This is a genomic window from Brevundimonas sp. LPMIX5 (assembly GCF_003576505.1).
Lineage (GTDB): Bacteria > Pseudomonadota > Alphaproteobacteria > Caulobacterales > Caulobacteraceae > Brevundimonas > Brevundimonas naejangsanensis.
This window is the reverse complement of sequence record NZ_QWTZ01000016.1, coordinates 1-96,981: the sequence shown is the minus strand read 5'-3', so window position 1 is coordinate 96,981 and position 96,981 is coordinate 1. Positions and strand designations below refer to the sequence as shown.

Sequence of the window (96,981 nt, the reverse complement as noted above, 5' to 3'; positions counted from 1 at the left end):
AAGCGTTGCAGAAAACGCGCGGCGGGCCGATCTTTTGCCGTCGTCGCGCGTTTGTCTCGCCTGCGGGGCGGCGGTCCTCGCCAGTCTGTCGGTCCAAGGCGGTCGGCGCGTGAAGGAAATCGGAATGACCAAATACAGCCTGTTGGCCGGCGCCGCCCTGGCGATCTTCAGCTTCAGCGGCATGGCCCAGGCGGCGCCCGTGATGGCGGCCAGCGCGGCGGTGCAGTCCCCCGTCGCCGCCATGCCCTATGACGCCCGGCGCGGCGTCTTCACCTTCGCCGCCGGGCTAGAGGAAAGCCTGCCCGCCGTGGTGCAGGTGACGACGCTGGGCCAGTCGCGCGGCCCCAGCTCGGCGCGCAATCCCAAGCCGTCGCAGGGCGGCTCGGGCGTGATCATCGACGCGCGCGAAGGCATCATCGTCACCAACCACCACGTCATCGAGAACGGCCAGAAATTCACCGTTGACCTGATCGACGGCCGCCTGTTCGACGCCACCCTGATCGGCGCGGACAAGGCGACCGACATCGCCGTGTTGAAGATCGACGCCACAGGCCTGTCGCAGGTGACGACGGTGGATTCCGATACCCTGCGCAGCGGCGATCTGGCCTTTGCGGTCGGTTATCCGCTGGGGCTGGACCAGACCCTGACCATGGGCGTCATCTCGGGCCTGAACCGCTCGGGCATGGGCGACGCCATCGAGGACTATATCCAGACCGATGCTGCGGTGAACTCGGGCAATTCGGGCGGGCCGCTGCTGGACAGCCGGGGGCGGCTGATCGGCATCAACACCGCCATTCTGTCGGGCGGCTTCGGCGGCGGCAACGACGGCATCGCCTTCGCCGTGCCGACGCGCATCATGATGTTCGTGGTCGACCAGCTGCGCGCCTCGGGCGAGGTCAAGCGCGGCCGCGTCGGCCTGGGGCTGGGCTCGCTGACGGCCGAGCGGGCGCGCGAGATCGGGCTCAACATCGTGCGCGGCGCCGTGGTCTATGACGTCGAGCCGGGCTCGTCGGGCGAGCAGGCGGGGCTGAAGCCGGGGGATGTGCTGACGCGCATTCAGGGTCGCCCCGTGGCCAACGCCGGGTCGGTTCAGGCCACGGTGGGCATCGCCCAGGCCGGAACCCGGATGCCCGTCGTCTATCTGCGCGACGGTCGCGAGGCCTCGACCCAGCTGACGGTCGAGCCGTCTGATCCGGCGGCGGTGCGTCTGGGGGCGCAGGCCGCTATCGCGCGCGGCCTGACCCTGCGCAATCCTGCGTCGGGCCGGGGCGCCCAGATCGCCGTGGTCGAGGCCGGGTCTTCCGCCGCCGCCGCAGGTTTCGAAGCCGGGGACGTGGTGGTTCAGGCCGGCGGCGCCGAGATCGTGGACATGAAGGATCTGGCGCAGCGCCTTCAGGCTGCAGGCGAGGCGGTCGTGCCGATCATCGTCCTGCGCGACAATGAACGCGTCGAGATCGACCTTCCGGCCTGATCGGCGCCGTCTGAAGCTCTACGGCATCGCCCGCGTGACCCTCGCGCGGGCGAAGTCTCGTGCGCTGAGAGGAAGGCAGGCAGCAAAACGCCCGCGCTGCCGGGAGGGGGAGGGGAGGCAGGTGCGGGCGTCGCTTGGAGGAGGCATCGACCCGCCGATGCCCTGTAAGCGGAAAAATCCGGGGGGCTGGGGGGGCTGTTCAGGATCCGGGACTTTTCCAGGCTCCGACGGGCCGATGCTGCTTTTGTGAGCGCCCTTCCGGGCGGACGAAGGACCGAATGGGGGCGTTTTCGTGTCGCTTCAGATTTTTGCGATCGATGAAATCAGACCTTGGACAGGATCAGGCTCGCGTTTGTGCCGCCGAAGCCGAAGCTGTTGGACATGACGTGCTTCAACTCGCCGTCGTGGCGCTGACGCAGGATCGGCATGCCTTCGAATTCGGGGTCCAGGTTCTCGATGTGGGCGCTCTCGGCCGCAAAGCCGTGCCTCATCATCAATAGGCAGTAGATGGCCTCCTGCGCGCCCGCCGCGCCCAGCGAGTGGCCCGTCAGCGACTTGGTCGAGGAGATCATCGGCAGGTCGTCGCCGAAGACGTTGCGCACCGCGCCCATCTCCTTGCTGTCGCCGACCGGCGTGGAGGTGCCGTGCGGGTTCAGGTAGTCGATCTTCGGATTGCCCGCCATGTCCAGCGCGATCTTCATGCAGCGCTCGGCGCCCTCGCCCGACGGAGCCACCATGTCGTAGCCGTCCGAGTTGGCGCCATAGCCGGTGACTTCGGCATAGATGGTCGCGCCGCGCGCCACGGCGCGTTCGTACTCTTCCAGCACGACGATGCCGGCGCCGCCCGCGATGACGAAGCCGTCGCGGGTCGTGTCATAGGCGCGGCTGGCCGTGTCCGGCGTGTCGTTGAAGTTGGAGGACATGGCGCCCATGGCGTCGAACATGTTCGACATGGACCAGTCGATATCCTCGCAGCCGCCGGCGAAAACGACGTCCTGCTTGCCCCAGGCGATCTGCTCGGCGGCCGCGCCGATGCAGTGGGCGCTGGTCGCGCAGGCCGAGCTGATCGAATAGTTGATGCCCTTCAGTTCGAACCAGGTAGCCAGCACGGCCGAGGGGCCTGACGCCATCGCCTTGGGCACGGCGAAGGGGCCGACGCGCTTGGGCGAGCCCTTTTCGACCGTGGTGGCCGCAGCCTGCAGGATGACCTGGGTCGAGGGGCCGCCCTCGCCGACGATCAGGCCGATGCGCTCGTCCTTGATCTCTTCGGCGGTCAGGCCGCTGTCCTTCAGCGCCTCTTCAAAGGCGATGTGCGCCCAGGCCGTGCCGTTGGCCAGGAAGCGGGCCGCGCGGCGGTCGACCAGCGGCGCCCAGTCCTCGGCCGTATGACCCAGGGCGGGGGGCGCCCAGACCTGGGAGCGGAAGCCGTATTTAGCGTGGTCGGGCGCGTGCTGAACGCCCGACTTGGCGTTGCGCAGCGAGGCCGCGACCTCGTCCTGGCCGGTGCCGATGGAGGAGACGATGCCCAGTCCGGTGACGACGACACGCCGCATGGTGTTTCCAATCCTACAAAGTCTTCGGACGCCGCGTGGGCCGCGGCTGTCCATCAAGTGGGGTCAGGCGGCGCTCGGTTCCACCGGAGCCGCGCCGCCGAACAGGCCGACGCGCATATCGGCGCAAGTATAGATGACCTCGCCGTCCGCTTCGAGCACGCCGTCGGCGATGCCCATGACCAGCTTGCGGTTGATGACACGCTTCAGGTGGACCTTATAGACCACCTTCTTGATGTCCGGGGTCACCTGGCCGGTGAATTTGACCTCGCCGACGCCCAGCGCCCGACCCTTGCCGGGGCCGCCGATCCAGCCCAGGTAGAAGCCGACCAGCTGCCACATGGCGTCCAGACCCAGGCAGCCCGGCATGACCGGATCGCCGATGAAGTGGCACTGGAAGAACCAGAGGTCCGGATTGATGTCGAGTTCGGCCTCGACATAGCCCTTGCCGTAGTCGCCGCCGTCGGCGCTGATGGTCTTGATGCGGTCGAACATCAGCATGGGCGGCGCGGGCAGTTGGGCGTTGCCCGGGCCGAACAGCTCGCCCCGGCCCGAGGCCAGCAGGCCTTCGTGATCGAACGACGACGGATATTGCGACGACTGGCTCAAGATTGATCAGCTCCGAAAGGTGTTGCTGGCGGGTTACACGACCCGAAGGCCGCGCTCAACCGTGCCGTCAATATGGAGGATCAGGAGGCGCGGCCGGTTCCGGCTGGGCGGGCGGCGTTGCACAGGGCGCGTTCCTGGGCTCCGAAGACGGCCCTCTGCTGCACCCAGCCGCGCAGCTTGCGCGCCCGCACGCGGCACCAGCCGTCCTCGCACTCGTCCAGCGACACCAGGGCGTGCGGCGACAGCAGGGCGCGGACCGAGGCGGTTTCCGACCGGCCCGATCGGATGGGCACAGCCTCGTCCGAGCGGTTGAACACGCTGCGGCGGCCCGAGGCGACGGTGCGGTGGATCCAGGCCACGGAGCCGTCGGGGTCGCAGATCTTTCGCCACTCGCGCGTCTCGGCGATCACCTGCACCGGCAGGCCGGCGGCGCGATATTCCCACAGGATGCGGTAGTCGAGACCCGGCCCCTGACGCGCCCTTACCTGCGAGGACTTCAGCGTCACCCAGCGCGGCACCTCCAGCCCCGTCGGGGTCGGGCGGCCGTCCGGCATGGTCGATCCCGCGGCCAGCAGAACCCCGGTCATCAGGATCGCGGCGAGGGCCGCGACGCGAGGCGCCCTTTTGTTCCTGACCGCAGCTTTGCTAGACACCGAATATCGACCCGTTCCGAACGGGCGCCGCCCGTGGAAAACCCAGGTCCCCTATGTCCGCTCGCAAGCTTAAGGTCGTATTAACCAGACGCCTGCCTGACGCCGTCGAAACGCGGATGCGCGAACTTTTCGACGCCGAGCTGAACCTGACCGATCGGCCGATGTCGCGCGACGAACTGGCCGCCGCCCTGCAGCGGGCCGAGGTGCTGGCCCCGACCATTACCGACCAGCTGGACGCCGAACTGATCGCAGGCGCGGGCGAACAGCTGAAGATGATCGCCAACTTCGGCGCAGGGGTGGACCACATCGACATCGACGCCGCCGTCGGGCGCGGGATCATCGTCACCAACACGCCCGGCGTCCTGACCGAGGACACGGCCGATCTGGGCATGAGCCTGATCCTGGCGGTCAGCCGTCGCATCGTCGAAGGCGCCGCCGTCGTCGAGGCCGGGCGCTTCGAGGGCTGGAGCCCGACCTGGATGTGCGGCCGCAAACTGTGGGGCAAGCGTCTGGGCATCGTCGGCATGGGCCGCATCGGCCAAGCCCTGGCCCGCCGGGCCAAGGCCTTCGGCATGCAGGTCCACTATCATAACCGCAAGCCCGTCCCGGACATGATCGCCGAAGAGCTGGGCGCCACCTGGTGGGACGATCTGGACCAGATGCTGGCGCGGATGGATGTCGTCTCGCTGAACTGCCCGGCGACCAGGGAGACGCACCATCTGCTGTCGGCCGAGCGTCTGGCCCGGCTTCAGCCGCACGCCATCGTGGTCAATACGGCGCGCGGCGAACTGATCGACGAGGCGGCCCTGGTCGAGGCGCTGGACCGCCGCGCCCTGTTCGGCGTCGGTCTGGACGTGTTCGAGCACGAGCCTAAGGTCCACCCCGGCCTGATCGGCCGTTCGAACGTGGTGCTGCTGCCTCACCTGGGCTCAGCCACCATCGAGGCGCGTCAGGACATGGGCGACCGGGTCATCGCCAACATCATGACCTATCAGAACGGCCACCGCCCGCCGGATCGGGTCATTCCGGCGATGCTTTAGGCGTGAGCTGACCCACAGACCGGGCAGGCGGGGTCGGCGGCGATCTTCGCCACGCGGCTGGTTCCGGCCAGACCGTCATAGAGCATCAGACGGCCGGTCAGCGGTTCGCCCGCGCCGGTGATCAGCTTGATCGCTTCCAGCGCCGCCATCGCGCCGATGACGCCCGCCAGGGCGCCCACCACGCCGACGCGGGCGCAGGTCTCGGCGTCGGGTGGAACCTCTGGAACCAGACACTGATAACAGGGACGCCCCTCGAACACCGACACCTGCCCCGACCAGCGGCCCAGGGCGCCCGACACCAGCGGCTTGCCCGCCGCCACGCAGGCGGCGTTGACGGCCAGACGCGTCTCGAAGTCGTCGGTGCCGTCCAGCGCCAGGTCGAAGTCCTGCATCAGGGCCGCTGCGCTGTCCGTCGTCACGCGCCGGTTGAAGGACTGCACTGTGACGTGCGGGTTCAGGGCGTTGAGGCGTTCGGCGCCCGCCTCGACCTTGGCGCGGTCGGGGTCGTCGGCAGTGAAGGCGATCTGGCGCTGCAGGTTCGACAGGGCCACCGTATCGTCGTCGATCAGCCCCAACGTCCCCACCCCGGCGGCGGCCAGATAGAGGGCGGCCGGGTTGCCCACCCCGCCCATGCCGACGATCAGCACGCGGGCGCGCTTCAGCGCCTGCTGGCCGGGGCCGCCGATCTCGGACAGCACCAACTGGCGGGCGTAGCGCTCGACCTCTTCGTCGGAAAAGCGAACCGGGGCGGCGGGGGCGGAAGGCTGGGTCACGCCGGACTGTCTAGCGCAGTCCGGCCGATGCGTCAGGTTGGATCCTTTTGGCTGGATCCTTCAGGCTGGGTTCTTCAGGCCGAAAGCGCCAGGACCTCGGAGGCCGTGACCAGCAAGGCCTCGGCCTGGGCCGCGCTCAACTGATCCAGCGAGGGGCGGCTCATGTGCGGCCAGACAGGGCGAGGCATCTCAACCAGCGTCATCGGCCACTCCTCGAACAGGCGCACTGCGGTGTTCTGGTCCGACAGCAGGCGGATGTTCTCATGGCGCGGGTCGGTGCGCAGCCGGTCCATCAGCCGGTCCACATCGGCGCGGCGTCCTTCGATGGCCTGAAGGAAGCGTCCGTCGTGGCGCATCAGCACGCCCGTGACGCGGTCCCTGCGATTGTTTCTGATAGAGGCGCCGAGAATTTCGGCGAGAACCAGCAGACTCGTCGCGGCGTCGCCGACGGCGTCGCTGACGTAGATGGCGCGGTGCAGAGGCAAGAAGAACTCGAAGGAACGCGTACGGGGAGGGGCTCCTGTCACGCGGGCGCGCCAGAGGCAAGCGGAGCCATGAGCGTCCAGAGCGATCCCCTGCGGCGCAGGGCCGTCTTGCGGCGACGCCGGTTCCTCGCCATCTGACCCGCCATGAACACCACCGCTTCCAACTTTCCCGACTGGCACGGCACCACCATCCTGGCGGTGCGCAAGAACGGCCGCACCGTCATCGCCGGCGACGGCCAGGTCTCGATGGGGCCGACCATCGTCAAGGGCGCCGCGCGCAAGGTGCGGACTTTGGCGAACGGCAAGGTGCTGGCGGGCTTCGCCGGGGCCACGGCCGACGCCCTGACCCTGATCGAGCGGCTGGAAGCCAAGCTGGAGCAGTACCCGGACCAACTGGCCCGCGCCTGCGTCGAACTGGCCAAGGACTGGCGCACTGACCGCTACCTGCGGCGTCTGGAGGCCATGCTGCTGGTCGCCGACAAGGACACCATTCTGACGGTCACCGGCGTCGGCGACGTGCTTGAGCCGGAATACGGCGTGGCCGCCGTCGGCTCTGGCGGCAACTATGCGCTGGCCGCCGCCCGCGCCCTGATCGACGAGAACACCGAGCTGGACGCCGAGCAGATCGCCCGCAAGGCCATGAAGATCGCCGCCGACATCTGCGTCTACACCAACGGCAATCTCACCATTGAAAGTTTGTAGGGCGCTATCACTCGCCGCGCGGCGGCTTGCTGCTTGAGCGCCTGATACGCGTATTTCTGGACCGTCTGAACCATGACCGACCTGTCTCCCCGCGAAATCGTCTCTGAACTGGACCGCTTCATCGTCGGCCAGGACGACGCCAAGCGCGCCGTGGCCGTGGCCCTGCGCAACCGCTGGCGCCGCAAGCGCGTGCCTGACGACCTGCGCGACGAGGTCACGCCCAAGAACATTCTGATGATCGGCCCGACGGGCGTGGGCAAGACCGAGATCGCCCGGCGTCTGGCGCGGCTTGCCGGCTCGCCCTTCCTCAAGGTGGAGGCCACCAAGTTCACCGAGGTCGGCTATGTCGGCCGCGACGTCGATCAGATCATGCGCGATCTGGTCGAAAGCGCCCTGGTGATGGTGCGGGACAAGCGCCGTTCGGGCGTGAAGGCCCGCGCCGAAGGTCAGGCCGAGGAACGCATCCTGGACGCCCTGGTTGGACCCGGCTCGCAGCCTGCGACGCGCGAGGCCTTCCGCAAAAAACTGCGCGCGGGGGAACTGGACGACAAGGAGATCGAGATCGCTCTGGCGGACACGACCTCCCCGCTGCAAGGGCTGGATGTGCCGGGCGGCGGCGGCAATGTCGGCCTGCTGAACCTGTCGGAGATGCTGGGCAAGATGGGAGGCGGCCGCACCAAGACGGTCAAGCTGACCGTGCGCGACGCCCTGGCGCCCCTCGTCACAGAAGAGAGCGACAAGCTGCTAGATCAGGAGAGCCTGACCAAGGAGGCCCTGCTGCTGGCCGAGAACGAAGGCATCGTCTTCCTGGATGAGATCGACAAGGTCGCTGCGCATCAGGATCGCGGCGGCGGCGCCGACGTGTCGCGCGAAGGGGTGCAGCGCGACCTGCTGCCCCTGATCGAGGGCACGACCGTCTCGACCAAATATGGGCCGGTGAAGACCGACCATGTGCTGTTCATCGCCTCGGGCGCCTTCCACGTCGCCAAGCCGTCGGACCTGCTGCCGGAACTTCAGGGCCGCCTGCCGATCCGGGTCGAGCTGAAGGCCCTGACCCGCGACGACTTCAAGCGCATCCTGACCGAGCCGGAGGCCAATCTGATCCGTCAGAATCAGGCCCTGCTGGCGACCGAAGGGGTCGAACTGGTCTTTACCGACGACGCGGTCGAGGCGATGGCCGACGCCGCCGTGGCCGCCAACTCCACCGTCGAGAACATCGGCGCGCGCCGTCTGCAGACGGTGATGGAGCGGGTGCTGGAAGAGACCAGCTTCAAGGCCTCCGACCTGTCCGGCCAGACCCTGACCTTCGACGGCGAGAAGGTGCGCGAGAAGGTCGGCGATCTGGCCAAAAACGTCGACCTGAGCCGGTTCATCCTGTGACGGCCTGATCGGCCGTTATGGCGGTGCGGGGATCAGCCCCGCATCGCCTCCACAGCATCGATCAGCCGTTCCAGCTCCGCAGGGCTCGACAGCCGGTGGTCGCCGCCCTCGATCAGGTCGAGCCGCAGGTCGCCGCCGTTCAGGCGTTCGGCCAGCTCTACCTGATGGCGCCACGGCACCACGTCGTCGGCGCGCCCCTGCAGGACGTGCACCGGGGCGCTGATGTCGATCCGGCCGTCCAGCAGCAACCAGTCGCGGGCCTCCTCGAACATCCGCCGGGTCAGGACATAGGAGCCGAGGCCTTCTTCGGTGATGACCGTCTCGCCGTCGCGCAGGATGGCCTGACGCTCGTGGTCGGCCAGACCCGGCCACATCAGTTTCTCGGTGAAGTCCTGCGCCGGATTGACCAGCACCGCGCCCTTGATCCGCTCGGGCCGCGCCAGCGTCGCCAGCAGGGCGACCCAGCCGCCCATCGACGAGCCCACCGGGATCACCGGCCCCTGAAGGCTGTCGATCAGGGCGATCGCGTCCTCGCGCCAGCGGCCGATGGTCGCCTGTTTCCAGTCGCCGCTCGACACGCCATGGGCGAAATGGTCGTAGCGGACGTAGTTCCAGCCGCGTTCGCGGGCGGCGGCGTCCAGCGCCAGGGCCTTGGTCCCTTCCATGTCCGAACGGAAGCCGCCGATCCAGATGACCGTCGGGCCGTCGCCCTTGACCGCCTTATAGGCCAGGGTCTCGCCGTCCGGGCGGGCCAGCGTGTCGAAGTCGGACATGGAAACTCCTCGGACTGTCATTCCTCACGGAATGGCTTTAGCAGAGACGACGATTGTTCACAGAGGCCGTGAGGCGCCCGCTTGTCTGCTCCCAAAGCCCTGTTCGTCAGCTCCAACCGCATCGGCGACTGCGTCATCTCCTCTGGCGTGATCCGAGAGATCGCGCGCCAGTTGCCGGGCGTTCGGATCACCGTCGCCTGCGGCCGGCCGCCCGCCCCCTTCTTCCGTTCGGCGCCGAACGTCGAGCGCGTCATCATCCTCGACAAGAAGAAGGCCGCCGGACACTGGGTCGATCTGTGGAAACAGGTGCGCGGGACGCAGTGGGACATGGTCGTGGACATCCGCGGCTCGGCCCTGGCGTATCTGATCCCGGCGAAGCGGCGCATCGTCTACAACCGTCGCTGGGAGACGGGTCTGCGCAAGGTCGAGATGGTGTCGCGCCTGATGGGCTCGGCGACGCCGCTGGACCCGGAAATCTTTCTTGACGATCAGGCGCGCGCCGAGGCGGCTGCAGTCATCGACCCGCAGCTGGCAGGCGGCGTCGGTCCCGGCCCGATCATCGCGCTCGCCCCCATCGCGCACCAGCCCGGCAAGTCGTGGCCCGCTGACCGCTGGGGGCAGCTGGTCGAGAAGCTGAAGGCCGAGCCGCGTTTCGACGGCTGGCGTTTCATGCCGGTCGGCGGCCCCGGCGACCGGCCGCCCGCCACCCCGGCGCTGGAGGCGGCGGGGCTGCGCGGCATCGACTGCGTGGGCAAGGGCGACATCCTGTGCTCGGCCGCCGCCATCGACCGGGCGACCCTGTTCGTCGGCAACGACAGCGGGCTGATGCACGTCTCGGCGGCGCTGGGGCGACCGACGCTGGGCCTGTTCGGTCCGACCGAGTGGTGGCTCTATGGGCCGTGGGGCCCGAAGACGCGCACTGTCGCCTCGAATGAGACGCGCGGCCAGTTCGCCCCGATCGAGGACCTGAGCGTCGATCACGTGTTCGACGGGGTGCTGGCCTTGCACGACGCCTATGTCGCAAACGGGTTTAACCCCGAGAAGCCTTGAAATCCGGGCCTTCTATCGCCATATTCGCGCCGCTCGAAGGGAATGGCGCCTGGCGTCGATCGCCTTCGACCGCTCATTTCGCCTATCTTCTGATCACATAAGGAAACGACGCCCATTCGCCGTCCCATGCAAGCGCCGCCCGTAAAGGACGGGCCGCCCATCAACCAGGATATCCGCGCCGCCCGCGTTCTGCTCATCGATCAGAATGGGGAAAAACAGGGCGTCATGCCTTTGTCCGCCGCGCTGGAGGCCGCCGAAGAGGCAGGCCTGGACCTGGTTCAGATCGTCGCCAACGCCGAAACGCCGGTGTGCAAGATTCTCGACTACGGCAAGCATCGTTTCCAGGAACAGAAAAAGAAGGCTGAGGCGCGCAAGCGTCAGAAGGTCGTCGAGCTGAAGGAAATCAAGCTCCGCCCGAACATCGACAGCCACGACTACGATGTGAAGGCCAAGGCCATGCATCGCTTCTTCGACGACGGCGACAAGGTCAAGGTGACCATCCGCTTCCGCGGCCGCGAAATGGCCCACCCCGAACTGGGGATGAAGCTGATGCACAAGGTCCAGGCCGATTTCGAGGAAGAGGCCAAGGTCGAGTTCGCGCCCAAGATGGAAGGCCGTCAGATGATCATGATCCTGGCGCCGCGCTGATCTCGCATCGCTGATATCGCGTTTCAAAAACCCCGACCGAAAGGTCGGGGTTTTTTAACGCCTTGCACGCTGGGCGAACGCTGTCAGGTTAGGTGCGGTTCAAGGGCGCCGACGGGAGGGGCGGAATGGAAGGCTTGCGGGCAGGGGCGATCGTCCTGGCGTTGGTTCTGGCCATGTCGATTTGGGCAGGACGTGTCGCGGCCGACGCGCCCGCGCTTGACGCCTATGGCGCCGCCCCCGCCGTTGACCATGTGGAGCTTTCGCCCAGCGGCGACCTGATGGCCCGGGTCATGGTGGTCGGCGAGAAGCGCGCCCTGGCGGTCAGCCGGATAACCACCGGCGAAAGCGTCTTCGCCGCCTCGATCGGGGAGGCCAAGGTCCGCGATCTGCGCTGGATCGGCGAAGAGCGGATTCTGATCATCACCTCGCAGACGCACAGCCTGCCGCTTCTTGGGGTGCCGCGCTCAGAACTGTTCTTTGGCATGATGCTGGAGTTGAAGACCAAGGACATCGTCCAGGTGCTCCGCGCGACCCCCGATGTTCTGGCGACCCTTTATGGCGGCGCGGCCGTTCGCCGGACATCGCAGGGCGAGGCTGTCTTTGCGCGAGGCGTCAATGTCCTCACAGGTCAGATCGACCTTCACAGAATCAATCTGAGCAGCGGACGCGGCCGGTCGGTTTCCGCGATGGACCGCGATACGGAAGATTATGTCCTGAACGCCGAGGGCGAGGTGATCGCCGAGTCGCGCTATGTCGAACGTCATGGCCGTTGGTCGCTGCATCTGCGTGAAGGATGGCGCCTGCGGCAGGCATGGGCGGTCGATGCGGCGCTGGATACGCCCAGTCTGGTCGGCATGGGGCGCAGCGCCAATACGGTCATCGTCAGCGCCCGGCGGCCCGATCTTTCCGACACCGCCGAATCCGAGACCGGCCATGTGCTGTTCGAGGTCGATGTCGCGAGCGGCGACTGGGTCCGTCTCCCGTTTGAGCGGCATCCGACCCGGCTGATCCACCATCCCCGCACCGGTCTGTTGATCGGCGGGAGTTATCAGGATGAAGACGGCGTCGGCTACGAGTTCCTGGACGCTGCGGCGGGGCGCCGGTGGCAGGCGATTGCGCGGGCCTTTCCCGGCAAGGCTCCGCAACTCATATCCTGGACCGATGCCTTGAATCTGGTCGTGGTCTTCATCGATACGGGCGAGTCAGGGGTCTATCAGCTCGTCGACTTCGATGCGGGCGAGGCCAACATCGTGGCCGAGGCCTATCCGACCATTCTGGCGGAGCAGGTCGGCGTTGTGCGGCCGATCACCTATACAGCGGCGGATGGGTTGGAGATTCCCGGCTATCTGACACTGCCGCCGGGCGTGGAGACGCCGACGAACCTGCCCCTGATCGTTCTGGCGCACGGGGGGCCGGCGGCTCGCGACGTCGCCGGGTTCGACTACTGGGCTCAGGCTCTCGCATCCAGAGGCTATGCTGTTCTGCAGCCCAACTTCCGGGGCTCTTCGGGGTATGGGCGCGCCTTCATGGAGGCGGGCTACGGCGAATGGGGGCGCAAGATGCAGACGGACCTGTCGGACGGCGTGCGCTGGCTGGCGGCGGAGGGCGTCATAGATCCTGCGCGCGTCTGTATCGTCGGCGGCAGCTATGGCGGCTATGCGGCGATGGCGGGGCTGACGATCGATAAGGAGCCGTATCGCTGTGCGGTGTCCGTCAACGGCGTTTCCGACCTGAGGCGGATGGTCAACCGCGTGGCGAACCGTCAGGGCGAGCGGAACAGCCATGCCGTGCGCTACTGGAACCGCTTCATGGGCGCCGAAAAGCTGAATGATCGGGCGCTGGACGCCCTGTCTCCCGCCATGCTGGCGGATCAGGTCGAAGGCCCGCTGTTGCTGATCCACGGCAAGAACGACACGGTGGTCAATATCGAGCAGAGCCGCGTCATGGCCGACGCCCTGCGCCGCGCGGGCAAGCCGGTGGAGCTGGTCGAGCTGGAAAGCGAGGATCACTGGCTTTCCCGGCCGGAGACGCGTCAGAGGATGCTGCGCGAAACCGTGCGCTTTCTGACAGTCCATAACCCGGCCGATTGAGCCATGGCGGCGGCCGAGGCGCTCTGTGATTGTCCGGCGTCAGCTTCGGATAATTTTCAGCCGCCGTTCTAGCGACGGTTGATTCCGACCGAGCCGAAAATGGTCTAAGGCGGGATCATGTCCGTTTCCCTGTCTCCCAAGGCGCAGGCGCCGACCCTGGCGGTTCTGTTCGCCGTGGTGTTCATCAATCTGGTCGGGTTCGGGCTGGTGGCGCCGCTGCTGCCGTTCTTCGCGCAGAGCCTGCAGGCCGAGCCGTGGCAGATCACCCTGATGTTCTCGGCCTATTCCCTGGGCCAGTTCTTCGCCGAGCCCTTCTGGGGGCGGCTGTCGGACCGGATCGGGCGCAAGCCGGTGCTGCTGGCGACGCTGGCGGCCAACGCCGTGGGCTATCTGCTGCTGGCGTTCGCGCCCAACATCTGGGTCGCTGTGGCGGTGAGGCTGTTCACCGGCCTGGGCGCAGGCAATATCTCGACGGTTCAGGGCTATATCGCCGATGTCACCCCGCCCGAGCGCCGGGCCGGGCGCATGGGATTGATCGGCGCGGCCTTCGGTCTGGGCTTCATCGTCGGGCCAGGGCTGGGCGGTCTTTTGGCCCAGCCGCAGATGGGCCATGTCGGTTATCAGCTGCCGATCTTCGCCGCCTCAGGCGCGGCGGTGGCGGCGTCGCTGGGGGTGATGTTCTTCCTGCGCGAGAGCCGCACCAGGGCGGACCCGGCCGCGCCGCGTCCCGCCTTCCTGTCGGGCGTCAGCTTCGCCCGCACCGATGAGGTGATCTCACGCGTCCTGATGGTCAGCCTGATCTATCTGGCGGGCTTTTCGGCGATGGAGGCCGCCTTCGGCCTGTGGGCCGAGCATCGCTATGCCTGGACAGCGCGCGAGGTGGGGCTCAGCTTCATGATCGTGGGGCTGATCTCGGCGGTGAACCAGGGGCTGGTGGCCGGGCGGCTGGCGCGGCGCTTCGGCGAGGCGCGGGTGCTGGCGGTCGGCATGCTGCTGTTCGGCCTGTCGATGGTGCTTCAGGTGGCGGCGCCGGTCGCCTGGTTCCCGGCGGGACGGATCGACCTGGGCCTGTTCAGCTTCCCGCTGGTCGCCGGGTGGATCATTCCGGTCGTCATGGGGATCGGGGCGTGCGGCATGTCGCTGGCCATGCCCAACATCTCGGCCATGATCAGCCGCTCGTCGCCGCCGGACCGGCAGGGCGCCATGCTGGGGCTGAACATGGCGGCGGGCTCGATGGCGCGCATCGTCGGCCCTATCGTCGCCGGGGTGCTGTATTCGGCGGTCGGGCCGAACTGGCCCTTCCTGGCCGGCGCCGCCCTGACCGTTCCCGCAGCGGCCATGGCGATCAACGCCGGCCGCGCCGTGCGCCGTCGTTCGGCTCAGGCGTGACCGGGCCAGCGCGGACTCTTCTTGCCTCTGCCCGCCTCTTGGCGTAAAAGCCGCGCCTTCGCGTACCGGACCGCCGGGCGAACAGGCATGCCTGGGCGGTCTTAAATCAGGTTAGCGCTGGTCGGGCTCAAGTAGCTCGAAGAGCGGTAGCCCTCTAAAAGACAGAGAGTGAAAATGCCGAAGCTGAAGACGAAGTCGGGCGCCAAGAAGCGCTTCAAATTCACCGCGACGGGCAAGGTCAAGGCTGGCGTGGCCGGCAAGCGCCACCGTTTGATCAGCCACAACTCGAAGTACATCCGCCAGAACCGCGGCACTTCGGTCATGGCCGACGCCGACGCCAAGAAGATCAAGTCCTACATGCCGTACGCCTGATCGGCGCACGCAGACACGATCTCTCAACCGCATAGAATTTGAACTAAGTCCCTCAAGCAGCGAGGCCCCGCGGGCCGAGCGGTAGGGACTTCCCGAAGGGAAAAATCACAATGGCTCGCGTCACTCGGGGCGTTACGTCCCACGCCAAGCACAAGAAGGTCCTGAAGCAGGCCAAGGGCTTCTACGGCCGCCGCAAGAACACCATCCGCGCCGCCAAGGCTGCGGTGGATCGCGCCGGTCAGTACGCCTACCGCGACCGCCGCAACAAGAAGCGCTCGTTCCGCGCCCTGTGGATCCAGCGCATCAACGCCGCGGCCCGCACCGAAGGCTTCACCTACTCGCAGTTCATGCACGGCCTGAACAAGGCGGGCATCGAGCTGGACCGCAAGGTTCTGGCCGCCATCGCCGCCGATGAAGCCGGCTTCAAGGGCATCGCCGACAAGGTTCGCGCGGCCCTGGCCTAAAGCGAAATCGGTTCAGATGCGAAAGCATCTGAACTCAGATATTCGCTTAAAATTAAAGTGGGAGCCTGATTCACGGCATCAGTGAAATCGCGAAGCGATTTCCCTTCAACCGATCAGGCTCCAGGCCTTTCTCCCTCACGGGATGAAGCAAAAGCCCTCCGGTTCGCGCCGGGGGGCTTTTTGCTTTCGTTCCTAGCGGCTAGACGACCCTCATGACCGATCTCGCTCAACTGGAACTGGACCTCATCAACGCCATCGGCTCGGCCGAGAGCGTGGCGGGTCTGGAGGACATCCGCGTCGCCGCCCTCGGCAAGTCCGGCTCGATCTCGGGCCTGCTCAAGGGCATGGGCGCCCTCAGCCCTGATGAGCGCCGCGAGCGCGGCCCCGTCATCAACGGCCTGCGCGACCGGGTGTCGTCGGCTCTTTCCGCCCGCAAGGCCGAGCTGGAGGCCGCCGAGTTGGACGCCCGCCTGCTGGCCGAGCGCGTCGACCTGACCCTGCCCAGCCGCCCGCGCCGCAAGGGCGGCGTGCATCCGACCATGCAGGTCATGGACGAAATGGTCGCCGTCTTCGCTGACATGGGCTTCTCGGTCGCCGAGGGGCCGGATATCGAGGACGACTTCCACAACTTCACCGCGCTGAACTTCCCGCCCAAGCATCCGGCGCGGGAAATGCACGACACCTTCTTCCTGAAGCCCGACCCGGAAACGGGCGAGCGCAAGGTGCTGCGCACCCACACCAGCCCGGTGCAGGTCCGCACCATGATGTCGCAGAAGCCGCCAATCCGCATCATCGCGCCGGGCCGCACCTTCCGTAAGGATTCGGACGCGACCCACACGCCGATGTTCCACCAGATCGAAGGTCTGGTGATCGACCGCGATATCCATATGGGCCATCTGAAGACGACGCTGGAGACCTTCATCGCCCGCTTCTTCGAGCTGGACGACGTGCACGCCCGTTTCCGCCCGCACCACTTCCCCTTCACCGAGCCCTCGGCCGAGATGGACATCCGCTGCGACCGTTCCGGTGGCAAGCTGACCCTGAACGAGGGCGAGGACTGGCTGGAGATTCTGGGCTGCGGGATGGTTCACCCGAACGTCCTGCGCAACTGCGGCATCGACCCGGACGAGTATCAGGGTTTCGCCTTCGGCATGGGTGTCGACCGCCTGGCCATGCTCAAATACGGGGTGCCGGACCTGCGCCCCATGTTCGAGGTCGATACGCGCTGGCTGGCGCACTACGGCTTCTCCGCCTTCGCCGCGCCGAATCCGGCGTCGGGCCTCAGCTGAACTGGAACACGCCAATGACCGACCAGACCGAGATGTCGCCCGAAGAAAAACTGGGCCGCGAGATCGTCGCCCGCACCACGTTTGAGAAGGAAGCCGTCTGGCTGCCGTCTCTGGCCGTGCATCACATGAACGCCGGACAGGTCTTTATCGATGGCAAGACCTTCACCGAATGCCTGATCGAAGGCCCGGCGGTGATGGCGATCATGAACGGCACGACCTTTGACGGCTGCAACATGGGCGTGGCCGAGGACCCGCGCACCCTGTTGCTGGACCCGCGCGGCTCCATGATCGCCGGGGCGATCGGCATGTCCAACTGTCGCTTCGTGCGCTGCCGTTTCGTGCAGGTGGCCTTCACCGGCGCCAAGGAGGCGCTGGACGAAATGGAGCAGGGCCTGCTGAGCGCCCGCGCCGAGGCGCAAACGAAGGGATGACGCCTGCAGGCGCCGGATGCGGCGCCGCTCGCCTCTTCTGGTTTTTGAAAGATCACCCCAATGACTGACACCACCATCACCCTCGAAGCGCTCGGCCCCGGCCCCACCTATGTCGGCAAGAACGTGTGGCTGCCCCAGTTGTTCATGGAGACGGCGCGCGCCGGGCTGCCCGTCATCGAGAACCGTCGGTTCGAGAACTGCCTGATGGAAGGGCCTGCGGTCCTGCTGCCGCTGGAAGGCTGCAACTTCGACGGCTGCAACATGGGCGACGCCAAGGGCGATCCGCGCAACCTGATGCTGACGCCGCTGGGTCCGCAGCGCGTCACGGGCCCGATCCCGTTCAAGAACTGCCAGTTCATCAACTGCAACTTCCTGGGCGTCGGCTTCACCGGCCCGTCGGAGTTCCTCGACAACATGGTGGCGGCGCTGTCCCAGTCGGGATCGACCCAATGAAGTTCACGCTTTCCTGGCTGAAGGCCCACCTCGATACCGAGGCGCAGGTCGATCAGGTCGCCGAGGCCATGACCATGGCCGGGCTGGAGGTCGAAGAGGTCCACGACCCGATCGCGGCCCTGGCCCCCTTCACGGTCGCCCGGATCGTGTCGGCCGAGCGTCACCCGAACGCTGACCGGCTGCAGGTCTGTCAGGTCGAGACCGTCGACGGCCTGAAGGAGATCGTCTGCGGCGCTCCGAACGCGCGGGCGGGCCTGACCACCATCTATGCCCCCATCGGCGCCTATGTGCCGGGGCTGGGCGTGACCCTGGTCGAGAAGCCGGTGCGCGGCGTGGTGTCCAACGGCATGCTGTGCTCGGCCGCCGAGCTGGAGCTGGCCGACGACAGCGACGGCATTCTGGAACTGTCGGACGAGCTGCAGGTCGGCGCGCCCGCTGCGGGCGTCTTCGGCGCCGAGCCGGTCATCGACTTCGAAGTGACGCCGAACCGTCCCGACTGGCTGGGCGTGGCGGGCATCGCCCGCGACCTGGCCGCCGCTGGGCTCGGCAAGCTGACGACGCCGGAGATCGCGCCGGTCGCCGGGGCTTTCGACGGCCCCGTCTCGGTGACCCTGGAGGCGCCCGAACTGTGCCCGGTTTTCGCCGGTCGCGTGATCCGGGGCGTGCGCAACGGCCCGTCGCCGGAGTGGCTGCAACAGCGGCTGACGGCCATCGGCCTGCGTCCGATCAACCGCCTCGTCGACATCACCAACCTGATTTCCTACGACCGCGCGCGGCCGCTGCACGTTTATGATCTGGCGAGCCTGTCGGGCGAGGGGATCGTCGTGCGCGCCGGTCGCGGCGAGGCCGATCGGATCGAGGCGTTGGACGGCAAGACCTATGCGCCGGGCGCCGCCGACTGCGTCATCGCCGACGCCGGGGGCCAGCGCGCCATCGGCCTGGGCGGCGTCATGGGCGGCGTCTCGACAGGGTGCTCGGACGACACGGTCGACGTCTTCGTTGAAAGCGCCTGGTTCGACCCCATCGCCACCGCCCAGACGGGCCGCTCGCTGGGGATCAATTCGGACGCGCAGTATCGCTTTGCGCGCGGCGTGGACACGGCCTCGGTCGTGCCGGGGCTGGAGTTGGCCACGCAACTGATCCTCGACCTGTGCGGCGGCGAGCCGTCGACGGTCACGGCAGCGGGCGAGGCTCCGGCCGCGCCTGCCGCCTTCGCCTTCGATCCGGCCTATGTGAAGCGCCTGTCAGGCATGGACCTCAGCGAGGACCGGATCTTCGAGATCCTGTTCGCCCTGGGCTTCACCGTCATGCGCGGCTCGCCCTGGTCGGTGACGCCGCCGTCGTGGCGCCGTGACATCGAGGGCCCCGCCGATCTGGTCGAGGAGGTCGCCCGTATCGAGGGCTACGCCGCCCTGCCCGACGCGCCTCTGCCGCCCGTCGCCCCGGCCCCCGGTGGGGTGCTGAGCCCGCGTCAGGCGCGCGTGCGCACGGCCCGTCGCGCCCTGGCCGCCCTGGGCTATGCCGAGGCCGTCACCTGGTCCTTCACCAAGCAGTCGATCGCGGCCCTGTTCGGCGGCGGGGACGAGCGGCTGGTGCTGGAGAACCCCATCGCGGCGGATCTGGACTGCATGCGCCCTTCGGTGCTGCCGAACCTGATCCAGGCGGCGGCGCGCAACGCCGCGCGCGGCCACGCCGACGTCGCCCTGTTCGAGATCGGCCCCATCTATCTGGACGATCAGCCGACCGGCCAGCGCACCGTCATCGCCGGTCTGGTCGCGCCGCATGCCGACCGTCACTGGGGCGGGGCGGGGGAAGACCCCCTGTTCGCGCTGAAGGGCGACTTGCTGGCCGTGCTGGAAGAGATCGGCGCCCCGGTCGCCTCCCTGCAACTGGCCCAGGGCTCCAACCGCGACTGGTGGCACCCCGGCCGTTCCGCCCGGCTGCAACTGGGCCCCAAGAACGTCATCGTCGAGTTCGGCGCCCTGCACCCGCGCGTGCTGAAGGCGCTGGACGCCGACGGCCCCATGCTGGCCTTCGAGATCGTGCTCGATTCCGTACCGGAACCGCGCGGCAAATCCGGCAAGGCGCGCGGCGCGGCGGACCTGCCGAACCTGATGCCCCTGACCCGCGACTTCGCCTTTCTGATGGACGAGGCCAAGGCCGTGGGCGACCTGACCCGCGCGGTGGCGGGCGCCGACAAGGCGCTGATCGCCGATGTCCGCGTGTTCGACGTCTATCGCGGCCAGGGCGTGCCCGAAGGCCAGAAGTCGGTCGCCATCGAGGTCGAGATCCAGCCCCGCGCCGCCACCTTGGCCGAGGCCGAAATCGAGGCTCTGATGGCCAGGGTCAAGGCGGCGGCGGCCAAGGCGGGCGGAACCCTGCGCGCCTGAAGACAGAAAAAACCGGCGGCCTGAGACACGGGCCGCCGGAACTTCTGCGGCCAAGCAATCTTCGGTTAACCTTAAAGCCCCAAGGCTGCCGTAAAAGGCACGGACGGTAGGCCAAGCCCGCGACGTCGGGCGGACCGTCCTTTGCCGGGAGCCTCGACCATGCACCGCCGCCAACTGATCCGCACCAGCCTCGGCCTCGCCGCCGCCGGCGCCCTGCCCGCCGGCCTCGGCGCCTGCGCCAGCCGCCCGCCGGCTGATCCCAATTATCCGATCGCCTCGGACAACAACGCCCAGGCCTATACCTTCGACGAACTGGTCGCGGCCGGGTCGCGCGAGCTGGGCATCGCCGCCGAGGCCGTGGGCGGCGCCATCGAGCGCATCTTCGCCGAACAGGGCGACCGCCCGACCGCCTACATCGCGGGCGAGGAAGGCGCTGGCGCCGTCGTCGCCGGCCTGCGCTACGGCCGCGGGGCTCTGCATATGAAGGACCTGTCGGCCTCGCAGGAAGTCTACTGGCAGGGCGCCTCCATTGGATGGGACTGGGGCGGCAACGCCAGCCGGGTCTTCACCCTGGTCTACGGCCTGTATCACCCCGACATGCTCTATCGCCGCTATCCGGGTGTTGAAGGCTCGGCCTATCTGGTCGCGGGCCTTGGCGTGAACTATCAGCGCGCCGACGGCATCGTCCTGGCCCCGATCCGCACCGGCGTCGGCGTGCGTCTAGGCGCCAATGTCGGCACCATGAGCTACAGCCGCCAGCGCAACATCCTGCCATTTTAAGTGTCGCTATGCTCGGGTCGCGGACCCTCTCGGCTTGAGCGACGCGGGGCGTTGATGCTTGCGAGCCGGGGCGGCGACGCCATATCCCCTTGAGCTTCAAGGGAGATCGCTGATGACTGCTGCGTCCGACACGCGCGCTTTCTGGGATGAACGCTATGCCGGTGACGCCTATCGCTTCGGCGAGGCGCCCAACGCCTTTCTGGCGCGGCAGGCGGAGCGGCTGAGGTCGGGGCTGAAGGCCCTGTCCGTCGCCGACGGCGAGGGCCGCAACGGCGTCTGGCTGGCGCAGCAGGGGCTGGACGTCCTGACCTTCGACATTTCCCCGCGTGCTGTGGAGAAGGCGCGGGCGCTGGCGACGAAACGCGGCGTGGCGCTGGACGCCCAGATCGGCGGGCTGGACGACTGGGCATGGCCCGAGGGGACGATGGACGTGGTCGTCGGCGTCTTCATCCAGTTCGTCGGCCCAGCCGCGCGCGACCGGATGTTCGCCCGAATGAAGGCGGCGCTGAAGCCCGGCGGCCTGCTGCTGTTGGAAGGCTATCGGCCCGAGCAACTGGCCTATGGCACGGGCGGGCCGGGGGTGGAGGAGAACCTCTATACAGAGGCTCTGCTGCGCGAGGCCTTCGCCGACTTCGATATCGAGCGGATCGACATCTATGACGCCGAACTGAACGAAGGCCCGGGTCATTCGGGCGTCTCGGCCCTGATCGACCTGATCGCGCGCAAGCCGGGCTGACGTCAGGCTTCTGACGTCAGGATCGCCTCCAGTCCCTCGCGGTAGGAGGGATAGCGGGGGCGCCAGCCCAGTTCGGCCTTGGCGCGGGCGTTGGAGACGCGCTTGGAGTCCAGATAGAAGCGGCGCATGGCATCGCTGACCTCGGGGGCGGTCCAGTCGACTTCGGGCGGACGCGGCAAGCCCAGGCGCTTGGCGGCCCATGCGGTGACGACGTCTGCGGCGGTCGGGTCGTCGTCGGTCAGATTGTAGACGCCGCCTGGGCGCGGTCGGGCCATGGAGGCGAACAGGCCCGAGACGATGTCGTCCACGTGAATGCGGTTGAATACCTGGCCGGGCTTTTTCACCAGACGCGCGGTTCCGGCGCGCAGGCGGTCGATGACGCTGCGGCTAGGGCCGTAGAAGCCGGGCAGGCGGAAGACCTGCAGCGTCAGTCCCATGCCCTGGGCGCCGTCCAGCCAGTCGCGCTCCACCCGTGCGCGGCGGGCGCCTTCCAGCGTTGCGGCGTTCAGCGGATCGCCCTCGAAGGCCCAGCCGCCGGCCCGGTCGCCGTAGACGGAGGTGGAGGAGACATAGCCGATCCAGTCGGGCCAGGCGTCGCCCGCCAGCGGCGTCAGGGCGCGCAGGGCGGGGCAGCCGTGAGCGTCCGGCGGCGTGGTGATCAGCACGGCCTGTGCGGCCGCCAGGGCCTCGCCCAGAGCCTCGGCGTCGGTCGGATCGACCGGCGTCATCCGCTGCGCCGCCAGCGCCTGACGGGTTTCGGGATCGCGTGAGGTGGCGAAGGCCCGGCCGCCGCGCTGCAGGGCCTCGCGCGCCGCCGCCTGTCCCAGATAGCCGCCGCCGAACACCAGCAGGGACGGGGCGGCGGCGGGTTCGGTCATCAGGCTTCGGTTTCTCAGGCGGACAGGATGCGGACGGGGGCGGCGGCTAAGGCCGTTTCAGCCTCGTCGCGGAGGGCGTCGGCGCGGCCGGCGTTCCAGGCGGTGACGCAAGGGATCTTGCTGCGGTCAGCGCGGTCGGCGTAGCGGCGGGCGATCTCGGTCACATCGGCCATCAGGCCCTCGGCCAGGGTGATGGGCTTCAGCCCCAGTTCACGGAACTGGTCGTTGGCGACGACCAGTTCGTTCTCGTCAGCCTCCTGACGCGGATTGGCGACGTTGTGGATTTCCGCGCCCGTCAGGTCGGCCACCATCTGCGCCAGATCGCGGACACGGCGGCTCTCGGTCATCTGGTTGAGGATCTTGACCCGCTCGCCGCGTTTGGGCGGGTTGTTCAGCGCCAGTTCGACGCAGCGCACCGTGTCCTGAATGTGGATGAAGGCCCGCGTCTGGCCGCCCGAGCCGTGCACCGTCAGAGGATAGCCGACCGCCGCCTGCATCAGGAAGCGGTTCAGCACGGTGCCGTAGTCGCCGTCATAGTCGAAGCGGTTGATCAGGCGCTCGTCCTGACGCGTTTCCTCGGTCTGGGCGCCCCAGACGATGCCCTGATGCAGGTCGGTGATCCGCAGGGAGTCGTTCTTGGCGTAGAACTGGAACAGCAGGGCGTCCTGCGTCTTGGTCATGTGATAGATGCTGCCAGGGTTCGGCGGGAAAAGGATTTCCTGCTCGGTTGGGCCGTGGTCGGTGTCGACCGTCACCTTCAGATAGCCCTCGGGAATGCGCAGGCCCGCCGTGGTGTAGCCATAGACCCCCATCGTCCCCAGGTGCGCCAGGTGCACGTCCCGCCCGCTCTCGACGATGGCGGCCAGCAGATGGTTGGTGGCGTTCAGATTGTTGTCGACGGTGTAGATCTTGTGCCGCGCCGACTTCATCGAATAGGGGGCGGCGCGTTGTTCGGCGAAGTGGACGACGCTGTCCGGCGCCCAGTCCCCGATCAGGGCGACCAGGCGGTCGAACTCCTTGCCGACGGTCAGATTGACGAAGTCGATGGTGCGGCCTGAGACCTCTTTCCACGCGGCGATGCGCTCGCCCATCGTGCGGATCGGGGTCAGGGAGCGGATTTCCAGCTCATTGTCGATGTTGCGTCGGCTGAGGTTGTCGACGATCAGCACCTCCCAGCCGCGCGCCGACAGGTGCAGGGCCGTGGGCCAGCCGCAGAAGCCGTCGCCGCCCAGAATCATCACGCGCATCGGTCGAACCTCGTTTTCAACGTCCCCTCTTGCCTAGCCGAACGCGTGAGAGGGCGAAAGCGTGGCGCGCGAGGAGCGGCTAAAGCGACGCAGGACGGAAAAAACAGAGTCCAATTCGTCTGAATCGTCTGAAATCGGAGGGATTGGCTGGGGCCGCGCAGGGATAATGCGGCGGTGGGGCGGTAAGGCGGGCTAGACAGGGGAGACGCAGAGGCCGGACCTTGAAATAAAAGAAGTTTTCAAAGCCTGATGTGCAGGCGCCGTTCGTCCTTCTCCCACAAGAGGAGAAGGGTTTGAGGGGGCTGCCGCGTGGGGTGCTGGGGTCCGTCGCTTTCGCACGAGGAGACGCAAGCGGTTACAGCAGGCTTTCGATCGCGGTGCGGGCGGCATCGCCGAGATCGGGGCGCTTCAGGGCGAGGGCGACGTTGGCGCGCAGCAGGCCGATCTTGTCGCCGCAGTCGTGGGTCACGCCTTCATACTCATAGGCGGTGAAGGTCTGCGACTGCATCAGCCGGGCCATGGCGTCGGTCAGCTGGATCTCGCCGCCGGCGCCGCGCTCCTGCGTCTCCAGCAGGTCGAAGATTTCCGGCTGCAGGATGTAGCGGCCCGAGATCGACATGGTCGACGGCGCCGTGCCCTGAGCTGGCTTTTCGACCATGCCCTTCATGCCGTAGCGGCGGCCGTCGTGGGAGGCCGGGTCGATGATGCCGTATTTGTGGGTGTCGGCCTCGGGCACGGCCTCGACGCCGATGACGTTGCCGCCGACCTCGGCGTAGACCTCGGCCAGTTGCTTCAGGGCGCCCGGCTGCGAATCCACGATCACGTCGGGCAGGATGACGGCGAAGGGCTCGGGACCGATGATGTCGCGGGCGCACCAGACGGCGTGGCCGAGGCCCTTGGGCTGCATCTGGCGGGTGAAGCTCATCTCGCCGGCCCGGGCCAGTTCGGCGTTCATTGTGGCCAGGATCTCGGTCTTGCCCTTGGCCAGGAGTTGGGCCTCAAGCTCGATCTGGTGGTCGAAATAATCCTCGATCGCCTGTTTTGCGCGGCCGGTGACGAAGACGATGTGCTCAATCCCCGCCTCGCGCGCCTCTTCCACGATGTAGGAGAGGATCGGCCGGTCGACGACGTTCAGCAACTCCTTCGGCGTGGTCTTGGTGCCGGGCAGAACCCGCGTGCCGAGACCGGCTACGGGCAGGACCGCCTTGCGCAGAGGGGCTGGGCGAAGGCGGGCGGGGGAGGTCGTCATGGATCGTCCTGATCAGCCTTGGGGCCGCTTGTCATAGGCGCAATTTGTGAAGCTTCCAAACAACGCCCCGGAGCTGTCCTGGTTCGCCTATTCCACCGTCACCGACTTGGCCAGGTTGCGGGGCTGGTCGACGTCGGTGCCCTTCTGGACGGCGGTGTAATAGGCCAGGAGCTGCATCGGCACGGCGTAGACCAGAGGCGCGATCAGGGCCGGGCAGTCGGGGGCGTGGACGCGGCGGATGCCGGCGCCGTGCGGATCAGGCGCCTTTTCGGGGGCGATCATGATGACCGGGCCGCCGCGCGCGGCGACTTCCTGAAGGTTGGAGGCGGTCTTCTCGAACAGGTCGTCCAGCGGGGCCAGGGCCACGGTGGGGGTCTCTTCGTCGATCAGGGCGATGGGGCCGTGTTTCAGCTCGCCCGCCGCATAGCCCTCGGCGTGGATATAGCTGATCTCCTTCAGCTTCAGCGCGCCTTCCATCGCCAGGGGGAACATGGGGCCGCGTCCCAGGAACAGGACATCGCGGGCCTTGGCCAGGTCCAGCGTCAGGGCATGGATGCCTGCGTCCATCCGAAGGGCTTCAGAGATCAGCCGCGGCGCCTCGAACAGGGCCTTGACCAGTTCGGCTTCCTGAACGGCGTCGATCTTGCCGCGCGCCACGCCCGCGGCGACGGCCAGCGACAGCAGGGCGGCGACCTGGGCGGTGAAGGCCTTGGTCGAGGCGACGCCGATTTCGGGCCCGGCGTGGGTCGGCCAGAGGGTTTCAGCCTCGCGCGCCATCGAGGAGGTGTGGACGTTGACGACGGCGGCGGTCTTCAGCCCCTGCGCCTTGCACCATTTCAGGCCCGCCAGGGTGTCAGCGGTCTCGCCTGACTGGCTGACGGCGACGGCGAGAGTGCCGGGCGACAGGGCCGGGTCGCGATAGCGGAACTCCGAGGCGATCTCGACGTCGCAGGGCAGGCCGGCGTATTTCTCAAAGGCGTATCTGCCGATCTGGGCGGCGTAGAAGGCCGTGCCGCAGGCGACGATCTGGATGCGGCTCACGGCGGCGAAGTCCACGGCCTGAACCTTGGCCTTGCCGGAGACCAGGTCGAGGTATTCCGACAGGGTGTGCTGGACGCTGTCGGGCTGTTCGTGGATCTCCTTTTCCATGAAGTGGCGGTATTCGCCCTTCTCGACCAGCGCAGAAGAGGCCGAGACCTGAACCACGGCGCGGTCGGCCGGGCGGCCCGAGGCGTCGAACATGTGCGCGCCGGTGCGGGTCACGGCGACGAAATCGCCCTCTTCCAGATAGGAGATCTTCTGGGTGAAGGGGCCGACGGCCAGGGCGTCAGAACCCAGATACATCTCGCCCTCGCCCCAGCCCACGACCAGGGGGCTGCCCCGACGTGCGCCCAGGATCAGTTCGTCCTCGCCTTCGATCAGCACGGCCAGGGCATAGGCGCCGGTCAGACGGTCCAGGGTGGCCTTGAAGGCGTCCAGCGGCGCCATTCCGGCCGCCAGCTTGTGGTCCAGCAGGTGGGCGACGACCTCGGTGTCGGTCTGGCTTTCAAAGGTGCGGCCCTCGGCCTCCATCTCGGCCTTCAGCTCGGCGAAGTTTTCGATGATGCCGTTGTGGACCAGGCAGACGCGCCCGGCCTTGTGCGGGTGGGCGTTGGTTGTGGTCGGCGCGCCGTGGGTGGCCCAGCGGGTGTGGCCGACGCCGACGGTCCCGGCGACCGGCTCGGCGGCCAGCACGGCCTCCAGTTCGCGGATCTTGCCCTTGGCGCGGCGGCGCTCGATGCGGCCCTCGGACTGGACCGCGATCCCAGCGGAATCGTAGCCGCGATACTCAAGCCGCTTCAGGCTGTCGATCAGGCGAGGGACGACGGGGCCGGTTCCGGTGACGCCGATGATGCCGCACATGAGGTCTGCTCCGAACGGAACGCAGCCGCCGCTCTTTGCGCCGGGCCGCGAAATTGAGGTAAGCGAGAGGGTTCAGTCTCCGCCCTGGAACTCCGCTCTAGGAAATCGCGGGGGCGGCGACATCAAAAAATGGGTTTCGGAAGGTTTCTTTGCAATTCCGGGGCCGCCAGCGAGGGACGGCCTCTTGGGCGAGAGAAAATACTTCGGCACCGACGGCATTCGCGGCCGGGCCAACACCCATCCGATGACGGCCGAGGTGGCCCTGCGCGTCGGCCTGGCCGCCGGGCGGCTGTTCCGCACCGACGACGACCGGCGCCATCTGGTGGTGATCGGCAAGGACACGCGCCTGTCGGGCTATATGATCGAGCCCGCGCTGGTGGCGGGGCTGGCCTCGGTGGGCATGGACGTGCGCACCTTCGGGCCGCTGCCGACGCCGGGCGTGGCGATGATGACCCGCTCGATGCGGGCCGATCTGGGCATCATGATCTCGGCCTCGCACAACGACTACGCCGACAACGGCATCAAGCTGTTCGGCCCGGACGGCTACAAACTGTCGGACGAGATCGAGCTGAAGCTCGAAGCCATGATGGACGGGGCTCTGGATCAGGATCTGGCGCCGTCGAACAAGCTGGGCCGGGTCAAGCGCATCGACGACGCCCCGCCGCGCTATATCGAGATCGCTAAACAGGCCTTCCCCAAGCGTCTCAGCCTGAAGGGCCTGCGCATCGCCATCGACTGCGCCAACGGCGCGGGCTACCGCGTGGCGCCGACGACCCTCTATGAACTGGGCGCCGAGGTCTTCCCCGTCGGGGTGGAGCCGAACGGCCTGAACATCAACGCCGACTGCGGCTCGACCCATCCGGCCACGGTGTCCGAGGCGGTGAAACGCTATCGCTGCGACATCGGCATCGCGCTGGACGGCGACGCCGACCGGGTCATCATCTGCGATGAGAAGGGGCATGTGGTCGACGGCGATCAGATCATGGCCCTGATCGGTCTGGACTGGGCCAAGCGCGGGCGCCTGAACGGCAGGGGCGTGGTCGCCACCGTCATGTCCAACCTGGGTCTGGAGCGCCGTCTGAAGGCCGAGGGTCTGACGCTGGAGCGCACCAAGGTCGGCGATCGCTACGTCATGGAGCGGATGCGCGAGGGCGGCTTCAACATCGGCGGCGAACAGTCGGGCCACATCATCCTGAAGGATCACGCTACGACCGGCGACGGCCTGATGGCGGCGCTGCAGGTGCTGGCCGTGCTGGTCGAGGCGGGCGCGCCGATGAGCGAGCTGGCGCGCCAGTTCGAGCCGGTCCCGCAACTGCTTCAGAACGTCCGCTATACGGCTGGAAAGCCGCTGGAGGACGCGAACGTCAAGGCGGCGATGGCCGAGGCGGAAGCCGCCCTGAACGGCGCGGGCCGTCTTCTGGTCCGCCCCTCGGGCACGGAAAAGCTGATCCGCGTCATGGCCGAGGGCGACGACGAAGCCCTGGTCAAGCGCGTGGTCAACGACGTCGCCGAGGCGGTGAAGGCGGCGGGCTGATCGCCCGCCGCTCGCGCCGTCAGATGGCGGACAGGGCCTGACCCAGGTCGGCCCACAGGTCCTCGACGTTCTCGATCCCGACCGACAGGCGCACCAGATTGTCGCCGATGCCGCTGCGCGCCTTGGCTTCGGGCGTATAGTCCGAATGGGTCATGCTGGAGGGGTGGGAGGCCAGGCTCTCGGCGCCGCCCAGGCTGACGGCCAGTTTGAACAGGCGAAGCGCGTTCAGCATGCGGAAGGCCTCGGTCTCGCCGCCCGGCAGTTCCAGCGAGAAGGTCGAGCCGGAGCCCTTGCATTGGGCTTCGAAGATCGCCTGCTGTTCTGGCGAAGCGTCCGGGCCGCCCGCCGTCAGGACGGCGCTGACGCGCGGATCGGCGCGCAGGCGTTCGGCCAGGATCAGGGCGTTGTCCTGCGCGCGCTCCATGCGGATGTGCAGGGTCTCCAGACTGCGCAGCAGCAGCCAGGCGGTGTGCGGGTCGGCGGTCGTGCCGCAGATGGTCCGCATCTCGCCGACGCGCGCCATGAGGTCCGCCCCGCCCATGCAGCCGCCCGCGATCAGGTCCGAGTGGCCGCCGACGTATTTGGTCAGGGAATAGAGGACGAGGTCGGCGCCCAGCTCCAGCGGGCTTTGCCACAGAGGGCCGAGGAAGGTGTTGTCGACGGCGACTGCCGGAGGTTCGGCCTGATCCAGGGCCCTGGCGCCCGACACCGCGCGGGCGATGTCGACCAGTTGGTTGGTTGGGTTGGCGGGGGTCTCCAGATAGACGGCGGCCAGGCGTCCGCCCGTCGTCTTTGCATCCGCGGCGGCGGCGATCATGGCGGCGTCCAGGGCGTCGGCGCCCTCGGCGGCGGGGACGCTGATCGCCTTGACGCCGTAGCGGGGCAGGATGCGGTCGAACAGGTATTCGGTGCCGCCATAGGCCGGGGCCGTATAGACGATGACGTCGCCGGGCCGCACCAGGGCCAGCATGGCGGTCGAGATCGCGGCCATGCCGCTGGAGAAGACCAGAGCCTTGTCGGCCTTGTCCCAGACGGCGAGGCGGTCTTCGAGAATTTCGAGGTTCGGGTTGTTGATGCGCGAATAGATCAGGCCCAGCGCCTCGTCCGGGTCGCGCTGGCGCAGGCCATAGGCGACTTCGAAGAAGCGTTTGCCGTCCTCGGCCGATTTGAAGACGAAGGTCGAGGCCTGGAACAGCGGCGCCTTGATCGCGCCCTCCGACAGGGCCGGATCATAGCCGTAGCCCATCATCAGGGTTTCAGGCGCGAGGGTGCGGTCGCCGAGGACGCGCGTGCGGTGGCGGTTCATTTTTATGTTTCCTCTCCGGACCCGGTGATAGCCGACCACGGAAAGGCCCGCCAGCGGCTAGACTGTGGAGGAGGTTGTGTGGAGGCTGGAAAATTCGCCCCTAGCTGTGTGGACGACGATCAGGCGCTCAGGACGCGGGTCAGCGCCTCGATCCGCTGGCGGATGTCCGGCACGGCGATCGTTTCCCAGAAGGCGGCGCGGGCGGGGGGGCCGAGAGCGAACAGGGCGGGATCAGGGGCGCCGTCGGCGTGCAGGACGCGTCCGTCTGAGTCCAGGTCGAGGCCGAGGTCGGCCACGTCGAGGCGGGCGCGGCCTTCAGCGATCAGGGCGGCGGTCAGCGGCGCGCGAGCGGCATCGTGGCCGGGGCCGGTGCAGTCGATCAGCCAGGCGGCGGACAGCGTCTGTGTCGCGCCATTCTGTGTACGGACGGTTAGCGTCGCGCCTTCGCCATCAGCGGCGATCGCCTGGGCGCGGCCGGGGATGACCGTCAGGCGGCCTGCCGCCTTCAACGCCTCGAGTTCGGCGGCGACCTCAGGCGCGATGCGGTGGCGATGCACGTCCCACCAAGGGCGCAGATGGCGCAGGAAGCGGGCGCGCTCGGCGGATGTTGCGGCGCGCCACAGGTCGAGGGTGATCGGGCGATAACCCTCCATCACGCGGCGCCAACCGTGCTCGCGCGCCAGCCGACGGGCGGCGGCCAGACGGTCGGACAGGGCGCCGGTCAGCGCCTCGGGCGGCAGGTCGAGGGGGGCGTCGTGATGGGCGCCGTGGGCCAGCGGCAGCAGGCCGCGCCGCGACACGACCGTCGCATGGCCGCGCCAGTTCTGGGCCTGAAGCGCCAGGACGACATCGACCATGGTCAGGCCCGAACCGAGGATCACCACGTCGTCGTCGGGGGCGATGGCGCTCAGAGCGTCGGGGCTCCAAGGGTCGGCGATGCGTCGGGGGGCGGCGCCCGCCACGGCTGGGCGCGGCGGCGGATTGCCGGTGGCCAGCACCATAGCGCGGCCGGACAGGCGGGCGCCGTCGGCGAGGATGACGGTCTCGCCCTCGATGCGGACAGCCTCGCCCTTCACGTGGCGGATCAGGCCGGGATGGGCGGCCTCGGTCTGCGCAAGCCGGTCCTGCACATAGCGGCCGTAGAGGCGGCGCGGCGCGAAGCCGTTGGGATCGGCGAAATCGGGGGCGTGGAGCGCCAGCCAGTCGGTGAAGTCGGCCGGCCGGTCGGGGCGGGCGCTCATCCGCTCCGAGCGGACGTTGAGGCGGTGCGCGTCCAGCACAGCCGAATAGGCGACGCCGAGGCCGACCTGTTCGCTGCGCTCGATCAGAACCGAGGCCTGCCCCTGTTCGGCCAGGCGCGCGGCCAGCATGGCGCCGGAGAACCCGCCGCCGACGATGACCACGGGGAGGGAGGCGGCGTCGTTCATGGAACGACCATTGTCCACGACGCCGCCGCCGGTCAAACCGGAATCAGATTTCCTGGTTGAAGGCGCCGATTTCCGGGTGGGCGGCGAGGCGCGGCTTCACTTCCTTGCGGAACAGGTCGCGCATGTCGTCGGCCGAGCGCATGCTCTCGACCACGACGACCAGTTCCGGCTTGTTGGAAGAGGCGCGGACCAGCACCCAGGAGCCGTCCTCCAGGTGGACACGCACGCCGTTGACGGTGATGGCCTCGACGATCCTGCGGCCCAGGATCGAGCCGCCGGACGCCGCCAGATCCTCGTATTCCTTCACGATCCTGGCCAGCACGTCATACTTCAGCTCGTCGTCGCAGTGGGGCGACATGGTCAGGCTGGTCCAGGCGTCAGGCAGGGCGGTCTTCAGTTCGCTGAGGCTCCTGCCGGGATTGCGGTCCAGCATGGCCAGCACGGCGCCCGCCGCCACCAGGCCGTCGTCATAGCCGTGGCCCAGATCGCCCGACAGGAAGAAGTGGCCCGACTTCTCGAACCCGGCCAGGGCGCCCAGTTCGGCGGTCTTGCGCTTGATGTAGGAGTGGCCGGTCTTCCAGTAGACGGTGGTCGCACCGTTGGCCTTGAGCACCTCGTCGGTCTTGTACAGGCCGGTCGATTTCACATCGACGACGAAGGTCGCGTTCGGATGGATGGCGGACAGGTCGCGGGCCAGCATCAGGCCGATTTTGTCGGCGAAGATTTCCTCGCCCGTGTCATCGACCACGCCGCAGCGGTCGCCGTCGCCGTCGAAGCCCAGAGCCAGGTCGGCGCCCGTCTCCTTCACCTTGGCCGCCATCTGCACCAGCATGGCGTGATCTTCCGGGTTCGGATTGTATTTGGGGAAGGTGTAGTCGAGGTCGGTGTCCATCTCGATCACTTCGGCGCCCATCAGGCGCAGCACCTCGGGGGCGAAGGCGCCGGCCGTGCCGTTGCCGCAGGCGGCCACGACCTTCAGCGGGCGGGACAGCTTCACCTTGGACGCCACGTCCTTGATGTAGGTCTCGCGGAAGCCCTCGACGCGCTCGAGCCTGCCGCCGGGGCGGGCGACGCCCTCGCCATTCAGGACGATTTCCTTCAGGCGGCCCATCTCGTCAGGGCCAAAGGTCAGAGGCGCCTGTGCGCCCATCTTCACGCCAGTCCAGCCGTTCTCATTGTGGCTGGCGGTGACCATGGCGACGCAGGGGCAGTCCAGGGCGAACTGGGCGTAATAGGCCATCGGCGACAGGGCCAGGCCGATGTCCAGCACCTCCATCCCGCCTTCCAGCAGCCCCAGGATCAGCGCCTGCTTCACCGACAGGGAATAGCCGCGGAAGTCGTGGCCGACGGCGATCTTCGGCGTCTGGCCGATCTCGTGGACATAGGTGGCCAGGCCGAGGCCCAGGGCCTGAATGCCCAGCAGGTTGATCTCTTTCTCCAGAATCCAGCGGGCGTCGTATTCGCGAAAGCCGGTCGGTTTGACCAGGGGCAGGGTTTCATACTCCGCTGTGTTGGGGCGGATGTCCTGACGGGGCTTTTGCATGGTTATTCCTGGATAGGCCGCTGAGAGGCGCGGGGTCGCAAATCTGTCTGGCCCTATAGCCTTCCCCCGCTCGAGAGGCCACAACGCGCGACCCTTGTTATGGCTGCCGTCTTTATCCTGATGCGGCGAAACCTTGACCGCCCCCGCGTCGGGGGCCTAGCGAGAACCTCAAGATACGGATGCTCCCGGAGACCCTGATGACCCGCCTGATCCTGCTGCGCCATGGCCAGAGCCAATGGAACCTGGAGAACCGCTTCACCGGCTGGGTCGACGTCGACCTGACGGCCGAGGGCGAGGCCCAGGCCCGGCGCGGCGGCGAGCTGATCGCGCAGGCGGGGTTCAAGCCTGCCGTCATGTTCACCTCGGTGCTGAAGCGGGCCAAGCGCACCGGCGCCCTGGCGCTGGACTCGGCGGGTCTCAAGAACGTGCCGGTCATCGAGGACTGGCGCCTGAACGAGCGCCATTACGGCGGCCTGACCGGGCTGGACAAGGCCGAGACGGCGGCCAAGCACGGCGAGGATCAGGTCAAGGTCTGGCGCCGCAGCTATGACGTGCCGCCGCCGCCGCTGGCGCCGGGCGGCGAGTTCGATTTCGCCGGCGATCCCCGCTACGCCGGTAAGGAGATCCCGGACACCGAGAGCCTGAAGACGACGCTGGACCGGGTGCAGCCCTATTGGGACGCCGAGATCGCCCCGCGCCTGAAGGCGGGCGAGGACGTGCTGATCGCCGCCCACGGCAACTCCCTGCGCGCCATCGTCAAGTTGCTGTTCACGGTGCCGGACGACAGGATCGTCGACGTTGAGATCCCGACCGGCAACCCGCTGGAGATCGATCTGGACGCGGACCTGAAGCCGGTCGCCGCCCGCTATCTGGACGAGGGGCGGGCGCAAGCCCTGCCAGTTATCGCGTGAGCGGGGCGGCGGACGACGCTGTCTTCATGCGGCGGGCCATCGACCTGGCCCTGAGCCGCATGGGCGAGACCTGGCCCAATCCGGCCGTAGCCTGCGTTCTGGTCAAGGACGGGGTCGTGCTGGCCGAGGCGGCGACGGCGCCGGGCGGACGCCCGCACGCCGAGGAACAAGCCGTGCCCGAGGCGGGCGAGGCCGTGAAGGGCGCGACCGCCTATGTGACGCTGGAGCCGTGCGGCGCCCGTTCGTCGGGCCGCAAGTCCTGCGCCCACTTTCTGGCCGAGGCCGGGGTCGAGCGGGTGGTGATCGCCGCGCTGGACCCGTCGCCCTTCGCCTCGGGCCGGGGCACGGAGCGGCTGCGCCAGTCGGGCCTGAAGGTCGAGACGGGACTGCTGTCGGAAGAGGCCGCCGTCCTGTGCGAAGGCTTCCTGCATCGGCTTGAGACAGGCCGTCCGATGGTGCGGATCAGCGAGGACGGCGCGGGCTTCGACGGCCGCTTCGCCGCCGCGCCGCGCGCCGATCTGACGACCGAGCTGAACCGGCTGGGCGAGGCGGGCTATACCCGCCTGTGGACCCAGGACGGCGAGCTGGCCGAGGCCCTGCGCGAACAGGGGCTGCTGACGGAATAGGCGGCCCGGCCGTAGAGACGGGTCGGGAAAAACCCTTGTTTCCGAAAAGCTTCCTTAATCCGGCGTAAGCCATAAACGGCCCCATGAGCGAGGCCGTCGAACCCGTCCGCAGGAAACTGACTCAGGAAGAGGTCGACGCCGTCTGCCTGAAGCACGACCGGCTGTGGCAGGCGCGGCCGGGCGGGGCGCGGGCGGTCTTCGCCTGGATGGACCTGTCGGGCGTGTCCCTGCGCGGGCGCAATCTGGCCGACGCCGACTTCACCGCCGCCTGCCTGATCGGCTGCGACCTGACCGGGGCCAAGCTGGACAACGCCAACTTCTTCGGCGCGGACATGCAGGATGCGACCCTGGTCGACGCCAGCCTGCGCCGGGCCGATCTGCGCGGGGCCTGCCTGCGCGGCGCGGACCTGTCGGGCGCCGACCTGTTCGAGGCTGACCTGCGCGAAGGCACCATCGCCGCCAAGGACGCCAAGCTGGGCTTCCGCGTCGTCGAGGCGCGCAAGCGGTCGGAGACGGAGGCGCAGGGGGCCGTGCTGGCGGGCGCCAATCTTCAGCGGTCGCGCATGACCGGCGTGATCGCCGTGGCCGCCGACTTCACCGACGCTGTCATGAAGGACTGCAAGCTGGTCCGGGCCAATCTGAAACAGGCCAGCTTTCGCGGCGCCGATCTGGCCGGGGCGGACCTGTCGGGCGCCGACCTGTCGGGCGCAGACCTCAGCGACGCCATCCTGGTGGGCGTCAAGGCGGCCATGTGGCGGACCGACGGGGCCAATATGGACGGCGCCCTGGTCGATAATCGCCCGGCGGGCGAGCCGGTCAGCGAGATGCCTGCCGCCGAGATGCTGCGCGAACACGCCCAGTGGTGCGAGACGGGCGGCGCCGAGGGCCAGCCCTCGGTGTTCGACGGGGTCGATCTAAGGCCGCTGGAGAGCATTCGCGGGCTGAACCTGACGGCCCTGTCGGCCAAGGGAGCGGTCTTCTACGGCCTGGACATGGAAGGGGTTCAGCTTCAGGGGGCGCAGCTGGAAGGCGCCGACCTGCGCTCGGCCAATCTACGTCGGGCGGATCTGCGCGGGGCGCGGTTGACGCGAGCGCGGCTGAACGGAGCGGACCTGCGCGAGGCGCAACTGGGGCCCTTGATGCTGACGGCGGATCGGCTGATGCCCGCCGATCTGAGCGGGGCGAACCTGCGCGGCGCCGACCTGACGGGAGCGGACATGCGTCGGGCCGTGCTGAGCGAGGCGGACCTCAGCCGGGCGATCCTGCACGGCGCCCAGACCAGACAGGCCGACTTCACCGGGGCCCAGACCAGCGGCGCGCGCGGGCTGGACCTTGCCGACCTGAACGCGGGTTAGCATCCGCCCACGAAAAAGGGGCGACGCGAACGCCGCCCCTCAGACCGGTCACTCAGGCGAAAAGGCCTTAAGCCGCCTTCTTGGCCTTGGGTTCGGCCTTGCCCTCGATCAGGGGCGAGCCGGCGGCGATCTCGATGTTGCGGGGCTTGAGGGCCTCGGGCAGTTCGCGCTTCAGCTCGATGGTCAGAAGGCCGTGGGCCAGGGCAGCGCCCTTGACCACCACATAGTCGGCCAGCTGGAACCGGCGCTCGAAGTCGCGCTCGGCCAAGCCGCGATGCAGGAAGGTGCGCTGGGCGCCGTCGCTGTCATTGGCGGCCTTCTTGCCGGTGACGGTCAGCAGGTTTTCCTTGGCCTCGATGTTCAGCTCATCGGCAGAGAAACCGGCGACGGCGATCTCGATGCGATAGGCGTCCTCGCCCGTCGTTTCGATGTTGTAGGGAGGCCAGCCGTTTTCCGGGCCGGATCGCGCGGCGGTTTCCAACTGACGGACCAGACGGTCGAAACCGACGGCGGAACGGTACAGCGGCGAGAAATCATAGGTACGCATGGGTCATCCTTCTGACATTCAGCAAGGTTGAGCCGTCCGGCGATTTGGCCCCGGACGACGAAGGGTTTCAGCCCCGGCGGTCCGCATTCGGCCCCGTCAGGTCTGGAGAGCCCGAGGATCGGCGCTCTCGGATGAAGAGGTAGGAGGCCGTTTTTCGGGCGCAAGGGGCCGCGCGAAATCGCCGCTCCACCGCATCGACGCCTTGCGGCGGCCGCGAAGCGCCGTAAGGATTTTACTTTCAGTATTGGGAAGCGGCCGGAGCCCTCATGCGAACCCTCGCCTTCATCGCCCTCGCCGGGGCCGTTCTCGGCTCGCCCCTTGTCGCCACGGCCGCCCTGGCGCAGGCGGCGCCGTCCGAGGCGATGGCCCTGCCGCGCCGTCAGGGCCTGTCGATGGAGATGCCGACCCTTAGCGAGGACGCGGCGCTTCAGGCGGCCGTGGCCTCGACCGCCCGACCCGAGGCGGACCGCGCCCGCGACGGCGACCGCCACCCGTTCGAGACCCTGACCTTCTGGGGGCTGCAGCCGGGCCTGACGGTGGTGGAGATCGAGCCGGGTCGGGCCGGGTGGTGGCGCAACATCCTGGAGCCCTATGCGGCGGCGACCGGCGGGCGATACGTCCCGGTCAACCGTCCGACCGAGGGCATGGGCGTCGCCGACGGAACGGCGGACATGGTCGTGGTGGCCCGCGCCTTCCATAACTGGTCGCGCGACGGTCGGGCCGAGCCCTATCTGGCGGCCTTCTTCACGGCGCTGAAGCCTGGCGGAGTGCTGGCGGTCGAACAGCACCGCGCGGCCGATGGGCTGAACGTCGCCGATACGGCGCCGACCGGCTATGTCCCCGAAAGCTGGCTGATCCACGCCGCCCGCCGCGCGGGCTTCGAACTGGAGGCCCGTAGCGAGCTGAACGCCAACCCGAAGGACGATAGGGATCACCCCTTCGGCGTGTGGAGCCTGAAGCCGACCCGCACCTCGGAGCGCGACGGCCGGACGCTGACGTCCGATGAACGCGCGGCTCTGGACGCGATCGGCGAAAGCGACCGCATGACCCTGCGCTTCCGCAAGCCCTACGCCGCTGACTGACGCGCCACATGACAATGCAGTGCGTGGTTTTGACCCTGGCGCAGAAGCGCCTTAAGCCCCAGACGAACACCCTGAACGAGCAGGCAGGCGGCGAGAGGAAGCGCGCATGACAGAACGATCGACGCGGCGATCCGTCCTGGCCGGCGCCAGCGCCCTGGCCTTGGTCGCGCCCCTGTTCGGCCTGGCCGCCTGCGGCCGCAAGGACGAGGCGCCGACGCCCGCGCCTGAGGCCCCCAAGGGGCCGCCCGAAGGCTCGCTGGAATGGGCGGTCGCCGGTTCGTGGCGCACGGCGGACGACAAGGCGCGCGACGTCTGGCGCCACCCGGTCGAGACGCTGCGTTTCTTCGGCCTGCAGCCGAAGATGACGGTCGTGGACTTCTGGCCCGGCAGCGGCTGGTACGCCGAGATCCTGGCCCCCTATCTGAACCGGGGCGGCGGGACACTGTATCTGGCGGGCTTTGTCGAGGGGCCGAACGCCGACCCGGCCCAGGTCGCCATCAACAATGCGCTGAAGGCCCGTATCCTGGGATCCAAGAAGCTGTACGGGCCGGTGCAGTTCACAGCCTTCGGGCCAGGCTCGGACCCGGTGGCTCCGGCGGGCGCGGCCGACATGGTGCTGTTCATGCGCTATATTCACGCCTGGATGGCGGCGGGGATCGCCGAAAAGGCCTTCGCCGACGCCTTCACGGCTCTGCGGCCGGGCGGAATCCTGGGGATTGAACAGCATCGTCTTCAGCCGGACGAGGATCAGGACCCGGCCGCCGCCAACGGCTATGTGCAGGAAGCCTTCGTGCGCCAACTGGCCGAAGAGGCGGGCTTCGTCTTTGTCGAGGCGTCCGAGATCAACGCCAATCCGGACGACACCAAGGATCATCCGTTCGGGGTCGAGACCCTGGCGCCGCGCCGTCTGACGGCGCCGATGGGCCAGCCCGCCGATCCCGAGTTCGACCGGACGAAATATGACGCCATCGGTGAAAGCGACCGCATGACGCTGAAGTTCAGGAAACCCGAGTGAGCCGCCCCGCCGCCTTCGCCGCCCATGCGCCGCTGATGGGAGTGCCGGGCGCCGCCTGTCCGCCGGGCGGCCAGGGCGACTGGTTCCGGGGCGCCGGGGGCCTGCGACTGCGCGCCGGTTTCTGGACGCCTTCGACCCTGCAGGCCAAGACGCCGCGCGGAACGGTGGTGCTGAGCCCCGGCCGCACCGAGCCGATCGAGAAGTATTTCGAGCTGATCGGCAACTTCCTGGCGCGCGGCTTCTGCGTGCTGGCGCACGACTGGCGGGGGCAGGGACTGTCGGCGCGGCTGCTGCCGGACCGGCTGCGCGGCCACGCCCGGGCGGTCGAGGAGTTCCTGGACGACTACGCCCGCCTGCTGGACGCCTATGAGGCGCGTGCGCCGAAGCCCTGGATCATGGTCGGCCATTCGATGGGCGGGTGTCTGAACCTTCTCACGCTGGAGACGGGCGAGAGCCGGTTCGGCGGCGCCGTCCTGTCCAGCCCCATGCTGCGGATCAAGACCGGCAAACGCTCGATGTGGACGGTCAAGCTGGCCGTGCGCTGGGCGCTGCGCCACGGCAAGGGCGGCGACTATGTGCTGGACGATCCGGACGACCCCTTCGACCACACCTTCGACAACGACGCCCTGACGTCCGACCGGGCGCGCTACGACCTGTGGCGTCAGCAGCTTTACGCCTGTCCGCACCTGGCCATCGGCGGTCCGACCTGGGGCTGGCTGGCCTTTGCCCTGGATGCGGGCGAGCGGGCGCTGAAGCCCCGCGCGCTCAAGAGCGTGAAGATTCCGGTCTGCGTGGTCCAGGCGGCCGAGGACGACAAGGTCTGGAAGCAGACCAACCGCTGGGCGGCCCGGCGCATGGGACGCGGCCGCTATGTCGAGGTCCCTGCCGCCAAACATGAGGTGATCATGGAGGTCGACGAGCTGCGCGGGGTCTTCCTGCACGAGTTCGACGCCCTGGCCGACTATGTAGCGCCGGGGCCGGAAGCGGCCTCGACCTCTCCGGCGGCGCGGACGGCCGAGCCCGCCTGATCAGTCAGGCGGCGGCCAGCAGGGGCAGGGCCTGATCCGTCAGGCGGGCGTCGCCGACCGCCAGGACGCGGCCGTCGGCCTCATGCGGGGGCTGGCCGCTCCAGTCGGTGAACCGGCCGCCCGCCGCCTCGACCAGAGGCTTGAGCGCCGACCAGTCCCATATCTGAAGCTCGCTCTCGGCCACCAGGTCGATGCTTCCCGCCGCGACCATGGCGTAGGCGTAGCCGTCGCAGCCCAGCCGGGCCAGGCGGGCCGAGGCGCGCAGCCGGTCCCAGGCGGCCCGGTCGGCGCCGGTGAAGATTTCGGGGTCGGTGGTGGCGATCAGCGCCTGATCCAGATTCGAGCAGGAGCGGGTCCTGAGCGGGGTCTCGCTGTCGCCTTTCAGCAGGCGCGCGCCGGACGGGCCGCCCAGGAATATCTCGCCCAGATAAGGCTGGCCGACGGCGCCGATGACGGGGGCGCCGTCCCGGCGCAGGGCGATCAGGGTGGTCCACAAAGGCAGGCCGGCGATGAAGGCGCGGGTGCCGTCGATGGGGTCCAGCACCCAGACGTGTTCGGCGTCGGGCCGATCCTGGCCGTACTCCTCGCCGATGACGCCGTGGTCGGGATAGCGGGCGGCGATGAGGCGGCGGATGGCGGCCTCGGCTGCGCGATCGGCTTCGGTGACGGGGTCGAAGGCGCCGGGGACGCCCTTGTCTTCCTGAGCGAAGGCGCCGCGGAAGAAGGGCAGGGCGACGCGCGCAGCCTCACGCGATAGCTCGACGGCGAAGGATTCCATCTCGGTCATGCGACCCGGATACACGGTCCTTTGACGCAGGACGAGGGTCGGCAGATGGGAGGGGCGAGCGTCAGGCGGCGTTGAGCGTCGGGTGCAGGGGGGAGGTCGGCAGGGCGGCGGGCTCGGCGGACAGGCCGTCGTAGAAATAGGTGACGGGCGTTTCCAGCGCTTCGGCCAGTTCCCACAGACGGGCGGCGGACAGGCGGTTGGCGCCGCATTCGTATTTCTGGATCTGCTGAAAGCGGACGCCCACGCGATCGCCCAACTGCTGCTGGGTCAGACCCAGAAGACGGCGACGTCGGCGCAGGCGACGGCCCAGGTGCAGGTCGATTTCGGCGGCCATGACCCTATCCCATCGTGGAGGCTGTGCCGGTTCGGCACGTGACAGGAGGAAGCTCGCAAACGGCGTGCCGACTTCCCCTCAGCGGGGAAGGCGCATGACATGAGGCAACCGCCGCGGCGTACGCGCATTAACGGCCAAGGCGGACAGCCTTTTCAGGAAGGAAGAAACATGGGTGGATTTGGATTCATCGCCTGGATCATCATCGGCATCGTCGCCGGATGGCTGGCGGAGAAGATCATGAAGCGGGACCACGGCCTGCTGACCAATCTGATCGTCGGCGTGGTCGGCGCGCTGATCGGCGGGTTCCTGGCCAATAATCTGTTGGGCGTGGACGCGGCCGGCAACTGGATCGTCGGCATCATCGTCGCCACGATCGGCGCCGTGGTGCTGCTGTTCCTGCTGGGCCTGGTGAAGCGACGCGCCTAGCGCCGGTCGTACGACCACAAACTAAGGGGCGGCCCGAAGGGCCGCCCCTTTTGTCGTGAACCAGACTCTTAGTAAGGTTCGTCGGTCGGTTCATCGCCGGTCGGCTCATCGCTGCTCGGCGCATCAGCCGGAGCGGCGTCCGGGGTCGGCTCGGCCGTATCCGAAGGAATCGGCGGGGCCGACTGGACATCCGAAGCGCTGGCGTCGACAACGATGTCAGAGCCGTCCTGGCGGATGCCGGCCAGCGGCACCGGGCGGACCTGGCCATCGGCGGTGCGGACCGTCAGTTCCTGGCCGTTGGCGCCGTTCTGGACGCCGACCAGCTTGCCGATCTCGGAGCCGTCAGCGCTCTTGACGGTCGTACCCGGCGTCAGGGTCAGGCTCTGCGGTTGAGCCGCAGCCGCCTCAGCGGGAGCCGGTTCGGGCGTCTGCGACGTCGTGGCGTCCTGGGCGAAGGCAGGGGCGGCGATGAACAAGGCGCCGGCGATGCCGGTCAGCAGGGCGGTTTTGCGGATCATGAGAAACTCCTGGAAGGCGAGCTCGGCGCTCGCGAAAAAATGAACCCCTGTGATCGCGGATGGTTTCGTCTGCCCTGAAATGACCTTTTACTGGCCCCAAACGGCCGATTCTTGCTCACCGGAGGGTGGTTGACCAAATCCAGCGCAAAACATGACCCGTGGCGCATCACGCGCCGCCTCGCGGGCCTGGCCTATGAGTTGACGCCGCAGATGTTTGCGGCCGCCACCTTCCTGCTGGGCGGGGTGATGTTGCTGTCGGCGGTGACGCCGGCTTTCAATGACCGGCTGGCGGCGCTGGGCCGTTTCTATCCGCCGCTGCTGATCGACCTGTCGCACTTCGCCGCCAGCGTGACCGGTTTTGTTCTACTGCTGATCTCGGCGGGGCTGTGGCGACGGCGGCGCGGCGCCTATTACGCGGCGCTGGCGGTCCTTCTGGTCGGAGCGGTCTTTTCGTTGCTGAGGGGGCTGGACTGGGCCCAGGCGATCGAACTGACGGTGGCGGCGGCCCTGTTGACGCCATGCCGGGCGGCCTTCAATCGCCGCTCGCGTCTGGGAGAGCCGCTGCGGCCGGGGTGGCTGCTCATGCTGGCGGCGGCGGTGGCGGCCATGCTGTGGCTGGGCTTCTTCGCCTATCGCGACACCGCCTATACGGACGAGCTGTGGTGGACCTTTCTGGTCGACAAACAGGCGTCGGGCTTCCTGCGCGCCGGGGCGGTGCTGGCGGTGCTGACCCTGGCGGTGGCCATACGTTCGCTGACGACGGCGCCGGGCGCCAGCACCCACGGCCCCGCCGCCCCGGAAGAGGTCGAACGCGCCCGGCAGGCGCTGAGGAGCGCTGAACTGGCCGCTCCCGAGGCGGAACTGGCCCTGCTGGGCGACAAGGCCCTGTTGTTCAGTCCGTCCGGCCGCAGCTTCATCGCCTATCGCGTGCGGGGGCGCCGCTGGATCGCCATGGGCGAACCGGCGGGCCTGGCGGCGGAACGGCTGGAGCTGCTGTGGACCTTCGCCCAGCTGGCCGACAGTTACGGCGGGGCGGCGGTCTTCTATTCGGTAGGCGAAGGGCTGCTGGCGGACCTGGCGACCCTGGGTCTGGCGGTCCGCAAGGTCGGGGAAGCCGCCGTGATCGACACCGCCCGGTTCACGACCGAGGGCAAGGGCAGGCAGAACCTGCGCACCGCCGTCAACCGCGCCGAACGCGAGGGCGCCGGTTTCGAAGTGGCCCCGCCCGGCGCGGCGCGCGGGCTGGAGGCCGAACTGCGCGCCGTGTCGGACGCCTGGCTGAGGCACCATAACGGCTCGGAGAAGGCCTTTTCGCTCGGCCGGTTCGATATCGACTACCTGGACCGCCAACCCCTGGCCCTGGTGCGCGAGAACGGCCGCATCGTCGCCTTCGCCAATCTGTTGAGCGGGGCGGGCGGCGGGGAGGTCATGATCGACCTGATGCGCTACGACCCCCAGGGGCCGAACGGCGTGATGGACTATCTGTTCACCCGCACCGCGCAGTGGGCGCGCGATCAGGGACTGGCGCGGCTGGATCTGGGCATGGCGCCGCTGTCGGGCCTTGAGGACCGGCGGACGGCTCCGGTTTTCGCCCGGGTCGGCGCCCTGGTGTTCGAGGAAGGCGGCGCCGTCTACGGCTTCCAGGGCTTGCGCGCCTACAAGGCCAAGTTCGGCCCCGCCTGGCGATCAAAGTTCATCGCCGCCCCGCCCAGCACGCCGCTGCCTCTGGCCCTGCTGGACGTGGCCCTGCTGACCAGCGGCGGCTGGCTGGGGCTGCTGGGATTGAGGCGCTAGCGATCTTTTCCCTCCCCTTCATGGGGAGGGTGGCGCGCAGCGCCGGGTGGGGAGGGCTGCGTGAAACGGCCATTCGCTTCTGCATAAGGCAAGACAAAGGCGGCGGGCTGTTCGCCGCGCCGCCCCCACCCGGCCTCGCCTGACGGCTCGGCCACCCTCCCCATGAAGGGGAGGGAGATATCGCATCAGTCGGCGCGGACGCGCTTCTTGCGGAAGGAGGGGTTCAGGACCTCCTTGCGCAGGCGGATCGACTTGGGCGTGACCTCGACCAGTTCGTCTTCCTCGATATAGGCGATGGCCTGTTCCAGGCTCATCTTGCGCGCCGGGGTCAGGCGCACGGCCTCGTCCTTGCCCGAGGCGCGGACGTTGGTCAGTTGCTTGCCCTTGATGGGGTTGACGTCCAGGTCGTCAGAGCGGCTGTTCTCGCCGATGATCATGCCCTGGTAGGTCTTCTCGCCGGCGCCGACGAACATGACGCCGCGGTCTTCCAGGTTCCACAGGGCGAAGGCCGCCGTGTCGCCGTCCGAGTTCGACACCAGCACGCCCTTCAGACGGCCCTCGATGGCGCCCTTGTGGCCCTCATAGTGGCTGAAGACGCGGTTCAGCACGCCCGAGCCGCGCGTGTCGGTCAGGAACTCGCCCTGATAGCCGATCAGCGAACGCGACGGGCACTTCAGCTGGATGCGGGTCTTGCCGGCGCCCGAGGGGCCCATGTCGGTCAGCTCGGCCTTGCGGGCCGAAAGCTTCTCGATGACCACGCCCGAGAATTCGTCGTCGACGTCGATGACGACGTCTTCGATCGGCTCCATGCGCTCGCCGTTCTCGCCGGTCTGATAGACCACGCGCGGACGGCTGATCGACAGTTCGAAGCCTTCGCGGCGCATGTTCTCGATCAGCACGCCCAGCTGCAGTTCGCCGCGACCGGCGACTTCATAGGCGTCGGAGTCCGGCGTCTGGGTGATGCGGATGGCGACGTTGGCCTCGGCTTCCTTCAGCAGGCGGTCGCGGATGACGCGCGACTGGACCTTGTCGCCTTCGCGGCCGGCCAGCGGGCTGTCGTTCACGCCCACGGTCATGGAGATGGTGGGCGGATCGATCGGCAGGGCGTCCAGCGCCTCGGTCACTTCCAGCGCGCACAGGGTGTCGGCCACGGTGGCCTTGGACATGCCGGCGATGGCGACGATGTCGCCCGCCTCGACGCCCTCGTCGATCGGCTGGCGCTTCAGGCCGCGGAAGGCCAGCACCTTGGTGATGCGGCCCTGTTCGATGGTCTTGCCGTCGCGCGACAGGGCCTTGATGGCCATGCCCGGAACCGCCTTGCCCGAGTGGATGCGGCCGGTCAGAAGGCGGCCCAGGAAGGGGTCGCTTTCGATCAGGACGTTCAGGATCTGGAACGGCTCGTTGACGCGCGACTGTGCGGACGGGGCCGGGACGTGGTCGACGATCAGGTCGTACAGCGGGTGCAGGTTGTCGTTCGGCTGGGCCAGATCGAGCGTCGCCCAGCCCGAACGGCCCGAGGCGTAGATGACCGGGAAGTCCAGCTGCTCGTCCGTGGCGCCCAGGGCGGCGAACAGGTCGAAGGTCTCGTTCAGCACGCGGTCCGGGTCGGCGTGGGCGCGGTCGACCTTGTTGATGCACAGGATGGGACGCAGGCCCATCTTCAGCGCCTTGGTCAGCACGAACTTGGTCTGGGGCATGACGCCCTCTTCGGCGTCGACCAGCAGGACGCAACCGTCCACCATGCCCAGGATGCGTTCGACCTCGCCGCCGAAGTCGGCGTGGCCCGGCGTGTCGATGATGTTGATGCGCGTTTCGCCCGCCTTGCCGTTCCAAAGGATCGACGTGCATTTGGCCAGGATGGTGATGCCGCGCTCACGCTCCTGATCGCCGGAGTCCATGGCGCGTTCGGTCGTCGCCTCATTGGCGCGGAACAGGCCGGACTGGGCCAGCAGGGCGTCCACCATGGTCGTCTTGCCATGGTCGACGTGGGCGATGATAGCGACGTTACGAAGGTTCATGTCGGGCTCGGGCGGACTGTGTTCGGTCACGGATGGGCCGCGCCGCTGCAAGAAGATTGCAGAAAAGGGAAGGGTTCGGGGCGCCTCTTACAGGGATGCGGGCCAAAACGCCAGTCCGGTGCGTCCTGCCGATCAACCCAGCGGAAGGAAGGCGATCACGCCCAGGGCCAGGACGCCGATCAGCAGGGCGGACAGGGCGGCGACGGCGGCGACGCGCGGTCCGGCCCGGACCACGGCGCGCGGATCGACCATCAGCCCCAGCGCCGCCATGGCGATCAGCGTCAGGGCCGAAACCGAAACCTGCAGCGGCGGCAGGATCGCTTCCGGCAGCCAGCCCAGCGAGCGGGCGGCCATCAGGGCCAGAAAGACCAGGATGAACCAGGGCGCCATCTGATGCAGCCTTGGCCCGCGCCCGCCTGCGGCCTGTTTGGAGCGCATCAGGCCCAGCACCAGACAGACGGGCCCCAGCATCAGCACGCGCACCAGCTTGACCACAGCGCCTGTCTGCACGGCGGCCAGACCGGCGGGCGCGGCGGCGGCCAGCACCTGCGGCACGGCGTAGACGGTCAGGCCCGCCAGCACTCCTACGCGCGTCGCGTCATAGCCCATCAGGGCGCCGACGACCGGAACGAGGAGCACCACGGCGATGCCCAGAACGGCGGTGAAGCCGATGGCGGCGGCGACATCCTGTCCCTCGGCCTCAATGACGGGGGCGACGGCGGCGATGGCGGAGTTGCCGCAGATGGCGTTGCCGCAGGCGACCAGCAGGGCCATCGCGTGCGGCAGGCCGAAGGCCCGGCCCAGGGCGTAGCCGCCGAGGATGGCCAGGGCGACGACGCCGACGATGGCCAGCAGCAGCCACGGCCCCAACGCCGCGACGGCCCCGCCCGAGACGGTGACGCCCAGCAGGGCCACGGCCACCTCCAGCAGGGTCTTGGCGCTGAAGCTGACGCCCGGCGACCATAGCGACGACGGCGTCCACACCAGACGCAGGGCCGCACCGATCAGGATGGCCAGCACCAGACCCTCGATCCACGCCTGCCCGAACAGACGCGCCTCGAGCAACTGAAGGCCGAAGGCGACGGCACCGATGGCGGCCGAAAGGGCCACGCCCGGCAGCAGGCGCAGCAGGCCGGTCAGGCGGCGAGAGGGGGCGGCGGGGTCGAGGGCGACGGTCATGGCCGCCTTATCGGCTCTGTTTTCTAATCGATCCAACGCGTAGTTATGGACTTAACGATCAATATATCTAATCAATCGCGCATGACGCTGGAACAACTCCGCATCTTCGTCGCCGTGGCCGAGCGCCTGCATATGACGCGAGCGGCCGAGGCGTTGCATCTGACGCAGTCGGCGGTCAGCGCGGCGGTTCACGCGCTGGAGACGCGGCACGGAACACGGCTGTTCGACCGGGTCGGGCGGGGGCTGGCGCTGAATGCGGCGGGGACGGCCTTTCTGCCGGAAGCCAGGGCGGTGCTGGCGCGGGCCGAGGCGGCCGAACGGCTGCTGGACGAGCTGGCGGGGCTGAAGCGCGGCTCGGTGCGGCTGTTCGCCAGCCAGACCATCGCCGCCTATTGGCTGCCGCCGCGCATGGCCGCCTTCGCCCAGAGCCATCCGGGCGTGGAGCTGCATCTGTCGATCGGCAACACCCATCGGGTCGTCGAGGCCGTGCTGGCGGGCGAGGCGGAACTGGGTCTGATCGAGGGGGCCGAGGATGCGCCGCGTCTGGAGCGGATTCGTATCGGCGCCGATCGGCTGATCGTGGTGGCGGCGCCGGATCATCCGCTGGTCGGACGCGAGGCGGCGCTGACGGCGGCGGACCTGAAAGCGCTGGACTGGGCCTTGCGCGAGCCCGGCTCGGGCACCCGTAGCGAGTTCGAGGCGGCCCTGCCGCGCGGTATCGCCGCGTTCGACCTGAAGACAGCGCTGGTGCTGCCGTCCAATGAAGCCATCCTGACGGCGGTGGCGGCCGGCGGCGGCGCAGGGGGCGGCCTTGTCACCGCCATCTCGGAACTGGCCGCCCGGCCCCTGATCGAGGCGGGGCGGCTGGTCCGTCTGCCCCTCGACCTGCCCGAGCGGCCCTTCTATCGGCTGCGGCACCGCGAACGCGGCGCCAGTCGGGCGGCGGAGGCGTTCGCCGCCGCCCTATAGGCCGTCCTTAGACCTTGGCGGCGCGGCGGCGCACCCAGGCGTACAGGGCGTAGGTCAGAAGCACGAAGGCGATCAGCCCCGCCCACATGGCCGGCCAGCCGCTGTCGGCCGGAAGCAGGGCGAAGGGCGCTTCGTTCTTGGCGCTGACGATCACGGCGGCGGTGAAGACGCCGAACAGGCTCTCGCCCACGATCAGGCCGGACGCCAGCAGCACGCCCATGCGGCGGGCCACGTCGGCGTAGCGGGTCGACTTGACCGCCCGGTCGTACAGCCAGCCGCAGACCGCGCCGATGACCAGCATGGTGGTGACGGCGGCAGGCAGATAGACGCCGATGCCCGCAGCCAGCGGCGGCAGCTTGATCTTGTCGTTAGTCGTGCGGCGCAGGACGACGTCGAGGATGATGACCAGAACGCCGACCACGGCGCCGATGCCGATCAGATCCCAGCGCAGGTCGCCCGAGATGACCCCCTTGGCCAGGGCCGAGATCAGGGTGGCCTGAGGCGCCGCCAGGGTCTGCGATCCTTGCACGATGGCGGGCGGGCCGCCTTCGAAGCCGAAGGCCTGGTTCATCATGTCCAGAACGAAGGGGATGACCAGGGCGCCGGCGACGACGCCGACCAGCAGGGCGGTCTGCTGACGCCAGGGGGTTGCCTCGACCAGTTGGCCGGTCTTCAGGTCCTGCAGATTGTCGTTGGCGATGACGGCCACGGCGAAGACGATGGCGGTGACGATCAGGGCGAAGGCGATCACGGATGGATCAGCGGGCACGCCCGCCACGGCCAGGACGCCCAGCATCAGCAGCGACGCGATGATGATGGCCAGGATGCCGACGCCCGACACCGGGCTGTTGGAGGAGCCGATCAGCCCGGCCATATAGCCGCAGATGGCCGCCACGGCGAAGCCGATGACCACGACATAGACCAGGCCGCCGATCACCAGCAGGGGCGCTGAACCGGCCAGGGCCGTGCCCTGGGCCACGATCGCCAGCAGGACGGCGATGCCGACCAGGGCGGCGACCGACAACAGGCCGACGATCTTGATGGGGATGTCTTGCTCGGTCAGCTCCAGCGCCTCGCCGTGGGCGCGACGCGACTGGGCGGTCATGGCCGAGGCCAGACCCGCGACCAAAGGCTTGGCCAGCTTGGCCAGGGTCCACAGGGCGGCGACGCCGATGACGCCGGCGCCGATGAAGCGGACCTCCTGCGCCCAGACGGTCATGGCCAGGCCTTCCGCCCCGGCGTCGGCCGGGAGGGAGGCGGCGACCGACGGCATGCCGTGGGCGGCGGCCCAGGCTACGAACTCTGGCGAGGTCAGGATGGGCACGAAGATCAGCCAGGCCAGAACCAGGCCGAACAGCTGCGTCAGGCCGACGGCCAGGCCGATCAGGTGACCGGCGCCCAGAAGGGCGAACTGCATGGAGAAGCCGACGCCGGTGGCCCCGCCGCCCAGCCCGGCTGGAAGGCGCAGGAAGGCGGCGGTTTCGGCGGCGAAGACCCGCGCGGCGGCCAGGAAGCCGAAGAAGGCCGAGGCGATCGCCCCGCCGATGACCACGAACAGGCCCGACCGGTTCTCGCGCACGGCCTCTTCGGTCTGTTCAGCGCCGGGCGAGCCGACCTTGAGCACCTCGGCGGCGGCGACGCCTTCGGGGTAGGGCAGGCCGCCCTGAACGACCAGGGTGCGGCGCAGGGGGATGGAGAAGGTCACCCCCAGCACGCCGCCGAGGATGCAGATCATCACCGATTCCCAGAACGGGAAGTCCATCCACCAGCCGATCATGACCAGACCCGGCAGGACGAAGATGATCGAGCTCATGGCGCCGCCGACCGAGGCGACGGTCTGGACGGTCATGTTCTCCCAGATGGTCGAGCCCCGGAACGCCCGCAGCAGGGCCATCGAAATGACCGCCGCCGGAATGGCCGAGGCGAAGGTCAGGCCGACCTTCAGGCCCAGATAGGTGTTGGCCGCCGTGAAGACCGCCGCCAGCAGACAGCCCAGAATCAGGGCGCGTATGGTCAGTTCGATGCGTTTGCCGGTTCCGGCGGGCGTGTCCGTCATGCGGGGCTCTTTTTCCGTTGTTGCGCGGAGGTAAGCCCGAAAGCGGTCTCGTGACAACGGGGGCCGCGCATCGCGACTGCGCGGCGATGACGGGATGACACCTCGGAACGAATACGGCACAACGCCCGCCATGTTCGACCCTCGCCCGACCGACGCCGCCTTTCCGACCCTGGACGAGGCGCGGCGCCTGCTGGAGCGGGTCTGGGGCCATGCCGATTTTCGGGGCCTGCAGGCCGATGTGATCCAGGAGGTTCTGGCCGGACGCGACGTGATGGCCGTGCTGCCGACCGGCGGCGGAAAGAGCGTCTGCTATCAGGTGCCCGCCATCCTGCGGCCCGGCGTCGGCCTGGTCGTGTCGCCGCTGATCGCCCTGATGACGGATCAGGTCGAGGCGCTGAAACAGCAGGGAGTGGCCGCCGCCCGTCTTGATTCGGGCCTGACGATGGACGAGCGTTCGGCCGTGTGGCGGGCGGCGCGGGCGGGCGAGCTGGACCTGCTCTACGTCTCGCCCGAAGGGCTGGCGTCCGGCGCCATGCTGGAGCGGTTGGCCGAACTGCCGATCAGCCTGATCGCCATCGACGAGGCGCACTGCGTGTCTCAGTGGGGCCATGACTTCCGGCCCGATTATCGCACCCTGGGCCGCCTGGCCGAGACCTTCCCCGGCGTGCCCCGCATCGCGGTGACGGCGACCGCCGACGCCCGCACGCGCGACGACATTCTGGCCTCGCTGCGGCTGGGCGAGGCGCAGGTCTTCGTCGACAGCTTCGCCCGGCCCAATCTTCAGCTGTCCGCCGAACGCAAGGTCAACGGCTCGCGCGCCCGCACCGACGCCGCCGTCATCGAACTGGTGCGCGAACGGCGCGGCAAGTCGGGCGTGGTCTATTGCGGAAGCCGCGACGGCTGCGAGCGGGTGGCCGACGCCCTGAGAGACGCCGGAAGCAACGCCATCGCCTATCACGCTGGATTCGACGCCCGCGAGCGCGACCGGCGGCTGGAGCGCTTCCTGGCCGAGGACGGCGCCGTCATGGTCGCGACCATCGCCTTCGGCATGGGGGTGGACAAGCCGGACGTGCGCTTCGTCATCCACGCCGATCCGCCCGGTTCTCTGGAGGCTTACTGGCAGGAGATCGGCCGCGCGGGGCGGGACGGCGAACCGGCCGAGGGCATCACCCTTTACGGCCCGTCCGACATCGCCTGGTCCCTGCGCCGCCTTGAGGGGCGGCCCATGGCCGAGGAGGTCAAACAGGTCCAGACCCGCAAGGTGCGCCAGTTGTTCGCCATGCTGGACGGCGCGACCTGTCGGCCCCAGGCCGTGCGCCGCTATTTCGGCGAGCAGGACGCCCAGCCGTGCGGCGTCTGCGACATCTGCGGCGACCCGCCCGCCACCTTCGACGCCGTGGTGCCCGCTCAGAAGGCCCTGGCGGCGGTCCAGCGGCTGGGCGAACGCTTCGGCCGGACGCGCGTCGTCGATCACCTGCTGGGCAAGACCAAGGACGTCCAGCCGTGGGAGGCGGGGCTGTCGACCTGGGGCATCGGCGCCGACCTGTCGCTGGTCGCGTGGCGCGATGTGATCGACCATCTTTTGTTCGAGGGCCTGCTGGTTGAGGACCCCAACGACGGCAAGCCGATCATTCGTCTGGGCGAGGCGCAGGCCGTGCGGGCCGTCTATCGCGGCGAGCGGCCGGTGCGGGTGCGTCAGGCGCCGATCCGGGCCGTGGCGCTGGACAAGCCGCGCCGCAACGCCGGGCGCAATCTGGCGGTCGAGGGGCTGGACGCCGACGTGCGCGCCCGCTTCGAAGCCCTGCGCGCCTGGCGCCGCGACCGCGCCGTCGAACAGCGCGTGCCGCCTTATGTCATCTTCCAGGACAAGACTCTGGTTGAGATCGCCCTGCAGGAGCCGCGCGGGCTGGACCAGTTGGCCGTCATCTCCGGCGTCGGCGCGGGCAAGCTGGAACGCTATGGCAAGGGCGTGCTGGAGGCGCTGGCCGCCTCTGACTGACCGGCGACCATGACCAAAGCGTAACTGGAAGGCCCCTCGCCGCCCTGTCATTTCTTGCTCCCACACCGGGAGAGAGATTGGACATGAAGCGGTTTCTGGCGACGGGCGCGGCCTGTCTGGCGATGGCGATGGCGAGCGCGGCTCAGGCTCAAGAAGCGAGCGACGCGCCCAAGCCGATGGACCAGCCGCGCGACTGGTCGGCGACCCTGGTTCAGGACGCCACCGGCCTGCACGACATCATGATCGACAGCCACCCCGGCACCTATGACCCCCTCAACCCCGCCTTCAGGCCGCGACTGGAGGAAGGCCTGACCGTCGCGCTGGAGCGGGCCAGGACCACCACCGACGCGGGCGGCTGGTGGTGGGCGCTGCGGGCCTATGTCGCCAGCTTCGAGGACGGCCATGTCGGCATCAACGTCACCCAGCCGAACTACGGCTTCGCCACGCGCTGGCCCGGCTTCCTGACCGTCTATCGCGGCGCCGATCAGGTGGTGGCCGACCGCGACGAAGCCGACGCCGCCACGCCCCCGATGGGCGCCAAACTGATCGACTGCGACGGCGTGGCCGCCGAGGCCCTGGCCGAGCAGCGCATCGGCCAGTTCCGGGGCCGCTGGTTCCTGGAAGCCCAACGCGTCCTCTTCGGCGAGTGGCAGTTCCTCAGCGCCCAGAATCCGTGGATCAGCGAGATGCGTCAGTGCCGCTTCGAGGCTGACGGCGCGACCCGGACCTACGCCCTCAGCTGGCGCGCCACGCCCGACGACCTCGGCGCCCGCCGCGCCAAACTGGCCCAGCGCGTCTGGCCCGACTTCGGCCTGAAACATTTCGACGACGGCGGCATGTGGATCTCGACGCCCTCGTTCAACGGCGATCCGTCCAGCGAGACCCACGCCGAGCTGACCGCGCTGATCGCCGACATGAAAACCAAGCAGGAGGCCCTGCGCGCGGCCCCCTATGTGGTGCTGGACCTTCGCGGCAACGGCGGCGGCTCCTCGCACTGGAGCCAGTTGATGGCGCAAATCCTGTGGGGCGACGACTGGATGATCGCCCACCCCGAGCCGGCCATCGAAGCCGTCGAATGGCGCGCCTCGGACGGCAACATCGCCCAGATTTCGGATTTCCTCGGCCAACTTCGCGCTTCGAACGGCTCTCCCGAGTACATCACCTGGGCCGAGACCGCCGTGGACGGCATGAAGACCGCCCAGGCTGCCGGTCAGACCTATTGGCGCAGCGCCAACGACGAAGCCCCGGAAGACGCCGGCCCGCCCCCGCCCGCGCCCCAGTTGATGGCGGGCCGGGTCTATGTCCTGACCGATTCCAGCTGCGGCTCGGCCTGCCTTGACGCCGTCGATCTGTGGAAGACCGCGGGCGCGGTCCAGGTCGGTCGCGAGACCTCGGCAGACACCGTTTACATGGAAATCCGCAACCCGACCCTGCCCAGCGGCCTGGCCCAGATCGCCGTGCCGATGAAGGTCTATCGCGGGCGGGCGCGCGGCAACAACGAGCCGCAGCGGCCCCAGTATGTCATCGAGGGCGACATGAGCGACGACGCCGGCCTGCTGGCCTCGATCCGCAGGCTTCAGCCGAACTGAAGCCTCAGCGCAGGAACCGGTCGACGGCCTGCTGGAACTGACGCGGTCGGTCGATCATGACCATGTGCTCGGCGCCCTCGATCCGCTCGAAGGTCGCCGGGCGGGGCAGAGAACGGTAGCCGTCGCGGAACAGGCCGTCGACGTGGCTGCGCGGGCTGTCGGCGTCGGGGCTCCAGCCATAGACGACGGTGACCGGGGCCTGGATCAGCGGCAGGCGAGAGCGCAGATCCACCGTCATCACTTCGTACAGGCCCTGGGCCAGAACGCGCCGGTCGCCCCCCTGCCAGCCCAGGCCGTTGAACAGGCTGTCGGCTGCGCCGCCCAGTTCAAGGCCCAGAGAGGCGGCCTGAGTGCGCAGGGCCTGATCGCCCAGCAGCATCAGGCCCTGATAGGCCAGCCGCGCCAGAGGCTCGACATCGCCCACCGTCGAGCCGGGGCTGATCAGGGACGGGAAGAAGGGCGAGGCGTCCACGACCATGACCCGGCCGACGCGGGGCCCGCCCTCGGCCGCGACGCGCAGGGCCATCTGCCCGCCCATCGAATGGCCGATCAGGGCGGGACGATCCAGACCCGCTTCATCGATGTAACGCAGGATCTCCGCCGCCGCCGGGCCGCCGATGCGGCCTTCGGCGTTGCCGGCCGCCGCCAGCGGGCCGAAGCCGCGCACCGTGATCAGGTGTACCCGGTAGCGGTCCTGCAGCGCGGCCGCTGTGCGGCTCCAGACCGCCGAGGTCGAGGCCAGGCCGGGGATCAGCACCACGTCCGGTCCCTGTCCGCGCGTCTCAACGACGATGCGCGAGGATTGGAAACCGGCGGGCGCGACGTCGGGGCTGACGGTCGCGACGGCGGGCGAACGCGCCGCAGCGGGCGCCGCCACGGTCGTCAGGCTCAGGAAAAGGGCGGTCAGGACAGCGGAAAACCGGCTCATGGCGCCAAACTGCCGTCAGATAGCGGCGAAACCTCGGCGACAGGCTTTTGGCGCGATGGATTGAAATTTGCGAAGATCAGGAGTGAAATCACCGGACCTGGGGAGGTTCTCATGAAGAAATCCATCATTGTCCTGTCCTCTGTTCTGGGTCTGGCTGCATCGCCCGCCCTGGCCGAGAACTGGAACGTCATTTCACGCAGCTCGGCCACCGCCTTCATGGTGGATGTCGATTCCATAGCCCAGGCTGGCGGCGTCACCAGCGCCCGGCTGGCCCGCGTCCCCGCCAAGGGCGAGCCGACCGATCTGTCGCACAGCATCGGGACCGTCAGCTTCCGCTGCGCCGCCAATCAGTCGAAGGCGGGCGAAGAGGTGTATTACGGTCCGGACGGCGCCGAGCAGGAGCGGATCGACGACGGCTATGATTTCGAGCCGGTCGTGCGCAATTCTCTGGACTCCTACGTCAAGGAGATCGTGTGCGAGGAAAAGCGCGGGACGGCGACGTTCCCGACGATCCGCGCCTTTATCGAAGCCGGGCGCCCCGACTCGCGCTGACCATGAGGCGAGGCCCGGTCGGCTTGTCCGCCTGATCGCTTGGGGTTAAGGCCGGCCGGGCGTCGATGCGACGCCGCGTAACAGTATCGAGCCGTATCTTGCAGCCTTCATTTCCGGCGCTTGCCGACACTCAGGACGCCGCGCAGTTCGGCGTCGCCGATCCGGCGTCGGTGCGCCGCCTGCGTCAACTGGTTCAGGACCACGCCGAGGCCCTGGTGGCGGCCTTCTACGATGCGCTGCTGGCGCATGAGGAGGCGCGCGCCTTCCTGCATCATTCGGTGGTGCAGGAGCGGCTGAGCCCGTCTCTGCGTCGCTGGCTGATCGACCTGTTCGCGCCCGAGGTTGATGGCGACGAAGCCGCCTTTGTCGCGCGCCAGGTCAAGATCGGCGAAGTTCACGCCCGCATCAAGATTCCGATGCATCTGGTCATGGCGGGGGCGGCGGTGCTGAAGGGGCGGCTGGCGGACGTCCTGGCCTGCGACCCGGCCGCTTTCGACCTGTTGCGGCTGTCCGGCGAGCGCATCGACCACGCCCTGCGCCTGATGAGCCAGTCCTATGAAAAGGGGGCCAGCAATCGCGCGCGGCTGGACGAGGCCTATCGCCTTTTCTCGTTGGACCAGGACATCCATTTCGAGCGCGAGAGCCAGCGCGCGGGCCTGATGGAATGGAGCCAGAAGACACTGTTCCGCATCCTGGCGTCGGGCGGGGTGGAGGGGGCGGGCGCGCTCAGCGCCTCGCCGTTCGGCCTGTGGATCCGTCACCGGGCCGACTTTCTGTTCGACGGCTCGCCGCATCTGGCGCGTCTGAACGCGGCGATGGAGCGTATCGACGGCGAGTTGTTGCCCCGTTTCACGCCGGGCGCGGCTTCGTCTGAACTGGTCGGGCCGCTGGAGGCGCTGGAGGCGGCGGTGGACGAGGTCGCCTTCCTGCTGAACGAGATGTTCCAGGGGCTGGCGGGGATGGAAGGCGGACGCGACCCGCTGACGCGCGCCCTGAACCGGCGCTTCTTGTCGTCGATCCTGAGCCGCGAGATCGGTTTCGCTAACGCCAACCACACGCCGTTGTCGGTGTTGCTGCTCGACGTGGACCATTTCAAAAGGATCAACGATACGCACGGCCACCCGATCGGCGACGAGGTGCTGCGCCAGGTGGCCGAGGCCGTGACCGAGAACGTGCGGCCCAGCGACTTCGTCTTCCGTTACGGCGGCGAGGAGTTCCTGATCGTCCTGGTTGAAACCGGTCTGCGTCAGGCCGCGATCATCGCCGAACGGATGCGTCAGGCCCTGGCGGCCAAGGCCATCACGGCGTCGGGCCTGGCGCCCTTCCACGTCACCGTGTCCATCGGCGCCGCCGAACATGGCGGCCATCCGGATGAGAACTATCTGGTCAAGCAAGCCGACGACGCCCTGTACCGCGCCAAGCAGAACGGCCGTAACCGGGTCGAGATCGCCTAGGCGAGGCCCTCCCGGCGCCCTCGGCAGGCTGAACGAATAAGCGCTTTCGATCTCAAAAAACAGGGTTACTAATGCGTCCCGACAATCGGGGGACGCTATGCAGGAATTCGACGCGCTCTTCGCCTTTTACGCCCTTCTGCTCGGGCTGGCGGTGGCCAATGTCGCGACGGCCTTCGCCGAAATGTACAAGGCGCGCGGCCGGGTGATGATCGGGTGGACGGTCCCTCTTCTGGGCGCCGTCGTGCTGACAGCGGCCTGTCAGCAGTGGCTGTCCCTGTTCCGCGCCCAGGCAGACATGAGGCTGGGGGCGGGGGAGCTTTTGGTTTGTCTGGCGATGGCCCTGCCGTACATCTTCATCAGCCAGGTCATCCGGCCCCGCTATGATGAAGTCGCGTCGCTGGAGACCTATTACGCCCAGCACCGCACGGTGCTCGTCGGCGCCCTGCTGATCCCGGTGCTCGCCAGCACCATCGTCAATGTCGTCTATATTCTGAAGCTGAACGAGCCGATCGCGCCGGTTATACCGATGCTGCTGATCTATCAGGGCGTCCGTTTCGCCTGCATCATCCCCATGCTGATCTGGCCGGGCGCGGCGGTGCAGCGAGCGGGACTGATCGTCCTGCTCGCGCACACGGTCATGGTGATGCTCTAGACCATTATCGGTTCGGATTGGATCAATCCGAACTCAGATCAATCACTTGAGCGAATATCTGGGTTCACATGCGATCGCATGTGAACCGATTTCGCTCCAGCCGTCAGGCGTCGACGGCGGCGTCCAGGGCGTTTTCCTGAATGAACTCGCGGCGGGGCTCGACCACATCGCCCATCAGCTTGGCGAACAGGTCGTCGGCGTCGTCGCCATGCTCGACCTTGACCTGAAGCAGGGTGCGGGCGTTGGCGTCCAGCGTCGTCTCCCACAGCTGTTCCGGGTTCATCTCGCCCAGACCCTTGTAGCGCTGGATGGCGATGCCCTTCTTGCCCGCGTCCAGAACGGCCGCCAGCAGGTCCAGCGGGCCGCGGATGGTCGTGGTCTTGTCCTTGCGGCGATAGACGGCCGGGGTGGCGAACAGGCCGTCGAAGGCGGCGGCGCGCTCGGCCAGACGGCGGGCGTCCAGCGAACGGCCCAGCACCTCGTCCAGCACGATGGTCTCGCTGACGGCGCGGCGAACGCGCGTGAAGGCCACGCCGCCCTGGGCGGCCAGTTCGCCGCTCCACGGACCGTCGCCCTCTTCGGCGTAGAGGTTCAGCCGCTCGGCCGCGCGCACGGCGCGGTCGGACAGTTCGCCTGTGCTCTCGTCGAACAGGCCCGCCAACGCGCCCTGTTCGATGGCGAAGGCGGGGGCGCGGCTGGCCAGACGGTCGACCAGGGCCTTGAACGCCTTGGCCTCGCGAACCAGTTCCTGCAGGTCCATGCTGGCGCGCACCTCGCCCGAGGCCAGCTCCAGCGTCGCCTCGGCGCTGCCTTCCTCGATCAGGTAGGCGTCCATCTCGGCCTGATCCTTGATGTAGCGGTGCTGCTTGCCCTTGGAGACCTTATAGAGCGGCGGCTGGGCGATGTAGACGTGGCCGCGTTCGATCAGCTCCGGCATCTGACGATAGAAGAAGGTCAGCAGCAGGGTGCGGATGTGGGCGCCGTCGACGTCGGCATCGGCCATCAGGATGATCTTGTGATAGCGCAGCTTGTCGGCGTCGAAATCGTCGCGGCCGATGCCCGTGCCCAGCGCCAGGATGAGGGTGCCGATGGTGTCGGACGACAGCATCCGGTCGAAGCGGGCGCGCTCGACGTTCAGGATCTTGCCGCGCAGGGGCAGGACGGCCTGGTTCTCGCGGTTGCGCGCCTGTTTGGCCGAGCCGCCGGCCGAGTCGCCCTCGACGATGAACAGTTCGGACTTGGCCGGATCGCGTTCCTGACAGTCGGCCAGCTTGCCGGGCAGGGAGGAGATCTCCAGCGCCGATTTACGGCGGGTCAGGTCGCGCGCCTTGCGGGCGGCTTCACGGGCGGAAGCGGCCTCGATGATCTTGGAGACGACCAGCTTGGCCTCGACCGGGTGTTCCTCGAACCAGGTCGACAGACCCTCGGAGCACAGGCTTTCAACGGCCGGGCGCACCTCGGACGAGACCAGCTTGTCCTTGGTCTGGCTGGAAAATTTCGGGTCGGGCACCTTGACCGACAGGACGCAGGTCAGGCCCTCGCGCGCATCCTCGCCCGAGACGGAGACCTTCTCCTTCTTGGCCAGCCCCGAGCTTTCGATATAGGCGCCCATGACGCGGGTCAGGCTGGCGCGGAAGGCCGACAGGTGGGTGCCGCCGTCGCGCTGGTTGATGTTGTTGGTGAAGCACAACATCGTCTCGTGGTAGGAGTCGTTCCACCACAGGGCCAGGTCCAGCTCGATGCCGTCCTTCTGGCCGCGGATGACGATGACGTCCTTCAGGATCGGCGTCTTGGACTTGTCGAGGTGGCGCACGAAAGCTTCGACGCCGCCTTCATAGTGCAGCAGGATCTCGACCGGCTCGGGCCCGCGATTGTCGCTCAGCTTGATGACCACGCCTGAGTTCAGGAAGGCCATTTCGCGCAGGCGGTGCTCCAGCGTCTTCAGGTCGAAGTCGATGTGGCTGAAGGTGTCGATCGACGGGTAGAAGGTGACCTCGGTGCCGGTCAGCAGACGGCCCTTGTCCTCGCGCATCGGCGCGTCGCCGATGACCGCCAGCGAGCGCACGGTGTCGCCGCGCTCGAAACGGACGCTGTGCTTCTTGCCCTCGCGATAGATGACCAGTTCCAGCCAGTCCGACAGGGCGTTGACCACCGAGACGCCCACGCCGTGCAGGCCGCCCGACACCTTGTAGGAGTTCTGGTCGAACTTACCGCCCGCGTGCAGCTGGGTCATGATGACCTCGGCCGCCGAGATGCCTTCTTCGGCGTGGGTCGCCACCGGAATGCCGCGTCCGTTATCGGTCACGGTGACGGAGCCGTCTTCATTCAGGGTGACGGTCACCAGATCGGCGTGCCCGGCAAGGGCCTCGTCGATGGCGTTGTCCACCACCTCATAGACCATGTGGTGCAGGCCCGAGCCGTCGTCCGTGTCGCCGATATACATGCCGGGGCGCTTGCGCACCGCGTCCAGGCCTTTGAGAACCTTGATGGAATCGGCGCCGTACTCGGGCGAGGGAGCAGTCTGTTCGGTCATGAAAACGTCGGCTCAGGGTCCGCAGGCGGACAGGGAAGAGGCGACACGCAGGCCGCCCGTCTCAGGCGTGCAAATCAGCACGTCCCGAAGTCTCCGATATATAGGAAATTTGACGGGAAAAGCGAGCCTTTAAGCCCTTCTCCCTCCCCTTCATGGGGAGGGTGGTCGATGCGGAGCGGAGACCGGGTGGGGAGGGCTTGGCGATCCTGGTCTCGGCGCTTGAATAGCCTTGCCGCCCCCACCCGGCTTCGCCTTGCAGGCTCAGCCACCCTCCCCCATGAAGGGGAGGGAGAAGGTCGAGCGCTGGCCTTCAGCTTGACAGCCCGCCGCCTTCCACCGCCACGAACTGCGCACGGTCTTCCAGCGCCGCGAACAGCGGGCGCTCCGTCCCGGTCATGAAGGCCTGAAGCTTCAGCGCCTCGATCTCGTCGAACAGGGCGGCGCGGCGGGTTTCGTCCAGATGGGCGGGGGCCTCGTCCAGCAGGAGGATCGGTTGGGCGGGTTGCCCGGATTCAGGATGGGCCAGGCGCGTCACCTGGGCCAGGATCAGGTTCAGCACCAGCGCCTTCTGCTCGCCCGACGAACCTTCGGCGGCGGGCCGGTTCTTCTCGCGGTGCAGGGCGGTGAGGTCCGAGCGGTGCGGGCCGAACAGGCTGCGTCCGGCGGCGGCGTCGCGGACGCGGGCGCGCATCAGGCCTTCGCCCAGCGCCTCGACGATGTCGGCCTCATCCGCCCCCGCCGCCGCCATCTCTTCGGCCGGACCGGCCAGCCCCAGATCGGCTTGAGGGAAGGGGCGGTCGGCTCGGGCGTCGATCCCGGACTGAAGCTCCTTTAACGCCGTCGCGCGCGCCATCGCAGCGCGCGCGCCGCTCTCGGCCAAGCGGGCCTCCAGCGCGTCCAGCCACAGGGGATCGGCGGGGCGCGTCTCATCCGTCAGCAGACGCAGCCGCTCGCGCAGGGCCTTTTCATAGGTCGAGACGACAGCGGCATGGTCAGGATGGGCGGCGAAGACCAGACGGTCGAAAAAACGAAGACGCTCGGCCCGAGCGTCTGAGAACAGTCGGTCCTGCTCAGGCGTGGCCCAGACCGGGCGCAGATGGTCCAGCAGCCGTCCCGGCGGTGCCGTCTCGCCGTCGATACGCACAATCCGCCGCGCCGATGGCCCCATCGTCTGGACGCCGGTGCCGAGGCGAACCTCGTCGCCGTCGGCTGCCTGCAGCGTCGCCGCCACGGCCCAGGCACGTCCCAGCGCCTCGCCCGGCTCGCGCCGCCCCATCTCGGCCGCCGTCGCCCCGCGCAGCCCCTTGCCGGGGGTCAGCAGGCTGATCGCCTCCAGCAGATTTGTCTTGCCCGCCCCGTTCGGCCCATGCAGCACCACCGTCCCGCCGGAAACCGGCAGGGTCGCGCCCGCGTAAGAGCGGAAGTCGGTGAGGGCGAGGGAGGTGAGGCTCAATCTATCCGCTCATCCCGGCGGACGCCGGGACCCAGTGCTTTGGCCGCAAGCGGCGCGGTTCAAAGGAGCGTCTCGAATAGATCGGCCCATTCAGGGTTCATACGCTCGATCAGGTCCAGCTTCCACTCGCGTCGCCATTCCTTGATGCGCCGTTCGCGAAGAAAGGCGGTCTCTCGACTGTTATGAGCCTCATACCAAACCAAACGAGAGACAGCGTAGCGGGCGGTGAACCCGTCGCGCAGCTTCTCGCGATGCTCGGCGACCCGTTTCAGCAAGTCATCCGTAGAGCCGGTATAGAGCGTGCCGTTGCGGCGACTGGCCAGAATGTAGACGTAGAACATCCGGCCGACTGTCCCCGGTTCTCACTGGGTCCCGGCGTCCGCCGGGATGAGCGGAAGAGGGGGCAGCACCGGCTAGTCCTACACCCGCAGCGGCATCAGCACGTACTGGACGCCCACGTCGGCCGGGTCGAGGACCAGCGTCGGGCTGGCGGGATCGGCGAACTTGAAGTGGGCGGTCTCGCCGGTGATCTGGCCGGCGACGTCCAGCAGGTAGCGGGCGTTGAAGCCGATTTCGAACGGTTCGTCGGAATAGCCGATCTCGACTTCTTCCTCGGCCTGACCGGCCTCCATGTTGCGGACGGTCAGCTTCACCCGGTCGTTGTCGAAAGCCAGCTTCACCGAGCGGCTCTTCTCGGCCGAGATGGTGGCCACGCGGTCGACGGCCTTGGCGAACAGGCTGTTGTCGATGTCGGCCTGCTTGTCGTTGCCCTTGGGAATGACGCGCAGATAGTCGGGGAAGGCGCCGTCGATGACCTTGGAGGTCAGGCTGGCCTCGCCGAACTCGAAGCGGATCTTCTGGGCCGAGACCTGGACCTCGACCGGGCCGGCGCCGTCGTCCAGCAGGCGGCGGACCTGATCCACCGTCTTGCGCGGCACGATGACGCCGGGGCCGCCCGCCGCGCCTTCCGGCGCCGGGGTTTCGGCCAAGGCCAGGCGGTGACCGTCGGTGGCCACGGCGCGCAGCAGCGGAATGCCGCCGTCGGCCACGGTGTGCAGATAAAGGCCGTTCAGATAGTAGCGGGTCTCTTCGGTCGAGACGGCGAAGCGCGTCTTGTCGATCAGGCGCGCCAGATCTTCCTTGGGCAGGGTGTAGCGCGCGCCCGACGCCTCGGTCGACATGACCGGGAAGTCGCCCGCCGGCAGCACCGGCAGGTTGAAGCGCGAACGGCCCGCCGCCACCACCAGACGCGGATCGTCGCCCGAATAGGTCAGCGACACCTCGGCCCCGTCCGGCAGCTTGCGCACGATTTCATACAGGGTGTGGGCCGGGGCCGTGATCTGGCCCTCGACGTTCACCTGGGCCTCGGCCTCGTCGACCATCTCCATGTCCAGGTCGGTGGCGGCGAACGACAGGCGGTCGCGCCCGGCGCTCAGCAGCACGTTGGACAGGATCGGAATGGTGTTGCGACGCTCGACCACGCTCTGGACGTGCCCCAGGGCCCGAAGAAGCGCGGAACGTTCGATGGTCAGCTGCATATGGTCTCGCCCGGTCGCGGCCCTGTCGAAGCAGCGCCGCCGTAAATATGGGCGGGAACACTAGCGCATTGAGCGAAAGGGGCAACGGGCAGAGGCGTCTGCGCGCCGTCTGCCCCCGATTTCCACAGGCCGATCTTCTTTCCGTCGTTCTCCGGCAAGCCGCGGAGCGGCGCAAATCGAGGAAACCTGCGGCGCGCGTTAGCGCGAATGAGGCGCACGCGGCGTTTGCGGCCAAGATCGCCTTCGGCGCCGCTGGGTCCTCCGGTCAAGCCGGAGGATGATGAAGGAAAGGGTTTGGTCGCTCGGCTTACCCGCGCAGTTTGCGCGTCAGGGCCTCGACGTCGCGGGCGATCTGGTCGTCCTTGGGCATCAGCTCCTCGATCTTGCGGACCCCGTGCAGGACGGTGGTGTGGTCGCGCCCGCCGAAGCGGCGGCCGATGTCGGGGTAGGAGCGCGTCGTATGCTGCTTGCACAGATACATGGCGATCTGGCGCGGGCGGGCGATGGCGCGGGTGCGGCGCTCGCTCAGCAGGTCGGCCTGTTTCAGGTTGAAGTGCTCGGCCACCGTCTTCTGGATCTCGTCCACAGTGATGCGGCGCTCAGGACCCGTGCGCAGGGCGGCGCCCAGCAGGGTCTGGACTTCGTCGACGGTCAGGGTCGACAGGCGGCTTCCGGCCACGGCGGCCAGGGTGTTCACGGCGCCTTCCAGCTCGCGCATCGAGCCGGGGGTGCGGTCCACCAGATGTTCCAGCATATCAGCGCGGGCCTCGCCCGAAACGACGCCCAGCTTGGCCAGGGCGTTCAGACGCGACTGGGCGACGGCGACCTTCAGGTCGCGATCGGCCGCCTCGACCGGGCAGGTCAGGCCCGCGGCCAGGTGGCTGCGCAGGCGCGGCTCGACATCGGTCAGGGCCACCGGCGCGCGGTCGGCCGACAGGACGATGCGTTTGCCGTCCTCGATCAGGGCCGTGAGGGTGTTCAGCAATTCTTCCTGGGTGCTGGTCTTGCCGCCCACGAACTGGACGTCGTCCAGCAGCAGCATGTCGGCTGAGCGCAGGCTTTCCTTGAAGGCGGCGGTCGAGCGGTCCTGCATGGCGCGCACGAAGGTCGACAGGAAGCGTTCGGCGGTCAGATAGACCACCTTGGCGTCCGGGCGCAGGCGCTGCGCCTCCCAGGCGATGGCGTTCAGCAGGTGCGTCTTGCCGTAGCCGTAAGGGCCGCAGAAGAAGACGGGGTTGAAGTGGCCGTCGGCCCAGGACGCCACCTGCTTGGCGATGGCCAGGGCGAAGGCGTTGCCGTGCCCCTCGACGAAGCTGTCGAAGGTCAGGCGCTCCTGCAGGCCCGCAGCGCGCACGGCGCGGGCGCCGTCGGTGGCCGGGGCGAAGGCGGGTGCGGTCGGGGCGGCCGCAGGCGCGGCGCTGATCGAGGACAGGCGCGGGGCTTCACGCGAGGCCGAGGCCGGGGGCACGGAGCCCATCTCGGCGCGGCAACGGACCTCCAGACGGCGCGACAGGCCGTCCAGGCCCAGCCACAGCTCGTTCATCCGGCGCAGGGCGTTCTTGCGCACCCAGTCGCGCGCATAGGCGGTCGGGGTCACCAGGATCAGATTGCCCTGAGAGTCCACGCGCACCGCCGAAGGCGCGATATAGCTGCTGAAGGGTCCGTCGCCGATCTCAGCCTTCAGGCGGTCCGCCGCCTCAGTCCAGATACGGTTGGGATCCGTCATACCCGCCATCGCCACGCCCCCGATCATGAAGAACACCCGCCACAAGAGTTATCACCGACGAACGCCCTTCGAGACGAGGTCCGGGGACGACTTCTCTCGTCTCGCGAAGCCGGGCTTCGCAAGCGGGGTCGTACTCACAGACAGACATCTCGCGCCGGGGGAAATCATTGATTTCCCTCGTCTTCATCCAGAAAGGACGGAAGTGCGTTACCCCCTCAACTTACCCCCGGAACGGCGGAGATCAACGCTGATTCGAGTCGAGATTCGCACTTAAATTGATTGACTCCAGCAAACCCCGGCAGGGCTTAGGAAAATGGCGATTTCGCCTCAATCAATAACTGGAATCGGTAAGCATGACTTAGAGGCGGACAGCAAGACGGCGAGGGAGCTTGCGCTTCCTCGCCGTTGAAATTCTTACATTCTTTTACGAAATGCCTGTTAAGGGCCTTCCGTAGCCGTCGCATTGCGTCGTTTGACGAAGCCGTGAAGACCCGTCCGAGCGCCCGTGCGAAATCAGGCGGCCGACAGCTTCTTCAACTGGGCGGCCAGACGGCTGACCTTGCGCGAGCCGGTGTTCTTGTGAACCACGCCCTTGGACACGGCGCGCATCAGTTCCGACTGGGCGGTGATGAACGCAGCCTTGGCGGTTTCCACGTCGCCGCCCGTGACGGCTTCCTGGAACTTGCGCAGGTAGGTGCGAACGCGGGTGCGGCGGGCCTTGTTCACTTCGGTCCGCGCTTCGATCTTGCGGATCGCCTTGCGGGCGCCTGCATTGTTGGCCATCGGGTAAAAACCTTCGAACGAAAACGCCGTAAACCACACGTCCACGGCGAGAAAATCTCAAGAGCGGGCGGCTATAGCTGAAAGCCCCCGAACGGTCAACGCGATCCGGCGGGAATTGAGTCGGGGCCGGGGTTTGCGCCTCGTTTCATCCGGCCCCGACATGGATTCAGCGGCCGGTGAAGGCGGGCTTCCGCTTCTCGACGAAGGCGGCCATGCCCTCCTTCTGGTCGTCAAAGGCGAACAGGGAGTGGAACAGGCGACGCTCGAACACCACTCCCTGCGCCAGGGTGGTCTCAAAGGCGGCGTTGACCAGTTCCTTATTGGCCATGACGGCCAGGATCGACTGCCCGGCGATCTTGGCGGCGGCGGCGCGCGCCTCGTCCAGCAGGGCGTCAGCGGCGACGACGCGGGACACCAGACCCGAGCGTTCGGCCTCGGCGGCGTCCATCATCCGGCCGGTCAGGCACATGTCCATCGCCTTGGCCTTGCCCACGGCGCGCGTCAGGCGCTGCGAGCCGCCGATGCCGGGCGCCACGCCCAGGTTGATCTCGGGCTGGCCGAACTTCGCCGTGTCCGAGGCGATGATGAAGTCGCACAGCATGGCCAGTTCGCAGCCGCCGCCCAGGGCATAGCCCGACACCGCCGCGATGATTGGCTTCCTGAAGTTCGCCACCCGGTCGTGCGCGCGAGCGAAGAAGTTGCCGCGATACATGTCGGCATAGGCCTGATCCGCCATCTCCTTGATGTCGGCGCCGGCCGCGAAGGCCTTGGCCGAGCCGGTCAGGACGATGCAGCGGACGCTGTCGTCATCGGCCACGCTTTCCAGGAAGTCGCCCAGTTCGCCGGTCAGGGTGGTGTTCAGCGCGTTCAGCGCCTCGGGCCGGTTCAGGGTGACGACCGCATAGCCGTCCGCGCAGCGTTCGATCAACAGGGTGGAATAGGCGTCGGCCATCAGGCGCTCCTCTCAACTCGTTCGGGGCAGGTCTAGCGCCTCGGGCGGCTCACAGGAACACCCCTCAACCCTTCTGGCAAACCGGACAGAAGAAGGTCGAGCGGCCGCCCTGCACGATGCGCTTCACCACGCCGCGACAGCCCTCGGTGCGGCACGGCTCATGCTCGCGGCCATAGACGTCGAAGCGGTGCTGGAAATAGCCCTGTCCGCCCTCGACATTGGCGAAGTCCTTCAGCGTCGAGCCGCCCGCCGCGATGGCGTCGACCAGGACGTTGCGGACCTCGACCGCCAGCCGCTCCAGCCGGGGGCGGCTGACCTTGCCCGCCGCCGTCAGGGGCGAGATGCGCGCCCGATAAAGGGCCTCGCACACATAGATATTGCCCAGACCCGCCACGATGCTCTGGTCCAGCAGGCTGACCTTGATGTTCTGCGCCTTGCCCGCGAAGGCCTCGGCCAGATGGGCGCCGGAGAAGGCGTTGCCCAGAGGCTCTGGTCCCAGCTTGACGAACCAGGCGTGCCCCTCGACCGCCCCGGTCGGGATGAGGCCCATGAAGCCGAAGCGTCGCGCATCGGCATAACCCAGCCGCGTCAGCACCCCGTCCCGGTCGGCGGTCAGGCTCATATGCTCATGCTTGCCGACGACGGGGGCGTCCGTCTCGAACAGGCCGGGGGCGACGCCTTCCAGAGTAAAGCGGCCGGTCATCCCTAAGTGCGTGATCCAGGTCTCGCCGGTCGACAGGGGGAACAGCAGGTATTTCGCCCGCCGGTCCAGCCGCAGCACCGTCGCCCCGTCCAGCCGCTCGACGAAGCGTTCGGGAAAGGGAAAGCGCAGGTCCGGCCGGTTCTGGCGCGGCGCGCTCAGGCGGGCGCCCTCCAGCACGGGCTGAAGGCCACGACGGACGGTTTCGACTTCGGGTAATTCGGGCATGGACGACAGCTTAGGCGCGGGCGGCTTCTCGGGCGAGGGGGGAAGGGATTATAGGCGGGGGATGACCATGCTTCTCTACGGCCGCCCGCCCGCCGTGTTCGACCCGCCCGCGACGGCGATCCAGACCTCGCCCCTGATCCCCGGCTCGAGCGCGCTGGAGACGGTCGCGCCCGGATCGGCCGACGGGGTGATGCTCTACGCCCCGCCCGGCGCGGTTGAGCGGCGCTATACGCTGGCGCTGGCGCTGAAGGCGCTGAAGCCCGGCGGGCGGCTGGATGTCATGGCGCCCAAGGACAAGGGCGGTTCGCGGCTGGGCAAGGAGCTGAAGGGCTTCGGACTTGAGGTCGCTGAGACGGCCAAGGCGCATCATCGCCGCTGCATCGTCATCCGCCCCGAGACCGTCGAGGGGCTGGACGCCGCCATCGAGGCGGGCGCGCCGCGCGTGGTTCCGGGGCTGGAGGCCTGGTCGCAGCCGGGCGTCTTCGCCTGGGACCGGATCGATCCGGGCACGGCCCTGTTGGCCGAAGTCCTGCCGCCGTTGAAGGGGGCGGGCGCCGATCTGGGCTGCGGCTTCGGAGCGCTGTCGACGGTGGTGCTGCGCTCGCCCGCCGTGACTGCGCTAAGGCTGGTCGACATCGACCGGCGCGCGGTCGAGGCGGCGAAGCGCAACGTCGAGGACGCACGCGCCAGCTTCGACTGGGCCGATGTGCGGACGCTGGACGCGGCGGGCGAGCTGGATTTCATCGTCAGCAATCCCCCCTTCCACGACGGCGGGGCCGAGGACCGGCGGCTGGGTCAGGCCTTCATCCGCAAGGCGGCCGAGATGCTGCGGAAGGGCGGGACCGCCTGGATCGTCGCCAACCGCCATCTGCCCTATGAGGCCGAACTGGACGTGGCCTTCAAGGGGGTACGGATGGTCCTGGATCAGGGCGGCTACAAGATTTTCGAGGCGGTGAAATAGTGGCGGGCAAAGTTCCTACATCCCGCGTGGACAAGCTGTTGGGCTCGATGGGCTACGGCTCGCGGGCCGAGATGGCCCGGCTGGGCAAGGCGGGCGGCATCGTGCTGGACGGCGCCGATCTGACTGACGTGTCCAGGCGCATTCCGGTGACGCCCGATCTGCCGAACCGCATGGAGATCGACGGCGAGCCGCTGGACCCTGTGGCCGGTCTGGTCATCCTGTTGAACAAGCCGCTGGGCATGACCTGTTCGCACAAGGAAGACGGGGCGCTGGTCTATGACGTTCTGCCCGACCGCTGGCGGCGGCGCGACCCGGCGATCTCGACCATCGGGCGGCTGGACAAGCAGACCTCGGGCCTGCTGCTGCTGACGGACGATGGCGACCTGCTGCACCGGGTGATTTCGCCCAAACGCCATGTGGCCAAGGTCTATCGCGCAACGCTGGCGCGGCCGCTGAACGGGACGGAGGGCGCGCTGTTCGCCTCGGGCGAACTGGTGCTGGAGGGCGAGGACAAGCCGCTGGTGCCCGCCGGGCTGGAGGTGATTTCGCCGACCGAGGCGCGGTTGACGGTGACGGAGGGCCGCTATCACCAGGTGCGCCGGATGTTCGCGGCGGCGGGCAATCACGTCGAGGCGTTGCACCGCGAGAGGCTGGGAGGGCTGTCGCTCGGCGATGATCTGGCGCCGGGGCAGTGGCGGCTGCTGAACGAGGATGAGATCGCCTCGATCTTCGACTCCTAACTCCGCTCATCCCGGCGGACGCCGGGACCCAGTGAGAGCCCCATACGCCGCATTTGCCGCTAAAGCACTGGGCCCCGGCGTCCGCCGGGGTGAGCGGGGAGAAAAGGGCGTGCTTGACCTCTTCCCCACAGTCGCGCACCTCCCTGTCATGACCCTGACCAAGATCTGCGGCCTGACGACGCCGGATACGCTGGATGCGGCGCTGGGTGGCGGGGCGGCCTTTGTCGGCGCGGTGGTGTTTCCGAAGAGTCCGCGGCACATCCCGCCGCTGCACGCCGCCACCCTGTTCGACCGGGCGCGCGGGAAGGCGAAGGTGGTCGCCGTTCTGGTCGATCCCGACGACGCCCTGCTGAGCGAAGTCGCTCTGATCTTGCGGCCCGACTTCATCCAGCTTCATGGCCATGAGACGCCGCAGCGCGCGGCCCAGGTTCGTCGGCTGACGGGGGCGGGGGTCATCAAGGCCCTGCCGATCCGGGACGAAGCGGACTTCGCCGATGTCGCCGATTGGATCGGCGTCGCCGATCATCTGCTGTTCGACGCCAGGCCGCCGAAAGGCGCCGACCTGCCCGGCGGCGTGGGGGCCTCGTTCGACTGGACGTTGATGCAGAACCGGGCGCTTGCGGCAAACTGGTTCCTCGCGGGCGGGCTGGACCCGCAAAATGTTGCTGATGCGGTGCGGATTTCAGGGGCGCCGATGGTTGATGTCTCCTCTGGCGTTGAAAGCGCGCCGGGTGTTAAGGACCCAGCCCTGATCAAAGCTTTTCTGGACGCCGCATCGCGGTCCTGATTTCGTCGCCTTCCTCCCTGAAGACTTTCGTGTGCCCGATATCGTGAACGCCCCCCTGTCGAACTCCTATGCCTGGCCTGACGCCGAAGGGCGTTTCGGCCCCTATGGCGGCCGCTTCGTGCCCGAGACGCTGATGCCGCTGATCCACGAGCTGGATGCGGCCTATAAGGCGGCGAAGGCGGACCCGAGCTTCCAGGCCGAACTGGACGGCTATCTGGAGCACTACGTCGGTCGCGCCAGCCCGCTCTATTTCGCCGAGCGGCTGACCGAGCATTTCGGCGGCGCCAAGATCTGGCTGAAGCGCGAGGACCTGAATCACACCGGCGCGCACAAGATCAACAACTGCATGGGCCAGATTCTGCTGGCCCGCCGCATGGGCAAGACGCGCATCATCGCTGAGACGGGGGCGGGGCAGCACGGGGTCGCCTCGGCCACCGTCTGCGCCCGCTTCGGCCTGCCCTGCACCGTCTATATGGGCGCTGTCGACGTGGCCCGGCAGCAGCCGAACGTCTTCCGCATGAAGCTGCTGGGCGCTGAGGTCTCGGCGGTGACGGCGGGGGCGGCGACGCTGAAGGACGCCATGAACGAGGCGATGCGCGACTGGGTCACCAATGTCGCGGACACCTATTACATCATCGGCACGGCGGCGGGCCCGGCGCCCTATCCGGCGATGGTGCGAGACTTCCAGTCGGTGATCGGCAAGGAGATCAAGGCGCAGGCCCAGCGTCAGATCGGTCGCCTGCCCGACGCCGTCATGGCCTGCATCGGCGGCGGATCGAACGCCATCGGCGCCATGCATCCCTTCATTGAGGACGAGGCTGTTCGTCTGATCGGGGTCGAGGCGGCGGGCCACGGTCTGGACACCCCTGCCCACGCCGCTAGCCTGAAGGGCGGGCGCTCGGGCGTGCTGCACGGCAACCGCACCTATCTGTTGCAGGACGCCGACGGCCAGATTCTGGAAGGCCACTCCATCTCCGCCGGGCTCGACTATCCGGGCGTGGGGCCTGAACATGCCTGGCTGCACGACCTGGGCCGGGGCGAATATCTGTCGACGACCGACGATGAGGCGCTGGAAGCGTTCCAGACCCTGTGCGAACTGGAAGGCATCATCCCGGCGCTGGAGTCGTCGCACGCCCTGGCGCGCGCCGGAGAGGTGGCCCGGGAACTCGGCAAGGAGGGCGATCTGGTCATCGTCCTGTCCGGCCGGGGCGACAAGGATATCAACACCGTGGCCCAGCATCTGGGCGTGGAGCTGTGATGATGAAGACCCTGCTGATCGCCGCTGCCATGGCGGCCCTTTCTCCGACCCTGACCGTGGCGCAGAACACCGCTGCGCCCGCCCCTCAGGCGCCGGTGCAGACGGCGCCGACCGTCCCGCCCGGCCCGGCGGCGACAGGAATGCCGGTCCTGCCTCCGGCGACGGAGGCGGCCGACTGCGGCGGACTGCTGCGCAGCCCGGCCTTCTGCGTGACGGCGCAACTGGACCAGATCGGCGCCCTGGCCGACGCCTATACGGAACATCTGGCCTCGCTGAACTGGCTGGCGGCGGACGGCGACGACAACCGCGTCATCTTCGTGCGGCGCCGCGAGGGCGGCGGCTGCGACGGCCTGCAGATGATCGCCTTCTATGACGAGAGCAAACCGGCCGAGGCGACGGCGCCGGGCTATCTGGGCTTTGCCGTCATTCCAGGCGACGTCTGCACCTCGGGCCCGGCCTCGCCGGTCGCGGGAACCCTGCCGCAATGACGACTGCACGCATCGACGCCCGCTTCGCCAAGCTGAAGGCTGAGAACCGGGCGGGCTTCGTCCCCTATGTCATGACCGGCGATCCCAGCCGGGACGAGGCGCTGGAAATCCTGAAGGGCCTGCCCGCCGCCGGGGCCGATCTGATCGAACTGGGTCTGGCCTTTTCGGACCCGATGGCCGAGGGGCCGCCGATCCAGCGCGCCGCCCTGCGCGGGCTGAAGGCGGGGATGACCCTGCGCGGCACGCTCGATCTGGTGGGCGACTTCCGCAAGGGCGATCAGGACACGCCGCTGATCCTGATGGGATATCTGAACCCGGTGGAATCCTACGGCTATGAGGTCTTCGCCCGCGATGCGGCCGAGGCCGGGGTGGACGGCATCATCGTCGTCGACTGCCCGCCGGAAGAGGCCGGGCCGCTGTCCGCCGCGCTGGACGCGGCTGAAGTTTCGCTGATCCGGCTGGCCACGCCGACCTCCGATGACGACCGGCTGAAAGTCATCGCCGAGGGCACGTCCGGCTTCGTCTACTACGTCTCGGTCGCCGGGGTGACTGGGGTGAAGGAGGCCGTCGCCGCCGAAGTGGCGCCCGCCGTCGAGCGCGTGCGCCGCGCCTCCGGCCTACCGGTTGCGGTCGGCTTCGGCGTCCGCACGCCCGAACGCGCCGCCGAGATCGCCCGCGTCGCCGACGCCGTCGTCGCCGGTTCGGTTTTCGTGAACGAAGTCGCCGCCGCCCTTGAGGCGAACGAACCGGCTGTCCCGCGCGTTCTGGCCAAGGTGAAGGCGCTGTCCGATGCGGTGAAAACCGCGCGGACGAGTGCATCCCAAAATAGTGCTTTCTTCGCGGAAACCGTCTAAAGGCCCGCCCATGGTCGATAAGAATCCCGAGAACAAGCCGCGCGGCGGTTGGCTGTCGCGTTTCGCGCCGGGCGTGCGCAAGATCGTCAGCCCGCGCGACACGCCGGACAATCTGTGGGTCAAGGACCCGGACACGGGCGAGATGCTGTTCCGCTCGGACCTTGAGGCGGCCCTGTGGGTCACGCCGTCGGGCCGTCACATGCGGATCAACGCGCCGACGCGCCTGAAGGCCACCTTCGACGACGGCCTGTATGAGGCCATCGACACGCCCGACGTGCCCGAGGATCCGCTGAAGTTCTCGGACGGCAAGCCCTATCGCGACCGCCTGTCGGCGGCGCGCAAGGCGGCGGGCCGCAAGGACACCATGGCCATCGGTTACGGCCGCATCGGCGGCGTCCCCGCCGTGGTCATCGTTCAGGACTTCACCTTCATGGGCGGGTCGCTGGGCATGGCGGCGGGCGAGGCCTTCATCGCCGCCGCGCGCGAGGCGGTGAAGCGCAATGTTCCCTTCGTCTGCTACACCGCCGCCGGCGGGGCGCGGATGCAGGAAGGCGCCCTCAGCCTGATGCAGATGGCCCGCACCACCCTGGCCGTTCAGGAAGTGAAGGCGGCCAAGCTGCCCTACGTCGTGGTGCTGACCGACCCGACCACGGGCGGGGTCACGGCCTCCTACGCCATGCTGGGCGACGTCCACCTGGCCGAGCCGGGCGCCCTGATCGGCTTCGCCGGTCCGCGCGTGATCGAAACCACCATCCGCGAGAAACTGCCGCCGGGCTTCCAGCGCGCCGAATATCTCAAGGACAAGGGCATGGTGGACAAGGTGGTGTCGCGCGGCGACCTGCCGACCACGCTGGGCCTGATCCTGTCCATGCTGATGAGCGGAACCGCCCAGAAGCAGAAGGCGGCGTAAAGCCAGTCCCCATGGACCCGATCTCGGAACGCCTGCGCGCCCGGCATCCCCAGCGCATCGACCTGTCGCTGGATCGGATGCGGGCCCTGTGCGAGGCGCTCGGGAATCCGCAGGACAGGCTGCCGCCGGTGGTCCATGTCGCCGGCACGAACGGCAAGGGCTCGACGGTCGCCCTGATCCGCGCCATCGCCGAGGCGGCGGGCCTGCGCGTCCACGCCTACACCTCGCCGCATCTGGTGCGGTTCAATGAGCGCATCCGCCTGGCCGGGACGCTGATCACCGATGACGCCCTGAACGTCATCCTCGATCGGGTCGAGGCGGCCATGGCTGATACGGGCGGCGAAGCCACGGTGTTCGAAAGCACCACGGCGGCGGGCCTTCTGGCCATGAGCGAGACCCCTGCCGACTTGGCGATCATCGAGGTCGGCCTGGGCGGATCGCTGGACGCCACCAACGTCATCGCCCGGCCCCTGCTCAGCGTCATAACGCCTGTCGATCTGGACCACGCCGAGTTTCTGGGCACGACCATTGAGGGCGTGGCGGGCGAGAAGGCGGGCATATTGAAAGCGGGCGCACGCGGCGTCGTGGCGCGTCAGTCCGAGGCGGCCATGGCCGTTATCGAGCGCCGCGCGGCCGAGGTCGGCTCGCCCCTGACCGTCATGGGCGTCGACTTCGACGCCTGGGCCGAACGCGGGGGCCTCGTCTATCAGGATCAGGAGCGGTTCCTCGACCTGCCCGCGCCCGCCCTGTCCGGCGCGCACCAGTTCGACAATGCCGGCGTGGCCATCGCCGCCGCGCTGGAACTGGACCTGCCCGAAGCCGCCATCGCAGAGGGGCTGAAGGCCGTGCGCTGGCCTGCGCGGATGCAGCGGCTGACGGCTGGCCCCTATGCCGACAAGGCCCAGAAGGCCGACGCCGAACTGTGGCTGGACGGCGGGCATAACCCCCACGCCGCCCGCGCCCTGGCCCGCGCCCTGTCCGACCGTCAGGCGCGCGCGCCCCGCCCGACAGCCCTGATCGTCGGCATGCTGGCCAACAAGGACGCCGGCGGCTTCTTCGAGGCGCTGAAGGGGATCGACGCCCAGGTCTTTACGGTCGGCTTCGACGGAGCGGCCGCAGAGCCGGAGGCCCTGGCGGCCGTCGCGCAGGGACGGGGTTTCGGCGCCATGGCGGTAGAATTGGTGGACGCCGCGCTGGACCGCGCCCTGGCCCTGGGCGCCGGAAGGGTGGTCATCTGCGGCTCGCTGTATCTGGCGGGCGAGGTGCTGGGCGCCAGCCGCGAGACCTGGCCGGTCTGAACCAAGCGCGCCGCCTCTCCCTCCCCTTCATGGGGAGGGTGGTCGCGCAGCGACCGGGTGGGGAGGGCTTGGGCGAAGCAGGCAAAGAAAAAGGCGGCGCCCCGTTCGCGGCGCCGCCCCCACCCGGTTTCGGCCTGACGGCCTCAACCACCCTCCCCATGAAGGGGAGGGAGAATGTCGTGTCAGTCCGCTTTCACGCCGGCTTCGGCCAGCCATTCGACGATCTTGCCCTTGGGCATGGCGCCGACCTTCATCGAGGTCATCTGGCCGTCCTTGAACAGCATCAGGGTCGGGATGCCTTTCACGCCCATCTTGGACGGGACCATGGGGCTGTCGTCGATGTTGACCTTGGCGACCGTGACCTTGCCCGCCAGTTCATCGGCGATCTGCTCCAGCGCCGGGCCGATCTGCTTGCAGGGGCCGCACCACTCGGCCCAGAAGTCCACCAGCACGGGGGTCGAGGATTTCAGGACGTCGGCGTCGAAGCTGTCGTCGGTGACTTTTACAGTCGCCATGAATGATCTCCTTAAGAGCGCTATCGCTCGCCGCGCGGCGGCTCGCTGCTTGAGCGCATTTGATAATCGCGCGCTGACGGTAGCGCCAGCGTTCGGCCACAGATGTGGGTGCGAATCCCCGACAAATCAACGCGCATTTTCGAGAGCGGCGTTCATCAGGCCCTGCGGGACCGCCATCAGCTTAGGCCCGTCTGTCCAGACCAGGGCCGCCTCCACGGCGCGTTCAGGATAGAGGCGGCGCAGGACGGCGGCGTAGATCGCCATCTGCAGAATATAGGCGGGATCGGCGTCCTCGACGTGGTCCGGGGCGGGGCGGTTGGACTTGAAATCAACCACCAGAACCCGCTCGGGCGTGACGACCAGTCGGTCGATGCGGCCTGAGATCGAGACCCCGCCGGGCAGGTCGGGGGCGGTCCCGGTCAGGGCGACTTCGGCGCGGCTGCCGTCGCCGAAGACGGGTGCGAAGAGAGCGTCGTCCAGAACGCCGAAGGCGGCGGCGATTATCTCGGCGCGCTGATCCTCGGTCAGGTCGCGCTCGCGCGCCAGCATTCGACGCGCGGCGTCGGGGCGGTCGTGCGAGGGCAGGTCGGGCAGACGCTCCAGCAGGCGGTGGATCAGGTCGCCGCGCCGGAAGCGGCCCAGCCCGGCGCCGGGACCTTCGCCGCGCGCCAAGGGCGACGGGGCGGGGATGCGCTTCTGCTCCTGCATCTGTGAAGGCGAGGCGAAGCGGGCGGTGGCGTCGCGCGGCGGGTTGGCCCGCGCCCAGTCGGGGGCTTGGGGCTGACTTTCAGCGATGGCGACAGCGGCGGGCAGGCTGTCGGGATCTGCACCGTAGCGGCGGACGCCGCCGTCCAGCTCGCGCACCTGATCGCCCAGCCGGTTGAACGTCTCTTCGATCATCGACCACCAGTCCCCGGCTTCGGGCGCGCGGCTGGAGCCGCGCCCCATGACGATCACCCTGTCCCGCGCACGGGTCAGGGCGACGTAGAGCAGGCGTAGGGATTCATCATCGACACGCGCCGCGCGCGCCGCGCGCGCATCGGCTGAGGCGGGGCAGTCTTCCTTCGACGAGCCGGGGCACATCAGCCAGGCTTCGGCGCCGTCTTCCAGCGGGACAGGCATCAGGGACGGCCCCTGCGCCTTCGCCTTCATCGTCGTGTCGGGCAGGATGACGACCGGCGCCTCCAGCCCCTTGGCGCCGTGGACGGTCATGACGCGGACCTCGCCGCGCGGGCCTTCCAGTTCGCGCTTCACCTCGACATCGGCGGCTTCCAGCAGGGCGAGGCAGGTTTCCAGATCGGTCCCGCCGCGTCCCTCGGCGGCCAGCACCTGATTGAGGGTTTCGTCGATGGCTTCCTCGGCCTCGCGTCCCAGACGGGTCAGGATGCGGGCGCGGCCTGATTGGCCGGTCTCATCCACCCGGTTCAGCAGGCGGGAGAAGAAGCCGAAGGGATCGAGATCGCGGGCGTCGCGCGCCGCGCGCAATAGATCCAGCGCCCGGCCCCACTCGGGCCGTTCGTCCGCCCGACGCTTCAGTTCGCGCCACAGGCCGTCGCGCTTCTCGCGGCCCGCGAGCTCGAACAGGCTGTTCTCGTCCACGTCACAGAAGGGACCGCGCAGCACCTCGGCGACCGTCAGGTCGTCGCCGAGGAAGAGGGCGAAGCGGGCCAGGGCCTTCAGGTCGTCGAAGACGATGTGCTGCGACAGCTTCAGCCGGTCCGCGCCCGCCACCGGCGCGCCTGCCGCCTTCAGGGCGCGGATGATCTCCTCAAAGGTCGTGTCGCGGCTGCGGACCAGGATCAGGAAGTCGCCGTAGCCGCAGGGACGCGGCGTCCCGCCCTTGTCGAAGACGACGGCGCCGGTTTCGACCTGGCGCTTGATCTCGAGGGCGAGCGTTTGGGCCATGCGCTTGCGGGCGCTGGCGGTTCCCTCCTGATCGACGGGATCGGTCCAGGCGTCGCGCTCCGGCGGCGCTTCATCGATGAACAGAGGCCACAGCTCGACGGAGCCGGGCTGGCCTTTGCGGGCGGCAGTGTGGTGCGGAATCTCGCCCGTTTCACCGACGAGAGCGCGGGCGCGTTCGGGCGTGCCGAAGACTTCATCCACGAAGGTCAGCACCGCCTCGGTCGAGCGGTAGGAGGTCTCCAGCGGCACGCCCTCGAAGGCGCCGCCCGTCCCGGTGATCAGACCGTCGTAGACCTGCGATTCCTGTCGTAGCCGTTCGGGCCGGGCGCCCTGGAAGGAGTAGATCGACTGCTTTTCGTCGCCGACGGCGAAGACGGTGCGGTTGGTGTCCGGGACAGTGAAGAACTCCCCGGTCAGGGCGCGCATGATGGCCCATTGTTCGGGGGCGGTGTCCTGAGCCTCGTCGATCAGGACGTGATCGACGCCGCCGTCCAGCTTGTACAGCACCCAGGCGGCGGTCGAGCGGATGGTCAGCAGCTCGACCGTGCGGGCCACCAGGTCGGAGAAGTCGAGCGCGCCGTGGGTTGTCTTGGCCGCCTCGTAGAGGGCGGCGTGGGCGTTGGCGAGGGTCAGCAGCCTGACAGTGTCGCCCGCGACCTTGGCGGCGCGCAACTGGTCGCGGGCCGCCAGGAACTTGTCCTGAAGATCGGCCAGCCAGCCTGTGGCGTCGGGCGGCGCCTGCTTGGTCGCCATCGATTTGCGGGGCGAGCCCGAGCCGGTCAGGAAGACGATGCCCAGACCGTGGAAGCTCCAGTCGTGGTCAAGAGCGTGGACCAGTTCGGCAGCCCGATCCTTGTCGGTCTTGGAGCCGGTCGCCATCAACCCGGCCATGCGGCGGACCTCGCCCCGGTCCAGCCAGCGCAGGAAGTCGGCCTCGATGTCTTCGGGCGTCATGTCCGGATCGGCGCCGGTCAGGACGTAGGGACCGGGCGCCCGGCCGTCGGCGACGCGGGCGACATAGTCGGTCAGTTCGGCGCGCTTGTTCTCGATCAGGGCCAGCAGATCCTGGAAACGACCCCAGTCCAGCTCGACTGCGAAATGGCTGTAGGCCTCGCCGATCGGCCCCTCGGCGTCGGCGAGGGCGGCGCGGGCCAGGTCTTCGCGCGCGGCGTGGGACAGGGCGATCGCCGCCTCGTTCTCCAGCACAGTGAAGCGCGGCGACACCCCCGCCTCGATGGGAAAGCGGCGCAGCAGTTTTTCGCAGAAGGCGTGGATGGTCTGGATCTTCAGCCCGCCGGGCGTCTCCAGCGCGCGGGCGAACAGGCGGCGCGCCTCGGACAGGCGGGCGGGGTTGAGGGCGGCGGGGTCGCTGTCGTCCAGCTTGGCCAGTTCCGCCGACAGTTCTCCGTCGTCCATGACGGCCCATTTGCCGAGCGTCTCGAACAGGCGGGCCTGCATCTCGGCGGCGGCGGCCTTGGTGTAGGTCACGCACAGGATGGCCGAGGGCGCGGCGCCGCCCAGCAGCAGGCGCGCCACCCGGCTGACCAGGGTGGTGGTCTTGCCCGATCCGGCGTTGGCGGTGACGAAGACCGAGCGGGCCGGGTCGGCGGCGCGGGTCTGAGGGTTGAGGGCGTCGCGGACGTGGAGGTTCATTCCGCCTCTCCTTCTTCGCCGCCGCCGATGACGTGCCATTCCCAGACGCGGGCCAGCAGGTTGTAGGGGCTGTAGCTGCCCATCAGATGAGGCGCGGCCCACGAGAGGTAGGGCGTCTCCGGCCGGTCGAACTCGGCGACGCGGGCCATCAGGCCTTGCAGGGCGGCGTCGGACAGTGCCTGCGCCTCCGGCCCGGCCGCGCGCACGGCGACCTCGCCCGCCTTCTTGCGGCCGACGACGCGGACATAGGTCAGTTCTTCCGGCGAGACGGGGCCGTTGGTCTCCTTGAAGCCGCCGGCGGCCAGTATGGAGCCCGTCAGGGTCAACTGGGGGGCGAAGCCTGCCTTGATCTGTTTGGCGGTCGGGATCTGGCCGGTCTTGAAGTCCATGACGGCGGCAGACAGGGCGCCGACCTCGATGCGGTCGGCGTAGGCCTTGACGGTGAAGGGGCCGCCAGGCGCGTCAAACTCCAATGCGCCCTGCTGCTCGATCAGCAGGTCGACGCCGCGCGCGCGGCGCTCGGTTTCGAACCCCGCCAGCCAGCGGGCGGCGTTTCTCGCCAGCGGCGCCTCGCGGGCCATGGCGGCGTCCTCGAAGCCGTGGGCGCCCAGCTCCTCCAGCAGCAGACGCTCGATCACCGCGTCGAGATCGTCGGGCAGCAGGTCGGGCCAGTCCTCGGTCAGGCGCTCGATGGCCTTGTGCACGGCGTTGCCGCGCGCCAGGGCCTCGGCCGAGGCGCCGGGGCGCTCCATCGGTTCGAGGTTCAGGATGCGGCGGGCGTAGAGGGCGTAGGGGTCGCGGACCCAGCGTTCGACCCCGGTAACATAGAGGCTACGCGGGCGGTGCTCGACTGGGGGCGTGGGCGCGGGGCGCGGGGCCAGCTGTGCCGGGCCGGGCGGCGGGGCGTCCAGCGCTTCAGTCCAGTCGGCGACGTCCTCCGGCGCGCTGAGCTTGACCGGAGTGTCCGGGGCGTCGGCGCCGCGCGTCAGCATCTCCAGCCGCCACAGCCAGCGTGATCGCACGGCGGGCTGGCCGCCGCGTCGTTCGCAGTGGACCAGGATCGCCTCCTCGGCGCAGGCGGCCTGAACGAAGTCCTGCGCCGTCTGGCCCAGGCGCCGCTCGGGCGCGGGCAGGGGCAGGGCGGCGCGCATCGGCCGTGACAGGAAGGGATCGACCGGGGCGGCGTTGGGCCAGACGCCTTCCTCCAGCCCGGCCAGGATCATGCGGTCGGCCCGCGCCAGACGGGCTTCGATGGCGCCGAGGATGCGCAAGGACGGATGGGTGGCGCCGCCGGTCCGCACCGTGGTCTCGGCCAGCAAGGCGGCGATCAGGTCGGCGAACTCGGCGGGCGTGGTCTGCCCCAGCGGACCGCCGCCCTCGATCAGGGCCGACAGCAGGGAGGCCGCCGCCTCGCCGTCCGGTCCGGCCCAGGCGTTCTGACCGGCCAAGGCCTCGATCAGGGCGGTCAGGGTTCGCGCGGCCTGGTCCGGCGGACAGGGGCGGGCGGTCGCCAGAGCCTCCAGCCGGTCGGCGAGGGTCTGCGCGCCTTTCAAGCGAGCCAGCTTCCAGTCGGCCAGCGGCAGGCCGCCGCGTCGGGGCTGGGCCGCCTTCAGCAGGCGTTCCTGCAACTGGGACCAGTGGCGAGGGCGCGGGCCGCGCAGGGCATGTTCCTCCAGCGCCTCGGCGGCGTCGGTGAGCGACGTCTCGCCCAGATCGAGGCGGACCAGCGGGTGCTTCAGCAGGGCCAGCAGGGTCTGCGGCTTCAACGGCTCGGCCAGGAAGCGAGCGCCAAGATCGACCAGCACCCCCGCCGTCATCCGCGACAGCGGCTGACCGGTGGAGGAGTCGGCGACGACGCCCCAGCGCGCCAGCCGCGCCTCGACCCGGCGCGACAGCTGCAGGTCCGGCGTCACCAGGGCGCAGGTGATCGGGCGGCCGTCGGGGCCGCGCTGCTCCAGGCTCTCGCGCATCATCAGGGCGACGGCGGTCGCGGCCTCCTCCTCGGCGCGGACGGACAGGACGGTCAGGCCCGACAGGCCCTCGGCGATGGGGTCGGCGGCGCGGCCGGCCTCGGCCGAGCGGGCGCGCAGGCGCTTGATCTCGCGGCGCCAGTCGTCGGTGGCGTCGGCCGGGCGCAGGGCTTCGTTGATCAAGCGCTGACGAGCCAGACCGCGCGCCTCGATGGCCGGATCAAGCGCAGGCTGAAACCAGGGCTGGACGGCCTCCCGCGTGACTTCGGCGCGGGCCAGCAAGGCCTTCAATGCGGCCTGCGGGTGCTGGTCGTCGATGCGGTCCCAGGCGTCGGCGGCCAGGTCGAGGTCGAGGCCGGGCAGGACGACCACGCCTTGGGGCGCTTTCGCCACGGCCTTCAGCACGTCGGCGGCGGCGGGGACGGTGCCGGTGGAGCCGGCGGCGATGACGGGGGCCTGCGGCGGGCGGGCGTCCCACGCCTCGGCCAGACGACGCAGCAGGGTGGCGCGCCGCCACGCCGGATCGACCAGGCCCAGCGCCTCCAGTCGCTTGGGCCAGGCCTCGACGGCGAGGCCGAGGAAGCGGGCGCTCTCGCGCCAGTGCTCGGCCAGATCCTGTTCCGCTAGCGTGGCGACGCGCGACAGGTCGGAGACTTCTTCCAGTTGGCAGGAATCGAGGAAGGCGCCGAGCGCATCGGCCATTTCGAGCGCGCGCAGGGGCTTCATCCCCGGCTCGAAGTCCTCGGCGATCATCCGCGCCATCTCGAAGCGGCGCGTCAGGGGGGCGATGGCGGGCGGCAGGTCCAGACCCAGTTCGCCGGGGGCGAAGGGGGGCTCGTCCTCTTCCAGATCGCCGAGCGGCCGCACCTGCGGCAACAGGACGGGGCGCTCGCCCGCCAGCTTGCCCAGGGCGAAGGAGAAGGCGCGGGCGGCGCGGCGGTTGGGCAGCAGGATGGTGGCGTCGGTCAGGGTCTCGGGCGGGGCGTCGCCCAGCCAGTTGAGGACGCCCGCCGCCAGGTCCTCTAGAAAGGGCCGCCAGGCTGGCACGGCGCGCCAACGCGGACCTTCACCCGAGAAAGGATCGAAACGCCCCCCGATCATGGTCAGGTCTCCGCCTTCAGCCGCGCCTCGGCCTCGTCGCGCGCCTGCGGGTCGCCGACGTGCATCCAGTCACCGTCCAGCACGCAACCGAAGAGACGCCCCTCGGCGGCCGAGGCGCGCCACAGGGGGCTGAGGGAGAAGGGGCCGTCGGGGCCGTGGTCGGCGTAGTCAGGTCGGGTGATGTGGACGCCCATATAGGCGTAGGGCGCGCTGGCCGCCTCGCCCCGGAAGATCAGGGCGCCGTCGTCCCCGAGGAAGAAGTCGCCGCCGCCCTCGAAGCCGATCGAGCCTTCGCGCCGGGCCAGCAGCAGGGCGGCGTCCATGCGCTCGGGGTCCCACAGGCGGATGAGGTCGCCCAGCGCGTCGCCTCGGTCGATCCAGACGCTGTCGATATTGGCGACGAAGACGGGATCGTCGCCCAGCAGGGGGCGAGCCTTCTTCAAACCGCCGCCGGTCTCCAGCAGTTCGGCGCGCTCGTCGGAGATGCGGATCGTCGGGCGCGTGCGGGCGGCCAGATGGCTTTCCAGCCGGTCGGCGAACCAGTGGACGTTGACCATGGCGTCGGTCACGCCCGCCTCGGCCAGCCGGTCGAGAACATGGTCGATCAGCGCCTTGCCGCCAACCTCGACCAGAGCCTTGGGCCGGTCGTTGGTCAGCGGACGCATCCGCGTGCCGAGCCCGGCGGCGAGAACCATGGCGGTGGTGGGGGCGGTCATCGACGCAGATCCTCCGGCACATGGCGGTCCATCCAGGCGGCGACGGCGTCGAGGCCCGGCGCCTTCAGATTGGCGTTCAGGTGCGCCCACATGCGCGGCATGAAGGCGGCGTAGCGGGGCTTGCCGTCGCGGGCGATCAGGCGGGCGAAGACGCCCAGAATGCGCGCCTCGTTCAGGGCGGCCAGACCGGCGTAGGACGCCATGAAGGCCTCGCGGTCGGTCTCGGGGCGCAGGGCGAAATAATGGTCGAGCGCCAGGGCCTCCAGCTCGGGCGCCACGTCGCGGCGGGCGTCCTGCAGCAGGGAGTGCAGATCCCATGACGGGTGGGCCTTCACCGCGTCCTGGAAATCGATCATCCCGACCGAGGCGGCGCCGGTCTTGCCGTCCAGCCGGATCAGGTTCTCCGCGTGGTAGTCGCGGTGGGCCATGACGGTCGCGCCCGCCTCGCCCGCCGCCGTGATTGGGGCCCAGGCTGTGCGCCATTCGGCGATGGCGGCCTCGTCGAAGCTGAGGGTCGGGATCAGTTTCGGCAGCCAGTCGACGAACAGGTCGGCCCCGCCCTGCAGCGCTGTCTGGTCATAGGCCAGCAGGGGCCAGTCTCCCGCCGGGCCGGTCAGGACTTCGGGCGTCGGGGCGGCGTGCAGGACGGCCAAAGCCTCGACGGCGGCGCGATAAAGGGGCGCCGGATCGGCGCCGTTCTCTATGACGCGGGCGAACAGGGCGTCGCCGAAATCCTCGATCACGGCCAGACCGTTCGGGGCGTCGACGGCGACAATCTCGGGCGCCGACAGGCCGAGCGACTTCAGATGGGCGGCGACGGCGGCGAAGGCCTCGATGCGTCCTGCCGACAGGCGAGCGACCGCGTTCCAGCCGTGCGCATGGCGCTGTTCCGGCGTCCACGATGGATCGCAGGGCTGGCTCTCGGCGGCGGGAGCCTGATCCATCAGCATCAGGGAGGCGCCCGAGGGCGTGGTCAGCCGCTCGTAGCGCCGCGTCGAGGCGTCGCCGGGCAGGGGCGCGCGGACGGCCCCGGCCAGACCGGCCGAGCGAAGGAAGTCGAGACGGAGGGCTTCGCGGTCAGACATGGAGTTCCTTCAGTTTGGCTTCCCACGAGCCTGCGCCGGAAACGGTCGCAACTCTTCCGGAGAGGCCCCTATCGCCCTGGCTGAGGGCGGCTGCTTGAGGGGCGGGTTCCGAGATTTCGATCGTCAGCCGGTCGGGGCCGAGCATCTGGCCGGGATCATCGCCCAGCCGTTCGGGCCATTCGATCAGGGCGCAGCCTTCGTCCAGCGCCTCGTCCAGACCAATCTCAAAGGCTTCTTCGGGACGGCTGAGGCGATAGAGGTCGAAATGGGCGATGGGCGGGTCGCTCTCATAGAACTGGACAAGGGTGAAGGTCGGCGACGGCACGTCCTCGTCGGGGCGCGTCAGGGCGCGGATCAGACCCCGCGCCAGGGTCGACTTGCCCATGCCCAGCGGGCCGTAGAGCAGGACGGACTCGCCCGGCGCCAGCAGGGGGGCGATGGCTTCACCCAGGCGGGTGGTGGCGTCGGCGTCGGGAAGGTCGAAAGTCATCAGGCGAAGGTCGCGTCAGGATCGGCGGCCAGGGTCCGCTCGACGAAGGTTTTCAGTTTCAGGGTGGCGGACTGGGCATCGATGTCCAACGCCAGCGGCGGGATGGGGCGGCCGACGATCAGGTCGAAGGCGCGGCCCTTCTTGTTCAGCAGTTCGTGGAAGAGGGTGATGTCGCGCAACTCCTGCGACACATTGTCGAACAGGTGGAAAAGGCGGCTGGTCGGACCAGAGACGTGGATCGGGATGACCGGCGCCTCATATTTGCGGGCAAGCGAAGCGGCGGTTGCGGCCCATTCGGGGTCGGACAGCAGGCCGTCCGGGCCGACGCGGGCCAGGCGTCCGGCCGGGAACATGACGACGCAGCGTTCGGCCTCGAACGCCTCCCTGGCGGCCTGAAGCGTGGCTCGGGTCTTTTCGCGCGTGCGCTTGGCCGTGACCCATTCGACCGGGACCACGGTTTCCGACAGGCGCGGCGAGACGCGCAGGGCGTCGGCGTTGGCGAAATAGATCAGGTCGTCGCGCACCGTACGTAGGGCGTCATGCACGGCCAGGCCGTCGGCGATGCCGGTCGGGTGGTTGCACACCACCAGACATCGACCCGAAGCGGGCAGGCGGTCCAGATGCGCCGTCCGCACCGTCAACTCCAGCAGGTCCGAGACATAGTCCAGCGCCTGTCGCCCGCCCATGGGGCCGATGGCGTCGGCCATGCGGCGCGCCTTGGCGTAGTCGAGCAGGCCGTAAAGGGCGGGGCGGACCAGCGGCCATGCGGCCGATCCCGTCAGCCGGGGCGCGCGCTCGGCGATCAGGACGTCGACAATGTGGGGAGCCGAACTCATCGCCTGCTTGTCGCCGAGGCGGCGGCGGCGGGCAAGCGCCATCCCGCTTGGCGCAGGCTGTAGGGCCGCCTATGCAGGAAGCCTGACCATTCATGGGGGAGTGTAGCGTAATGACCCGATCACATTGGATGAGGGCGGCGGCTGTCCAGATGCTGTTGCTGGCTGGCGGTCTGGCGGCGACGCCGACGCTGGCGCGCGAAGCGCCCGTCGCGGCTGCGGCGTCGGCCGAGGCTCCGGCGTCCGATCGTCTGGGCCTGAAGGATCTGGCGATGATGGAGCGCGTCGGCGACCCGCGCGTCTCGCCGGACGGGCGTCGCGTCATCTATGCCGTCACCACGACGGACTGGGCGGGCAACAAGAATCAGATCGGCCTTTGGATGGTCGATGTCGACGGCGCTGCGCCTGCGCGTCGTCTGCCGATCTCCGACGGCGGCGTCTCGGGCGCGCGCTGGGCGCCGGACGGACAGTCGATCTATTTCATGTCCGCGCGCGGCGGGTCGAACCAGGTCTGGCGCGCGGACCGCGACGGCATGGCGGCGGCTCAGGTCACCACCCTGCCGGTGTCCGTGTCGGGTTTCCGCTTCACGCCGGACGGCCAGGCGCTGGTGCTGGGCGTGTCGGTCTATACCGACTGCGAGACGCTGGACTGCACAAAGGATCGCCTGGCCGAGCGGGCCAAGTCGACGCAGCAGGTCTATGACCGGATGCCGCTGCGCGTGTTCGACCGCTGGGCCGACGGGCGTCAGAGCCATCTCTTCCTGCAGCCGCTGAACGGCTCGGGTTTTGCCGAGGGCCAGCCGCGCGACCTGACCGCCGGGCTGGATGCAGATGTGGGCGTCGGCGAGAGCAGCCTAACCATCGCGCGCGACGGGCGCTCCTTCATCTATTCGGCGCGCAAACAGGCGGACCGCGCGCCTTTCACCAACGACAGCGACCTGTATCGACTGAGCCTGGACGGCGGCGCGCCGGTCAATCTGACCGAAGAGCATTCGGGGCCGGACGGGGCGCCCGCCCTGTCGCCCGACGGACGCCGTCTGGCCTGGCTGGCGGCTCCGCGTGAGAACGTCGGCGGCGATCAGCCGGTGGTCATGGTGGCCGATGCGAGCGGTGCCAACGCCCGCCAGCTGACGACCTGGGATCGAGGCCCCACCGGCCTGAGCTGGCGCTCGGATGGGCGGGCGCTTTACGTCACCGCCGCCGATGAGGGCCAGAACTGCCTGTTCGAGATCGACGCCCGCACCGGCGCGGTGAAGGCCCTGACCGACATCGGCTCGGTCGGCGACTTCGACGAGGTCGGCGACGTTCTGGCCTATGCGCATGAGAGCTTCACGGCTCCGACGCAGGTCTTCATCGCCAAGAACGGCCAGCCCGCGCGCCAAGCGACGCAGCACAACGCCGAGCTGCTGGCCCGCATCGACCTGCCCCGTCCCGAGGGTATCCGCTTCCCCGGCTGGAACGACGAGACGACGCACGGATGGGTGTTCAAGCCCGCAGGCTACGTCGAAGGCCGCAAATATCCGGCCGTCTATCTGATCCACGGCGGGCCCAAGTCGCCCTGGACCGAAAGCTGGTCCTACCGCTGGAATCCGCAGGTCTATACAGCGGCGGGCTATGCGGTGGTGATGGTCAACTTCCACGGATCGCCAGGCTACGGGCAGGCCTTTACGGACGCCATCAACGACCACTGGGGCGATCGTCCTCTGGAAGACCTGCGCAAGGGCTGGCAGGCGGCGCTGGCGGCCAATCCGTGGATCGACGGGGAACGGGCCTGCGCGCTCGGCGCCTCCTACGGCGGCTATATGGTCAATATGATCGCGGGCCAGTGGAATGAGCCGTGGCGCTGCCTGGTCAACCACGCGGGGGTGTTCGACGTGCCGCAGCTGATGAACGCCATGGACATCTCGACCTTCATCCATGAGTTCGGCGGCCCGACCTGGGACCGCAAGGCCGTCTATGACGTCCACAACCCCGAGACCTATGCGGGCGACTGGAAGAAGCCGATGCTGGTGCTGCACGGCTCCAGGGACTTCCGGGTGCCGATGGAGCAGGGGCTGGCGACCTTCTCGGCCCTGCAGCGGCTGAACATTCCCAGCCGCTTCGTCCATGTGCCGGACGAGAACCACTGGGTGCTCAAACCGCAAACCTGGGTCGAGTGGCAGCAGGAGATTCTGGACTGGACGGCCGACTGGACGAAGGAAGGTCAGCAAACGGCCCCTTAAACAGCAGGCTTTGCGGGCGGCGCGCGGCGGTGTTAGGCCTTCGGCCAGACTTCACATCCGCATGAGGAGCGCCTGAATGCGCCGCCTGCCCCATCTCCTGTCCGGCCTCAGCGCCGCCGCCCTGCTGACCGCCACGGCCCTGCCGGCCGTTGCCCTGCCTATGTGGGCCGAGGGGGCGCCCGCAGCGACGGCCTCGGCGACGGCCCAGGCCCGTGCGGCATTCACCTATCAGGACATGATCTCGGCCAACCGGCTGGGCGATCCTCAGGTGTCGCCGGACGGCGAGTGGGTGGTCTATGCCCTGACCCAGACGGATGTGGCGGCCAACAAGCGCTCCAGCGCCCTCTACATCCTGAGCCTGAAGGGCGAGGGCCAGCCGCAGAAGCTGGCGATCTCCGAAGGCGGCGCCAACACCGCCCGCTGGGGCGCCGACGGCAAGCTGTATTTCCTGTCGAGCCGCTCCGGCTCAAGCCAGGTCTGGGTCTCGGCGGACAAGGGCGCGACGGCGACGCAGGTCACGGCGTTGCCGACCGACGTCAACGCCTATCGCATCAACGACGCGGGCGACGCGGTGGCCGTGTCCCTGGCCGTCTATCCCGACGCGGCCGACCTGAGCGCCTCGGTCGCGCGCGGCAAGACCGAGGGCGAGCGCAAGTCGACCGGCCAGGTCTATGACCGCATGTTTGTGCGTCACTGGGATACGTGGAACGATCACACCCAGAACCACCTCTTCGTCCAGTCGATCGGCGCCGACGGCAAGGCGGGCGGCGAGCCGGTCTGGGTCACCAAGGGCTTCGATGGCGACACCCCCTCCAAGCCCTTCGGCGATGAGAGCGAATTCACCTTCGCGCCTGATGGGCAGTCGCTGGTCTTCTCGGCCCGTCAGGCCGGCAAGAGCGAGCCGTGGAGCACCAATTTCGATCTCTACAGCGTCGCCGTCTCTGCGCCCGGCCAGCTGACCAATCTGACCGAGGCTAACCCGGCCTGGGACACGGGCCCGGTCTTCTCGCCGGACGGCCAGACGCTGGCTTACCGCGCGATGGCTCGTCCGGGTTTTGAGGCGGACAAATACTCGATCTTCCTGCGCGACGTGGCCACCGGCCAGACGCGCCAGATCGCGGCCAACTGGGACCGGTCGGCCGACACCCTGCAGTGGTCCAAGGACGGAAAGACGCTCTATACGACAGCGGGCGATGTCGGTCAGACCAAGCTGTTCGCCATCGATACGCGCAACGGCGTGGTCACGCCGCTGACGGGCGAAGGCCACGTCGGCGCCTTCGGCCAGACGCCCTCGGGCTTCGTCTTCGCGATGGACAGCCTGACCTCGCCCAGCGACCTCTATTTCAAGACCTGGCGCGGCCGCGAAATGCCTCGCCGCCTGACCAATGTGAACCCGCAGCTGGCGACCAAGGCCTTCGGCGAGGCTGAGCAGTTCAGCTTCCCCGGCTGGAACGACGAGACGGTCCACGGCTACGTCATCAAGCCCGCGAACTACGTCGAGGGTCAGAAGTATCCGGTGGCCTTCCTGATCCACGGCGGGCCGCAGGGCTCGTTCGGCAACTCCTGGTCCTATCGCTGGAACCCCGGCACCTATGCGGGCGCGGGCTATGCGGTGGTGATGATCGATTTCCACGGCTCGACCGGCTACGGCCAGGAATTCACCGACGCCATCAGCCAGCACTGGGGCGACCGCCCGCTGGAAGACCTGCAGAAGGGCTGGTCCTTCGCTCAGTCGAAGTATGACTTCCTGGACGGCGACAACGCCTGCGCGCTCGGCGCCTCCTACGGCGGCTATATGATCAATTGGATCGCGGGCAACTGGCCGGGCGAGTTCAAATGCCTGGTCAACCACGATGGCGTCTTCGACACCTTCGGCATGGGCTACGGCACCGAGGAGCTGTGGTTCACCGAGTGGGAATACGGCGGCACGCCGTGGGAAAATCCGCAGGGCTATCAGAAGTTCAACCCTGCCAACCACGTGCAGAACTGGCGCGATCCGATGCTGGTGGTTCAGGGCGACCTCGACTTCCGCATCCCGACCTCCCAGGGCCTGTCGACCTTCACCGCCCTGCAGCGCAAGGGAATCGAGAGCCGCCTGGTCTTCTTCCCGGACGAGAACCACTGGGTGCTGAAGCCCGCCAACAGCCTGCAATGGCACAACGAAGTGTTCGGCTGGCTGGACAAGCACCTGGCCAAATAAGGCTCAGCCTGACTTCGGGGCGCGGTTCGTCAGGGCCGCGCCCTTCGTCTTTCGGGGAGGACGCATGACGCGACGAGGGCTTCTGGCGCCGCTGCTGGCGACCGTGGCGACGGCCGCCTGCGCGCCGTTGATCGGGCAGGGGGCGATGACGCCGGCGCAGTTGGGGCCGCCCGGCTGGCGCACGGCGCGCGCAGCCTATGGCGCCGATCCGCGTCAGACCTTGCGCCTCTATCGACCGGCGGCGGCGAACCGCTTGCCGATCCTGATCCTGTTGCCGGACGGCTCGCCCGAAGCGGTGGACGAACGGGCCGCGCGCGATCTGGCCGAGGGCGGCTTCATTGTGGTCCTGGCCGACCGACGCGAGGCGCCGGGCAGTCCGCACCCGGCCTTCATTTCCGACGCGGCGGCGGCTGTCGCCTGGGCGGCGAAACGGGTCCAGGATCTCGGCGGCGATGCTGAACGCATCGGCGTTCTGGGACTGGGCGAGGGCGGCCGGGCGGCCCTGATGCTGGTCTTGGATCGACGCTATCTGGCGGCGGCCGGCGCGCCTGCCGCCGCGCGCGCGGCGGCGGCCCTGAGCGCAAATGAAGGGCCGGACAAGACCTTCACCGACCCTTCGGCCTATGGCGTCGCCTCTGATTCAGCGCCTGTGTGGCGTGGAGCGACGGGCGATATGGCGGGCGCAGTCGCCTTCCTGCGCGAAGCCCTGGCCTAGGTCTCGGCGGTCAACTGTCATGTCGGCGTGTTTCCCCTGTCTCGCCAAGGTCACGGTTTTCCGCTAGAGGAAGCCATGACAGACAAGATGACCCCCCAGGCGGCGCTGGACCGCCTCGAAAACCTCTACAATCAATCCGTCGCCAATCTGCGCCAGGCCGTGAAGACCTTCCTGGCGACCGGCGAGCGCGCCGAACCCGAAGCCCGCGCGGCGGGCCTGTTCGCCTATCCCCGTCTGACGGTGACCTGGCACGGCGAGCGGCCGCAGAATCTGGAAACCCGCGCCTATGGCCGCCTGTCGTGGCCCGGCGTCTATTCCACGACCATCACCCGGCCTGACCTGTTCCGCCCCTATCTGCTGGAGCAGCTGACCCTGCTGGCGAGCGAATACGGCGCCGATTTCAAGGTCGAGCCGTCGGATCAGGAAATTCCCTTCCCCTATGTGCTGGATGGTTCGGACGTGGTGCTGGACCGCACCATGACGGCGGCCATCGCCCGCTGGTTCCCGACGACCGAACTGGCCCACATCGGCGACGAGGTGTCCGACGGCCTGTGGGAGCCGGGCGAGGAGCATCCGCTGGCCCAGTTCGACGCCCTGCGCACCGACTTCTCCCTGGCGCGGCTGCGGCACTATACCGGCACCCCGGTCGAGGACGTGCAGAGCTTCATCCTCTTCACCAACTACAACCGCTACGTCGACGAGTTCGTGCGCTGGGCCACGGCCCAGATCGCCGATCCCGACAGCCCCTATGAGGCCCTGTCCTGCGCCGGGGGCGTGGTGGTGACGCGCGCCACCGATGATCCGGAGGCGGCCATCATGGACGCCGCCTGGCGCAAGCATCAGATGCCCGCCTATCACCTGACGCGGCCGGACGGTCAGGGCATCACCCTGGTCAACATCGGCGTCGGCCCGTCCAACGCCAAGACCATCTGCGATCACCTGGCGGTCATGCGGCCGCACGCCTGGATGATGATCGGCCACTGCGGCGGCCTGCGTGGCAGCCAGACCATCGGCGACTATGTGCTGGCCCACGCCTATCTGCGTGACGACCATGTGCTGGACGCCGTCCTGCCCGCCGACATCCCCATCCCCAACATCGCCGAGGTGCAGCGCGCCCTCTATGACGCGACCAAGCTGGTCTCGGGCGCGCCGGGCGAAGAGGTCAAGAAGCGGCTGCGCACCGGCACCGTCGTCACCACCGACGACCGCAACTGGGAACTGCGCTATTCCAAGTCGGCCCTGCGCTTCAACCAGAGCCGCGCCGTCGCCATCGACATGGAAAGCGCCACCATCGCCGCGCAGGGGTATCGTTTCCGCGTGCCCTACGGGACGCTGCTGTGCGTCTCGGACAAGCCGCTGCACGGCGAAATAAAGCTGCCGGGCCAGGCCAACCGTTTCTACGAGGGCTCGATCTCCGAGCATTTGCAGATCGGTATTCAGGCGGTGGAACTACTGCGGGCCGAGGGCGCGCGCCTGCACTCGCGCAAGCTGCGCGCTTTCGACGAGCCGCCTTTCCGGTAAGAGGGCGCTATCGCGCGACGCGGTCGCTCGCTGCATGAGCGCAGGCGCGGCGCCTCTCCCTCCCCTTCATGGGGAGGGTGGCTGAGGCCGTTAGGCCGAAGCCGGGTGGGGGCGGCTAGGCTGCTGATCAAGCTCCGCCCGCCTGCAGCGGCGCTCTGCGCTCATATCGCCTGGCCCTCCCCACCCGGTCTCCGCTTCGCTGCGACCACCCTCCCCATGAAGGGGAGGGAGAGGCTCGAGTTTGTTTTCAAGAAAGAACTTTACAACATAAAGTTCTTGGCTCATCTTTTGCATCACAGGCAGGGAGAGACGCCATGACCCGCGACCAGGTTCAATCCGTTCACGACGACATCGCCTATATGAAGGCCCTGGCCCAGGAAGGGCGGCATGCGCCGCTGCTGGGCGGGCGCATCCTGATCATCGCCGGACTGGTGTTCGGCGTGGCGGCGCTTGCCCACTACGGCGTCCAGAGCGGCGTGATCGAGGTGTCGCCCATGGCCTATCCGCTGCTGTGGGGCGCAGCCATGGTGATCTTCTTCGGCGCCCTGATGGTCGAGATCAAGCGCTGTGGCCACAGGCCGGGCGCGCGGTCGGCGGGCAACCGCGCCGCCGGCGCGGGCTGGATGGGCGTGGGGCTGGCAACCTTCGTCATGTTCCTGTCGATGGGCGTGATCGCCTGGATGACAGGGCGCGGCGACGCCTTCGCTATCTTCCCGTCGCTGATCTTCGCCCTCTACGGCTCCGGCTGGGCGGTCTCGGCGACCATGAGCGGCCAGAGGTGGCAGTGGCGGCTGGCCATCGGAGCCTGGATCGCCGCGCCCCTGATCGCCTTTTTGATCGGCAGCCCCCTGTTGTGGCTGGGCTATGCGGCGGGGCTGTTCCTCTTTGCTTTCGTTCCCGGCCTGATCCTGGCGCGCCAGGAACCGGCGGAGGTGGTCTGACATGGCCGCCGCAGAACCGGCTGACGATTTCAACATCGGCCGCATCGACGAAGTGATCCACGGCCGGGTGCGTCTGGGGATCATGGCTTATCTGTCCGGCGTGGAGAGCGCTGACTTCGGCGAGCTGAAGGCCCGGCTGCAGACCACGGACGGCAATCTGTCGGTGCATCTGCGCAAGCTGGAGGAGGCGGGCTTCGTCTCCGTGTCCAAGAGCTTTCAGGGCCGCAAGCCCCTGACGCGCGCCAGCATGACGACGGCGGGGCGCGACGCCTTCCTCGCCTATCTGGACGCCATGTCCGCCCTTGTGGCGGGCCGCTAGAGCAGCTGGCGCCCGATGCTGAACCGGCTATGGAGGGCGGGTATGAGCCAGCGCCCTTCATCATCCGACACAGGCGGGTCCGGTCCGTTTTCGGCGCTGGCTGTCGAGCCGTGCGTCTGGGTCGATCCGGTGGCGGTCGTGGCGGGGATCCACCAGCGCGAGGGAGCGCTGGGGTTGATCGCCGGGGCCGGCGATCCGGCCGCGCATGGAGGGCGGATGTCCTTCGTCGCCTGCGAGCCGGATCTGTGCGTGATAGGGCAGGTGGACGAAGCGGCGCCTTTCGAGGCTCTGCGGAGTCCGGCCTTTGCGGGCGGCGGGGTCGTCGGCCTGATGAGTTATGATGCGGGGGCCCGCCCGGCGACGGGCGAGCGGGGCGGGGACTGGCCCGATCTGATGCTGGCCCGCTATCCGGCCCTTCTGGCCTTCGATCACCAGACGAAAGAAGTGCGCGCCGTGGGGCGGGGCCGCACCGGGGCGCAGGCGCGCGAACAGGCGCGTCGGGCGGCGGCCTGGCTGACGCAGGCGCGGGCGCCGACGACGCCGTCCGCGCCGGCTTCCGCCTTTGAGGGCGAGGCGGCGCCGGAGGTCTATGAGGCCGCCGTAGCGGATGTCGTGGGGCGCATCGCGGCGGGCGAGCTGTTCCAGGCCAACATCGCCCGCGCCTGGTCGGGCGGGCTGGCGGCGGGGCGTGATCCGTTCGATGTCTTTGTGCGGCTGTCGGCGGTGCGGGGCGCGGCCTACGGCGCTTTCTGGCGGCTGGGCGATCGGGTGATCGTGTCCAATTCGCCGGAACTGTTCCTGACCTTCGACGAGGCGAGCAAGCGGATCGAGGCCCGGCCGATCAAGGGGACGCGGCCGCGTGGGGCCGATCCGGCGCGCGACGACGCCCTGGCGGCTGAACTGACGGCCAGCGCCAAGGATCGGGCCGAAAATCTGATGATCGTCGATCTGATGCGCAACGACCTGGCGCGGGCGGCGCGGCCGGGAACGGTCCGGGTCGAGGGGCTGTGCGAGCTGGAACGCCACCCCACGGTGCATCATCTGGTCTCAACCGTCAGCGCCGAGGCGGCCGCAGGCTTCGGTCCGGCCGAGGTGCTGGAGGCGGCCTTTCCGCCGGGCTCCATCACCGGGGCGCCCAAGCATCAGGCCATGAAGGTGATCGCGGCGCATGAACCGCCGCGCGGGGCGTGGTGCGGTTCGCTGTTCGGATGGGGGCTGGCGGGCGATCTCCGTCTGACGGCGTCGGTGCTGATCCGCACGGCGGCCTTCGTTGAGGGTGCGGCGGGCTGGCGCTGGCGCGCTCAAGCCGGGGCGGGCATCGTCGTCGACAGTGATCCCCACGCCGAGCGGCTGGAGACCGAAGCCAAGATCCAGGCGTTGCGCGAGGCGTTGGCGGGGTAGGTCAGCAGTCGGTGCAGACGACGCGATCAACGGTGCGCGGCCGCAGGAAGTAACGCCGTGACAGGGTGACCGGCTTGGGCAGGACGGCGGCGAACGGCGACCTGTAGATATACTGGGTCTCGCCCATGATCACCGTCTGCTCCTTCTCGACCACGTCGGGCGGCAAATCGGTGACGCGATTGCCGCGCTGTAGAGGCGACAGCGCCTTGCCGTTGCCGTGGCTCCATTCGATTGTAGCCACGCCCCGAGCGTCGACGGAGATGCTGGTGGTGCGGATGGAAAGTTCGGCGGCGGGGAAGGGGCGCATGATCAGGCCCCCGACGGCGTAGATGGCGTTGATCCCGGCCCGGTTGGTTCTTTCGCTCTGGGCGACCAGGTCCGACACGACCGAGGCGGCGTGACTGGCGCGGCGCTGGGCCATGAAGCCCTGGCTGAACTCGACCAGGCCGAAATAGAGCAGGATCATCACCGGCGCGATCAGGGCGAACTCGATCGCCGTGGCGCCGTCCCGGTTACCGAGCAGGCGGAACAGGGAGCGGAGACGCAGACGCCGGCTCATTGATAGGGCTCGTTGCGGAAGGCCAGGGTGGTGGTCAGCATCACCCGCCCGTCCTTGGTGCGCGACACCGCCTGGGCGATCATCGGCGTGACGATCGGCTGCTCGTACCAGATGCGGACCAGCACTCGCTCGCCGGGGCCGCCGGGCTCGAACTTCAGGCCGGTGGGGTCGAACAGGTCGCCGCTGGTGGGGTCCGGCGGGGCCTTGCTCGGGTCAGTCAGGGAAAAGTCGTCCAGTACGCGCACGTCGATGAAGGCGCGGCGGCCGCAGTCGCCGGAAAACAGGCTCATCTCGGCGCAGAACTTGTCCTTGAACTGCTCGGGCGTCAGTTCCTGGGTCTGGGCCTGGCCGGTGCGCACCTGGCGGGCGGCGTCCGAGGCGGCGGTCTCGACCAGGGCGTCGACCAGCAGCATCAGGCCGATCTCCAATATGCCGAACAGCAGCAGGAAGAAAGGAAGGGCGACCAGGCCGAACTCGATGGCGTTCGAGCCCTCGCGTCGTTTCCGGTCGTGAGAACGTCGCGCCAAGGCCCGGCCTTTTAAGAGCCGCGCCCGGCGGGCGCAGCAGGGGCGCAGGTCGCGCCGCAGGTCACTTCGGTCGTCTCGCGGCCGCGCCAGACCCGCACTGTTCCGGCGTTGCTGGGCGCCACCACGATCTGGCGCTGGAACAGGGGGCGGCCCAGACCGTCCACGGCGATGACCTCGGTCACCCCATAGGCCTTGCCGGTGATGAACAGGGTGCGGGCGTCGGTGACGGCGACGTCGGCGATGGCGGGATTGGCGACGATGACGGACCCGGCGGCGGCGCCCAGCTGGACGCGCGCAGCCTGATGGATCGGAACTTCCAGTTGACGGCTCTGCGCCGTCGCCGCCGTCGCGCCCAGAACAACCGGCAGGCCGACAAGCAGCAGGCGGATCAGGGTCGCCCTGTGGGGCTGGGCCGATGCCGTCATGTCGGAACCTCCGAAGTCAAAAGAACGGGCGCGCGCGACGCCGCGCGTGAACTGTCGCGCGCAAAGGTCAAGATTTCCTGAAATTCGCGTGTCCTCGGAGGATTGGGCTATTTCATAGTAAACATATAAGTAACCATCATAATTTTGCGACAGAGGGCTAGATTTTACGCGTCCTTAATCCGATCCGGCGCACGATCGTCAGGCATACGGGGATCAAGCGGGCAGAAAACCGGTGACCCTGAATGGTGGGACTGTTGCTCGCTCTGAACAAAAGGAAGACAACTCATGCGTAACTTCATCAATCGCTTCGCCAAAGACGAATCCGGCGCCACGGCCATCGAATACGGCCTGATCGCCGCCCTGATCTCGGTAGTCATCATCGGCGCGCTCGTCGCCATCGGCCCGAAGGTTCAGGCTATGTTCGGTACGGTTAAAACTGAACTTGAGACGGTGGTTCCCGACGAAGGCTAAGGTCTTTTTGGACTTAAGTGCGACGGCCGGAGTTTTTGCTCCGGCCGTTTTTCTTTGCAAGTGAGTTTAGTGTTGAGCGCTTCGCAATCGAGGAAACCGAGTTTTAAAGACTTGCTATCAGGGTGGTGAGATGGATTCTCTTTCGTTCCTTCTCCTCGCCGCTCTGCCGGTGCTCGCCGTCGTCGCGGCTCTGCACGACCTGACGACGATGAAGATCCCGAACTGGATCTCGATCGCGCTCGTCGTCGGCTTCTTTCCGACGGCGCTGGCGCTGGGGCTGCCGCTGAGCGTGGTGGGCGTTTCCGCCGGGATGGCGTTGGCGGCGCTGTTCATCGGCGCGGGGATGTTCGCCTTGAATTGGATCGGCGGGGGCGACGCCAAGCTGCTGGCGGCGGCGACCCTGTGGATGGGGCTGTCGGGCACGCTGCACTTTCTCCTCTATACGGGCCTGGCGGGCGGAGCCTTCTGCATGCTTCTGCTGACGGCGCGCAGTCGCCTGCCCATCCTGGCCCAGACGGGGCCGGGCTGGGTGATGCGGCTGATGCAGCCCAAGGGCGACATTCCCTATGGCGTCGCCATCGCGATCGGCGCTCTTCTGGCCTATCCCGCCAGTCCGTTGATGGCCGCCTTCATCGCCGGTTGACCTGCGTTCGCCAAGGACTGTCCCGCTTAGGGACGCGTTAACCTCGATCCCTCATCATTGTTAACGGCAGGGGGCGGCCCGCGCGCTATCGCGTCGTCGCGTCTGCCGGAGACCGTCGATGAAGCCCGCCAAGATCGCCGTCATCTGTATCGCCGCCCTGGCCGCCGTCGGCCTGGCGCTGGTGGTGCGCGCCATGGGCTCGCCCGATCGGGAACCGGCGACGGCCTCGGCCGCCGTCGAGGCGCGGCCGATGGCCAAGGTGCTGGTCGCCGCGCGCGACCTTGAGGCCGGTCGACGCCTGGCCGACGCGGACCTGAGCTGGAAGGACTGGCCGGCCGAGGAATTGAATCCGCTCTTCATCACAGACGGCTCGACCCCGCCGCCCGCCAAGCCCGAAGGCGCCGCCGCAGAGAACGCCGCCGTTGACGCCAAGGGCGAGCAGAGCCGTGAGCAGGCGCGCGCCCAGGCGGTCGAGCGCGCCTTGAAGGCCGCCGCTGAACTGAACGGTCCGGGCGCCAAGTCCGACTATATCGGCGCCGTGGTGCGCGAACCCATTCTGGCGGGCGAGCCGATCGTGGCGCGCAAGATCGTCCGCGCCGGGGACAGCGGTTATATGGCCGCCTATCTGGAGCCGGGCACGCGCGCCATGGCCATTCGCGTCAATGTCGAGACCGCCGCCGGGGGCTTCATCCTGCCGGGCGACCGGGTGGACGTGCTGATGACGCGCGAGATCAAGAATAACGACAGCAGCGCCGGGCCGCGTTTCACGACGGCGACCATCATGCGCAACATGAAGGTTCTGGCCATCGACCAGACCACCCGCGCCGCCGAGGACGAAAAGGCCGTGGTCGGCGCCACCGCCACCCTGGCCGTCAGCGAACGCGACGCCGAACTTCTCGCCCTGGCGCGGTCCGAAGGGGACCTGTCGCTGGTGCTGCGCTCCTATGCCGACACGGCGGGGCCGTCGGGCCACGTTCCCGGCGCAGTAAGGCGCGGCGGCGAGCGGACGGGCGCAGTGGTCAAGGTCTATCGCGGCGGCGGCGACGTGCCGCAGGAAGTGCCGACGCCATGAGGATTTCGCGCATGAGCCGTTTCGCCGTCGCCGCCAGCGTCGCTGTGCTCGCTCT

The 96,981-nt window shown here is 68.5% G+C and carries 87 protein-coding genes and 1 pseudogene; 49 read left to right on the top strand and 39 right to left on the bottom strand.

Features of this window, described 5'->3' with window-relative positions; translation table 11 throughout:
- The first annotated feature begins 124 nt into the window (after positions 1-124).
- Entirely contained in the window at positions 125-1,471 is a 1,347-nt protein-coding gene (locus D1604_RS14245; protein ID WP_119413816.1) for a S1C family serine protease, read from the top strand.
- A 323-nt stretch (positions 1,472-1,794) separates the two neighbouring features.
- Here D1604_RS14245 and fabB read toward each other — a convergent pair whose 3' ends face one another.
- The 3 genes from fabB to D1604_RS14230 all read right to left on the bottom strand — a co-directional run bounded on the left by fabB (position 1,795) and on the right by D1604_RS14230 (position 4,217).
- Entirely contained in the window at positions 1,795-3,024 is a 1,230-nt protein-coding gene (fabB, locus tag D1604_RS14240; RefSeq protein ID WP_119413815.1) for a beta-ketoacyl-ACP synthase I, read from the bottom strand.
- A 63-nt stretch (positions 3,025-3,087) separates the two neighbouring features.
- Positions 3,088-3,630, bottom strand: coding sequence for a 3-hydroxyacyl-[acyl-carrier-protein] dehydratase FabA (gene fabA / locus D1604_RS14235; RefSeq protein WP_024355072.1), 543 nt, complete (start codon positions 3,628-3,630; stop codon positions 3,088-3,090).
- An 80-nt stretch (positions 3,631-3,710) separates the two neighbouring features.
- Positions 3,711-4,217 carry an SH3 domain-containing protein gene (locus D1604_RS14230; protein WP_119413814.1) on the bottom strand — a complete coding sequence of 169 codons (507 nt, stop codon included), beginning with the start codon at positions 4,215-4,217 and terminating at the stop codon, positions 3,711-3,713.
- 119 nt (positions 4,218-4,336) lie between these two features.
- On the opposite strand from D1604_RS14230, the gene D1604_RS14225 reads away from it, so the two are divergent.
- Positions 4,337-5,323: a 2-hydroxyacid dehydrogenase gene (locus tag D1604_RS14225; RefSeq protein ID WP_119413813.1), complete on the top strand. Its 987-nt coding sequence runs from the start codon at positions 4,337-4,339 to the stop codon at positions 5,321-5,323.
- Here the strand turns inward: D1604_RS14225 and D1604_RS14220 are convergent.
- Together D1604_RS14220 and D1604_RS14215 are read right to left on the bottom strand one after the other, a co-directional pair.
- Entirely contained in the window at positions 5,320-6,096 is a 777-nt protein-coding gene (locus D1604_RS14220) for a HesA/MoeB/ThiF family protein (protein ID WP_024355069.1), read from the bottom strand. The two genes, D1604_RS14225 and D1604_RS14220, sit on opposite strands and share 4 nt — an antisense overlap.
- 74 nt (positions 6,097-6,170) lie before the next feature.
- Complete coding sequence (locus tag D1604_RS14215) at positions 6,171-6,581, bottom strand: BLUF domain-containing protein (RefSeq protein ID WP_233552112.1); 411 nt, start codon at positions 6,579-6,581, stop codon at positions 6,171-6,173.
- Between the two features lie 144 nt (positions 6,582-6,725).
- On the opposite strand from D1604_RS14215, the gene hslV reads away from it, so the two are divergent.
- On the top strand, positions 6,726-7,283 hold the full coding sequence (hslV, locus tag D1604_RS14210; protein WP_003168021.1) for an ATP-dependent protease subunit HslV: 558 nt from the start codon (positions 6,726-6,728) through the stop codon (positions 7,281-7,283).
- A 72-nt stretch (positions 7,284-7,355) separates the two neighbouring features.
- Positions 7,356-8,663, top strand: coding sequence for an ATP-dependent protease ATPase subunit HslU (gene hslU / locus D1604_RS14205; protein WP_119413812.1), 1,308 nt, complete (start codon positions 7,356-7,358; stop codon positions 8,661-8,663).
- Positions 8,664-8,695: 32 nt separating this feature from the next.
- Here hslU and D1604_RS14200 read toward each other — a convergent pair whose 3' ends face one another.
- On the bottom strand, positions 8,696-9,436 hold the full coding sequence (locus tag D1604_RS14200; protein ID WP_119413811.1) for an alpha/beta fold hydrolase: 741 nt from the start codon (positions 9,434-9,436) through the stop codon (positions 8,696-8,698).
- Between the two features lie 81 nt (positions 9,437-9,517).
- Here D1604_RS14200 and D1604_RS14195 point away from each other — a divergent pair, with 81 nt between their 5' ends.
- From D1604_RS14195 to D1604_RS14140, 12 genes are all read left to right on the top strand, one after another.
- Complete coding sequence (locus tag D1604_RS14195) at positions 9,518-10,486, top strand: glycosyltransferase family 9 protein (protein WP_119413810.1); 969 nt, start codon at positions 9,518-9,520, stop codon at positions 10,484-10,486.
- 126 nt (positions 10,487-10,612) lie between these two features.
- A complete protein-coding gene (infC, locus tag D1604_RS14190) occupies positions 10,613-11,134 on the top strand; it encodes a translation initiation factor IF-3 (protein ID WP_024355064.1) in 522 nt (173 codons plus the stop codon).
- 125 nt (positions 11,135-11,259) lie between these two features.
- Positions 11,260-13,224: an alpha/beta hydrolase family protein gene (locus tag D1604_RS14185; RefSeq protein ID WP_233552110.1), complete on the top strand. Its 1,965-nt coding sequence runs from the start codon at positions 11,260-11,262 to the stop codon at positions 13,222-13,224.
- Positions 13,225-13,341: 117 nt separating this feature from the next.
- Complete coding sequence (locus D1604_RS14180; RefSeq protein WP_119413809.1) at positions 13,342-14,613, top strand: MFS transporter; 1,272 nt, start codon at positions 13,342-13,344, stop codon at positions 14,611-14,613.
- Positions 14,614-14,787: 174 nt separating this feature from the next.
- The gene (gene rpmI, locus D1604_RS14175; RefSeq protein ID WP_003166435.1) at positions 14,788-14,985 is read left to right on the top strand and encodes a 50S ribosomal protein L35; all 198 of its coding nucleotides are present in this window, start codon (positions 14,788-14,790) and stop codon (positions 14,983-14,985) included.
- A gap of 110 nt (positions 14,986-15,095) precedes the next feature.
- A complete protein-coding gene (rplT, locus tag D1604_RS14170; RefSeq protein ID WP_003166434.1) occupies positions 15,096-15,449 on the top strand; it encodes a 50S ribosomal protein L20 in 354 nt (117 codons plus the stop codon).
- A 212-nt stretch (positions 15,450-15,661) separates the two neighbouring features.
- A complete protein-coding gene (gene pheS, locus D1604_RS14165; RefSeq protein ID WP_119413808.1) occupies positions 15,662-16,738 on the top strand; it encodes a phenylalanine--tRNA ligase subunit alpha in 1,077 nt (358 codons plus the stop codon).
- A 14-nt stretch (positions 16,739-16,752) separates the two neighbouring features.
- Entirely contained in the window at positions 16,753-17,169 is a 417-nt protein-coding gene (locus D1604_RS14160) for a hypothetical protein (protein ID WP_119413807.1), read from the top strand.
- A gap of 60 nt (positions 17,170-17,229) precedes the next feature.
- Complete coding sequence (locus D1604_RS14155; RefSeq protein ID WP_119413806.1) at positions 17,230-17,622, top strand: pentapeptide repeat-containing protein; 393 nt, start codon at positions 17,230-17,232, stop codon at positions 17,620-17,622.
- A complete protein-coding gene (gene pheT, locus D1604_RS14150; protein ID WP_119413805.1) occupies positions 17,619-20,012 on the top strand; it encodes a phenylalanine--tRNA ligase subunit beta in 2,394 nt (797 codons plus the stop codon). Before D1604_RS14155 ends, pheT begins: the two co-directional genes overlap by 4 nt.
- Positions 20,013-20,171: 159 nt before the next feature.
- Positions 20,172-20,792, top strand: a complete 621-nt coding sequence (locus tag D1604_RS14145; RefSeq protein WP_024355057.1) for a DUF1134 domain-containing protein — start codon at positions 20,172-20,174, stop codon at positions 20,790-20,792.
- 112 nt (positions 20,793-20,904) lie between these two features.
- Entirely contained in the window at positions 20,905-21,528 is a 624-nt protein-coding gene (locus D1604_RS14140) for an SAM-dependent methyltransferase (protein ID WP_119413804.1), read from the top strand.
- Positions 21,529-21,530: 2 nt separating this feature from the next.
- Here the strand turns inward: D1604_RS14140 and D1604_RS14135 are convergent, their stop codons facing one another.
- The 4 genes from D1604_RS14135 to glmS all read right to left on the bottom strand — a co-directional run bounded on the left by D1604_RS14135 (position 21,531) and on the right by glmS (position 26,804).
- Complete coding sequence (locus tag D1604_RS14135) at positions 21,531-22,406, bottom strand: SDR family NAD(P)-dependent oxidoreductase (RefSeq protein WP_119413803.1); 876 nt, start codon at positions 22,404-22,406, stop codon at positions 21,531-21,533.
- A 14-nt stretch (positions 22,407-22,420) separates the two neighbouring features.
- Complete coding sequence (locus D1604_RS14130; protein ID WP_119413802.1) at positions 22,421-23,653, bottom strand: NAD-dependent epimerase/dehydratase family protein; 1,233 nt, start codon at positions 23,651-23,653, stop codon at positions 22,421-22,423.
- 355 nt (positions 23,654-24,008) lie between these two features.
- Positions 24,009-24,902 carry a UTP--glucose-1-phosphate uridylyltransferase GalU gene (galU, locus tag D1604_RS14125; RefSeq protein WP_119413801.1) on the bottom strand — a complete coding sequence of 298 codons (894 nt, stop codon included), beginning with the start codon at positions 24,900-24,902 and terminating at the stop codon, positions 24,009-24,011.
- Positions 24,903-24,989: 87 nt separating this feature from the next.
- Positions 24,990-26,804, bottom strand: a complete 1,815-nt coding sequence (gene glmS / locus D1604_RS14120) for a glutamine--fructose-6-phosphate transaminase (isomerizing) (protein ID WP_119413800.1) — start codon at positions 26,802-26,804, stop codon at positions 24,990-24,992.
- Positions 26,805-26,988: 184 nt separating this feature from the next.
- Here glmS and glmM point away from each other — a divergent pair, with 184 nt between their 5' ends.
- Positions 26,989-28,338 carry a phosphoglucosamine mutase gene (gene glmM, locus D1604_RS14115; RefSeq protein WP_119413799.1) on the top strand — a complete coding sequence of 450 codons (1,350 nt, stop codon included), beginning with the start codon at positions 26,989-26,991 and terminating at the stop codon, positions 28,336-28,338.
- Positions 28,339-28,357: 19 nt separating this feature from the next.
- Here the strand turns inward: glmM and D1604_RS14110 are convergent, their stop codons facing one another.
- From D1604_RS14110 to D1604_RS14100, 3 genes are all read right to left on the bottom strand, one after another.
- Positions 28,358-29,644, bottom strand: coding sequence for a cystathionine gamma-synthase family protein (locus D1604_RS14110; protein WP_119413798.1), 1,287 nt, complete (start codon positions 29,642-29,644; stop codon positions 28,358-28,360).
- A 119-nt stretch (positions 29,645-29,763) separates the two neighbouring features.
- On the bottom strand, positions 29,764-31,071 hold the full coding sequence (locus D1604_RS14105; RefSeq protein WP_119413823.1) for an FAD/NAD(P)-binding protein: 1,308 nt from the start codon (positions 31,069-31,071) through the stop codon (positions 29,764-29,766).
- 43 nt (positions 31,072-31,114) lie between these two features.
- Positions 31,115-32,614 carry a phosphomannomutase/phosphoglucomutase gene (locus D1604_RS14100; RefSeq protein WP_119413797.1) on the bottom strand — a complete coding sequence of 500 codons (1,500 nt, stop codon included), beginning with the start codon at positions 32,612-32,614 and terminating at the stop codon, positions 31,115-31,117.
- Positions 32,615-32,811: 197 nt separating this feature from the next.
- Between D1604_RS14100 and gpmA the strand changes: the two genes are divergently transcribed.
- From gpmA to D1604_RS14085, 3 genes are all read left to right on the top strand, one after another.
- Positions 32,812-33,525, top strand: coding sequence for a 2,3-diphosphoglycerate-dependent phosphoglycerate mutase (gpmA, locus tag D1604_RS14095; RefSeq protein ID WP_119413822.1), 714 nt, complete (start codon positions 32,812-32,814; stop codon positions 33,523-33,525).
- A complete protein-coding gene (locus D1604_RS14090) occupies positions 33,522-34,151 on the top strand; it encodes a bifunctional diaminohydroxyphosphoribosylaminopyrimidine deaminase/5-amino-6-(5-phosphoribosylamino)uracil reductase RibD (RefSeq protein ID WP_024355046.1) in 630 nt (209 codons plus the stop codon). The genes gpmA and D1604_RS14090 overlap by 4 nt, the downstream gene beginning before the upstream one ends.
- Before the next feature lie 83 nt (positions 34,152-34,234).
- Entirely contained in the window at positions 34,235-35,506 is a 1,272-nt protein-coding gene (locus D1604_RS14085) for a pentapeptide repeat-containing protein (RefSeq protein ID WP_119413796.1), read from the top strand.
- Between the two features lie 67 nt (positions 35,507-35,573).
- On the opposite strand, the gene D1604_RS14080 is transcribed toward D1604_RS14085, so the two are convergent.
- On the bottom strand, positions 35,574-36,053 hold the full coding sequence (locus D1604_RS14080; RefSeq protein WP_024355044.1) for an Hsp20 family protein: 480 nt from the start codon (positions 36,051-36,053) through the stop codon (positions 35,574-35,576).
- Positions 36,054-36,319: 266 nt separating this feature from the next.
- On the opposite strand from D1604_RS14080, the gene D1604_RS14075 reads away from it, so the two are divergent.
- The 3 genes from D1604_RS14075 (at position 36,320) to D1604_RS14065 (ending at position 39,178) form a co-directional block, all read left to right on the top strand.
- Positions 36,320-37,135 carry a class I SAM-dependent methyltransferase gene (locus D1604_RS14075; protein WP_119413795.1) on the top strand — a complete coding sequence of 272 codons (816 nt, stop codon included), beginning with the start codon at positions 36,320-36,322 and terminating at the stop codon, positions 37,133-37,135.
- 106 nt (positions 37,136-37,241) lie between these two features.
- Positions 37,242-38,150: a class I SAM-dependent methyltransferase gene (locus tag D1604_RS14070; RefSeq protein ID WP_119413794.1), complete on the top strand. Its 909-nt coding sequence runs from the start codon at positions 37,242-37,244 to the stop codon at positions 38,148-38,150.
- Positions 38,147-39,178, top strand: a complete 1,032-nt coding sequence (locus tag D1604_RS14065) for an alpha/beta fold hydrolase (protein ID WP_119413793.1) — start codon at positions 38,147-38,149, stop codon at positions 39,176-39,178. Before D1604_RS14070 ends, D1604_RS14065 begins: the two co-directional genes overlap by 4 nt.
- 4 nt (positions 39,179-39,182) lie before the next feature.
- Here D1604_RS14065 and hisN read toward each other — a convergent pair whose 3' ends face one another.
- Positions 39,183-39,965, bottom strand: a complete 783-nt coding sequence (gene hisN / locus D1604_RS14060) for a histidinol-phosphatase (protein WP_119413792.1) — start codon at positions 39,963-39,965, stop codon at positions 39,183-39,185.
- Positions 39,966-40,083: 118 nt separating this feature from the next.
- Positions 40,084-40,299, bottom strand: a pseudogene (locus tag D1604_RS14055) (helix-turn-helix domain-containing protein); the annotation flags it as partial.
- Between the two features lie 168 nt (positions 40,300-40,467).
- Here D1604_RS14055 and D1604_RS14050 point away from each other — a divergent pair.
- Complete coding sequence (locus tag D1604_RS14050) at positions 40,468-40,725, top strand: GlsB/YeaQ/YmgE family stress response membrane protein (RefSeq protein ID WP_024355038.1); 258 nt, start codon at positions 40,468-40,470, stop codon at positions 40,723-40,725.
- A gap of 68 nt (positions 40,726-40,793) precedes the next feature.
- Here the strand turns inward: D1604_RS14050 and D1604_RS14045 are convergent, their stop codons facing one another.
- Entirely contained in the window at positions 40,794-41,243 is a 450-nt protein-coding gene (locus D1604_RS14045; RefSeq protein WP_119413791.1) for a superoxide dismutase, read from the bottom strand.
- Between the two features lie 129 nt (positions 41,244-41,372).
- On the opposite strand from D1604_RS14045, the gene D1604_RS14040 reads away from it, so the two are divergent.
- The gene (locus tag D1604_RS14040) at positions 41,373-43,037 is read left to right on the top strand and encodes a phosphatidylglycerol lysyltransferase domain-containing protein (protein WP_119413790.1); all 1,665 of its coding nucleotides are present in this window, start codon (positions 41,373-41,375) and stop codon (positions 43,035-43,037) included.
- Positions 43,038-43,222: 185 nt separating this feature from the next.
- On the opposite strand, the gene typA is transcribed toward D1604_RS14040, so the two are convergent.
- Both typA and D1604_RS14030 read right to left on the bottom strand, forming a co-directional pair.
- Entirely contained in the window at positions 43,223-45,055 is a 1,833-nt protein-coding gene (gene typA / locus D1604_RS14035) for a translational GTPase TypA (protein ID WP_119413789.1), read from the bottom strand.
- A gap of 132 nt (positions 45,056-45,187) precedes the next feature.
- Complete coding sequence (locus tag D1604_RS14030; RefSeq protein ID WP_119413788.1) at positions 45,188-46,234, bottom strand: YeiH family protein; 1,047 nt, start codon at positions 46,232-46,234, stop codon at positions 45,188-45,190.
- Positions 46,235-46,315: 81 nt separating this feature from the next.
- On the opposite strand from D1604_RS14030, the gene D1604_RS14025 reads away from it, so the two are divergent.
- On the top strand, positions 46,316-47,203 hold the full coding sequence (locus D1604_RS14025; protein WP_119413787.1) for a LysR family transcriptional regulator: 888 nt from the start codon (positions 46,316-46,318) through the stop codon (positions 47,201-47,203).
- A gap of 7 nt (positions 47,204-47,210) precedes the next feature.
- On the opposite strand, the gene D1604_RS14020 is transcribed toward D1604_RS14025, so the two are convergent.
- On the bottom strand, positions 47,211-49,259 hold the full coding sequence (locus D1604_RS14020) for an OPT family oligopeptide transporter (RefSeq protein WP_119413786.1): 2,049 nt from the start codon (positions 49,257-49,259) through the stop codon (positions 47,211-47,213).
- Positions 49,260-49,389: 130 nt separating this feature from the next.
- Between D1604_RS14020 and recQ the strand changes: the two genes are divergently transcribed.
- Both recQ and D1604_RS14010 read left to right on the top strand, forming a co-directional pair.
- On the top strand, positions 49,390-51,258 hold the full coding sequence (recQ, locus tag D1604_RS14015) for a DNA helicase RecQ (RefSeq protein WP_119413785.1): 1,869 nt from the start codon (positions 49,390-49,392) through the stop codon (positions 51,256-51,258).
- 83 nt (positions 51,259-51,341) lie between these two features.
- Positions 51,342-52,847: a S41 family peptidase gene (locus D1604_RS14010; protein WP_119413784.1), complete on the top strand. Its 1,506-nt coding sequence runs from the start codon at positions 51,342-51,344 to the stop codon at positions 52,845-52,847.
- Between the two features lie 4 nt (positions 52,848-52,851).
- Here D1604_RS14010 and D1604_RS14005 read toward each other — a convergent pair whose 3' ends face one another.
- The gene (locus tag D1604_RS14005) at positions 52,852-53,775 is read right to left on the bottom strand and encodes an alpha/beta fold hydrolase (protein WP_119413783.1); all 924 of its coding nucleotides are present in this window, start codon (positions 53,773-53,775) and stop codon (positions 52,852-52,854) included.
- A gap of 111 nt (positions 53,776-53,886) precedes the next feature.
- Between D1604_RS14005 and D1604_RS14000 the strand changes: the two genes are divergently transcribed.
- The 3 genes from D1604_RS14000 (at position 53,887) to D1604_RS13990 (ending at position 56,433) form a co-directional block, all read left to right on the top strand.
- Positions 53,887-54,327, top strand: a complete 441-nt coding sequence (locus D1604_RS14000) for a hypothetical protein (protein ID WP_233552106.1) — start codon at positions 53,887-53,889, stop codon at positions 54,325-54,327.
- A gap of 98 nt (positions 54,328-54,425) precedes the next feature.
- Entirely contained in the window at positions 54,426-55,781 is a 1,356-nt protein-coding gene (locus tag D1604_RS13995) for a diguanylate cyclase (RefSeq protein WP_119413782.1), read from the top strand.
- A 97-nt stretch (positions 55,782-55,878) separates the two neighbouring features.
- Complete coding sequence (locus tag D1604_RS13990) at positions 55,879-56,433, top strand: hypothetical protein (RefSeq protein WP_119413781.1); 555 nt, start codon at positions 55,879-55,881, stop codon at positions 56,431-56,433.
- Between the two features lie 103 nt (positions 56,434-56,536).
- Here the strand turns inward: D1604_RS13990 and gyrB are convergent, their stop codons facing one another.
- The 8 genes from gyrB to mutM all read right to left on the bottom strand — a co-directional run bounded on the left by gyrB (position 56,537) and on the right by mutM (position 66,346).
- Positions 56,537-58,966: a DNA topoisomerase (ATP-hydrolyzing) subunit B gene (gyrB, locus tag D1604_RS13985; RefSeq protein WP_119413780.1), complete on the bottom strand. Its 2,430-nt coding sequence runs from the start codon at positions 58,964-58,966 to the stop codon at positions 56,537-56,539.
- A 310-nt stretch (positions 58,967-59,276) separates the two neighbouring features.
- Entirely contained in the window at positions 59,277-60,419 is a 1,143-nt protein-coding gene (gene recF, locus D1604_RS13980; protein ID WP_119413779.1) for a DNA replication/repair protein RecF, read from the bottom strand.
- Positions 60,420-60,478: 59 nt separating this feature from the next.
- Complete coding sequence (locus D1604_RS13975; protein ID WP_024355022.1) at positions 60,479-60,760, bottom strand: GIY-YIG nuclease family protein; 282 nt, start codon at positions 60,758-60,760, stop codon at positions 60,479-60,481.
- 78 nt (positions 60,761-60,838) lie between these two features.
- Positions 60,839-61,957 carry a DNA polymerase III subunit beta gene (dnaN, locus tag D1604_RS13970; protein ID WP_003166402.1) on the bottom strand — a complete coding sequence of 373 codons (1,119 nt, stop codon included), beginning with the start codon at positions 61,955-61,957 and terminating at the stop codon, positions 60,839-60,841.
- A 307-nt stretch (positions 61,958-62,264) separates the two neighbouring features.
- Positions 62,265-63,692 carry a chromosomal replication initiator protein DnaA gene (gene dnaA / locus D1604_RS13965; RefSeq protein ID WP_233552105.1) on the bottom strand — a complete coding sequence of 476 codons (1,428 nt, stop codon included), beginning with the start codon at positions 63,690-63,692 and terminating at the stop codon, positions 62,265-62,267.
- Positions 63,693-64,196: 504 nt separating this feature from the next.
- Positions 64,197-64,466 (bottom strand): 30S ribosomal protein S20, encoded by a 270-nt coding sequence (gene rpsT / locus D1604_RS13960; RefSeq protein ID WP_024355020.1) that lies wholly within the window; start codon positions 64,464-64,466, stop codon positions 64,197-64,199.
- Positions 64,467-64,632: 166 nt separating this feature from the next.
- A complete protein-coding gene (locus tag D1604_RS13955; RefSeq protein WP_024355019.1) occupies positions 64,633-65,418 on the bottom strand; it encodes an enoyl-CoA hydratase in 786 nt (261 codons plus the stop codon).
- 64 nt (positions 65,419-65,482) lie between these two features.
- Positions 65,483-66,346 carry a bifunctional DNA-formamidopyrimidine glycosylase/DNA-(apurinic or apyrimidinic site) lyase gene (mutM, locus tag D1604_RS13950; protein ID WP_119413778.1) on the bottom strand — a complete coding sequence of 288 codons (864 nt, stop codon included), beginning with the start codon at positions 66,344-66,346 and terminating at the stop codon, positions 65,483-65,485.
- Between the two features lie 61 nt (positions 66,347-66,407).
- On the opposite strand from mutM, the gene D1604_RS13945 reads away from it, so the two are divergent.
- From D1604_RS13945 to D1604_RS13910, 8 genes are all read left to right on the top strand, one after another.
- The gene (locus D1604_RS13945) at positions 66,408-67,307 is read left to right on the top strand and encodes a class I SAM-dependent methyltransferase (protein ID WP_119413777.1); all 900 of its coding nucleotides are present in this window, start codon (positions 66,408-66,410) and stop codon (positions 67,305-67,307) included.
- Positions 67,307-68,047 carry a 16S rRNA pseudouridine(516) synthase gene (locus D1604_RS13940; protein ID WP_199683794.1) on the top strand — a complete coding sequence of 247 codons (741 nt, stop codon included), beginning with the start codon at positions 67,307-67,309 and terminating at the stop codon, positions 68,045-68,047. The genes D1604_RS13945 and D1604_RS13940 overlap by 1 nt, the downstream gene beginning before the upstream one ends.
- Positions 68,048-68,195: 148 nt before the next feature.
- Positions 68,196-68,834 (top strand): phosphoribosylanthranilate isomerase, encoded by a 639-nt coding sequence (locus D1604_RS13935; RefSeq protein WP_119413776.1) that lies wholly within the window; start codon positions 68,196-68,198, stop codon positions 68,832-68,834.
- A 43-nt stretch (positions 68,835-68,877) separates the two neighbouring features.
- The gene (gene trpB / locus D1604_RS13930) at positions 68,878-70,092 is read left to right on the top strand and encodes a tryptophan synthase subunit beta (protein ID WP_199683798.1); all 1,215 of its coding nucleotides are present in this window, start codon (positions 68,878-68,880) and stop codon (positions 70,090-70,092) included.
- Positions 70,092-70,580: a hypothetical protein gene (locus tag D1604_RS13925; protein ID WP_119413774.1), complete on the top strand. Its 489-nt coding sequence runs from the start codon at positions 70,092-70,094 to the stop codon at positions 70,578-70,580. The genes trpB and D1604_RS13925 overlap by 1 nt, the downstream gene beginning before the upstream one ends.
- Positions 70,577-71,434 carry a tryptophan synthase subunit alpha gene (gene trpA / locus D1604_RS13920; protein ID WP_119413773.1) on the top strand — a complete coding sequence of 286 codons (858 nt, stop codon included), beginning with the start codon at positions 70,577-70,579 and terminating at the stop codon, positions 71,432-71,434. The genes D1604_RS13925 and trpA overlap by 4 nt, the downstream gene beginning before the upstream one ends.
- A gap of 10 nt (positions 71,435-71,444) precedes the next feature.
- The gene (locus D1604_RS13915) at positions 71,445-72,344 is read left to right on the top strand and encodes an acetyl-CoA carboxylase carboxyltransferase subunit beta (RefSeq protein WP_024355011.1); all 900 of its coding nucleotides are present in this window, start codon (positions 71,445-71,447) and stop codon (positions 72,342-72,344) included.
- 11 nt (positions 72,345-72,355) lie between these two features.
- The gene (locus D1604_RS13910; protein ID WP_119413772.1) at positions 72,356-73,642 is read left to right on the top strand and encodes a bifunctional folylpolyglutamate synthase/dihydrofolate synthase; all 1,287 of its coding nucleotides are present in this window, start codon (positions 72,356-72,358) and stop codon (positions 73,640-73,642) included.
- A gap of 182 nt (positions 73,643-73,824) precedes the next feature.
- Here the strand turns inward: D1604_RS13910 and trxA are convergent, their stop codons facing one another.
- The 7 genes from trxA to D1604_RS13875 form a co-directional block, all read right to left on the bottom strand.
- Positions 73,825-74,157: a thioredoxin gene (gene trxA / locus D1604_RS13905; protein WP_003168818.1), complete on the bottom strand. Its 333-nt coding sequence runs from the start codon at positions 74,155-74,157 to the stop codon at positions 73,825-73,827.
- 126 nt (positions 74,158-74,283) lie between these two features.
- The gene (gene addA, locus D1604_RS13900; RefSeq protein ID WP_119413771.1) at positions 74,284-77,715 is read right to left on the bottom strand and encodes a double-strand break repair helicase AddA; all 3,432 of its coding nucleotides are present in this window, start codon (positions 77,713-77,715) and stop codon (positions 74,284-74,286) included.
- On the bottom strand, positions 77,712-80,786 hold the full coding sequence (gene addB, locus D1604_RS13895) for a double-strand break repair protein AddB (protein WP_119413770.1): 3,075 nt from the start codon (positions 80,784-80,786) through the stop codon (positions 77,712-77,714). Before addB ends, addA begins: the two co-directional genes overlap by 4 nt.
- Positions 80,787-80,788: 2 nt before the next feature.
- On the bottom strand, positions 80,789-81,502 hold the full coding sequence (gene murU, locus D1604_RS13890; protein ID WP_233552103.1) for an N-acetylmuramate alpha-1-phosphate uridylyltransferase MurU: 714 nt from the start codon (positions 81,500-81,502) through the stop codon (positions 80,789-80,791).
- Complete coding sequence (gene amgK / locus D1604_RS13885; RefSeq protein ID WP_119413769.1) at positions 81,499-82,587, bottom strand: N-acetylmuramate/N-acetylglucosamine kinase AmgK; 1,089 nt, start codon at positions 82,585-82,587, stop codon at positions 81,499-81,501. The genes murU and amgK overlap by 4 nt, the downstream gene beginning before the upstream one ends.
- Positions 82,580-83,080, bottom strand: coding sequence for a tRNA (adenosine(37)-N6)-threonylcarbamoyltransferase complex ATPase subunit type 1 TsaE (gene tsaE, locus D1604_RS13880; RefSeq protein ID WP_373561214.1), 501 nt, complete (start codon positions 83,078-83,080; stop codon positions 82,580-82,582). Before tsaE ends, amgK begins: the two co-directional genes overlap by 8 nt.
- On the bottom strand, positions 83,077-83,955 hold the full coding sequence (locus D1604_RS13875; RefSeq protein ID WP_119413767.1) for a 1-acyl-sn-glycerol-3-phosphate acyltransferase: 879 nt from the start codon (positions 83,953-83,955) through the stop codon (positions 83,077-83,079). Before D1604_RS13875 ends, tsaE begins: the two co-directional genes overlap by 4 nt.
- Before the next feature lie 68 nt (positions 83,956-84,023).
- On the opposite strand from D1604_RS13875, the gene D1604_RS13870 reads away from it, so the two are divergent.
- The 7 genes from D1604_RS13870 (at position 84,024) to D1604_RS13835 (ending at position 93,229) form a co-directional block, all read left to right on the top strand.
- On the top strand, positions 84,024-86,132 hold the full coding sequence (locus tag D1604_RS13870) for a dipeptidyl-peptidase 5 (protein WP_119413766.1): 2,109 nt from the start codon (positions 84,024-84,026) through the stop codon (positions 86,130-86,132).
- A 76-nt stretch (positions 86,133-86,208) separates the two neighbouring features.
- Positions 86,209-88,332, top strand: a complete 2,124-nt coding sequence (locus D1604_RS13865) for a S9 family peptidase (protein WP_119413765.1) — start codon at positions 86,209-86,211, stop codon at positions 88,330-88,332.
- 64 nt (positions 88,333-88,396) lie between these two features.
- Positions 88,397-89,047, top strand: coding sequence for an alpha/beta hydrolase fold domain-containing protein (locus D1604_RS13860; protein WP_119413764.1), 651 nt, complete (start codon positions 88,397-88,399; stop codon positions 89,045-89,047).
- A gap of 75 nt (positions 89,048-89,122) precedes the next feature.
- Positions 89,123-90,568 (top strand): AMP nucleosidase, encoded by a 1,446-nt coding sequence (locus D1604_RS13855; RefSeq protein WP_119413763.1) that lies wholly within the window; start codon positions 89,123-89,125, stop codon positions 90,566-90,568.
- A 314-nt stretch (positions 90,569-90,882) separates the two neighbouring features.
- The gene (locus D1604_RS13845; RefSeq protein ID WP_024354999.1) at positions 90,883-91,509 is read left to right on the top strand and encodes a hypothetical protein; all 627 of its coding nucleotides are present in this window, start codon (positions 90,883-90,885) and stop codon (positions 91,507-91,509) included.
- A gap of 1 nt (position 91,510) precedes the next feature.
- Positions 91,511-91,828, top strand: a complete 318-nt coding sequence (locus D1604_RS13840) for a winged helix-turn-helix domain-containing protein (protein WP_119413761.1) — start codon at positions 91,511-91,513, stop codon at positions 91,826-91,828.
- A gap of 42 nt (positions 91,829-91,870) precedes the next feature.
- Positions 91,871-93,229, top strand: a complete 1,359-nt coding sequence (locus D1604_RS13835; RefSeq protein ID WP_233552102.1) for an anthranilate synthase component I family protein — start codon at positions 91,871-91,873, stop codon at positions 93,227-93,229.
- A gap of 1 nt (position 93,230) precedes the next feature.
- Here the strand turns inward: D1604_RS13835 and D1604_RS13830 are convergent, their stop codons facing one another.
- The 3 genes from D1604_RS13830 to D1604_RS13820 are packed head-to-tail and all read right to left on the bottom strand — an operon-like array spanning position 93,231 to position 94,740.
- Positions 93,231-93,788 carry a TadE/TadG family type IV pilus assembly protein gene (locus D1604_RS13830; protein WP_119413760.1) on the bottom strand — a complete coding sequence of 186 codons (558 nt, stop codon included), beginning with the start codon at positions 93,786-93,788 and terminating at the stop codon, positions 93,231-93,233.
- On the bottom strand, positions 93,785-94,315 hold the full coding sequence (locus tag D1604_RS13825; protein WP_024354995.1) for a TadE/TadG family type IV pilus assembly protein: 531 nt from the start codon (positions 94,313-94,315) through the stop codon (positions 93,785-93,787). The genes D1604_RS13830 and D1604_RS13825 overlap by 4 nt, the downstream gene beginning before the upstream one ends.
- A gap of 11 nt (positions 94,316-94,326) precedes the next feature.
- Positions 94,327-94,740 carry a pilus assembly protein N-terminal domain-containing protein gene (locus tag D1604_RS13820; protein WP_119413759.1) on the bottom strand — a complete coding sequence of 138 codons (414 nt, stop codon included), beginning with the start codon at positions 94,738-94,740 and terminating at the stop codon, positions 94,327-94,329.
- A 285-nt stretch (positions 94,741-95,025) separates the two neighbouring features.
- Between D1604_RS13820 and D1604_RS13815 the strand changes: the two genes are divergently transcribed.
- From D1604_RS13815 to cpaB, 3 genes are all read left to right on the top strand, one after another.
- Complete coding sequence (locus tag D1604_RS13815) at positions 95,026-95,211, top strand: Flp family type IVb pilin (protein ID WP_024354993.1); 186 nt, start codon at positions 95,026-95,028, stop codon at positions 95,209-95,211.
- 130 nt (positions 95,212-95,341) lie between these two features.
- On the top strand, positions 95,342-95,854 hold the full coding sequence (locus D1604_RS13810) for an A24 family peptidase (RefSeq protein ID WP_119413758.1): 513 nt from the start codon (positions 95,342-95,344) through the stop codon (positions 95,852-95,854).
- 118 nt (positions 95,855-95,972) lie between these two features.
- Complete coding sequence (gene cpaB, locus D1604_RS13805) at positions 95,973-96,926, top strand: Flp pilus assembly protein CpaB (protein ID WP_119413757.1); 954 nt, start codon at positions 95,973-95,975, stop codon at positions 96,924-96,926.
- Positions 96,927-96,981: the final 55 nt, after the last annotated feature.

Excerpts from the sequence above, each read along its gene's own strand:
- D1604_RS14245 (WP_119413816.1), top strand. The coding sequence starts at position 125 with ATGACCAAATACAGCCTGTTGGCCGGCGCCGCCCTGGCGATCTTCAGC.
- fabB (WP_119413815.1), bottom strand. The coding sequence starts at position 3,024 with ATGCGGCGTGTCGTCGTCACCGGACTGGGCATCGTCTCCTCCATCGGC.
- D1604_RS14230 (WP_119413814.1), bottom strand. The coding sequence starts at position 4,217 with ATGACCGGGGTTCTGCTGGCCGCGGGATCGACCATGCCGGACGGCCGC.
- D1604_RS14225 (WP_119413813.1), top strand. The coding sequence starts at position 4,337 with ATGTCCGCTCGCAAGCTTAAGGTCGTATTAACCAGACGCCTGCCTGAC.
- hslV (WP_003168021.1), top strand. The coding sequence starts at position 6,726 with ATGAACACCACCGCTTCCAACTTTCCCGACTGGCACGGCACCACCATC.
- hslU (WP_119413812.1), top strand. The coding sequence starts at position 7,356 with ATGACCGACCTGTCTCCCCGCGAAATCGTCTCTGAACTGGACCGCTTC.
- D1604_RS14200 (WP_119413811.1), bottom strand. The coding sequence starts at position 9,436 with ATGTCCGACTTCGACACGCTGGCCCGCCCGGACGGCGAGACCCTGGCC.
- infC (WP_024355064.1), top strand. The coding sequence starts at position 10,613 with ATGCAAGCGCCGCCCGTAAAGGACGGGCCGCCCATCAACCAGGATATC.
- D1604_RS14185 (WP_233552110.1), top strand. The coding sequence starts at position 11,260 with ATGGAAGGCTTGCGGGCAGGGGCGATCGTCCTGGCGTTGGTTCTGGCC.
- D1604_RS14180 (WP_119413809.1), top strand. The coding sequence starts at position 13,342 with ATGTCCGTTTCCCTGTCTCCCAAGGCGCAGGCGCCGACCCTGGCGGTT.
- rpmI (WP_003166435.1), top strand. The coding sequence starts at position 14,788 with ATGCCGAAGCTGAAGACGAAGTCGGGCGCCAAGAAGCGCTTCAAATTC.
- rplT (WP_003166434.1), top strand. The coding sequence starts at position 15,096 with ATGGCTCGCGTCACTCGGGGCGTTACGTCCCACGCCAAGCACAAGAAG.
- pheS (WP_119413808.1), top strand. The coding sequence starts at position 15,662 with ATGACCGATCTCGCTCAACTGGAACTGGACCTCATCAACGCCATCGGC.
- D1604_RS14160 (WP_119413807.1), top strand. The coding sequence starts at position 16,753 with ATGACCGACCAGACCGAGATGTCGCCCGAAGAAAAACTGGGCCGCGAG.
- D1604_RS14155 (WP_119413806.1), top strand. The coding sequence starts at position 17,230 with ATGACTGACACCACCATCACCCTCGAAGCGCTCGGCCCCGGCCCCACC.
- pheT (WP_119413805.1), top strand. The coding sequence starts at position 17,619 with ATGAAGTTCACGCTTTCCTGGCTGAAGGCCCACCTCGATACCGAGGCG.
- D1604_RS14145 (WP_024355057.1), top strand. The coding sequence starts at position 20,172 with ATGCACCGCCGCCAACTGATCCGCACCAGCCTCGGCCTCGCCGCCGCC.
- D1604_RS14140 (WP_119413804.1), top strand. The coding sequence starts at position 20,905 with ATGACTGCTGCGTCCGACACGCGCGCTTTCTGGGATGAACGCTATGCC.
- D1604_RS14135 (WP_119413803.1), bottom strand. The coding sequence starts at position 22,406 with ATGACCGAACCCGCCGCCGCCCCGTCCCTGCTGGTGTTCGGCGGCGGC.
- D1604_RS14130 (WP_119413802.1), bottom strand. The coding sequence starts at position 23,653 with ATGCGCGTGATGATTCTGGGCGGCGACGGCTTCTGCGGCTGGCCCACG.
- galU (WP_119413801.1), bottom strand. The coding sequence starts at position 24,902 with ATGACGACCTCCCCCGCCCGCCTTCGCCCAGCCCCTCTGCGCAAGGCG.
- glmS (WP_119413800.1), bottom strand. The coding sequence starts at position 26,804 with ATGTGCGGCATCATCGGCGTCACCGGAACCGGCCCCGTCGTCCCTCGC.
- D1604_RS14110 (WP_119413798.1), bottom strand. The coding sequence starts at position 29,644 with ATGAACCGCCACCGCACGCGCGTCCTCGGCGACCGCACCCTCGCGCCT.
- D1604_RS14105 (WP_119413823.1), bottom strand. The coding sequence starts at position 31,071 with ATGAACGACGCCGCCTCCCTCCCCGTGGTCATCGTCGGCGGCGGGTTC.
- D1604_RS14100 (WP_119413797.1), bottom strand. The coding sequence starts at position 32,614 with ATGCAAAAGCCCCGTCAGGACATCCGCCCCAACACAGCGGAGTATGAA.
- gpmA (WP_119413822.1), top strand. The coding sequence starts at position 32,812 with ATGACCCGCCTGATCCTGCTGCGCCATGGCCAGAGCCAATGGAACCTG.
- D1604_RS14085 (WP_119413796.1), top strand. The coding sequence starts at position 34,235 with ATGAGCGAGGCCGTCGAACCCGTCCGCAGGAAACTGACTCAGGAAGAG.
- D1604_RS14080 (WP_024355044.1), bottom strand. The coding sequence starts at position 36,053 with ATGCGTACCTATGATTTCTCGCCGCTGTACCGTTCCGCCGTCGGTTTC.
- D1604_RS14075 (WP_119413795.1), top strand. The coding sequence starts at position 36,320 with ATGCGAACCCTCGCCTTCATCGCCCTCGCCGGGGCCGTTCTCGGCTCG.
- D1604_RS14070 (WP_119413794.1), top strand. The coding sequence starts at position 37,242 with ATGACAGAACGATCGACGCGGCGATCCGTCCTGGCCGGCGCCAGCGCC.
- hisN (WP_119413792.1), bottom strand. The coding sequence starts at position 39,965 with ATGACCGAGATGGAATCCTTCGCCGTCGAGCTATCGCGTGAGGCTGCG.
- D1604_RS14050 (WP_024355038.1), top strand. The coding sequence starts at position 40,468 with ATGGGTGGATTTGGATTCATCGCCTGGATCATCATCGGCATCGTCGCC.
- D1604_RS14045 (WP_119413791.1), bottom strand. The coding sequence starts at position 41,243 with ATGATCCGCAAAACCGCCCTGCTGACCGGCATCGCCGGCGCCTTGTTC.
- typA (WP_119413789.1), bottom strand. The coding sequence starts at position 45,055 with ATGAACCTTCGTAACGTCGCTATCATCGCCCACGTCGACCATGGCAAG.
- D1604_RS14030 (WP_119413788.1), bottom strand. The coding sequence starts at position 46,234 with ATGACCGTCGCCCTCGACCCCGCCGCCCCCTCTCGCCGCCTGACCGGC.
- D1604_RS14025 (WP_119413787.1), top strand. The coding sequence starts at position 46,316 with ATGACGCTGGAACAACTCCGCATCTTCGTCGCCGTGGCCGAGCGCCTG.
- D1604_RS14020 (WP_119413786.1), bottom strand. The coding sequence starts at position 49,259 with ATGACGGACACGCCCGCCGGAACCGGCAAACGCATCGAACTGACCATA.
- recQ (WP_119413785.1), top strand. The coding sequence starts at position 49,390 with ATGTTCGACCCTCGCCCGACCGACGCCGCCTTTCCGACCCTGGACGAG.
- D1604_RS14010 (WP_119413784.1), top strand. The coding sequence starts at position 51,342 with ATGAAGCGGTTTCTGGCGACGGGCGCGGCCTGTCTGGCGATGGCGATG.
- D1604_RS14005 (WP_119413783.1), bottom strand. The coding sequence starts at position 53,775 with ATGAGCCGGTTTTCCGCTGTCCTGACCGCCCTTTTCCTGAGCCTGACG.
- D1604_RS14000 (WP_233552106.1), top strand. The coding sequence starts at position 53,887 with ATGAAGAAATCCATCATTGTCCTGTCCTCTGTTCTGGGTCTGGCTGCA.
- D1604_RS13990 (WP_119413781.1), top strand. The coding sequence starts at position 55,879 with ATGCAGGAATTCGACGCGCTCTTCGCCTTTTACGCCCTTCTGCTCGGG.
- gyrB (WP_119413780.1), bottom strand. The coding sequence starts at position 58,966 with ATGACCGAACAGACTGCTCCCTCGCCCGAGTACGGCGCCGATTCCATC.
- D1604_RS13975 (WP_024355022.1), bottom strand. The coding sequence starts at position 60,760 with ATGTTCTACGTCTACATTCTGGCCAGTCGCCGCAACGGCACGCTCTAT.
- dnaN (WP_003166402.1), bottom strand. The coding sequence starts at position 61,957 with ATGCAGCTGACCATCGAACGTTCCGCGCTTCTTCGGGCCCTGGGGCAC.
- dnaA (WP_233552105.1), bottom strand. The coding sequence starts at position 63,692 with ATGGCGGGTATGACGGATCCCAACCGTATCTGGACTGAGGCGGCGGAC.
- rpsT (WP_024355020.1), bottom strand. The coding sequence starts at position 64,466 with ATGGCCAACAATGCAGGCGCCCGCAAGGCGATCCGCAAGATCGAAGCG.
- D1604_RS13955 (WP_024355019.1), bottom strand. The coding sequence starts at position 65,418 with ATGGCCGACGCCTATTCCACCCTGTTGATCGAACGCTGCGCGGACGGC.
- mutM (WP_119413778.1), bottom strand. The coding sequence starts at position 66,346 with ATGCCCGAATTACCCGAAGTCGAAACCGTCCGTCGTGGCCTTCAGCCC.
- D1604_RS13945 (WP_119413777.1), top strand. The coding sequence starts at position 66,408 with ATGACCATGCTTCTCTACGGCCGCCCGCCCGCCGTGTTCGACCCGCCC.
- D1604_RS13935 (WP_119413776.1), top strand. The coding sequence starts at position 68,196 with ATGACCCTGACCAAGATCTGCGGCCTGACGACGCCGGATACGCTGGAT.
- D1604_RS13925 (WP_119413774.1), top strand. The coding sequence starts at position 70,092 with ATGATGAAGACCCTGCTGATCGCCGCTGCCATGGCGGCCCTTTCTCCG.
- trpA (WP_119413773.1), top strand. The coding sequence starts at position 70,577 with ATGACGACTGCACGCATCGACGCCCGCTTCGCCAAGCTGAAGGCTGAG.
- D1604_RS13915 (WP_024355011.1), top strand. The coding sequence starts at position 71,445 with ATGGTCGATAAGAATCCCGAGAACAAGCCGCGCGGCGGTTGGCTGTCG.
- D1604_RS13910 (WP_119413772.1), top strand. The coding sequence starts at position 72,356 with ATGGACCCGATCTCGGAACGCCTGCGCGCCCGGCATCCCCAGCGCATC.
- trxA (WP_003168818.1), bottom strand. The coding sequence starts at position 74,157 with ATGGCGACTGTAAAAGTCACCGACGACAGCTTCGACGCCGACGTCCTG.
- addA (WP_119413771.1), bottom strand. The coding sequence starts at position 77,715 with ATGAACCTCCACGTCCGCGACGCCCTCAACCCTCAGACCCGCGCCGCC.
- addB (WP_119413770.1), bottom strand. The coding sequence starts at position 80,786 with ATGATCGGGGGGCGTTTCGATCCTTTCTCGGGTGAAGGTCCGCGTTGG.
- murU (WP_233552103.1), bottom strand. The coding sequence starts at position 81,502 with ATGACCGCCCCCACCACCGCCATGGTTCTCGCCGCCGGGCTCGGCACG.
- amgK (WP_119413769.1), bottom strand. The coding sequence starts at position 82,587 with ATGTCTGACCGCGAAGCCCTCCGTCTCGACTTCCTTCGCTCGGCCGGT.
- D1604_RS13875 (WP_119413767.1), bottom strand. The coding sequence starts at position 83,955 with ATGGCGCTTGCCCGCCGCCGCCGCCTCGGCGACAAGCAGGCGATGAGT.
- D1604_RS13870 (WP_119413766.1), top strand. The coding sequence starts at position 84,024 with ATGACCCGATCACATTGGATGAGGGCGGCGGCTGTCCAGATGCTGTTG.
- D1604_RS13865 (WP_119413765.1), top strand. The coding sequence starts at position 86,209 with ATGCGCCGCCTGCCCCATCTCCTGTCCGGCCTCAGCGCCGCCGCCCTG.
- D1604_RS13860 (WP_119413764.1), top strand. The coding sequence starts at position 88,397 with ATGACGCGACGAGGGCTTCTGGCGCCGCTGCTGGCGACCGTGGCGACG.
- D1604_RS13855 (WP_119413763.1), top strand. The coding sequence starts at position 89,123 with ATGACAGACAAGATGACCCCCCAGGCGGCGCTGGACCGCCTCGAAAAC.
- D1604_RS13845 (WP_024354999.1), top strand. The coding sequence starts at position 90,883 with ATGACCCGCGACCAGGTTCAATCCGTTCACGACGACATCGCCTATATG.
- D1604_RS13840 (WP_119413761.1), top strand. The coding sequence starts at position 91,511 with ATGGCCGCCGCAGAACCGGCTGACGATTTCAACATCGGCCGCATCGAC.
- D1604_RS13835 (WP_233552102.1), top strand. The coding sequence starts at position 91,871 with ATGAGCCAGCGCCCTTCATCATCCGACACAGGCGGGTCCGGTCCGTTT.
- D1604_RS13830 (WP_119413760.1), bottom strand. The coding sequence starts at position 93,788 with ATGAGCCGGCGTCTGCGTCTCCGCTCCCTGTTCCGCCTGCTCGGTAAC.
- D1604_RS13820 (WP_119413759.1), bottom strand. The coding sequence starts at position 94,740 with ATGACGGCATCGGCCCAGCCCCACAGGGCGACCCTGATCCGCCTGCTG.
- D1604_RS13815 (WP_024354993.1), top strand. The coding sequence starts at position 95,026 with ATGCGTAACTTCATCAATCGCTTCGCCAAAGACGAATCCGGCGCCACG.
- D1604_RS13810 (WP_119413758.1), top strand. The coding sequence starts at position 95,342 with ATGGATTCTCTTTCGTTCCTTCTCCTCGCCGCTCTGCCGGTGCTCGCC.
- cpaB (WP_119413757.1), top strand. The coding sequence starts at position 95,973 with ATGAAGCCCGCCAAGATCGCCGTCATCTGTATCGCCGCCCTGGCCGCC.